At 56.4% G+C, this 113,783-nt stretch carries 105 protein-coding genes (2 of these 105 running past the window's edge); 59 read left to right on the forward strand and 46 right to left on the reverse strand.

Annotation, left to right across the window (positions count from 1 at the left end):
• Both mqo and EM595_RS00790 read right to left on the reverse strand, forming a co-directional pair.
• Positions 1 to 482: the 5' end (the start) of a malate dehydrogenase (quinone) gene (gene mqo, locus EM595_RS00785; RefSeq protein WP_067426836.1), read on the reverse strand. The gene continues 1,135 nt to the left of window position 1, outside the view; 482 of the gene's 1,617 nt are visible here — the first part of the coding sequence; it begins with the start codon at positions 480 to 482; its stop codon lies off the left edge, out of view.
• A gap of 340 nt (positions 483 to 822) precedes the next feature.
• The gene (locus tag EM595_RS00790) at positions 823 to 1,065 is read right to left on the reverse strand and encodes a DUF1158 family protein (RefSeq protein WP_067426839.1); all 243 of its coding nucleotides are present in this window, start codon (positions 1,063 to 1,065) and stop codon (positions 823 to 825) included.
• Between the two features lie 305 nt (positions 1,066 to 1,370).
• On the opposite strand from EM595_RS00790, the gene azuC reads away from it, so the two are divergent.
• Positions 1,371 to 1,448 carry a stress response protein AzuC gene (azuC, locus tag EM595_RS21495; protein WP_225701779.1) on the forward strand — a complete coding sequence of 26 codons (78 nt, stop codon included), beginning with the start codon at positions 1,371 to 1,373 and terminating at the stop codon, positions 1,446 to 1,448.
• A gap of 126 nt (positions 1,449 to 1,574) precedes the next feature.
• Here the strand turns inward: azuC and EM595_RS00795 are convergent, their stop codons facing one another.
• Positions 1,575 to 2,561, reverse strand: coding sequence for a nucleotidyl transferase AbiEii/AbiGii toxin family protein (locus tag EM595_RS00795; RefSeq protein ID WP_067426842.1), 987 nt, complete (start codon positions 2,559 to 2,561; stop codon positions 1,575 to 1,577).
• A gap of 12 nt (positions 2,562 to 2,573) precedes the next feature.
• Positions 2,574 to 3,254 (reverse strand): DUF6088 family protein, encoded by a 681-nt coding sequence (locus tag EM595_RS00800; protein ID WP_067426845.1) that lies wholly within the window; start codon positions 3,252 to 3,254, stop codon positions 2,574 to 2,576.
• A gap of 463 nt (positions 3,255 to 3,717) precedes the next feature.
• Here EM595_RS00800 and EM595_RS00805 point away from each other — a divergent pair, with 463 nt between their 5' ends.
• Together EM595_RS00805 and EM595_RS00810 are read left to right on the forward strand one after the other, a co-directional pair.
• A complete protein-coding gene (locus EM595_RS00805; RefSeq protein ID WP_067426848.1) occupies positions 3,718 to 4,632 on the forward strand; it encodes an alpha/beta fold hydrolase in 915 nt (304 codons plus the stop codon).
• Entirely contained in the window at positions 4,625 to 6,013 is a 1,389-nt protein-coding gene (locus EM595_RS00810) for a hypothetical protein (RefSeq protein WP_067426851.1), read from the forward strand. The genes EM595_RS00805 and EM595_RS00810 overlap by 8 nt, the downstream gene beginning before the upstream one ends.
• 4 nt (positions 6,014 to 6,017) lie before the next feature.
• Here EM595_RS00810 and EM595_RS00815 read toward each other — a convergent pair whose 3' ends face one another.
• Both EM595_RS00815 and EM595_RS00820 read right to left on the reverse strand, forming a co-directional pair.
• A complete protein-coding gene (locus tag EM595_RS00815) occupies positions 6,018 to 7,367 on the reverse strand; it encodes an MFS transporter (RefSeq protein ID WP_371317213.1) in 1,350 nt (449 codons plus the stop codon).
• 160 nt (positions 7,368 to 7,527) lie between these two features.
• Positions 7,528 to 8,436 (reverse strand): GntR family transcriptional regulator, encoded by a 909-nt coding sequence (locus EM595_RS00820; protein WP_067426856.1) that lies wholly within the window; start codon positions 8,434 to 8,436, stop codon positions 7,528 to 7,530.
• 137 nt (positions 8,437 to 8,573) lie between these two features.
• Here EM595_RS00820 and EM595_RS00825 point away from each other — a divergent pair, with 137 nt between their 5' ends.
• From EM595_RS00825 to EM595_RS00835, 3 genes are all read left to right on the forward strand, one after another.
• Positions 8,574 to 9,596: a zinc-binding alcohol dehydrogenase family protein gene (locus EM595_RS00825; protein ID WP_067426858.1), complete on the forward strand. Its 1,023-nt coding sequence runs from the start codon at positions 8,574 to 8,576 to the stop codon at positions 9,594 to 9,596.
• Positions 9,597 to 10,680: 1,084 nt separating this feature from the next.
• Positions 10,681 to 11,058, forward strand: a complete 378-nt coding sequence (gene crcB, locus EM595_RS00830) for a fluoride efflux transporter CrcB (RefSeq protein ID WP_067426864.1) — start codon at positions 10,681 to 10,683, stop codon at positions 11,056 to 11,058.
• 96 nt (positions 11,059 to 11,154) lie between these two features.
• Positions 11,155 to 11,967: a sugar phosphate isomerase/epimerase family protein gene (locus EM595_RS00835; RefSeq protein WP_067426867.1), complete on the forward strand. Its 813-nt coding sequence runs from the start codon at positions 11,155 to 11,157 to the stop codon at positions 11,965 to 11,967.
• Here EM595_RS00835 and EM595_RS00840 read toward each other — a convergent pair.
• Both EM595_RS00840 and EM595_RS00845 read right to left on the reverse strand, forming a co-directional pair.
• Entirely contained in the window at positions 11,964 to 12,560 is a 597-nt protein-coding gene (locus EM595_RS00840; RefSeq protein WP_067435037.1) for an alpha/beta hydrolase, read from the reverse strand. The two genes, EM595_RS00835 and EM595_RS00840, sit on opposite strands and share 4 nt — an antisense overlap.
• A gap of 20 nt (positions 12,561 to 12,580) precedes the next feature.
• Entirely contained in the window at positions 12,581 to 13,072 is a 492-nt protein-coding gene (locus tag EM595_RS00845; protein ID WP_067426870.1) for a GNAT family N-acetyltransferase, read from the reverse strand.
• A 144-nt stretch (positions 13,073 to 13,216) separates the two neighbouring features.
• On the opposite strand from EM595_RS00845, the gene EM595_RS00850 reads away from it, so the two are divergent.
• Positions 13,217 to 15,049 carry an ABC transporter ATP-binding protein gene (locus EM595_RS00850; RefSeq protein WP_067426872.1) on the forward strand — a complete coding sequence of 611 codons (1,833 nt, stop codon included), beginning with the start codon at positions 13,217 to 13,219 and terminating at the stop codon, positions 15,047 to 15,049.
• A gap of 1 nt (position 15,050) precedes the next feature.
• On the opposite strand, the gene EM595_RS00855 is transcribed toward EM595_RS00850, so the two are convergent.
• A complete protein-coding gene (locus tag EM595_RS00855) occupies positions 15,051 to 16,178 on the reverse strand; it encodes a GNAT family N-acetyltransferase (RefSeq protein ID WP_067426875.1) in 1,128 nt (375 codons plus the stop codon).
• Positions 16,179 to 16,277: 99 nt separating this feature from the next.
• On the reverse strand, positions 16,278 to 17,672 hold the full coding sequence (locus EM595_RS00860; protein WP_067426878.1) for an MFS transporter: 1,395 nt from the start codon (positions 17,670 to 17,672) through the stop codon (positions 16,278 to 16,280).
• A 125-nt stretch (positions 17,673 to 17,797) separates the two neighbouring features.
• Here EM595_RS00860 and EM595_RS00865 point away from each other — a divergent pair, with 125 nt between their 5' ends.
• Positions 17,798 to 17,977, forward strand: coding sequence for a hypothetical protein (locus EM595_RS00865; RefSeq protein WP_067426881.1), 180 nt, complete (start codon positions 17,798 to 17,800; stop codon positions 17,975 to 17,977).
• Positions 17,978 to 18,031: 54 nt separating this feature from the next.
• Entirely contained in the window at positions 18,032 to 19,207 is a 1,176-nt protein-coding gene (locus EM595_RS00870) for an HD-GYP domain-containing protein (RefSeq protein ID WP_067426885.1), read from the forward strand.
• On the opposite strand, the gene EM595_RS00875 is transcribed toward EM595_RS00870, so the two are convergent.
• Positions 19,204 to 19,965, reverse strand: coding sequence for a hypothetical protein (locus EM595_RS00875; protein WP_067426887.1), 762 nt, complete (start codon positions 19,963 to 19,965; stop codon positions 19,204 to 19,206). The genes EM595_RS00870 and EM595_RS00875 overlap by 4 nt on opposite strands.
• Positions 19,965 to 20,162, reverse strand: a complete 198-nt coding sequence (locus EM595_RS00880; protein ID WP_067426889.1) for a hypothetical protein — start codon at positions 20,160 to 20,162, stop codon at positions 19,965 to 19,967. Before EM595_RS00880 ends, EM595_RS00875 begins: the two co-directional genes overlap by 1 nt.
• A gap of 354 nt (positions 20,163 to 20,516) precedes the next feature.
• On the opposite strand from EM595_RS00880, the gene EM595_RS00885 reads away from it, so the two are divergent.
• The gene (locus EM595_RS00885) at positions 20,517 to 21,014 is read left to right on the forward strand and encodes a TIGR00645 family protein (protein WP_067426891.1); all 498 of its coding nucleotides are present in this window, start codon (positions 20,517 to 20,519) and stop codon (positions 21,012 to 21,014) included.
• A gap of 1,689 nt (positions 21,015 to 22,703) precedes the next feature.
• On the opposite strand, the gene EM595_RS00890 is transcribed toward EM595_RS00885, so the two are convergent.
• Positions 22,704 to 23,675: a LysR family transcriptional regulator gene (locus EM595_RS00890; RefSeq protein ID WP_067426893.1), complete on the reverse strand. Its 972-nt coding sequence runs from the start codon at positions 23,673 to 23,675 to the stop codon at positions 22,704 to 22,706.
• A gap of 94 nt (positions 23,676 to 23,769) precedes the next feature.
• Between EM595_RS00890 and EM595_RS00895 the strand changes: the two genes are divergently transcribed.
• From EM595_RS00895 to EM595_RS00945, 11 genes are all read left to right on the forward strand, one after another.
• Positions 23,770 to 24,984 carry an MFS transporter gene (locus EM595_RS00895; RefSeq protein ID WP_067426896.1) on the forward strand — a complete coding sequence of 405 codons (1,215 nt, stop codon included), beginning with the start codon at positions 23,770 to 23,772 and terminating at the stop codon, positions 24,982 to 24,984.
• A gap of 133 nt (positions 24,985 to 25,117) precedes the next feature.
• Entirely contained in the window at positions 25,118 to 26,467 is a 1,350-nt protein-coding gene (locus EM595_RS00900) for a cation:proton antiporter (RefSeq protein ID WP_067426900.1), read from the forward strand.
• A gap of 33 nt (positions 26,468 to 26,500) precedes the next feature.
• Entirely contained in the window at positions 26,501 to 26,845 is a 345-nt protein-coding gene (locus tag EM595_RS00905) for a hypothetical protein (RefSeq protein ID WP_067426903.1), read from the forward strand.
• A gap of 252 nt (positions 26,846 to 27,097) precedes the next feature.
• On the forward strand, positions 27,098 to 27,994 hold the full coding sequence (locus tag EM595_RS00910) for an alpha/beta hydrolase (RefSeq protein ID WP_067426906.1): 897 nt from the start codon (positions 27,098 to 27,100) through the stop codon (positions 27,992 to 27,994).
• Between the two features lie 213 nt (positions 27,995 to 28,207).
• Entirely contained in the window at positions 28,208 to 30,043 is a 1,836-nt protein-coding gene (locus EM595_RS00915) for a glycosyltransferase family 25 protein (RefSeq protein ID WP_067426909.1), read from the forward strand.
• Positions 30,040 to 30,837 carry an NTP transferase domain-containing protein gene (locus tag EM595_RS00920; RefSeq protein WP_067426912.1) on the forward strand — a complete coding sequence of 266 codons (798 nt, stop codon included), beginning with the start codon at positions 30,040 to 30,042 and terminating at the stop codon, positions 30,835 to 30,837. The genes EM595_RS00915 and EM595_RS00920 overlap by 4 nt, the downstream gene beginning before the upstream one ends.
• Entirely contained in the window at positions 30,818 to 31,207 is a 390-nt protein-coding gene (locus tag EM595_RS00925) for a ParB N-terminal domain-containing protein (RefSeq protein ID WP_067426914.1), read from the forward strand. The genes EM595_RS00920 and EM595_RS00925 overlap by 20 nt, the downstream gene beginning before the upstream one ends.
• On the forward strand, positions 31,197 to 31,874 hold the full coding sequence (locus EM595_RS00930; RefSeq protein WP_067426916.1) for a phosphocholine cytidylyltransferase family protein: 678 nt from the start codon (positions 31,197 to 31,199) through the stop codon (positions 31,872 to 31,874). The genes EM595_RS00925 and EM595_RS00930 overlap by 11 nt, the downstream gene beginning before the upstream one ends.
• Positions 31,871 to 33,103 carry a DUF711 family protein gene (locus EM595_RS00935; RefSeq protein WP_067426918.1) on the forward strand — a complete coding sequence of 411 codons (1,233 nt, stop codon included), beginning with the start codon at positions 31,871 to 31,873 and terminating at the stop codon, positions 33,101 to 33,103. Before EM595_RS00930 ends, EM595_RS00935 begins: the two co-directional genes overlap by 4 nt.
• Positions 33,104 to 33,118: 15 nt before the next feature.
• Positions 33,119 to 33,829 (forward strand): class I SAM-dependent methyltransferase, encoded by a 711-nt coding sequence (locus EM595_RS00940; protein WP_067426919.1) that lies wholly within the window; start codon positions 33,119 to 33,121, stop codon positions 33,827 to 33,829.
• Entirely contained in the window at positions 33,816 to 34,559 is a 744-nt protein-coding gene (locus tag EM595_RS00945) for an aspartate/glutamate racemase family protein (protein ID WP_067426920.1), read from the forward strand. Before EM595_RS00940 ends, EM595_RS00945 begins: the two co-directional genes overlap by 14 nt.
• A 60-nt stretch (positions 34,560 to 34,619) precedes the next feature.
• Here the strand turns inward: EM595_RS00945 and EM595_RS00950 are convergent, their stop codons facing one another.
• Positions 34,620 to 35,702 (reverse strand): YncE family protein, encoded by a 1,083-nt coding sequence (locus EM595_RS00950; RefSeq protein WP_067426923.1) that lies wholly within the window; start codon positions 35,700 to 35,702, stop codon positions 34,620 to 34,622.
• A gap of 245 nt (positions 35,703 to 35,947) precedes the next feature.
• Here EM595_RS00950 and EM595_RS00955 point away from each other — a divergent pair, with 245 nt between their 5' ends.
• From EM595_RS00955 to EM595_RS00965, 3 genes are all read left to right on the forward strand, one after another.
• The gene (locus tag EM595_RS00955; RefSeq protein ID WP_067426924.1) at positions 35,948 to 37,762 is read left to right on the forward strand and encodes a glycoside hydrolase family 15 protein; all 1,815 of its coding nucleotides are present in this window, start codon (positions 35,948 to 35,950) and stop codon (positions 37,760 to 37,762) included.
• A 167-nt stretch (positions 37,763 to 37,929) separates the two neighbouring features.
• Positions 37,930 to 38,166: a biofilm development regulator YmgB/AriR family protein gene (locus EM595_RS00960; protein WP_067426927.1), complete on the forward strand. Its 237-nt coding sequence runs from the start codon at positions 37,930 to 37,932 to the stop codon at positions 38,164 to 38,166.
• 316 nt (positions 38,167 to 38,482) lie between these two features.
• On the forward strand, positions 38,483 to 38,899 hold the full coding sequence (locus tag EM595_RS00965; RefSeq protein WP_067426930.1) for a bleomycin resistance protein: 417 nt from the start codon (positions 38,483 to 38,485) through the stop codon (positions 38,897 to 38,899).
• A gap of 92 nt (positions 38,900 to 38,991) precedes the next feature.
• Here EM595_RS00965 and EM595_RS00970 read toward each other — a convergent pair whose 3' ends face one another.
• The 3 genes from EM595_RS00970 to EM595_RS00980 all read right to left on the reverse strand — a co-directional run bounded on the left by EM595_RS00970 (position 38,992) and on the right by EM595_RS00980 (position 40,527).
• On the reverse strand, positions 38,992 to 39,657 hold the full coding sequence (locus EM595_RS00970; RefSeq protein ID WP_067426933.1) for a DUF2268 domain-containing putative Zn-dependent protease: 666 nt from the start codon (positions 39,655 to 39,657) through the stop codon (positions 38,992 to 38,994).
• A gap of 39 nt (positions 39,658 to 39,696) precedes the next feature.
• The gene (locus EM595_RS00975; protein WP_067426937.1) at positions 39,697 to 40,047 is read right to left on the reverse strand and encodes a hypothetical protein; all 351 of its coding nucleotides are present in this window, start codon (positions 40,045 to 40,047) and stop codon (positions 39,697 to 39,699) included.
• 246 nt (positions 40,048 to 40,293) lie between these two features.
• Positions 40,294 to 40,527 (reverse strand): hypothetical protein, encoded by a 234-nt coding sequence (locus EM595_RS00980; protein ID WP_157883832.1) that lies wholly within the window; start codon positions 40,525 to 40,527, stop codon positions 40,294 to 40,296.
• Positions 40,528 to 40,678: 151 nt separating this feature from the next.
• Here EM595_RS00980 and EM595_RS00985 point away from each other — a divergent pair, with 151 nt between their 5' ends.
• The 4 genes from EM595_RS00985 to EM595_RS01000 all read left to right on the forward strand — a co-directional run bounded on the left by EM595_RS00985 (position 40,679) and on the right by EM595_RS01000 (position 45,821).
• On the forward strand, positions 40,679 to 40,972 hold the full coding sequence (locus EM595_RS00985; RefSeq protein ID WP_067426941.1) for a hypothetical protein: 294 nt from the start codon (positions 40,679 to 40,681) through the stop codon (positions 40,970 to 40,972).
• A gap of 269 nt (positions 40,973 to 41,241) precedes the next feature.
• Entirely contained in the window at positions 41,242 to 43,215 is a 1,974-nt protein-coding gene (locus EM595_RS00990) for a methyl-accepting chemotaxis protein (RefSeq protein WP_067426944.1), read from the forward strand.
• Positions 43,216 to 43,318: 103 nt separating this feature from the next.
• Positions 43,319 to 44,335, forward strand: coding sequence for an NADPH-dependent aldehyde reductase Ahr (gene ahr, locus EM595_RS00995; RefSeq protein WP_067426947.1), 1,017 nt, complete (start codon positions 43,319 to 43,321; stop codon positions 44,333 to 44,335).
• Positions 44,336 to 44,522: 187 nt separating this feature from the next.
• Positions 44,523 to 45,821 carry a VOC family protein gene (locus tag EM595_RS01000; protein ID WP_067426949.1) on the forward strand — a complete coding sequence of 433 codons (1,299 nt, stop codon included), beginning with the start codon at positions 44,523 to 44,525 and terminating at the stop codon, positions 45,819 to 45,821.
• A gap of 48 nt (positions 45,822 to 45,869) precedes the next feature.
• Here the strand turns inward: EM595_RS01000 and gorA are convergent, their stop codons facing one another.
• Positions 45,870 to 47,222 carry a glutathione-disulfide reductase gene (gorA, locus tag EM595_RS01005; RefSeq protein WP_067426952.1) on the reverse strand — a complete coding sequence of 451 codons (1,353 nt, stop codon included), beginning with the start codon at positions 47,220 to 47,222 and terminating at the stop codon, positions 45,870 to 45,872.
• 141 nt (positions 47,223 to 47,363) lie between these two features.
• On the opposite strand from gorA, the gene rnz reads away from it, so the two are divergent.
• Positions 47,364 to 48,275, forward strand: a complete 912-nt coding sequence (gene rnz / locus EM595_RS01010) for a ribonuclease Z (protein WP_067426956.1) — start codon at positions 47,364 to 47,366, stop codon at positions 48,273 to 48,275.
• Positions 48,276 to 48,282: 7 nt separating this feature from the next.
• On the opposite strand, the gene EM595_RS01015 is transcribed toward rnz, so the two are convergent.
• Positions 48,283 to 49,125 (reverse strand): 23S rRNA (adenine(2030)-N(6))-methyltransferase RlmJ, encoded by an 843-nt coding sequence (locus EM595_RS01015; RefSeq protein WP_067426959.1) that lies wholly within the window; start codon positions 49,123 to 49,125, stop codon positions 48,283 to 48,285.
• Positions 49,126 to 49,479: 354 nt separating this feature from the next.
• On the opposite strand from EM595_RS01015, the gene EM595_RS21330 reads away from it, so the two are divergent.
• The 4 genes from EM595_RS21330 (at position 49,480) to rsmJ (ending at position 53,886) form a co-directional block, all read left to right on the forward strand.
• A complete protein-coding gene (locus tag EM595_RS21330) occupies positions 49,480 to 49,950 on the forward strand; it encodes a YuaE family lipoprotein (protein ID WP_225701152.1) in 471 nt (156 codons plus the stop codon).
• 107 nt (positions 49,951 to 50,057) lie between these two features.
• Positions 50,058 to 50,963 carry a hypothetical protein gene (locus EM595_RS01025; protein WP_067426961.1) on the forward strand — a complete coding sequence of 302 codons (906 nt, stop codon included), beginning with the start codon at positions 50,058 to 50,060 and terminating at the stop codon, positions 50,961 to 50,963.
• A gap of 113 nt (positions 50,964 to 51,076) precedes the next feature.
• Entirely contained in the window at positions 51,077 to 53,119 is a 2,043-nt protein-coding gene (gene prlC / locus EM595_RS01030; protein WP_067426963.1) for an oligopeptidase A, read from the forward strand.
• Positions 53,120 to 53,127: 8 nt separating this feature from the next.
• Entirely contained in the window at positions 53,128 to 53,886 is a 759-nt protein-coding gene (gene rsmJ / locus EM595_RS01035; RefSeq protein ID WP_067426966.1) for a 16S rRNA (guanine(1516)-N(2))-methyltransferase RsmJ, read from the forward strand.
• Positions 53,887 to 53,933: 47 nt separating this feature from the next.
• On the opposite strand, the gene uspA is transcribed toward rsmJ, so the two are convergent.
• Positions 53,934 to 54,377 carry a universal stress protein UspA gene (gene uspA, locus EM595_RS01040; protein WP_067426968.1) on the reverse strand — a complete coding sequence of 148 codons (444 nt, stop codon included), beginning with the start codon at positions 54,375 to 54,377 and terminating at the stop codon, positions 53,934 to 53,936.
• A gap of 405 nt (positions 54,378 to 54,782) precedes the next feature.
• On the opposite strand from uspA, the gene uspB reads away from it, so the two are divergent.
• On the forward strand, positions 54,783 to 55,118 hold the full coding sequence (gene uspB, locus EM595_RS01045) for a universal stress protein UspB (RefSeq protein WP_067426971.1): 336 nt from the start codon (positions 54,783 to 54,785) through the stop codon (positions 55,116 to 55,118).
• Between the two features lie 89 nt (positions 55,119 to 55,207).
• On the opposite strand, the gene pitA is transcribed toward uspB, so the two are convergent.
• Positions 55,208 to 56,707 carry an inorganic phosphate transporter PitA gene (gene pitA / locus EM595_RS01050; RefSeq protein ID WP_067426974.1) on the reverse strand — a complete coding sequence of 500 codons (1,500 nt, stop codon included), beginning with the start codon at positions 56,705 to 56,707 and terminating at the stop codon, positions 55,208 to 55,210.
• Positions 56,708 to 56,952: 245 nt separating this feature from the next.
• Here pitA and EM595_RS01055 point away from each other — a divergent pair, with 245 nt between their 5' ends.
• The 4 genes from EM595_RS01055 to EM595_RS01065 all read left to right on the forward strand — a co-directional run bounded on the left by EM595_RS01055 (position 56,953) and on the right by EM595_RS01065 (position 60,454).
• Positions 56,953 to 58,137, forward strand: coding sequence for a BaiN/RdsA family NAD(P)/FAD-dependent oxidoreductase (locus EM595_RS01055; protein WP_071852465.1), 1,185 nt, complete (start codon positions 56,953 to 56,955; stop codon positions 58,135 to 58,137).
• A 76-nt stretch (positions 58,138 to 58,213) separates the two neighbouring features.
• A complete protein-coding gene (locus EM595_RS20500) occupies positions 58,214 to 58,351 on the forward strand; it encodes a DUF2256 domain-containing protein (RefSeq protein ID WP_071852466.1) in 138 nt (45 codons plus the stop codon).
• Positions 58,352 to 58,505: 154 nt separating this feature from the next.
• Positions 58,506 to 59,684 carry a Na+/H+ antiporter NhaA gene (gene nhaA, locus EM595_RS01060; protein WP_067426977.1) on the forward strand — a complete coding sequence of 393 codons (1,179 nt, stop codon included), beginning with the start codon at positions 58,506 to 58,508 and terminating at the stop codon, positions 59,682 to 59,684.
• 200 nt (positions 59,685 to 59,884) lie between these two features.
• Positions 59,885 to 60,454, forward strand: coding sequence for a sterol desaturase family protein (locus EM595_RS01065; RefSeq protein ID WP_067426980.1), 570 nt, complete (start codon positions 59,885 to 59,887; stop codon positions 60,452 to 60,454).
• Here the strand turns inward: EM595_RS01065 and crtB are convergent.
• The 8 genes from crtB to corA form a co-directional block, all read right to left on the reverse strand.
• Entirely contained in the window at positions 60,372 to 61,298 is a 927-nt protein-coding gene (gene crtB / locus EM595_RS01070) for a 15-cis-phytoene synthase CrtB (protein WP_067426982.1), read from the reverse strand. The genes EM595_RS01065 and crtB overlap by 83 nt on opposite strands.
• The gene (locus EM595_RS01075) at positions 61,295 to 62,773 is read right to left on the reverse strand and encodes a phytoene desaturase (protein WP_067426984.1); all 1,479 of its coding nucleotides are present in this window, start codon (positions 62,771 to 62,773) and stop codon (positions 61,295 to 61,297) included. The genes crtB and EM595_RS01075 overlap by 4 nt, the downstream gene beginning before the upstream one ends.
• A complete protein-coding gene (crtY, locus tag EM595_RS01080; RefSeq protein ID WP_067426987.1) occupies positions 62,773 to 63,939 on the reverse strand; it encodes a lycopene beta-cyclase CrtY in 1,167 nt (388 codons plus the stop codon). Before crtY ends, EM595_RS01075 begins: the two co-directional genes overlap by 1 nt.
• The gene (locus EM595_RS01085; protein WP_067426990.1) at positions 63,936 to 65,210 is read right to left on the reverse strand and encodes a glycosyltransferase; all 1,275 of its coding nucleotides are present in this window, start codon (positions 65,208 to 65,210) and stop codon (positions 63,936 to 63,938) included. The genes crtY and EM595_RS01085 overlap by 4 nt, the downstream gene beginning before the upstream one ends.
• Entirely contained in the window at positions 65,207 to 66,241 is a 1,035-nt protein-coding gene (gene fni, locus EM595_RS01090; RefSeq protein WP_067426993.1) for a type 2 isopentenyl-diphosphate Delta-isomerase, read from the reverse strand. The genes EM595_RS01085 and fni overlap by 4 nt, the downstream gene beginning before the upstream one ends.
• A 64-nt stretch (positions 66,242 to 66,305) precedes the next feature.
• A complete protein-coding gene (locus EM595_RS01095) occupies positions 66,306 to 67,211 on the reverse strand; it encodes a polyprenyl synthetase family protein (RefSeq protein ID WP_067426996.1) in 906 nt (301 codons plus the stop codon).
• A 316-nt stretch (positions 67,212 to 67,527) separates the two neighbouring features.
• Positions 67,528 to 68,094 (reverse strand): YtfJ family protein, encoded by a 567-nt coding sequence (locus tag EM595_RS01100; protein WP_067435046.1) that lies wholly within the window; start codon positions 68,092 to 68,094, stop codon positions 67,528 to 67,530.
• Between the two features lie 434 nt (positions 68,095 to 68,528).
• On the reverse strand, positions 68,529 to 69,497 hold the full coding sequence (gene corA, locus EM595_RS01105) for a magnesium/cobalt transporter CorA (protein ID WP_067426999.1): 969 nt from the start codon (positions 69,495 to 69,497) through the stop codon (positions 68,529 to 68,531).
• Positions 69,498 to 69,766: 269 nt separating this feature from the next.
• Here corA and EM595_RS21000 point away from each other — a divergent pair, with 269 nt between their 5' ends.
• Positions 69,767 to 69,907 carry a hypothetical protein gene (locus EM595_RS21000; protein ID WP_157883833.1) on the forward strand — a complete coding sequence of 47 codons (141 nt, stop codon included), beginning with the start codon at positions 69,767 to 69,769 and terminating at the stop codon, positions 69,905 to 69,907.
• 10 nt (positions 69,908 to 69,917) lie between these two features.
• Here EM595_RS21000 and EM595_RS01110 read toward each other — a convergent pair whose 3' ends face one another.
• Positions 69,918 to 71,360 carry a sugar porter family MFS transporter gene (locus EM595_RS01110; RefSeq protein WP_231938712.1) on the reverse strand — a complete coding sequence of 481 codons (1,443 nt, stop codon included), beginning with the start codon at positions 71,358 to 71,360 and terminating at the stop codon, positions 69,918 to 69,920.
• Positions 71,361 to 71,504: 144 nt separating this feature from the next.
• Complete coding sequence (locus EM595_RS01115; protein WP_067427008.1) at positions 71,505 to 73,007, reverse strand: sensor domain-containing diguanylate cyclase; 1,503 nt, start codon at positions 73,005 to 73,007, stop codon at positions 71,505 to 71,507.
• Positions 73,008 to 73,260: 253 nt separating this feature from the next.
• On the opposite strand from EM595_RS01115, the gene EM595_RS01120 reads away from it, so the two are divergent.
• Complete coding sequence (locus tag EM595_RS01120; RefSeq protein WP_067427011.1) at positions 73,261 to 74,523, forward strand: acid phosphatase; 1,263 nt, start codon at positions 73,261 to 73,263, stop codon at positions 74,521 to 74,523.
• 1 nt (position 74,524) lies between these two features.
• On the opposite strand, the gene EM595_RS01125 is transcribed toward EM595_RS01120, so the two are convergent.
• On the reverse strand, positions 74,525 to 75,904 hold the full coding sequence (locus EM595_RS01125) for an aldehyde dehydrogenase family protein (RefSeq protein WP_067427013.1): 1,380 nt from the start codon (positions 75,902 to 75,904) through the stop codon (positions 74,525 to 74,527).
• 101 nt (positions 75,905 to 76,005) lie between these two features.
• On the opposite strand from EM595_RS01125, the gene ptrR reads away from it, so the two are divergent.
• From ptrR to pqqF, 8 genes are all read left to right on the forward strand, one after another.
• Positions 76,006 to 76,884: a putrescine utilization regulator PtrR gene (gene ptrR, locus EM595_RS01130; RefSeq protein ID WP_067427016.1), complete on the forward strand. Its 879-nt coding sequence runs from the start codon at positions 76,006 to 76,008 to the stop codon at positions 76,882 to 76,884.
• Between the two features lie 1,275 nt (positions 76,885 to 78,159).
• Positions 78,160 to 79,200 (forward strand): dipeptidase, encoded by a 1,041-nt coding sequence (locus EM595_RS01135; protein ID WP_067427019.1) that lies wholly within the window; start codon positions 78,160 to 78,162, stop codon positions 79,198 to 79,200.
• A 149-nt stretch (positions 79,201 to 79,349) separates the two neighbouring features.
• Positions 79,350 to 79,421, forward strand: coding sequence for a pyrroloquinoline quinone precursor peptide PqqA (pqqA, locus tag EM595_RS20505; RefSeq protein ID WP_071852545.1), 72 nt, complete (start codon positions 79,350 to 79,352; stop codon positions 79,419 to 79,421).
• A gap of 58 nt (positions 79,422 to 79,479) precedes the next feature.
• A complete protein-coding gene (pqqB, locus tag EM595_RS01140; RefSeq protein WP_067427021.1) occupies positions 79,480 to 80,412 on the forward strand; it encodes a pyrroloquinoline quinone biosynthesis protein PqqB in 933 nt (310 codons plus the stop codon).
• Positions 80,402 to 81,157, forward strand: coding sequence for a pyrroloquinoline-quinone synthase PqqC (gene pqqC, locus EM595_RS01145; protein ID WP_067427022.1), 756 nt, complete (start codon positions 80,402 to 80,404; stop codon positions 81,155 to 81,157). The genes pqqB and pqqC overlap by 11 nt, the downstream gene beginning before the upstream one ends.
• Positions 81,157 to 81,441 carry a pyrroloquinoline quinone biosynthesis peptide chaperone PqqD gene (gene pqqD / locus EM595_RS01150; protein WP_067427025.1) on the forward strand — a complete coding sequence of 95 codons (285 nt, stop codon included), beginning with the start codon at positions 81,157 to 81,159 and terminating at the stop codon, positions 81,439 to 81,441. Before pqqC ends, pqqD begins: the two co-directional genes overlap by 1 nt.
• Entirely contained in the window at positions 81,404 to 82,567 is a 1,164-nt protein-coding gene (gene pqqE, locus EM595_RS01155) for a pyrroloquinoline quinone biosynthesis protein PqqE (RefSeq protein ID WP_067427030.1), read from the forward strand. The genes pqqD and pqqE overlap by 38 nt, the downstream gene beginning before the upstream one ends.
• A 1-nt stretch (position 82,568) precedes the next feature.
• Positions 82,569 to 84,884, forward strand: coding sequence for a pyrroloquinoline quinone biosynthesis protein PqqF (pqqF, locus tag EM595_RS01160; protein ID WP_067427033.1), 2,316 nt, complete (start codon positions 82,569 to 82,571; stop codon positions 84,882 to 84,884).
• Here pqqF and EM595_RS01165 read toward each other — a convergent pair.
• The 3 genes from EM595_RS01165 to proP form a co-directional block, all read right to left on the reverse strand.
• Positions 84,869 to 85,837 (reverse strand): GGDEF domain-containing protein, encoded by a 969-nt coding sequence (locus EM595_RS01165; RefSeq protein WP_067427036.1) that lies wholly within the window; start codon positions 85,835 to 85,837, stop codon positions 84,869 to 84,871. The two genes, pqqF and EM595_RS01165, sit on opposite strands and share 16 nt — an antisense overlap.
• Positions 85,838 to 86,003: 166 nt before the next feature.
• Positions 86,004 to 86,981 carry a porphobilinogen synthase gene (gene hemB / locus EM595_RS01170; protein ID WP_067435049.1) on the reverse strand — a complete coding sequence of 326 codons (978 nt, stop codon included), beginning with the start codon at positions 86,979 to 86,981 and terminating at the stop codon, positions 86,004 to 86,006.
• Between the two features lie 177 nt (positions 86,982 to 87,158).
• Positions 87,159 to 88,664 carry a glycine betaine/L-proline transporter ProP gene (gene proP / locus EM595_RS01175; protein WP_067427039.1) on the reverse strand — a complete coding sequence of 502 codons (1,506 nt, stop codon included), beginning with the start codon at positions 88,662 to 88,664 and terminating at the stop codon, positions 87,159 to 87,161.
• A 426-nt stretch (positions 88,665 to 89,090) separates the two neighbouring features.
• Between proP and EM595_RS01180 the strand changes: the two genes are divergently transcribed.
• The gene (locus tag EM595_RS01180; RefSeq protein ID WP_067427042.1) at positions 89,091 to 89,498 is read left to right on the forward strand and encodes a hypothetical protein; all 408 of its coding nucleotides are present in this window, start codon (positions 89,091 to 89,093) and stop codon (positions 89,496 to 89,498) included.
• Here the strand turns inward: EM595_RS01180 and EM595_RS01185 are convergent.
• Complete coding sequence (locus EM595_RS01185; protein ID WP_067427045.1) at positions 89,495 to 91,036, reverse strand: EAL domain-containing protein; 1,542 nt, start codon at positions 91,034 to 91,036, stop codon at positions 89,495 to 89,497. The two genes, EM595_RS01180 and EM595_RS01185, sit on opposite strands and share 4 nt — an antisense overlap.
• Before the next feature lie 353 nt (positions 91,037 to 91,389).
• The gene (gene uxuA / locus EM595_RS01190; protein ID WP_067427048.1) at positions 91,390 to 92,574 is read right to left on the reverse strand and encodes a mannonate dehydratase; all 1,185 of its coding nucleotides are present in this window, start codon (positions 92,572 to 92,574) and stop codon (positions 91,390 to 91,392) included.
• Between the two features lie 183 nt (positions 92,575 to 92,757).
• On the opposite strand from uxuA, the gene EM595_RS01195 reads away from it, so the two are divergent.
• Complete coding sequence (locus EM595_RS01195; protein WP_067427051.1) at positions 92,758 to 93,444, forward strand: FadR/GntR family transcriptional regulator; 687 nt, start codon at positions 92,758 to 92,760, stop codon at positions 93,442 to 93,444.
• On the opposite strand, the gene EM595_RS01200 is transcribed toward EM595_RS01195, so the two are convergent.
• Positions 93,430 to 94,488 (reverse strand): AI-2E family transporter, encoded by a 1,059-nt coding sequence (locus EM595_RS01200; protein WP_067427054.1) that lies wholly within the window; start codon positions 94,486 to 94,488, stop codon positions 93,430 to 93,432. The two genes, EM595_RS01195 and EM595_RS01200, sit on opposite strands and share 15 nt — an antisense overlap.
• 220 nt (positions 94,489 to 94,708) lie before the next feature.
• On the opposite strand from EM595_RS01200, the gene EM595_RS01205 reads away from it, so the two are divergent.
• Positions 94,709 to 95,908 carry an MFS transporter gene (locus tag EM595_RS01205; protein WP_067427057.1) on the forward strand — a complete coding sequence of 400 codons (1,200 nt, stop codon included), beginning with the start codon at positions 94,709 to 94,711 and terminating at the stop codon, positions 95,906 to 95,908.
• A gap of 52 nt (positions 95,909 to 95,960) precedes the next feature.
• Here EM595_RS01205 and EM595_RS01210 read toward each other — a convergent pair whose 3' ends face one another.
• Positions 95,961 to 96,776 carry a TIM barrel protein gene (locus EM595_RS01210; protein ID WP_067427060.1) on the reverse strand — a complete coding sequence of 272 codons (816 nt, stop codon included), beginning with the start codon at positions 96,774 to 96,776 and terminating at the stop codon, positions 95,961 to 95,963.
• Between the two features lie 329 nt (positions 96,777 to 97,105).
• On the opposite strand from EM595_RS01210, the gene EM595_RS01215 reads away from it, so the two are divergent.
• Positions 97,106 to 98,611: a CoA-acylating methylmalonate-semialdehyde dehydrogenase gene (locus EM595_RS01215; RefSeq protein WP_067427063.1), complete on the forward strand. Its 1,506-nt coding sequence runs from the start codon at positions 97,106 to 97,108 to the stop codon at positions 98,609 to 98,611.
• Positions 98,612 to 98,671: 60 nt separating this feature from the next.
• Entirely contained in the window at positions 98,672 to 99,487 is an 816-nt protein-coding gene (iolB, locus tag EM595_RS01220) for a 5-deoxy-glucuronate isomerase (RefSeq protein WP_067427066.1), read from the forward strand.
• A gap of 73 nt (positions 99,488 to 99,560) precedes the next feature.
• Here the strand turns inward: iolB and EM595_RS01225 are convergent, their stop codons facing one another.
• Both EM595_RS01225 and EM595_RS01230 read right to left on the reverse strand, forming a co-directional pair.
• Positions 99,561 to 100,400 carry a MurR/RpiR family transcriptional regulator gene (locus EM595_RS01225; protein ID WP_067427069.1) on the reverse strand — a complete coding sequence of 280 codons (840 nt, stop codon included), beginning with the start codon at positions 100,398 to 100,400 and terminating at the stop codon, positions 99,561 to 99,563.
• Between the two features lie 1,444 nt (positions 100,401 to 101,844).
• Positions 101,845 to 103,764, reverse strand: coding sequence for a bifunctional 5-dehydro-2-deoxygluconokinase/5-dehydro-2-deoxyphosphogluconate aldolase (locus EM595_RS01230; protein WP_067427072.1), 1,920 nt, complete (start codon positions 103,762 to 103,764; stop codon positions 101,845 to 101,847).
• A gap of 520 nt (positions 103,765 to 104,284) precedes the next feature.
• On the opposite strand from EM595_RS01230, the gene iolD reads away from it, so the two are divergent.
• The 3 genes from iolD to iolE all read left to right on the forward strand — a co-directional run bounded on the left by iolD (position 104,285) and on the right by iolE (position 108,238).
• Positions 104,285 to 106,225, forward strand: a complete 1,941-nt coding sequence (gene iolD, locus EM595_RS01235; RefSeq protein WP_067427075.1) for a 3D-(3,5/4)-trihydroxycyclohexane-1,2-dione acylhydrolase (decyclizing) — start codon at positions 104,285 to 104,287, stop codon at positions 106,223 to 106,225.
• 64 nt (positions 106,226 to 106,289) lie between these two features.
• The gene (gene iolG / locus EM595_RS01240) at positions 106,290 to 107,303 is read left to right on the forward strand and encodes a bifunctional inositol 2-dehydrogenase/D-chiro-inositol 1-dehydrogenase (protein WP_067427078.1); all 1,014 of its coding nucleotides are present in this window, start codon (positions 106,290 to 106,292) and stop codon (positions 107,301 to 107,303) included.
• A 38-nt stretch (positions 107,304 to 107,341) separates the two neighbouring features.
• Complete coding sequence (gene iolE / locus EM595_RS01245; RefSeq protein ID WP_067427079.1) at positions 107,342 to 108,238, forward strand: myo-inosose-2 dehydratase; 897 nt, start codon at positions 107,342 to 107,344, stop codon at positions 108,236 to 108,238.
• A gap of 55 nt (positions 108,239 to 108,293) precedes the next feature.
• Here iolE and EM595_RS01250 read toward each other — a convergent pair whose 3' ends face one another.
• Both EM595_RS01250 and EM595_RS01255 read right to left on the reverse strand, forming a co-directional pair.
• The gene (locus EM595_RS01250) at positions 108,294 to 108,851 is read right to left on the reverse strand and encodes a DcrB family lipoprotein (protein ID WP_067427082.1); all 558 of its coding nucleotides are present in this window, start codon (positions 108,849 to 108,851) and stop codon (positions 108,294 to 108,296) included.
• A 127-nt stretch (positions 108,852 to 108,978) separates the two neighbouring features.
• Positions 108,979 to 109,644, reverse strand: coding sequence for a 7-cyano-7-deazaguanine/7-aminomethyl-7-deazaguanine transporter (locus EM595_RS01255; RefSeq protein WP_067427085.1), 666 nt, complete (start codon positions 109,642 to 109,644; stop codon positions 108,979 to 108,981).
• A gap of 299 nt (positions 109,645 to 109,943) precedes the next feature.
• Between EM595_RS01255 and tusA the strand changes: the two genes are divergently transcribed.
• Positions 109,944 to 110,189 (forward strand): sulfurtransferase TusA, encoded by a 246-nt coding sequence (tusA, locus tag EM595_RS01260; RefSeq protein ID WP_067435052.1) that lies wholly within the window; start codon positions 109,944 to 109,946, stop codon positions 110,187 to 110,189.
• A gap of 25 nt (positions 110,190 to 110,214) precedes the next feature.
• Here tusA and EM595_RS01265 read toward each other — a convergent pair whose 3' ends face one another.
• Positions 110,215 to 110,844: a lysoplasmalogenase gene (locus EM595_RS01265; protein WP_067427089.1), complete on the reverse strand. Its 630-nt coding sequence runs from the start codon at positions 110,842 to 110,844 to the stop codon at positions 110,215 to 110,217.
• Between the two features lie 172 nt (positions 110,845 to 111,016).
• Between EM595_RS01265 and EM595_RS01270 the strand changes: the two genes are divergently transcribed.
• Positions 111,017 to 111,382: a DUF2500 domain-containing protein gene (locus EM595_RS01270; RefSeq protein WP_222938662.1), complete on the forward strand. Its 366-nt coding sequence runs from the start codon at positions 111,017 to 111,019 to the stop codon at positions 111,380 to 111,382.
• Positions 111,383 to 111,406: 24 nt separating this feature from the next.
• On the opposite strand, the gene EM595_RS01275 is transcribed toward EM595_RS01270, so the two are convergent.
• Both EM595_RS01275 and rsmD read right to left on the reverse strand, forming a co-directional pair.
• Positions 111,407 to 111,676 carry a DUF1145 family protein gene (locus tag EM595_RS01275; RefSeq protein ID WP_067427092.1) on the reverse strand — a complete coding sequence of 90 codons (270 nt, stop codon included), beginning with the start codon at positions 111,674 to 111,676 and terminating at the stop codon, positions 111,407 to 111,409.
• Positions 111,666 to 112,265 (reverse strand): 16S rRNA (guanine(966)-N(2))-methyltransferase, encoded by a 600-nt coding sequence (gene rsmD, locus EM595_RS01280; RefSeq protein ID WP_067427095.1) that lies wholly within the window; start codon positions 112,263 to 112,265, stop codon positions 111,666 to 111,668. The genes EM595_RS01275 and rsmD overlap by 11 nt, the downstream gene beginning before the upstream one ends.
• Positions 112,266 to 112,449: 184 nt before the next feature.
• Here rsmD and ftsY point away from each other — a divergent pair, with 184 nt between their 5' ends.
• On the forward strand, positions 112,450 to 113,783 hold the 5' portion of the coding sequence (ftsY, locus tag EM595_RS01285) for a signal recognition particle-docking protein FtsY (RefSeq protein WP_067435057.1). It continues 253 nt past the right edge of the window; only the first 1,334 of its 1,587 coding nucleotides appear in the window; its start codon is at positions 112,450 to 112,452; its stop codon lies off the right edge, out of view.

The following is a 113,783-nucleotide window of genomic DNA, read 5'->3' on the forward strand; positions in this document are numbered from 1 at the left end:
GAGTTTTTTTGCAGCGCATGATAGCGCTTGCGCAGGAAGTCGACGTTTTCATCGCCCCAGACGAAGCTCATGTGCGGTGTAGTCTGAATGAAGCTGCGCGGATTGTGCAGCACGCCTTTCTGCACCAGTGAGGCCCAGAACTGACGCGACACCTGGAAGGCTTCGTTGATTGCCACGGCTTTATCGATGTTGACCGAGCCGTCTGCGTTTTGCGGCGTGTAGTTCATCTCAGCCAGTGCAGCGTGACCGGTACCGGCATTGTTCCAGCCGTTTGAGCTCTCGGCGGCCACCTGATCCAGTCGCTCAACCAGCGTTACCGTCCAGTCTGGCTCCAGCGCCTGCAAATAGGTGCCGAGCGTGGCGCTCATGATGCCGCCGCCGATCAGCAGCACATCGACCTCTTTTTGCCTGTCGGCAACTGCTTCCGGGCTGGCACCAATAGCATTCATACTCAGCGCCAGCAGTGATGATGATTTACGCATGGGGCAACGTCTCCATCTGTCGGCCAATCAACCAACAGGTTTTTTGCAGATGAAAGGTCCCGCTTCTCAGGAGCGAGTTGAGCCATTTCATTCAGATAAAAAGTAAGAGGTATTCACGCTTCCGTACGGGTTATTTGGGTTAACCACAGGTTATACGTGCAGCCGGAAATATAACATTACCGCAGATTTTTTAAACATTTGTTCAAATTTTAAATGCGGAAATGATTCAGCATTAGCAAAAGTGATAATGCGGTCACAGTTTACCGGGCAGGTGTTAAGGATATGTTAATTTAAAGTTGGCGACAATGCCGGAAAGCGAATTCCTTCCGGCAGAGAAAATTTACACCCGAAAAAAGCGGCGCCAGACGAAGCGGATGAGGAAGAATTCAAGCGTACCGAGCAGCAGAAACCACAGCCCAAATACGATGGTATAGAGCTGGCCAAGATCGCTGAAGTGAAACAGCGTCATCAAATGGTTTGCCAGCTGAAGGCCGAAAGCGGGCGCGGGCAATAACAGCGCTGAGAGAAAACCCAGCAGTAAAATCGAGCCGGGCATTGCCAGCGCTTCAAAAGGATTGTTCATAGCTTTCTGTCCGTTGTAGAGAGGCGACATTGTCAGCGAAAGCGCATCGGGGTTCAATGATGATGGTGAGAACAGTAATGAACGCTACCCACAGCGGGAAGGGAAACTGAAGCTGAAGGTGAACAGATCGCGCAGAGAGTTGAGCAATGAAGTGAGGCGAACGCGACATCGGGCGGTTACACAGCAGCCAGCACCCGTGGTGAAGTGATTTTTTGTGACGTGGATCAAATTTTGTTGCCGATAAAAGCGTCGTTATGTATAATTTTTTTGTATATCCCTAACAAATTTTGAATCAGGCCATTGTTATGCGTCGTTTTATCAAATACGTGTTTCGCACTTATGTGAATACTTTCAAACACGTACCGCCGGGCGCTATGTCGTAACCGGCTGACAGATACCCTCGATAATCGCGGTCAGGGATCGACCGATGATTATCACCTTTTTGCTATTTTGCATCGCTTCCTGTCCGGCTTTTCTGCCACGCATTCTTTAGCATTACGTCCTGACTTTTATGCCTGGCGCATTCCTGCCTGAAGCTGATAGTGCGTAAGCAGCCGCTGAATCGCGTTGAGCGCAGCGATCACTTCCTTATCATCTGGCAATTCATTATCGAAAACCATTAATGCAAAGCTCTGCCTGAAAGCACTGTTTAACGCGGGCCAATATTTTTCTGGCTGGCAAAATAACGGAATAGTGTCGAGTGGTTCATTAAACCAGTTGCCTGCGTTTGTAAACTGCTGGCGATCGGCGTCTACAACGCTTTGTAATAGCGGCAGCAGGGTTAAATCATAAAGCGGAATGGAATAATCAGCATGGCGCAGTATCATGCAGATATCGTAAAAGTGTCGTATTTTAATGGTTAGCTGCATTAGTGCATCTGGCGAACGTGCTGCCTTAATTAACGCAACCAGCTTTTCTGTTAGCGTTCTTTCAATACCGAGTGTAAAAAGTATAAATCTGTCTAAATGATATTTATCAATTAATGGTTTTTGATCATGTAGCTTAAGAAAGTCGGTTATTAATGCGCACACAGGGAGCGGATAAACAGGCTCGGGTTTATTAAAGGCATTTATTTCTAACAGAATAACCTGAGAGGCCTGAGCAAAGTCTCCCTGAAATTCCTGCGGATAGCGATAATACGTTTTACGGAATACACTGCCTTTACTTTCACCGCTGTAACCGGGTAACGCAATAAGATCGGTGGTAATGGCTGTTTCAGCATGACGCATGAACGTTTTTATCTGGTTTCCATTGGCCTCAGGCATGAGTACCGCAAGATCAATGTCTTCTGAGAAGCGATTGATGATGCGCGAGGCTTTGGCCAGTGCGGTGCCACCTTTGAAAATGAGCCGATCCTTTTTCTCATATTGGCTGAGCCGATAAAGAAGCAGAGTAACCCAATAATCTTTCTCAATGTATATTTCTGATATATTAAAGTATCGTGCTGCGCCGGAAATAATATCCGTGAAGGCATCCTTTTCTGCATGCAAATCCATTAAATCTTACCCTCATACGATCCGAAACCGTGATGTTGGATTGAGCGAAGCACGTAACCTCTTTTCCAGTTCAGGTGCAAGAGGGGAGATGATATGCGCTAATCTGTATCGTGTTGCAGGTGGATAATACGTTAGGGCGAGATTAATTAAAGTCTCTTTTTCAATAGCGTTATTTTTTTTGAGCAGGGATCGCAATCTTGCAATTGTTGTTTCAAGTGAAGTGTCAGGAATGCGTGACAGAGCTCTCACAACATCCAATATTTCCAGGTAAGGTATATTGATATCCGTTACAGGAGCACGTGACGGGATTATGATAATTTCCAGTGCACCAATTTTTTTATTTTGCTTTGTGCTGTTACGCGATATTTCAATAGTTCGTGAAAGTTGTGTGGTCAGGCCAAGAATATTAAAGAGTCGAAGCCCGGTAATATACCCCGTTCGTTTTCCATTCTCAAATAACAGCGGCCGCAGTTTTTCACTGTCTGTAGGCTGTTGTTGGCCAAACATACCTGTTTTCGGGCGATAAAATTGCCCTTTGGCAAAGCGCGCCAGCTCACCGGACGCCACCAGGCGGCTCAGCGCTTTCGACAGGCCGTTGGGCGCACTTTTCCAGGCCGGAAAATCACGGCTGACAATGATCTTACCCGGCGGTGTTGCAGCAACCTGCCGGGCAACCTGCTGTTGAATGCTCATCTGCGCCTCCGGGTAAAACGGTTATTTTATCAACAGCCGCTGAGGTGACAAGTTTTTCGCGTGAAAAACATGACAAGAAGCCAACGTGTTGTCCGTAAAGAAAGCGATAAACAGCGGCTCAGGCATGTTCAGCCAGCGACGCCAGTAAAGCCTGATGTGACCGTGCAACAGGTGATCGGCTCTCTTGCCCAGTGCCCACAATTTCTACGCACAGGCGAATCCTGCGTGCTGGTTAGCTACGTTAATGTGTGTGCTGTGCTGACTGGCAGCACGCGCCCTGTCGTCAAAGTACTCTCCTGTCGATGCCTGCGTAAAACTGAGGCTGCCGTCACGGCGAATGGCTCATCCTGATGAGCGCATCATGCTGAAGATAACGCTTTTTTAATCTGCCTCACCTTTCTGCTTTCCCACACTGCGCTTAATGCTCCTACACTCAAACTGGCAACCCTGACAGGAGCGACGCATGAAAGAAAAAACGCAGCGTAACGGCAAACAGCGTGCCCTGATGGTGGCAATGGCGGCCGGAATGGCGGGCACGGTGTGGGGAATAAAGAAGTGGCGGGCATTACAACAGACGCCGCCGGTGGGCATTCACAGTCATCACGCCGGGCTGGCCGGTTATTATCAGCAGGTAGGTCGCTGGCGAATATTTACCCGCGCGACGGCAAAGCCGATGCCCGGTTTACCGGTGGTGTTGATTCATGGTCTGGTGCTGTCGGGCCGTGCAATGGAGGATTTGGCCATTGCGCTGTCATGGGATTTCCGCGTGCTGGTGCCCGATCTGCCGGGCTATGGTGCCAGCGCGATGCCAGCGTCGTCGCCGACGCTGACGGTCGATCAGCAGGCCGATGCGCTCTGGCAGTGGATGCAGCACAACGATATTCCCCGCGCGCTGTTTATCGGCAACTCTTTTGGCTGTCAGGTGCTGGCCGCGTTAGCGGTGCGGCATCCTGAAGCGGTGGCCGCGCTGGTCTTGCAGGGCCCGACGGTGGATCGCCATGCGCGTTTTCTGCCGGTACAAATGTGGCGCGACTGGCGCAACGGCCGACGCGAAAAATTTCACTCTCCTGCGTCGCTGAGCCGTGTCGACTACGCCAAAGCCGGTGTTTTTCGCGCGCTGGCATCGATACGCATCATGATGCGTGACCGCATTGAGCAGCGGCTGCCTTATATTCAGGCGCCCACGCTACTGGTGCGTGGCTCACGTGATGTGGTCTCACCGGCGCGCTGGATTGAAGAGATGGATGCGCTGCTGCCGGACAGTGAAATTCTGACACTGCAGCAGGGCACGCACACCCTGAACTACGTCTATCCGTGGAATTTCTGCCGCGCGATTCGTCCTTTCCTGATGGCTAATCGGGAGCATGATCATGAGTAAAGCGCCACGGGGCATCGCCCGTTTTGACTCTGCCGCCGCCATGGTCGCGGCGCTCGCCTCGGCACTGCATCAACAGCCCTTCAGCAGCCCGAGCCAGTCACCTGCGCTTGATCGCCTGTTGCCCGCCTTAAATCGCCTGCCCGATACGCTGCGCGAATGGGGCTACGCCATTGGCGGCATGGCGGAAGGCATTACCCTGAAAAAAGCGCAAAAGCTCGATGTGGAAGGCATTAATCAGTGGATGTGTGAGCAGTATCCGCAGCGTGACTATCCGGCGGCTTTTATCGGTTCCTCCAACGGTGCGATGGTGCATCTTGCCTCGGCGATGGGCATCCCCTGGCTGCCGCAGACCTTTCTCTGTCCGGTACGCTCGCTGGACAACGATCCTGATGATGCCCAACGTGGATTTGAACAGGGCAGGCCGGTGATCGATGCGCTGCTGGCGGTCTCGCCGCATCTTGCCGTACATCACATGCAGGACCCGAATCAGGATCGACTGATGCTCGATCAGATGTCTTATTTTCGGCTCAAGCAGCGCCGCCTGACCTTATCGACCAAAGAGTTTCTGCTCAGCTCTCTGCCGCCCGGCTCCACGCTGATCGTCAATCATTGCCGCCAGAGCTGGCCGGTGACGCGCACCAACGATCGCGCCTGCTTCCAGTTCGGTGCGCTCGGCGGGGCCAGCGAACAGGAATATTTCACCGGTGGGCCGCGTGTGGCGGAATACCTTGCGCGCTACGGCGTCGATCGCGATCGCTGGCAGCCGCCGGAACCCAACGCCCGGCTACCGGAGGCGGAATGGGGATTCGATCCGGCGCTATTGCCGGAACTGCGTGAGCTGGCGGCCGATCAGAACTGGACGCTGCTGGAGCTGAGCTACGAGCATCCGGAGGATCTCAGCTTTGTGACGGCGGAAATTTATCGCGACTGGTACATCGCAGCGGGCATTCTGCCGACGCGGCTGGTGGTCGATAATTTCCTGCTGATGGACCCGTGGGTGACCCAGCAGCTGCACGCGATACCGTTCTGGCTGGTGTTCTGCACTGAACCGTCGGCGAATAATCTGCAGCGTTTTCTCGATAAACAGCCACCGTTTAACCATATCGATATGCTGTTGTTTTCACACGGCACCGAAAGCATCGGCATGGCACCGATTGCGCGCTGGCAGCAGCTACTGGATTGTGCCAAAGAAGAAGGGGCGTTTGTGGGTGCGGATGCTGAACGTTACCCGCGTGATTTCGCCACGCTGTCGCGTTTTGATGAGGCGCTACAGCAGCGAGCACCGTTGCAGGCGCCGCCACCGCCGCTGGCGCTGGATAAGCTAATTAGCGGAATCCAGCGCTACGGCGAAAAATTTGGCGTCACGCTGACGCCGTTATAAGAGGTTAGGGCACCTGGTCGACGATCGGTTTTTTCACCATGAACAGATAGGCCATGGCGCCCACCACCGTCACACAAGCACAGATGGTCAGTGCCAGGCTAAAGGATTTGGTGGTATCGAGGATCCAGCCGGTAATCACCGGGGCAAAGGACGCAAAGATAAAGCTGGCAAAGTTCTGGATGCTGCCGACCGATGCAGTCATGCGTGCGGTGACGTTAACGTGAATCAATCCCCAGCAGGAGGTGCCGGCAAAGTGAATACAGAACAGCGCCATGCCGATAATCAATACCGCACTGCCGGTGCTGTCGGCGCGGGTCACCACCGCGGTGAAGGCCGCTGACAGCAGCATACCGGCCACAATACAGACCTTACGGGTTTTCACCGCCTGCATGCCACGCTTGACCAGCGCATCCACCACGTAACCGTTGAGCAACATGCCCGCGGCGCCGAACAGGAACGGAATGGCGGTCAGCCAGCCGGTGCTTTTCAAATCCAGATTGTAAGTCGACTGCAGATAGCCGGGCAGCCAGGCAATATAGAGCCACGCGGTATAGTTGATGCCGCTAAAGCCAATCATCATTCCCCACATGGTGCGGTTCTTAAACAGCCCGCGCCATTCTGCAAAGCTCATCGGCTCCTTGCGTGCCGCCACGCTGCCCGCCTGCAAATAGTGAATCTCTTCGGCACTAAGAATGTTGTTATCACGGTTGCGATAGAGCATGTACCAGCCAATGGCCAGTACCATGCCGAACACGCCGATGGTGATAAACATGCCGCGCCAGCCCATCACCATCATCATCGCCGCCAGAATCGGCGGGCTGATCGCCAGACCAATCATCGACGACGCGTTGAAAAAGCCCATCGGCATGCCGCGTTCTTTGATGTTGAACCAGTCGTTGATCACCTTGACGCCGCACGGGTTCATCGGCGCTTCACCGATGCCAAGGCCGATGCGCACGAGGATAAAATGCGTGAAGTTGTTTACCAGCCCGGAGAGCGCCTGAAAAAACGACCAGACAAACATGCCGATACCGAGCATGATGCGCGGCCCTTTGCGATCCAGCAACGCGCCACAGGGCAGCTGGGCAATACCATACGCCAGCGAAAAGGCGGAGAGCAGCAGACCAATCTCCGTGGCTGACAGCCCCATCTCCTGACGAATAGTCATATTCGCGACGGACAGCGAGCTGCGGTCGAGATAGTTAATCACCGCTGCCAGCAGCAGCAGCGTCATGGCGGTGATTTGAATCTTACGGATGCGTGGCGAACGAACCAGCGCGCCGCGCGCCGGAATAAACTCATCGCCTGGTGGTGTTGAGACCGTATCACTTTTACGGCCGGTAATATTTTCCATTGCCATCTCCCAGCAGGGTAGGACGCGTTGTTGTCGGGTAAGGAACTTACCGTTTCATGAGCCTGAAGGCTGTAAGCAGACTAATGAGTGTGACGGGAGATGTTGCTAAGTTGTTTCATTTCCGTGCAGCAGGTTCCGCTTCACGGTTTTTAATCGGTTTTTAATTGCGCTGATACTGGTTGATTGAGCGGATCATGGAAGATTTGGCAGTGGCGAGATGACGATGCAGCGCCCGCTGGGCATTGAGATCCTGCCGGTGAATCATTGCGGTCAGGATCGCCATATGTTCTTCGAGCGCGATGATGTTGCGCTGTTTGAGATCGCTTTCATCCCACTGATAGTGGGAATGAAAAATCACCGAAATAATTTCCATCGACTGATTAAAAAAGACGTTGTTGGCCGCCGACAGAATCAGCGTGTGCATCGCCTTATCCAGCTCCGCAAAACGACGATAGCTGCTGGCGATGCTGTCACGCAGCTCACGGTGACGGTCCAGCAGATCGCGAATGCGTATCCAGCGTTCATCACTGGCGGGCAGATTAATAAAGCGATTCAGCGCGTGGGTTTCCAGCATTTCCCGCAGTTCAAATAGCTGCTCGGCATAGGCCTGATCGAATTTTTTCATGCGCCAGTGGCCGCGTCGTATCGGCTCCAGCAGGTCATAGCGCATAAAACGCAGCAGGAATTCGCGTACCACCACCGGGCTGACTCTCATCGTCTGCGCCAGCTGCAATTCAGAAAAGTTATCGCCTGCCAGCAGCTGTCGCTGATTGATCATCTGAAAAAAGGCTTCCTCAACGCGCGCCGCCTGTTCGGCAATCGGCAGAGCGACGTCGGCAAGGCGATCTTCGCCCGCAGGCTGACGCACGATGACGTAGCTGTCATGCACTTTTTCCAGCACGCCGCGCTGATGTAAATAGTGCAGTGTATGGCGCACCGTGGTGCGGCTGATGTTAAACATTTCTGCCAGCGCAGCCTGCGGTGGCAGAGGCGACGGAATATGGCGCTGCTCAATGCCATCCAGCATCTGATTAATGACGTTGTGACGTAAATCCTGACTACGGCTCATGGCAGTTCCCGGTTTTTTATTCATTAAAAACCATGCAAAGCCCAAAAAAACGCTGTGTTGTCACAGTTCTGTACACGGAGTGCGCTGCTGTCGGCGATTATTGGTCATAACAGCGCAGAGATAACAGGAGATTAACAATGACAACAATGAATACGCTGGTCTGTGCCGAACCGCGCAGCATGCAGTGGCAAACCCGTGAGAAACCCACTGCGCAGCCGGGCGAAGCGCTGTTGAAAATAGTGGCGGCCGGCATTTGCGGCACCGACATTCATGCCTGGGGCGGCAATCAGCCGTTCTTCAGCTATCCACGCGTGCTGGGCCATGAACTTTGCGGCGAAGTGGTGGCGTTGGGCAGCGGCGTCAGCGATTTTCACGTCGGTCAACGCGTGGCGTTGATGCCTTATCTCTCCTGTCAGCGCTGTGGTGCCTGCCAGAGCGGCAAGAGCAACTGCTGTGAAAATATCTCGGTGATTGGCGTGCATCAGGATGGTGGCTTTTGCGATTTCCTCAGCGTGCCAGTGAGCAATCTGCTGGCTGTTGATGCGCTACCGCCTGAAGCGGCGGCATTGATTGAGCCGTTCGCCATCAGCGCCCATGCGGTGCGCCGGGCGACCATTGTCGCGGACGATCATCTGCTGGTGGTGGGTGCCGGGCCGATCGGCCTTGGCGTCGCCGCCATTGCCGACGCTGCGGGTGCAAAAGTGGTAGTGGCAGACACCAGCGATTTTCGCCGGGAGCATGTGGCACAGCAGCTTGGTCTGGTGACGCTGAACCCGCTCGATGCCGGTTTTGATGCGGCGCTACGCGATCAGTTCAACGGCATGCTGGCAGAAAAGGTGATCGACGCCACCGGCAGTCCAGCGGCGATGAACGGCGTGGTGAACCTGATTCGCCACGGCGGCAGCGTGGTGTTTGTCGGCCTGCACAAAGGCGATCTGGTGATTCCCGACAGCGATTTCCACAAGAAAGAGACCACCCTGATGGGCAGCCGCAACGCCACGCGCGAAGATTTTGACAAGGTGCGCGAGCTCATGGCCGCAGGCAGCCTACGCGCCGACATGATGTTTACCCATCGCTTTGCGTTTGCTGGCTTGGCAGATGAGTTTGAGGAGGGAGTGATTAATAACCGCAACCTGATTAAAGGCGTGGTGTTTTTCTGAGGATCAGCAACGATATGGGTTTGCCCGGAGGCGGGCGGCCTTTTGAGGGCCCGGTCAAGGTCAAAGGCGATTTCTTTCTGCCTTGCAGGCGGCCTTTTTAAGGTCCAGGTCAAGGACCATTTCGTTCTGCCTTGCAGGCTGCCTTTTTAAGGTCAAGGTCAAGGTCTATTTCGTTCTGCCTGAAGGCAGCCCGAGCAGGGCCGGCAGTCGCCCCGGCCCTGCACCCGCGCTATCCGGCAAACACAACCGCCCACTTCGTGGGTGCCCTCAGCAACAGCGTTTTCCTGACGGACCTGGCGCGATTCGCTCCCGGCTCAGCGCACCCTCTCGCCGCATCCCTGCGGCTCGCCCTGGAAAACGCTTTTGCCTCGGCGTTTGTGATGCCTCCTAAAGGTCAAAACCCAGGTCAAAACCGAAAAGATTAAAGATGAAATTCTAAATAAATCCCAAAACTCAAAACTCAAAACTAAAGCTAAAGCCAAACACCCAAATCCAAATCGTGGAGCGTGAAGCGTGAGGCCTGAAGTCTAATAAATTAAAAAATTGAAGTACCTGTGCCTTAGATATTTGGGTTTTGACCTGGGTTTTGACCTGGGTTTTGACCTGGGTTTTGACCTGGGTTTTGACTTGGGTTTTGACCTTGAGGAGGCATCACCACCGCTGAGGAGGTAAACATTTCAGGATGACCCGCCATGGATGGCGGGGAAAGGGAGCGCTGAGCAGGAGCGAATCGCGAGCGGTCCGTGAAGAAATGTGAACCGACGAAGGTACCCGCCTGCGGCGGGCGGTTGTGTTTGCCGGATAGCCGGGGTGCAGGGGCGGGGCGCATGCCGCCCCTGCTCGGGCGGCCCGAAGGGCAGAACGAAATGGCCGTTGACCTTAAGACCTTGACCTTAAGACGTTGACCTTAAAGCCGCCAGCAAGGCAGAACGAAATGGCCGTTGACCTTAAGACATTGACCTTAAAAAGCCGTCTGCCAGACAAAAGCCACCCGCTTCCGGGCACCCCAAAACCGCCGTTGACCTTGACCTCTGGCCGCCTGCAAGGCAACACTATCGCCCCTTTGTTTTGCTGGAACTGAATTGTGTTGAAATCGATGCTGGCCGTGATGCTGGGCGGTGCCGTGGGCTGTACGCTGCGCTGGTTAATCTCGCTGCGCTTTAACGCGCTGTTTCCTAACCTGCCGCCGGGGACGCTGATCGTTAACCTGGCGGGCGGCTTTATTATTGGCGCGGCGATGGCATGGTTTGTGAAAAATCCGCAAATCGATCCGCTGTGGAAATTGCTGATCGTCACCGGTCTGTGCGGCGGATTAACCACCTTTTCGACCTTCTCGGCAGAGATTCTTATGATGCTGCAATCGGGCAAATATCTCTGGGCGATGGGCAGCGTGCTGGTGCACGTAGTGGGTTCACTGCTGATGACCTTTGCCGGATTCACGCTGATAACGCTGCTGGGCTGAGCCTCAGCTTTACGCATTTTCTTACCAAAACCAGCGGCTTAATCGCAGAGACTTCCTAAACTCACTGTTATTAACCGGTGAGTTAGCGAGGAGACGATGCGTAATCCAACATTTTTAAATCTGGTGCTGCTGTCGGGCGATGCGGCGCAAAAGCTACGTACGGCCAGCGCCGCCGGTTTTGAGCAGGTGGAAATCTGGCGGGAGGATGCCGGGCAGAATACCGCCGCGCTGGCGCAGCTGGCAGGCGAAATCGGCCTCGGTTTTACCAATCTGCAAGTGCTGCGCGATGCCACCGGCGTACCCACCGCGCAGCGTGAGGCGAAACGCGAAGAAGCGCGGATGTTCTTCCAGCTGGCAAAACAACTGGGCTGTGACACGGTACAGGCGCCCGCGTCGACAGATAAACAGTGCGTGGCGGAGAATATCGATGATGACCTGCGCTGGCTCTCTGCCGAAGCGGCGCGTCACAACCTGCGGCTGATGTATGAGCCGATGGCGTGGAGCCAGATCGATTATACGTTGCCGCAGGCCTGGCAGCGTTTACAGCGGCTCAATCTGCCCAACGTCGGTCTGGTGGTTGATCTGTTTCACATCTGCGCGCGCGGCGGCAGCGTCAGCGATTTGGCGGGCATTCCGATGCACCGCATCTATGAAGTACAGTTGTGCGATGTCGCCGAGCCGGTATCGCCGCAGGAGATGGAGCGGCTGTTTGATACTGCACGCCATCGGCGTCAGTTGCCGGGCGAGGGCTATCTGCCGATAGCCGAGTTTGTCGACTACCTGAAAAGCGCCGGCTATGCCGGTCCGGTGGGCATTGAAGTCTTTAATGACCATCTGAAACAGCTGTCGGCAGAGGCCGCGGCGCAACGCGCTTTTCAGGCGTTACGCCGTGCCTGGCCGGAAGATTAATCGTGCAGGCACTGCGCGATAAAGGTGGCGGCACGGCGCGCACCCTGGCCGGAAATAGTATGGCCGGTAGCGGGCTCAAACTGCGTTTCCACGTGTACGCCAGCGCCTTTCAAACGCAGCGCCGCCGCTTCGCTCTCCATCCACGGAATCACGTCGTCATCCTGACCGTGCACGATCAGCGCGGGCGTGTTGGTGCAGGGCGACAGCGCTGATGTGGCGAGCCGACCCGAAAAAGCCACTACGCCAGCAAACTGCCAGCGGCCTGACGCCAGCGCATCCAGCGCCATGATCGAACCCTGCGAGAATCCCACCAGAATGACCCGATCTTCGGTCACGCTGTGCGCCTGCAAAAGAGCACGCAGCTGTTGATCGAACGCCTCGCGTGCCGCCAGCACCCGTCCTGGACGGTTCTGTTCGGTAATCGCCTGCAGACTAAACCACTGAAAGCCCGCGCCGTGTTCAAAATGAAAGGGAGCATCAGGGGCAGCAAAGCTCACGCCCTGCAAGAGCGGCGCCCAGTGCTCGCCCAGTCCAGCCAAATCGTCGCCGTTGCTGCCGACGCCGTGCAGAAATATCACTAAGCCTTTTCGCATATGCATACCTTTTTTGCTGATTACGCCAGTCTGGCCATGATGGTAACGTCACGGTACTGGCCTTCCCGCAGCGCAGCACGGCGGCGTACACCTTCCTGTTCAAAACCCATGCGTTCATAGAGCCGAATGGCGCGCTGGTTATCGGTGAAGGCTTCCAGTTCAAGCCGCGTGGCGCCAAACCAGTTAAAGGCGTAATCGATCGCTGCTGCGACCAGCTGTTGGCCGACGCCGCGCCCGCCGTAGTTGGGATCGACCACCAGGCCAAACCCGATCGTTTGCCGAATGCGCACGTTACTGTTAATGAACAGGCTAATTTCACCCACCACCTGGCCATCCATTTCCGCCACGAAGCCGGGCGCGCCGTCGTTTGCCTGACGCTCGAACTTTTTACGCCAGCTATCGAGGGTAGGAAAGGGCAGCTGAAGCGTCCACTGATAAACCTCAGGATAACTGTGGATGCGCTGACAGGCCGCGGCATCGTCGATTTCCCGGCCCCTGATCGTAATGTCCATCGCCTCTCTCCGTGTTGCGCGCTAAACGATTATATTGCAACCAAATTTGCCACAGGTAAACCGGCATCTCCGCGGGGAATAACGGAAGCGGTAACGATCTTGCACTACGCTAAAGGCTTCGAATGGACTGAATATGGACCCGCTATGTTGTATCGCCGTTTCGAGAGATTCATCAATATTTTCCAGGATGCGCCCGCCGGTGCGCCACCCGATCGGGTGGGGGCCTTTTACTGGTTTTATCTGCGCCAGGTCTGGCCAAGCTTTGTGGCGCTGCTGGCGGTGGGGCTGGCTTCCTCACTGATCGAGGTGGCACTGTTCAGCTATCTCAGCCGCATTATCGATCTGGTTAATCACGCCTCACCGGCCACGCTTTTCAGCGAGAACTGGCCGATTTTGCTCTGGATGGCGATTGTGGCGCTGATTTTACGGCCAGTGGTGATAGGTCTGCATGATCTGCTGGTGCACCAGAGCATTAACCCGAGTATGACCAGCATGATCCGCTGGCAGCATCACAATTACGTACTGCGCCAAAGCCTTAACTTTTTCCAGAGCGATTTTTCCGGCCGTATCGCCCAGCGCATCATGCAAACCGGCAACGCCCTGCGTGATTCTGCGGTCCAGCTGGTGGATGCCATCTGGCACGTGGTGATCTATGCCGTGACCTCGCTGGTGCTGTTTGCTCAGGCGGACTGGCGGCTGATGATTCCGCTGGTGCTGTGGATTATCGGCTACAGCAGCGCGCTGCGTTACTTTGTGCCGCGCGTGAAGGCGCGTTCGGTGGTCTCTTCAGAAGCGCGTTCAAAGCTGATGGGCACCATCGTTGATGGCTACACCAATATCGCCACCATCAAGCTGTTCGCCCACAGCGATCTGGAACGGCAATATGCCCGCGAAGCGATCACCGAACAGACCGAGAAAACGCAGATCGCCAGCCGAATGGTCAGCAGCATGGACGTTACGCTGTCGATTCTCAACGGTCTGTTGATTGTGGCCACCAGCGGGCTGGCGCTCTGGCTGTGGAGCCAGTCACTGATCAGCGTGGGAGCCATAGCGCTGGCGACCGGTTTGGTAATCCGTATCGTCAACATGTCCGGCTGGATCATGTGGGTGGTCAATGGCATCTTCGAAAACATCGGCATGGTGCAGGATGGCCTGAAAACCATCGCCCAGCCGCTGAGCGTGCAGGATGTGCCACAGGCGAAAAGCCTGCAGGTGACGCGCGGAAACATTCGTTTTTATGCGGTGCAGTTCGACTACGGCGGCAGCCGTCAGGTGATCAACAACCTCAATCTGGATATCAAACCCGGTGAAAAAATTGGCCTGATCGGCCCGTCCGGCGCCGGCAAATCGACGCTGGTTAACCTGCTGTTGCGGCTCTATGACATCAACAGCGGCCGCATTCTGATTGACGATCAAAATATCGCGCAGGTCAGCCAGGAGAGCTTACGCGCGCAGATCGGTATGATTACCCAGGACACTTCGCTGTTGCACCGTTCGATTCGCGAAAACCTGCTGTATGGCCGCCCGGATGCCAGCGAACAGGAACTGGCGCTGGCGATTCAGCGCGCCCGCGCCGACGAATTTATTCCGCTGCTCTCCGATGCGCAGGGCCGCACCGGGCTGGATGCGCACGTCGGCGAGCGCGGCGTTAAGCTTTCTGGCGGTCAGCGCCAGCGTATCGCCATCGCACGTGTGCTGCTGAAAGATGCGCCGATTCTGATCATGGATGAGGCGACCTCGGCGCTGGATTCTGAAGTGGAAGCGGCGATTCAGGAGAGCCTGGAAACGCTGATGCAGGGCAAGACGGTGATTGCCATTGCGCACCGGCTCTCCACCATCGCCAAAATGGATCGGCTGATTGTGATGGAGCACGGCCAGATTGTGGAGATGGGCAGCCACCAGCAGCTGTTGGCACAGCAGGGATTGTACGCCCGCCTGTGGCAGCATCAGACCGGTGGCTTCGTCGCGGAGGAGTAAGCTACGCCTCGCCACGACGGTAGGGCAGCGCGCCAAGGGCGTCGTCCGCCCACTGCAGCACCGCGGCGCGCTCCTCTTCCAGAAAGTCGCCCACCGCATCGCGTAGACCGGGATGCAGCAAATAGTGCCACGATGAGGTGATCTGCGGCGCAAAGCCGCGGATCAGCTTGTGCTCGCCCTGGGCACCGGCATCAAACTCGCGCAGGCCATGCGTAATGGCAAACTCCATGCCCTGATAAAAGCAGGTCTCAAAATGCAGGCGATCAAACTCCGCCAGACAGCCCCAGTAGCGGCCATACAGCGTACTGCCGCTGACCAGGCTGAACGCCATCGCCACCGGCTGCGTCTGCCGTTCGGCGATTACCACCTGAATCTTTTGCGGCATTCGCTCCGCCAGCAGGCTGAAAAATTCACGGCTTAAATAGGGATACTGGCCGCGTACCGCATAGGTGTTGACGTAACAGTGATAGACAAAATCCCACTGACTTTCCGTGAGCTCATCGCCGCGATACCAGACAAACGCCATATCCGCCGCCGCCACCTGCTCACGCTCTTTGCGCAGCTGTTTACGCTTGCGCGACATCAGCGTGTCGAGGAAATCCTGAAAGTCGCGGTAGCCGGGGTTGTGCCAGCGATACTGGCAGCCGAGGCGCAGCAGCCACTCTGGCTGCGAGGCGAGCAGATCGTTGCTGGCCGCATCGGTAAAGTTGATATGGGCGCTGCTTAACTGATGCTGAAGCAGATATTCCGGCAGAGCGCTCAACAGCGCGGCGCTGGCAGCGGCATCGCCAAGCACGCGCGCGCCGCCGACTGGCGTAAACGGAATCGCGCCCAGCCATTTGGGATAATAGGGCAGATTGGCGCGGCGACAGGCATCTGCCCATCCTTGATCGAAAACATATTCGCCGCGGGAGTGGCTTTTGCGGTAGCCGGGCAGCGCCGCCAGCAGCTGGCCATCCTGCTGCCAGAGCAGATGATCGGGCTGCCAGCCGGTGGCGGCGCTAACGCTGCCGCTCTCTTCCAGCGTGCTGAGAAAGGCGTGGCTTAAAAAAGGATTATCATCGGGCAGCAACCGATCCCAGTCGGCGGCGGCAAGTTCAGACAGGGCGGTAACACGAACTAACGGCATTGCAGGCTCCCGTACAGCATTGACGGACAGCCCTATAGTCAAGCAGGTTTTGCCGCGACTGCAAAGGTCGCCCGCACGCAATGTGTGCGGGCGGAATCCTCAGGCATGGCCGGTAACCTGCGGTTTATCATCGGCGTAGCGCGGTGCGGCGGCATCGTCCTGCGCATCGCCCACGCGATGAATCGGCCCCATCACAAACAGGAACAGCAGCGCGGCAACGATGCAGTGTGCGGCCACAAACAGCAGGCCGATGCCGTAGCTGCCGGTCAGCGCCACAATGACGCCAAACAGCAGCGGGGTTAAAATCCCGGCGATATTGCCGATGCCGTTGAAGATAGCGCCCGCCAGGCCAACCGCCTCTTTCGGCGCGGTATCGCTGATCACCGCCCAGGTGCCCGCGCCCGCCGCCACGCCTTTACCGAAGAAGGCGAACGACATAATGGCGATGATCCAGACGTTGCTGCTTACCACCGCCGCAATCACCAGCGTTGATGCCATCAGCATGCCGACAATATAGGGCGTTTTGCGCGCCCACGAGATGCTCCAGCCCTGAGTAATCAGCCGGTCGGAAATATATCCGCCGGAGATACCGCCGAGAAAACCAAACAGGGCGGGCGCGATGGTGGCAAAACCGGCATCAAGAATATTCATGCCGCGCGACTGCACCAGATAGATCGGAAACCAGGTAATGAAAAAATAGCTCAGCGCGATGATGCAGTACTGGCCGATGTAGGCGCACCACAGCATGCGATTGTTGAGCAGCTTTTTCACCGTCGCTTTGCTCAGACGTGAAGGCGCGGTGCGCGCCGCATGACTGTCGATCTCCACCAGCGCGCCGCCGTCAACGATATGGCGCAGCTCAGCGGGCGATACGCCGGGATGCTGGCGCGGCTCTTTCATAAACCACATCCAGATAAATACCGTCATCACGCCGATGCCGCCGAGCACGAAGAACGGCCACTCCCAGCCAAAGCGTGACACCAGCCAGCCGGAAAGCGGTGAGAAAATCGCCACGGCGAAATATTGCGACGATGAAAACAGCGACGACGCGCGGCCACGTTCCGCTTTGGGAAACCACATGATGGTCACGCGCGCGTTGGCGGGAAAGCTCGGCGCCTCAATCAGGCCGAGCAGGAAGCGCAGGGCGAACATCAGCGCCAGCGCGCCGGTTAGCCCCTGCGCAAATTCACCGACAAAACCCATGGCAATGGTGGCCAGCGACCACAGCGCCAGCGTAATGCCATACACGCGTTTGGTGCCAAAGCGATCGAGAAACAGGCCGCCGGGGATCTGGCCGATCACATAGGCCCAGCTGAACGCCGAAAGGATCAGGCCGAGCTGGATGGGCGACAGGCCGAACTCCTGTTTAATCGCCGAACCGGAAATCGACAGGATAGAGCGATCGGCGTAGGCCACCACCGACAGCAGCAGAATCAGCATCAGGATCCAGATGCGCACGTAACTCGTTTTCTCAGCCAGCGGGGCTTTCAGCATGGGGTCATTCCTTCTGAGCGGAAGAGAGAGGCAGCGAAATTTCAGCTGAAAAGCAAATATAGGAAGGCGCGCCACAACGGTCATTGGGCGAATGGTGAAAAGCAGGGCGGGAAAACAGGGGCATTTTGGCATCCACCACAAGTGAAGTTGCGGTGCGCCACAGATTCAACGGTAACGCTAAGTTATTACAGGGAATTGTGCCAGAGATCGAGACAAAGGGCGCGATGGTGGTCTATGTCGGGGATGCGGCGGCGCATAACAAGCCAGCCGATCGACGCTTTTTTTACCCAATTGCAATGAAGTAATTTCGTCGATCTGCCGATAGATCCGGTATTCAATGGCTGTCCAGGAACACTATCGTGATTAAGCTGATCCCCGTCAGCGAACTGTTACCCGGGATGTTTCTCCACAAGCTTGAAGTATTTTGGGTGCACGATTCGCGCGTGCGCAACCAGATGCTGCTGACCGATCCGCGCCAGATCGCGGCGATCAAAGAGAGCGGCATTGAGAAAGTCTGGATCGATCTTGCCAAAAGCGTGCCTCATGCATCCGCTAACAGCGAGACGCTACGCGTGCCTGAGATAACGCCAGGCGGATTTGACAGTGAAGTGGAGCGCGCTCGCCAGATTTTCCAGCAGGGGAAAGGGCAAATCATGGCGATGTTTAACGAGGCTCGCCTTGGCACTTCGCTGGATCTCACCAGCGCATCCGCGCTGGTGGACGATATTGCCGGATCGGTGAAGCGCCATCCTTCGGCGTTGCTCAGCGTGGCGCGCCTGAAAAATCACGATGATTATACCTGGCTGCACTCCATGGCGGTGTGTGCGCTAATGGTGTCGCTGGCGCAAAAGATGGGCTACGACGATAAGCAAACGCTGCGCGCGGGCATGGGCGGGCTGCTGCATGACATCGGCAAAGCGTCGGTGCCGCTGGCAATTCTCAACAAACCCGGCAAGCTGACCGATGAAGAGTTCATCATCATGCAGCAGCATCCGATAATGGGCGCGCAGATGCTGATGGAAGCCGAGGCGGACGCTGACATTATTGATATTGCGCTGCACCACCACGAAAAATTCGACGGCAGCGGCTATCCTCACCGGCTGGCGGGAAAAGGCATCAGTGAGCTGTCGCGGATGACCGCGGTATGCGATGTATACGACGCGATTACGTCGATGCGGCCTTATAAAGAGGGCTGGAATCCGGCAGAGGCGATGCACCGCATGGCCAGCTGGAGCGGTCATTTTGACCGTGCCATCTTTCATATGTTTGTGAAGTCGCTGGGGATCTATCCGGTGGGATCGCTGGTGCGTCTGGCGTCAGGGCGGGTCGCGCTGGTCACTGAGGTGGGCAACACATCCCTGTTGCGCCCTAAGGTCAATATTTTCTATTCGTTGCGTACCCAGCGTGAAATTCCCCCTGAGGCCCTGGATCTGGCAGACAGCTTCTGCTGCGACAGCATCATCGGGCCTGAGGACAGTAACCTGTGGCAGCGCTTTAATCTCAGCAGCGTCTGGCGCGTGGGCGCCACCGCTTAGCGAGGTTTTATCTTCAGGGCCAGCGCGCTGGCAGGATCAAACAGCGACAGGCTTTCGATCTGATCGAGCATAATCACTTTGCGAAACGACATTGCCGAGTTCGGCTCCGAGGTCAGCGAAATATTATGTTCGTCATACCAGGCGCTGTAGTTGTGCTCCACCACCAGATCCAGCGTTTGTTTATCGCGATAGCCGCTAAGAAACGGGATCAGCACGACGTTGTTGGTATTGGGATTACCGCTGTCGAAGGTCGCAGTGTGAATCATGCCGATATAAATACGCCGTGAAGTCAGCGTCACCCACGCCAGTTCGCCCTCTTCCATACATTGATAAAGCAAACCTTCGACGCCGTTGGTGTGCGAAAGCTGTTTATAGAGCTTTTGTCTTCCGCTGGAATCGAGACGCGCGCTACCCGACCAGTTTGAGCGATACAGGCAGAGTAGTACGGTAAAGATCAGCGTGATCAGCACCGGTGCCTGAATGCCCAGGAAGCTCCAGTTCATGAACTCCATCTGGTAGTGATAGTAAACGTCCTGCGAATGCGGAAAGCTGTTACGTACCACCGAAACGACTAACAGCATCAGCCAGATTAAACCGGTAGCAATCAGCCCCTGAACCACAAAAATGCAGCCGTAGAGCGCGACCAAAAAGTAAACGTCCCAGCCGAACGAACGCTTGATTTTAAAGCGCGACGACAAATCGCGGCTGGTGTACCAGTAGCCGCACACCATTAACACCATAAAAATTGCTGTACTCATCAGGCTCTCTTCAGTGCGTTGACATGTTTCATAAAGTCGGCCTGCACCGCCTCGTTTTGCAGGTTTACCGTGGCTTTGCCATCTTCATCGATAAAAATACGCTCCCCTTCAGCAAGTGAATCTTCAATCTCGCTGCGATTGATCACCTGCAGTAATTTTTCCGGGCTGGTAAACAACGATCGAATAATTTTGAACATGCTTTTCTCCTGTGAAAAAAAAGTTTACGCGTAACGACGCAAATCACCAGGGAGATAACTCTGGATTCGCATCGGCAGGTGCAACAAGCGCAGCGGCAAATCTGGCTACAGCGCAAGCGGTACGCGGGAAGATCGACTTTTCAGCCCTTGCGTTATTTTTTTACGCTGAACCGCTATAACGATAGCTTATGGACAAGAGAGCCGCGCAGCACCCTGCTAGCGCGGCAGTCGCAAGGTAATTTTCCCGTCAGCATGACAACGGATAACTGTCTGCAATGCCATGACGATTCCCTGAATTAACTTCACATTTCATGCGGTATACTGCGCAACCTGTTTACTCACCGACTGGAAATTATGGAACGCTTTATTGAAAACCTGATGTACTCTTCGCGCTGGCTGCTGGCGCCGGTTTACTTTGGTCTTTCTCTTGGTCTGCTGGCGCTGACCGTTAAGTTTTTTCAGGAAATTTTTCACATCCTGCCCAATATCTTCAGCATCGCAGAGAACGATCTGATTCTGTTGCTGCTTTCGCTGGTGGACATGACGCTGGTCGGCGGTTTGTTGGTGATGGTGATGCTTTCAGGTTACGAAAACTTCGTTTCCAAGCTCGATATCGACGAACACAAAGAAAAGCTAAGCTGGCTGGGAAAAATGGACTCCGGCTCGCTGAAAAACAAAGTGGCCGCCTCGATCGTTGCCATTTCGTCGATTCACCTGCTGCGTGTTTTTATGGAAGCGCGCAACGTGTCGAACGATAAGCTGATGTGGTACGTGATTATCCACCTGACGTTTGTGCTGTCGGCCTTTGTTATGGGCTGGCTGGATAATATGTCGCGGACAGAGAAGAAGTAAGCAGGTGGGGCTGCGGCCTTAAGCAGGCCGGGCTTTTGCCTTACGCAGGCGGCGTTTTAAGGTCAACGTCTTAGGGTCAATGTCTTAAGGTCAATGTCTTAGGGTCAAAGGCCATTTCGTTCTGCCTGAAGGCAGCCCGAGCAGGGCCAGGTCAAAGACGATTTCGTTCTGCCTAAAGGCAGCCCGAGCAGAGCCAGGTCAAAGACGATTTCGTTCTGCCTGAAGGCAGCCCGAGCAGGGCCAGGTCAAAGGCGATTTCGTTCTGCCTAAAGGCAGCCCGAGCAGGGCCAGGTCAAAGGCGATTTCGTTCTGCCTAAAGGCAGCCCGAGCAGGGCCAGGTCAAAGACGATTTCGTTCTGCCTGAAGGCAGCCCGAGCAGGGCCAGGTCAAAGACGATTTCGTTCTGCCTAAAGGCAGCCCGAGCAGGGCCGGCAGTCGCCCCGGCCCTGCACCCGCGCTATCCGGCAAACACAACCGCCCACTTCGTGGGTGCCCTCAGCAAAAGCATTTTCCTGACGGACCAGGCGCGATTCGCTCCTGCTCAACGCACCCTCTCGCCGCATCCCTGCGGCTCATCCTGGAAAATGCTTTCGCCTCGGCGTCTGTGATGCCTCCTCAAGGTCAAAACCCAGGTCAAAACCGAAAAGATTAAAGATGAAATTCTAAATAAATCCCAAAATCCAAAATCCAAAATCCAAAATACAAAATACAAAATACAAAATACAAAATACAAAATACAAAATACAAAATACAAAATACAAAATACAAAATACAAAATACAAAATCTAAAGCTCAAAGCTCAAAGCTCAAAGCTCAAAGCTCAAAGCTCAAAGCTCAAAGCTCAAAGCTCAAAGCTCAAAGCTCAAAACTCAAAACTCAAAACTCAAAACTCAAAACTCAAAACTCAAAACTCAAAACTCAAAACTCAAAACTCAAAACTCAAAACTTAAAGCTAGAGCTAAACATCCAAATCCAAATCCAACTCCAAATCCAAATCCAAATCCAAATCCAAATCCAAATCCAAATCCAAATCCAAATCCAAACCCAAATCGTGGAGCGTGGAGCGTGGAGCGTGAGGCGTGAGGCCTGAAGTCTAATAAACTAAAAAATCGAAGTACCTGTGCCTTAGATATTTGGGTTTTGACTTGGGTTTTGACTTGGGTTTTGACTTGGGTTTTGACTTGGGTTTTGAACTAAGTTTTGAACTAGGTTTTGACCTGGGTTTTGACCTGGGTTTTGACCTTGAGGAGGCATCACCACCGCTGAGGAGGTGAACATTTTGGGATGTCCCGCCATGGATGGCGGGACAAGGGAGCGCTGAGCAGACAAAAACGCCGGGAGCGTTTTTGAACAGCGCTTGCGTTGCCCCGAAGGGGTGAGCCTCAGGATGAGGCGAATACTCCGAATCGCGAGCGGTCCGTGAAGAAATGTGAACCGACGAAGGTACCCGCCTGCGGCGGGCGGTTGTGTTTGCCGGATAGCCGGGGTGCAGGGGCGGGGCGCATGCCGCCCCTGCTCGGGCGGCCCGAAGGGCAGAACGAAATGGCCGTTGACCTGGCCGTTGACCTGGCCTTTAAGCGAGCTGCCTGCAAGGCAGAACGAAATGGCCGTTGACCTTAAGACGTTGACCTTAAAGACGTTGACCTTAAAGGCCAGCCTGCAAGGCAGAACCAAACTCACGCCCCGCTGTTAAACAAGCCGTCTGCCAGGCGGCCCTCCTGGCTCCCCAACCCTGATTGCCTGGGTGCCGGTCAGGCCGGGCATCACCGCTTTCATCATCGCCAGAAACGTGCGCAGGCGCGCCGGATAATAACTTGCCCACGGATAGATCAGGTAAACCGGCAGGGGTGAGGCTTGCCACTCGGGCAGCAGATGCACCAGCTTGCCGCTGGCCAGATCGTCCTGCACGATCCAGGCGGAAACGATGGCGATGCCAAGGCCGGAGCGGGCAGCGCGTTGAATAGCATACAGGCTGTCGCTGCTCAGGCGCGGCGCAATCGCCAGGTTCACCTTCTCCTGCTCACCTCGACTGAGAACAATTTCGTTGCGATAAAAAGTGCTCAGCGCCAGCCACGGCAAATCGGTTAACTGTTCCACCCCGGTAATCGATGGATGAGCCGCCAGCAACTCGGGCGAGGCAACGATAATGCGCGGCACTTCCGCCAGCAGGATGGCAACCAGCGCCGGATCGAGCTGGGTACCGACCTGAATCGCGCAGTCAACGCCGTCAGCGATAAAGTCGGGCGAATGGTCATTCAGCATCCACTCGACGTTAACCTGTGGATAGCGCCGCAGATACTCAGCCAGCGGCGCAATCATCTGATCCTGCCCAAAGGCGTGCGGCGCACGAACGCGCAATGTGCCCGCCGGAGCGTCACTGGCACCGGTTAACTCATCCGCCAGCGCATGCCAGGTCTCCAGTAGCTGGCGGGCATGGGCGTAACAGCGTTCGCCATCGTCGGTGAGTTTGAACGCATGCGTGGTGCGCTGAATCAGCTTCAACCCAAGCAGCTTCTCAAGCGCCTGCAGGCGTCGGCTGATGGTCGGTTGCGTGGTGTTAAGCCGCATCGCCGCCGCAGACAAGTTGCCGCTTTCGACAATGCGAATAAAGGTCTGCATCAGTTCAATGCGGTCCGGGCCGCCGCCATAGTGGGTATTCATACGTCTCTCGTATAACAGTTCTGTCTGTCACGGGTCTACCGCGTATTAATAATATGACGTCTAATAGCGCCATACCGCAATGAGGAGTATCACCATGAGCGCCAATATTACCGATTCCGCTACGCCTGCTGCGCCACATCCCCTTTCTGCTGGCGTTGTGTTTACGCTTGCCGCCGGAGCCGGGCTGAGCGTCGCGTCGATTTACTACAGCCAGCCGATGCTGGGCATTATGGGCGACGATTTTCACGCCAGCATCAGCGCGCTGGGCAGCGTGCCAATGTTAACGCAGGCGGGCTACGCGCTGGGCATCATGCTGCTGGCCCCGCTGGGCGATCGTCACGATCGTCGCAACATCATTTTGATCAAGGGCATCATGCTGATGGCGGCGCTGCTGCTGTGCGGATTTTCCGGCAGCCTGAACGCGCTGTTACTCGCCAGCTTCGTGATCGGCATGACCGCAACGGTGGCGCAGGATATCGTGCCCACCGCCGCGACGCTGGCGCCTGAGGCGCAGCGCGGCAAAATTGTCGGCACCGTAATGACCGGCCTGCTGGTGGGCATTTTGCTGTCTCGGGTGGTCAGCGGGGCGGTCGGCGAGTATTTCGGCTGGCGCAGCATGTACTTTCTGGCGGCGGCCACCGTGCTGCTGATCAGCGTCGCGCTGTGGCGCATCCTGCCGCATATTCGTCCTGCGACCACCGTCAGCTATCCGTCGTTGTTAGCATCAATGTGGCATCTGTGGCGCGAGCACCAGACGCTGCGGCGTGCGGCGCTGGCGCAGGGCCTGCTGTCAGTGGCGTTCAGCGCCTTCTGGTCAACGCTGGCGCTGATGCTCAACGCCGATTTTCATCTCGACAGCGCGGTGGCGGGTGCCTTTGGTCTGGCCGGTGCTGCGGGTGCGCTGGCGGCGCCGCTGGCCGGGATGTTTGCCGATCGGGTCGGCCCGGCGCGGGTCACGCAATATGGCGCATCACTGGTAATGATCGCCTTTGCGCTGATGTTCCTGCTGCCGCTGTTTTCGCCTGCCGGTCAGCTGACGCTGATTGTGATCAGCGCCATCGGCTTCGATTTAGGCGTGCAGGCCACGCTGGTAGCGCACCAGACGCTGATTTACAGCCTGGTGCCGGAGGCGCGCAGTCGACTAAACGCGCTGCTGTTCACCGTGGTGTTTATCGGCATGGCCGCCGGTGCCGCGCTGGGATCGGCTGCGCTGGAGCACTGGCACTGGACCGGCGTTGTGGCGCTGGCCACGCTGGCTGCGGCAGCGAGTTTGCTGGTGCGTCTTTTCAGCCGTCATCTGCATGACTAAGCCGCTGAAAAACGAAACGGTAATAAATAACGCTTTGGCCCTGTTTCCATCATAAGTCAGCAGAAATTCTGCATCAGGCCGGTAATGTGCCAGGCTTAATGCAGTTATTTTTTATTCTGAAAAGCGGAATGTTATGGGATTTTTGGCGTGGACCGCCCTGACCGGCGGTCTGTTATTGTTAATGTCGTTGTCTTCAAGCTGGATCCATCGTGGACCAGTGACTTCCTTTGGTTTGTATCTTATCGCCGGGATTATTATTGGCCCGTGGGTGCTCGATTTAACCCGCGTCGATATCATTGGTCAGCCTGAACTGGCCGCACACATTACCGAAATCACCATGGCCGCCTCGCTGTTTATTACCGGCCTGAAGCTGCGCTTGCCGTTTCGGGATAACAGCTGGCGCGTCGGTTTTCGCCTCGCCTTTCCCGCGATGCTGCTGACCGTGGGTGCCATGACGCTGGTGATTCATACACTGACGTCATTCAACTGGCCGCTGTCGCTGGCTTTTGCCGCCATTATCGCGCCCACCGATCCGGTGCTGGCCAGCCTGATTTCAGTAAACGATGCGCGCGATGATGATTCACTGCGCGTCGCGCTCTCCAGCGAAGCGGGCATGAATGACGGTTCCGCACTGCCGTTGCTGCTGCTGGCGGTGCTGCTATTTACCGGCCAACAGCCCGATGCGCATTTCCTTGCCCACTGGGCGATTGTCGATGTTATCTGGGCGATCGGCATGGGGCTTGCGGTGGGCTTTTTGCTTGGCCGCATGATTGGCGTGCTCGCCACCTATCTGCGCAATGCCAATAAGGATGTCGCGCCTAACGATTTTCTGGCACTGGCGCTGATGGCCTTGAGTTACGCTGCCGCGCAATATATGGATGCATCCGGCTTCCTGGCCGCCTTTGCCGCTGGCGTTGGGCTGCGTCGTGCCGAGCTCGGCTTTATTCGCAACGCACCCGCTGAGCATCTGCCGGAAGACGATCGCTGCGCACCGGCGGAAGAGCTGGTTAACCCGAATGTACGCGCCATCGGCGATGGCGGGCTGGTGAAATCGGTCGGGCTGGTGGTCAGCGACGCGCTATTCTTTGGCGACACCATCGAACGCCTGCTGGCTGCAGGCATGGTGATTGTACTGGGCATTACGCTGGCAGATCACTGGAACAGCTATGGCCTGCTGCTGGCGCTGATCCTGTTTTTCATTGTTCGTCCGCTGGCGGTCTGGCTGGCGACCATCGGTACCGGTATGCCCAGGATTCGCCGCCTGCTGATTGGCTGGCTGGGCATCCGCGGTATCGGCAGTATCAACTACATCGCCTTCGCCTGGGTACACGGCATGGGGGGTGAAGAAGCGCGGACGATGGTCGATATGGCGCTCACCTTAGTGGTGACCAGCATCGTTGTGCATGGTATTACGGTTACGCCGTTATTAAACTGGCGTACTGCGCGTCTCAGTGCGCGTCAGCAAGACAAAGAAAATGGGTAACCTTGAGCTTTCTGAACAGAGAAGGAGAGACAGATGAAGTTTGCAAAACTGCTTATCGCCGCTGCGGTGCTGGGTGCCTCCGGCTATGCTGTGGCTGATGATGAAGATCAAACCAGCACTTACGCCAGTCAGCTCTGCACGCTGGTAGCCAGTGAAAAAAGCAATGACAGCGTCGATAACTACGTGCAGAAACTGGAAACGCTAACCGCACGCAGCCAGCCGCCACATGCGATGAACAATGTGCCGTTTGATAAAGAGCAGGCCGGTGAAGTGGCACAGGGTTGGGTGTCACTGAGCGACGAGGACAAAAAGCTGGCGCGCAGCAACAATCAGCAGTGCCAGCAGATGATCATGGAGCAGGCGCAACCGTCAGATTAAACGTCAGAGTCTGCTCTTCTGCCACCACAGAAGAGCAGACCAGCAGGGCGGGTTACCGTTGCTAACGCGCATGCTGATATACAAGCCCATCCTGTTTCGTTTATTCTTGCAGCCGGATAACGCCTTATCCGTGCTGGCCGTCTGCCAGTTGACTCTCCATATGATAATTCGCTTCTGGCACCGGCTTTGCATCGGATGTCTGAGAGCGCCAGTTGTATGGCGTAACCTGTAGCGACTTGTTAACCGAAAAAGATGATTACGCGCCGTCAATTTATTTTGGGCACCGGAGCCGCCATGCTCTCGATGACCACGGGCAAGCTGTTTGCCCGCAATAATATTATCCCCCTCTGGCCGGACGATCCGCCCGGCGGCGGTGGCCCGTCGGGTGCGCTCCACGTTTCTGCGAACGGCTCCTGGTCGAACATCGTCAGCCCAACGATTCAGCGCTTTCAGCCGGAGAACCCCAACGGCGAAGCGGTATTGATCGCTGCTGGCGGCGGTTATCGCTGGATTGGCATGGGCGGCGAAGCCTGGCCGGTGGCGCACTGGCTAAACGCACGCGGCTATACCGCCTATGTGCTGAGCTATCGTCTGCCACATGAGAAGTGGCGCGCCGGCAACATGGCGCCGCTGCAGGATGCGCAGCGGGCGATACGGCTGGTGCGCTCGATGGAGCGTCGGGTACATGCGCTGGGCTTTTCAGCGGGCGGGCATCTGCTGGGTATGGCGGCCGCGCGGCCCGATTTCGTTACCTACGCGCCGCAGGACGATCTCGACATGGTGGTACCGCGGGTCGACACCGTCGGCCTGATCTATCCGGTGATTACCCTGGAGCCACCTTATACGCACACCAATACGCATCTGATGATGGTCGGCCGCGATATTGCGCCGGGCGAAGAGGCGAAGTGGTCGGTGCAAAACTATGTGACCAAACAGTTTCCGCCAACGTTTCTGGCGCAGGCGGAAGACGATCACACCTCAAATCCGTACAACACGCTGCTGATGCGCGATACCTGCCGTCGCGCGGGCGTGCCGGTGGAGCTGGTGCAGATTTCGCGTGGCGGTCACGGCTTCGGTCTGGGCCGCGCCGGGACGCCCGCCGCCATCTGGGATGAAGTGTACGCCAGCTGGCTCAGCGCCCACGGTTGATAGCGTTTAACCGCCTGGCGCACATGCAGGCCAGCGGTTTATCCTTCATGTCACGTCGTTAATTTTATTCTGCTCAAACTATCCTCCTGATTGATAAACACTTCTTCTGATTTAGCGACTAAATTTAATTTTATTTTCCTTTGTATTTAAGAAATGGCTCATTGTGTCGTATTAAAAAAGTAAATCAATTTCCTAAACAGACCTGTGACTACCATGACACCAATTAACTGGCACACGATCGAGCGGGTGATTTATATCAACCTGAATAAACGCAAAGATCGTCGTGTACGTATGGCCCGCCAGCTTAAAAAGCTCGGTATTCCAGCCGAAAAAATTATTCGTCTGGAAGCAACAGAGTACACTCCTGGTTATATTGGCTGTGCAAAGTCACATATTCGTGCGCTGGAGATGGCGCAGGCGAATAACTGGAAAAATGTGCTGATCCTTGAAGATGACATTGAGTTTCATCAGGATGAAGCGACAATACATCGCCTGAATAAATATTTCACAGCCCTACAGAATATTAGCTGGGATGTCGGCTTGCTGGCTGCTAACTACCACAGTGCTACCGCATTTAACAGCGTTGATTATCTCATTAAGGCGGAAAAAGCGTGGTGCACCTGCGCCTATCTGGTTAATGAACACTATTATTCCATCTTGATGGATAATTTCCAGCAGGCCATGCAGAGGCTGCTCGAGGGCTGGAAACCATGCTATTTTTCGATTGATGTGAGCTGGCACGAATTAATGCGCCGTGACCGTTGGTTAGGTATTTTTCCCAATGCCGGATATCAGATTGCGGATAAAAGTGATATTGAAAACAATTATGTTGATTATCGCGCACTGTTTGATAAACCGCTATCCGCTATTACCTCCTCAGCCCTGCGTCGCTGCGAAGAAAAAATAAAAGTCGACTTCTATTTTCAGTGGGCGCCCAACTGGACGAATTTCGAAAGCGTACTGCAAGCGATGCAGAATAATGCACATTTCGATTGTCAGGTGGTGGTCATGCCACACCTGGCTTTAGGTCACACCGGCCATGACTGCGCGGCACAGCGCGAGTTGCTGGCTGGCAAAAACATCGATTTTGTTGATTATCAAGACTATTCGCTTACCGAACGTCGCCCACACGTCGTTTTTCTGCAGAATCCTTACGATGAGGCACGCCTTAGCCGTTTTACCAGTGAATACCTCCAACAGCATGGCGTAAATATCGCCTACATTCCCTATGGGCTGGATATGGGCGATGGCGATATGAATCGTGTCTATCAATATAATATGCCCTGCCACAATCTTGCCCGCTGGGTATTCGTACGTTCTGCACGACACAAAGCAGAATATGGCCACTACTGTGAAGCGGGTAATCAGCATGTCTATCTGACTGGCCATCCGAAATTTGATCGCTATGTTGAGCGCTATGGTAGTCATGCGACGCGCAATAGCAACGGCAAACGCAAGACGCTGTTGTGGACCCCGCATTTTGTTACTCCGGGCAATGAGAAAATGTGGTCAACCTTTAATTATCACACCCAGGCGATGTTGGATATTCTGGCGCGCAACGACGTTGATATGATTATTCGACCGCATCCATTGTTTAAACAGTTTTTAAACGTTGACCTTCAAGCGGGCAATGGCGATAAAACGCAGCAAAATTTTCAGCGGCTTGTCGATTTCTCTGAAAATAATCCGCACGTCAGCTGGGATTTTTCTGCTGATTACAGCCATGCCTTTGCGCAATCCGACGCGATAATGACTAATCCCGGCTCTTTTCTGCTGGAGTATTTACCGTCGCATAAACCTATTCTCTATCTTACTCATCCCAATTGTCTGGGTATCAATAGCAGCGCTGCTTTTATTTACGACGCTTATGATATTGCGACGGATGCCGCCGGAATCATGCAGTTTGTGGATAACGTCATCCATGACCGCGATCCCTGCCGTGAAAAACGGCTACAGGTGCTGCGTGATGAACTTTATATTTCGCCACGTGGCGCTGGCCATGAAATTGCTGAGATTATTCAGCAAGCGTTCAGAGGAGAAGAAGGATGATCGCGCCACGCGCCGCTATTTTTCTGGTTGCCGGGCAGGGCAGCCGCATGGGGGCACTGACCGCGCACTACCCCAAATGCTTATTGCCGGTTGGCCAGCTGGCCGTGCTCGATACGCTGCTGCCCCAGGCGTTGAAAACAGGTGAGCGAGAAATCGTACTGGTAACGGGCTATCAGGCGGAAGCGGTGCAGGCCTGGCTTAATCGCTTTTATCCCGACGCCGGTATTACGCTGGTTCACAATGCTGATTATGCGCAAGACGTCAATATTCTCTCAGTGGAAAAGGGTGTCAATGCCCTGCGTTTTCCCGAAAGAGGCTACAGCATTATTGAGACCGACATTTTAATCGATCCGCGAGCCTGGCCGCAGATTCATCATGCTGAGAGCAGCTCAACGAGTTTCTGGCTCACTCACGGACGCTACAGCGCCGGACTCACCGGCGGCATCGTTGAGGTCGTGGATGATGCCCTGACTATTGATCGCATTAGCTACCAGCCGCTTTACGATGAAGCCTTTGAAGGTTGGTTCAAGATGGTTGGCATGCTCAGCGTGGCGCCTGACGAGGTCGCTGCCGACCGGCGGCTGCGCAGGCAGACCCTGAAGCAGGGTTGCAACCAATATTACATGGCACCGTGGATGGCGCATCGCCAGGCGCTGCCCTGCGTGGCGCTTGATATCTCCCGTCAGTTTGCCCGTGCCTTTAATACGGCCGCTGACTATCAGCATGCCGTTGATGATTATCAGAAATTATTGTCTTGCACTGAGGAATTAGCACATGCAAATCGAGTTTGTTGAACCGGCATCCCTGCGCCATATCGAAAAATTTAGCGCGCGTCGCGTCGTCTGGTTGCGCACGAAAATTTTACGCGAAGGTTTATGGATCAAGCCGTTGGCGCTGGATCTACACCATAATCTGGTGCTGGATGGCCAGCATCGGATGGAAGTGGCGTTAAGTCTGGGACTGAAAAAAGTCCCGGTGGTGCGTTTTGATTATCCGGCGGTGCCGCTGCACTCGCTGCGCGAAAAACACCAGTTCGACTGGCTCGATGTGACGCGCCGGGCGCTGAGCGGCGACATCTATCCCTATAAAACGGTGAAGCATAATTTTATCGCGCCACTTCCTGCCTGCGCGTTAACGCTGGAGGCGCTAGGTTATGAAAGCTGATCACGCCATTATTCTGGCTGCTGGCAAAAGCCTGCAGCTGGATGGCAAAAACAAGGTGTTAATTCGCCATCCGCAGAGCCAGAAAACCATTCTTGATCGGGCCATTGAGGCCTTTGCCGGTAAGCACATCACCGTGGTGGTGGGGTTCGGTGCGCTGCAAATTATGGAGCGTTATCCGCAGCTTCATTACATCATTAATGAAAATTGGGCCAATACCAACAACGCCATGAGCCTCGGCCTGGCCTTGTCGCAGGTTGGGGAGCCAACCTATGTGGTTTCCGGCGATATCTTCTTCTCTGGCGCGCTGATCGCTGAGATGGATAACCGCAGCGGCAATCTGATCCTTACGGAAGAACGGGAAAACCGTATGCTTACCTCGTTGCACTGCGAGCTGGATGCGCAGGGTAAGATCAGCAACATTTACGGCGGGCCCATTCGCGCGTCACAGCATCCGGAAGCGATCGGCCTGTTCAAAATCACCGATCGTGAACTGCTAAAAAGCTGGCATAAGCAGTGCCTGCGCTTCGGTAACCTGTTTGCTGGTCAGACGCTGCCCTGCCAGGAAGACTCACCGCTGTATGCTCACGATCTTGGCACCCATCCCTTCTGTGAAATTAACAGCATCGCCGATTACTGGCGGCTGGTTCAGACAGAGTATCAGCCATGATCCGCGCAATTACCCTTGGCGTTCCGGCGCATATGGTCGATACCGGCAGCGCTGAGCCGCAGCTTCAGCGTTTTCGCGCCCTGGCTGAGCGCCAGCTGGCAGCAAGAAACTGGCCGCTGCGCACGTTGCGTTTGACCCTGCCGCCGCTGCGCGAAGAGCACGAAGAAGAGATGTTTGCGCTGCCTGCGCGCCTAGCTTCTTTTAGCGAAATGGCACAACGGCTGGGCAGCCGCTGGTTCTGCCTGCCGGTGGATTTGACGCAGGGTGAAAACTATCAGCGTCGTCTGGATGCTGCTTTTGCCACGCTGTTTAAGCAGCCACGGATGTTTCTCAATCTGATGGTGGCCGATGCGCAGGGCATTAATATCCGTGCCAGCCATGATGTTGCCCGTTTTATGCTTAACGTGGCGCAGCGCAGCAACAACGGTTTCGACAATTTCCGCGTCGGCGCTTCACTGTGTTGCCCGGCTAACGCACCGTTTTTCCCGTTTTCTCGTCATGAAGGCGACACGCTGAAATTCAGTTTTGCACTGGAAACCACCGATATCGCCCTGGAACTGAGCGAGCTCGTCAGACAGAAAAAGCGCAGTTTAGGCGAGTTTTCCGACGAGTTTATTGCCCGTTTGATTACCCGGCTCGGCGAGATTAATGCTTTCGGCCTGGAATTGCAGGCTGCTACAGGCATCGACTATGCCGGCCTGGATGCGTCGCTGGCACCTTTTCCCGATGGCAATATTTCGGTTGGGCGGCTGCTGGAAAACCTCGGTGCCCGTCCGTGCGGTAGCCAGGGTTCACTGTTTATTACCAGCATTTTGACCAATGCCATTAAAACGGCGGTTGCACGCAGCGGCGCGCTGGCCGTTGGCTTCAACGGCGTGATGTTTTCAGTACTGGAAGATGATGTGCTCGCCAGCGCTAATAATCGCCGCGCACTGAGTGTGGATACGCTGAATGCCTGGTCAACGGTGTGTGGCTGCGGGCTTGATATGCTGCCGGTACCGGGATCAACGCTGTCGGAAGATATCGCCGCCATCATTCTCGATACCGCAGCGCTGGCTGTCAGGCTGACTAAACCACTGGGTGTACGCCTGCTACCGATTCCTGGCAAAGAAGTGAACGAACTGACCCAATTCAACTTCGATTTTCTGTGCAACAGCCGGGTAATGCAGATCGATAAAAGTGACGTCAGTTTTCCGACGGAAAATGGGCGCTGGAACTACCGCTATTAAATCGAGGAAAAACCCTTGTTAGACTCACAGAAAGTAAAAGCATTTTGGGAAAGTCGTTCGAAGTACTATCACCAGTTGCCTTTTGAAAGCATCGCTAATCTTGAGCAGGATCCACAAAATCTTGATCTCAAAATCCGCGACGAGACACAAAAAGTCTTTAGCTGGCTGCCGGATATTGCCGGAAAAAGCGTGCTGGATTTGGGAGCCGGTGTCGGTCAGTGGACGTTTCGTTTTCAACAGCGTGGCGCGCGGCAGATTACTGCCGTGGAGTTTTCTGCCTCACTGGTGGAGATTGGCCAACTGGAAGTACAGCAGCGCGGTATAACCAATGTGGAATTCGTGCATTCCGCTGCGGAAACCTATCGCAGCAGCCACCCTTTTGAGGTGGTTTTCATTTCCGGACTAATGATCTATCTCAATGACGATCAGGCTGAAACGCTGGTTATGCATCTGAAGCAGCACACCACGCCTGAGAGCATTATCCTACTGCGCGACGGCACCGGCGTTGGCGAACGTTATGAAATTAACAACCGTTTTTCTGCACATCTGAATACGGATTACTCCGCCACTTACCGTACGACACAGCAGTATCAGGATCTCTTCGATCGTCATGGCTTTACGCTGATCGAACAGGACAACATGTTTCCTGAAGGCCATCCGTTGAATAAATATCCGGAAACGCGCCTGCGCCTTTACCGCTTCAGGAAACAGCATGGTCAAAATTGATCCCATTTATCCAGCAGTGAGCTGGCCTGCTGATGAAGGCGTACTGGGTGTGGTGGGCGTCGCGCCTTGGGCAACGCTTGATTTCTGTCAGCAGCTTTACGCGCTGACAAAAGTGGAAAAAGAGTGGGAATACCCGCGGCTTATCATCGATAACAACAGTAAGATCCCCAGCCGTGGCCGCCATTTGCAGCTCGGCGAGCGCGATCCTTCACCCTGGATCCAGGCCACCATTGATACGCTGGCGGAGATGGGTGCCACGGTAGCGGTGGTGCCCTGCAATACCGCGCATATTCTCTGGCCGCGCTGGAGCCAGAACAGCGCAATTCCGTTGGTTAGCATTATTGATGCCACCGCATCCTCCGTGCGTAAAAAAGCCGCCTGCGTGGCGCTACTGGGATCGGAACTGCTCTGCGCCAGCGGCCTGTATCAGCAGGCGCTTGCCGCGACCGGCTGCACGACCGTTGCGCTGAGCAGCGCAGAACAGCAGATCGTTTCTGACTGCATTGCCGCCATTAAAGTTGCGCGCCGGGTGCCAAAACCCTTGCTGGCGCAGCTTTATGGTTGCGTCAGCCAGCTGGAGACGCGCGGCGTCACCACATTGATACTGGCGTGTACGGAATTGAGCCTGTTGAAGGGCAGTGCGGTGTGGCAGGGGCTGGAGATTGTTGATTCAAACGCGTCGCTGGCGCAGGCCTCTCTGGAGGCAATTGGCTATCAGAAATGGGCGTGATGGCCGCCAGTAAGTACGGCCAGTCGTTCTTTATTGCGCCATCCGTGGCGCGCAAAAAGCTTAACGCAGATCGACACGTACGACGCGGTCCGGGCCTTTTGAGGAATGGTCTTTGTTGAAGTCCTGCTTCACGGTGACATACAGCGTTTGGCCATCTTCCGACAGCAGCAGGCTGTTTGGATGCGGCGTGAAATCCCAGCTGTTTTTTACCGCGTAGCTGGTGGCGTCCAGCTGCAACACTTTGCCGGACTCGCGCTGGCTGATGTAGATCTCATTGCGTTTGGCATTGAACTTGATGCCGAGGCTGTCGCCGGTATCGAGCTGCTTGATTACCTTGCCGCTGCGCTCATCAAACACCAGCGTCGCTTTGGCTTTCGAGTTATCGGTGACAAACAGGCGACCGGTGGCCGGATCTTCCGCCATGTTGAGGAACAGATAGCTTTTGCCGTCGCCTGGCGTCCAGCGCTGCTCGATTTTGTGGCTACGTGGATTAATCACCAAAATCTCTCCGCTGCCGTTGGCCGCATAAATGCGATCGGTAACCGGTGACCAGAGCAGGCCGGTTACCCATTTGCCGGCATTTTTAATGCGCGCTTTCAGCTTCAGCGTTTTCGCATCCACTACCCAAATTACGCCGGGATCGCCCACGCCGCCAATCCAGAGCATGCCGTTGTGGTAGATCACTTCACGCGTGCCGAACGGGAAACCCTGCGCGTTTTTCTCGTTGAAATTCAGGCGCTGGGTGATTTTACCGGTGGTGGCGTCAATGGCGCTGATGCCGCCATCCAGCGAGTTGGTGGTGTAAAGCACAGTGCCGTCGCTGTTGCGGGTCAGCGCGAAGTTTTTCAGGTCGGTGTGGGTCTGTAACTCTGTCTGCAAGGTGGCGGGATTTAGCTTATAAATCACGCCGCCGTTGTCTTTAAAATCTCCGGCGCTGGCCACCCACAGGGCGTTTTTCGCTGAAGCAATTTCGTAAAGGCCGTTGCCCAGTTCGCGCTGCTGCACGTTGCTTTGCTGGGTTTGCACCGGTGATGCCGGTTCGGCCACTTTTTTAGCCGCGGGCGCCTGGCAGGCAGCAAGGCTCAGAGCGGTCAGTGCGGCCAGCGTGGCACCCGCAAGACGTGTGCGAATCAGTTGTTTCATTACCTACTCCATCGTGAATCGGCTTTTCAGGGCGGGAACCATAACCGGCACCGCGAACGGTACGTTGCATGGCTTTATGCTAATGCGAATCATACTCATTGTTAATTTCAATGTAAACGCTTGTTCCGCCGCCGTTTTCAGTGTGCGGCTGCCGTCACAACCCTGCTTATCGATGGTCTACGCTTTAATTATCGAGACAAAATCGCCGGTTAAACCGCGGCGCCCGCCAGGAGAAAATAGACAACGTGAATAACAAGCATGACCATTCACCGGCTCGCGAAGCCGGTTTTGCCGGGCTCGGCGACTATGCCGCCATTGGCGAAGGACGCTCGGTGGCCCTGATTGCTCCCGACGGCGCTATCGACTGGTGGTGCGCGCCAAACCTCGATTCCCCCGCGCTGTTTGATCGCCTGCTGGACAGCCAGCTCGGCGGCTATTTTCAACTGGTGCCGGATGCACCGTGGCGCATGCAGCGCTGCTATCGCGAGGCGAGCAACGTGCTGGAAACGCGCTATGAAACTGATACTGGCGTGGTGAAAGTGACCGAGTCGATGAACAGCACCTTTGCGGGTCGGCTGCCGTGGAATGAGCTGGCGCGGCGGGTAGAAGGCATCTCAGGCAGCGTGCGCATGGTAATCCGTCTGCGTATCGGCACGCAGGCGGAAACCCGTTCACCCTGGCGCACCGACGCGCACGGCCATCCGCTCTATCACGTCGCCGATCTGATGGCGATGCTGCTGCGCACCGATGATGTGGTGCTGGACTCACAAAACGATGAGGGGCTGGACGGCTACCTGACCACTTCTGCCGGTTCACGTTCGGTGATTGCGTTGGTTGCTGCGGCGAAAGAGCCGCTGGCGGTGCCGCCGATTGAGAAGGTCGACGAGCGCATCGACACCAGCGATTGCGCCTGGCGCAACTGGGTTGACGGACTGAGCTGGGATGCGGGTTATGCCGATGAGGTAAAGCGATCGGCACTGGCACTGAAGTTTCTCTGGTATGCACCTACCGGTGCGCTGGCCGCAGCGGCCACCACGTCACTACCGGAAGGGCTGGGCAAAGAAAAAAACTATGACTATCGCTACGCGTGGATCCGCGATGCCTGTTTGATTATCAAGGCCTTTATTTTCCTCGGCGCGCTGGAGGATTCCAAGGCAGCGTTCTCCTGGCTCTCCAGCACCATTATGCGGCACGGTGTGGAACACCTGCGCACCTGCTATACGCTGGAAGGGGGGCTGGTGCCTGAAGAGCGCTATTTACCGCTGGAAGGTTATCAGGGTACCCAGCCGGTGCGGGTAGGCAACAACGCCAGCCAGCAGGTTCAGCTGAGCATGTATGGCGATATGCTGGCGACCGCACGGCTGTTTATTGAGGCGGGCCACGTGCTCGATCTCAACACGTCACGCTTGTTGGGCCAGCTGGCAAACTGCTGTGCCGACAGCTGGCGCGAACGCGATTCTGGCATCTGGGAACTGCCCGACAAACGGCATTATACCCATTCAAAAATGGCCTGCTGGCTGGCGCTGGATCAGGCGGTCGTGCTGGCAAAATGTGAGCACATCGAGCCAACATGGATGGCGCGCTGGGAGCGGGAACGCGATCGTATCCGTGACTGGATTGAGACCCACTGCTGGTCGGCTGAACGGCAGGCCTACACCTTTTACGCCGGTAGCGACGATCTCGATGCAGCGATTACGCTGACGCACCGCTATGGCAGTCAGGTCAATCCTGAACGCATGCGCTCTACGCTTGCGGCGATCCGCCACGAGCTGGGACACGATTCCGCGATGGTCTATCGCTATTCCGGCGTGGAGAAAGAAGAGAGCACCTTTCTGGCCTGCTCGTTCTGGCTGGTGGAGGCGCTGGCGGCGCTGGATCAGCAGCCGCAGGCCAAAGCGCATATGCAGGAGATTCTGGCCTGCCTCGATCAGACCGGCAACGTCGATATCTTTAACGAGATGTTTGATACGCGCACACGCGGCTGGCGCGGCAATATGCCGCAGGGGCTGAGCCATCTGGCGTTGATTTGCGCCGCTAAAGCGCTGGGAAAAGGCGCATAAGCCGGGCCGTGTCGCAGGACGCTGATTTATTTGTCTCAGCAACTGGCGCAGCGGCAAAGTTGAGCTAGTTTTACTGAGCGCCTCAGGAGCACATTAACAATAACCTGATGGATGATTCCTGTTTCGCCCCCGTTAGTCGGGGGCTTTTTTGTGTACCGGAGAAAAGCATGTCCATGCAAACCACCACCGACGAACAGCTGCGTCAGTACATGGCGCAATCTGAGCAGACTGCCAATCCGCAGACTACCATTGAGAGCCTGAAGGGCGAGATGATCGCCAGCGGCATCACGGTCAGCAACAAAGCGCTGTTGGCGATTGTGATTGAGCGCCTTGAAACCGAATCCGACCCGATCAGGCAATCGGTACTGCGCGACACGCTGGAACTGCTGTTGATGAAGCCGTAATCCGACGATCCTGACGATCGCAGTCGCCGAACATCGATCCTCGCCTTTAGCCAGCGCCGCTGGTTAAAGGCCGTTAACTGAAAATAACCAGCGACAGCCTGCTTGCCTGGCCTTTCTGGCTTTTACTGCGCAACATGCTGGCACAGTGCGCATCACGCCGGATAATCACATTAACTTACCATTTCGCCCGGCATCAGTTCGCCAGCCGCAGCCGGAAAAGCCAGCGTTGATCCTCACGTTTTTAGCGCAAGCCGGTTTCATCCTTATTCCCCCCTCCGTTATGCTTGCACGACCTTAATAAACAGGACGTGATGCCATGTCTCAGCAGGAAATAGTCTGGAATCGCATGGTGCCGGAATTAACCGTCACTGATTTTGCGGCGTCGCTGAATTTTTATGTCGAGGTGCTGGGCTTCAGCATCATCATCAGGCGTGAACAGCCCGATTTTGCTTATCTTGCGTTAGGCGATGCGCAGCTCATGCTGGAGCATTATCAGGACGACGGCTGGAATACGGCGGAATTGATCAGGCCGTTCGGCCGCGGCGTTAATTTTCAAATCGAAGTGGATGATATCGCGCCGCTGGTTGCCCGCCTGCAGGCGCACGGCATCCCGCTCTATCGTCCGCTGCGTGACAATACCTATCGCGTTAACGATGCCGAGGTCTGCCAGCGCGAATGTCTGGTACAGGATCCGGATGGCTATCTGCTGCGCTTTAGCCAGTATATGGAATAGCGGCATGCCCCGAGGCATCAGGCATATCAGGCTGCGGGTAAAAATGTTAATCCAATACCTATCGTATACGCCAGTCGCAAAGCGGGTGGGCTTTAACCTGCGATGACGCCGCGCACGATCGCCGCGGCGATCACCTCGTTTGCTGAAACCTCAACCCACTGCGTGGCCGACGGAGCACCGATCTGTTCGCGCCATGCGCCCGCCATGGCATAGCCCAGGCTGTAACCGGCCCAGCGCGGCAGTGATGCGGTGCCAAAAAACCAGGCGGCATGATCGTAATGACGCTCAGCGAGCATGGCGGCGGTAAGCGGCAACTGGCGCAGCTGTGAAAGGCTTAACGCACATTCCCACCTTTCCGGCGCACTGCCGAGCAGCGTGGTAACAAATTGTCCGGCTAAGCCTTCGCTGACCAGCGCCTCGCCCAGCGTCCAGCCATAGCCCGGTCCGGCCATGCGCAGGCAATGATGCACCTCATGCAGCAGTTGACGATGCAGGGTGCCGTCTTGCAATGCGGCTGGCAGGGCCGGGTTCTGTGGATCAAGGCTGATGCTGAGCAGGGTAGCGCTCCAGGCGCGACCGAGCAGGCCGATTTCTGGAATAACCTGGCCGGGCGCGGGCTGGAGCAGAATATCCAGCGGCGGTGGCGGCATCCATGCGGCAACCGTGGCGTAAGCGGCTTCAGCCTGTTGCACAACGTCAGAACGCCAGGCGGCCAGCGATCCGTTGGCTTCCAGCCAGTGCAGTGTCCAGTTATCCATCTGTACGCCTTTTAAGGTTGGAGCAAACCGCCACGGCGGCTAGCGCACGGTGGCTTCGTCATCGTCACGCAGCTCGTGCAGTTTGATCTCGCGCCGTGGCGCACTGGCCAGCCTCTCGCTGCTGTATTTTTCGCTGAGATCCGGCAGGCTGGTGAACTGACCATCCAGGAACAAAAAGCTGAGCTGGCGGGAAATATCTTCCAGCACCGCCTCTGCGGATTCATAAAATTCGCCTTTTGTGGCATTGCCATCCACCTCCCAGTGAAAGCCAGCGCCCTCTTTTTCAAAGGTTCCAATATCCACAATATGCCCATCGATGTTCTGCGCCAGAATATGGTCATCAAGCAGATAGAGGTTATAAGGCATAAGATCGCGGTTATTCTCCGACATAATAGGTTCCTGCGTTGTGAGGGGGAGAGGTAAGTATAGTGAACATGAGAAAAGGTCAACCCACTGCTGGGTTAATTGCGCTGAACCCAGGCTTAAAATAAGCGTGCTGCAAGCGTGACGTATTAATTGATGATGCGTTGTGCCGCTGCGCTAAATAAGCACTACCTGCAGAAATATAAAGAAAATACCTCCTGAGCCATAAAAAAGAGGATGCGCGAGCATCCTCTTTTCAGACGTAAAGGCCGATTAATAAGCGGGAGCGTTATGCAACTGATGCACGGTACCACGGCTTTTCGCCGGGTGCAGCGTGCGCCGCGCCTGCCATAACGCCAGCAGTCGCGCTTCATCTTCTTCCTGCTCAGCCTGCCAAACCAGCTTGGCCAGCAGCGCATTTTTGCCGGGCTGTTGATGTTCATGAATCAGCTGCAGTACCGTTTCGCCAATTACCCGGTTCATATCATGCATAAGGTCATCAGACATCAACATCACTCCTTTATCATCAATAAATAAGCAGGCAAAAAATTGCCTCACGCTTACAGTATAGAATATGACGCAGCGGCAAAAAAAAACCGCTCCGGCAAGCCAGCTTTTCATAAGCTACCTTTATTGTTCCACGACAAAGGAGAGAGCAATGGCTGATTCAACCTTGATTGACACGCTACATTTTCCTGAAGACGCACCGGTACAGCAGTATGAAATTTATGGCGACGATGAAAAAACGCCAACCTATGCGGTCATTTCCCGGCGCGACGGCGACAGCTGGCAGAAGCTGGATGAAACGCTGAGCTTCGCGGCACAGGATGAACAGGAAGAAACAGGGACCATGGATTATGGTTACAGCGACAGCATGCCCGACCTGCGCGATCTGCCCGCCGAGGCGCGCGAGCGTTGTGAGCAGCACTGGCAAAAGAGTAATACTATCTGACAGATAACCTGGCCGGGAGCCTTTCCCGGCTTATATTCTGCTAGCAAATCCCTCGTTTTACATCGATATAACCAATCTCAGCGATAGCTAAAGATTTATCCGCTGTGGGCGATAACCTGTGTGTATGGCGATTTTCAGTTCATTGATGAAGCCTGAGCGCAATACCGGGTTCTGATCGCGTACGGATCTGCTCTTAGCCCCTCTTTAAAACACCAGCATGCGCAATTCTTGCCGCACTTATTATCATAATTACTAGCGAAAACAATAATATGAACCTTATTAAGGCGATCGCCTCACGTTTGCCCGGCATCCGCTCAGGGCGTGGAAGTCAGCCCGCTAACGGCACCTTTGATTGTCGTCAATTACCCGCCTCGCTGAAAAACGCCGGGTTGCCGGGTCATGCCGCCGGTATTTTGCTGAACTTTGTGCCGCCAGAAGCTGACTTTCAGCAGGTGAGCCAGGCCTGGCAGCGTTTTACATCAGCCGATTTAACCGTTATTTCTCTGTCATCCAACGGTGCGCTCAGCAGCAGTGGTCGTCAGACCACCTATTGCGAAGGCAACGGTCAGGAAGGCAGCTGGCTCTGGCTGCCGAAAAGCCTGATTGCGCAGCATGAGACGCACATTGTCGATCTGCACGTCAGCGACACGCAGACCGCCGCACAGCGTATCCGCGCGATTCAGCAGGAGCTGGAGCGGCTGCCGCTGCGCATGCCGCTGTCTGCCGATCGCACTTTTGCAATGATTTACTGCGACGGCCTTTCGGCGTCGGAAGGCTTTATGATGCAGGCCTGGTATAACAGCGGGCGTTTCCCCTGCCTGGCGATCGGCGGTTCTGCTGGCGGCAAAGTGACCTTTGATGGCACCTGGATTGGCGTTGGCGGTCAAGTCCTGCAGGGCAAAGCGGTGATCGTTTTCTGTCAGATGGCACCGGGCAAATCGTTCGCACCCTTTAAAAGCCAGAACTTTACGCCGCTGGATAAAAGCTGGCTGATTGCCGAAGCCGATCCGGTGGCGCGCACCGTGACCTCGGTGTTTGATGCTCAGGGCCAGCAGCAGCGTTTCACCGAGGCACTGGCGAAGCAGATCGGCTGCAATGAGCAGCAGCTCAGCGAGCGGCTGAAAGGATTAACCTTCGGCGTAAAAGTCGGCGAAGAGTATTTTATTCGTTCTATCGCCAAAATCAGCAGCGACAGCGTGCAGTTCTTCTGCGATCTGGAGTTTGGCGATCGGCTGTTCCTGATGCAGGAGACTGATTTTAAACAGGCAACGCGTCGTGACTGGGAACGATTTATCGCCGGACGTAGCAAGCCCGCGGCGATCCTGATGAACGACTGTATTCTTCGTCGCGTCGGCAACGAAGGTCAGCTGCATAACGCGCACTTTTTTAAAGGCCTGCCCGCAGCCGGTTTCTCCAGCTTTGGTGAGATTCTTGGTGTGCCGATCAACCAGACGCTGTCGGCGCTGGTGTTCTTTAATCAGGACGTGAAGGCGATGACGCAGTTTCCGGTGGAATATGCCGGTTACGCCGCACACTATGCGCAGCGTGCACTGCGTCGTTGGGAAGCGCTGAACAGCGTACAGACGCGGGTGCTGGATCGGGTGATCAACTATCAACAGGAGCTGGCGCCGCTGATGCAGGCGCTGCCGGTACTGGAAGCGGCTACGCAGAGTCAGGGCGACGCGCTGGGTATGGCGGAGAACAGCATTCGCGCTATCAGCGCCATCGCCACCGAAAGCCAGCAGGCGCAGAGTCGTCTGGGCGAAGGGCTGGATGATCTGGAGAAAATCTCCAACGGCATCAACGAAATTACCCACGGCATCAGCAATATCGCCTTCCAGACCAATATTCTGGCACTGAACGCCGCGGTGGAAGCGGCGCGCGCCGGGGAGGCGGGCCGAGGTTTTGCCGTCGTCGCGGGCGAAGTGCGTCGTCTGGCGCATTCCTCAAAAGAGCAGGCAGAAGCTACCGCCAGCAACATCAGCGACGCGGTGAGCACCATCTCGCACATTCGCGGCGTGGCCAGTGATACCGTTAAAACCGCCACCGATATGGCGGAGCGCAGCATCAGCGCGGCGGATACCATTGCGGCCATGAGCCATCAAACGCGCAATGAGCGCGCCGATATTGCCAAACATCTTGGCAGCCTGCGTGAACTGACGCTGGGCATGGATGCGATGCAGGAAGCGGTGGCGCAGCTGAAAGTGTTGCAAACCTTGTCAGGCAATCACGAAAAAGCTTAATTTTGCGTCAAAACAACAACAAAGTGCGGCGTTCAGCGATCGGCCAGGCAGCCTTTAGCCTGGCTTGTTACACTTGGCTGGGAATAATCACGTTGAGGTAACAATGAAAATTAAAAGCTATGCTGCCATGCAGGCGGGCCAGGCGCTCGAACTTTACGAATATGACGCGGCTGAATTGGCCGCTGAAGAAGTCGAAGTGGAAGTGGAATACTGTGGCGTGTGCCACTCCGACCTGTCGATGATCGATAACGAATGGGGCATTTCTCAGTTCCCGGTTATCGCCGGACACGAAGTGATTGGCCGGGTTTCTGCACTGGGCGATGCCGCAAAAAGCAAAGGCCTGAAAGTGGGCCAGCGCGTGGGCATTGGCTGGACCGCGAAAAGCTGTCAGCACTGCGACGCCTGTATCAACGGTGAGCAGGTAAACTGCCAGCAGGGCAGCACGCCGACCATCATGAACAAAGGCGGTTTTGCCGAGAAGCTGCGCGCCGACTGGCAGTGGGTCATTCCGCTGCCGGAAAAACTGGACGTGGCCTCTGCTGGCCCGCTGCTGTGCGGCGGTATCACCGTGTTCAAACCGCTGCTGATGAGCAACATCACCGCGACCAGCCGCGTAGGTGTGATCGGCATTGGTGGCCTGGGCCACATCGCGATCAAAATTCTGCACGCCATGGGCGCTGAAGTGGTGGCATTTAGCTCCACGCCGGATAAAAAGCAGTCGATTCTCGATATGGGCGCCGACGAAGTGGTTAACAGCCGCGATGCAGAAGCGCTGAAGCAGCAGGCGGGCCGTTTTGACCTGATTCTCAGCACCGTTGCGGTCGATCTCGACTGGAAACCGTACTTTGCGGCGCTGGCGCCAAAAGGCAAGTTCCATACCGTGGGTGCGGTGATGAAGCCGTTCCAGGTTGGCGCATTTGACCTGATCATGGGCGATAAAGCGGTCACCGGCTCTTCTACCGGCTCGCCAGGCCAGTTGCGTTCACTGCTGCGCCTCGCCTCGCGTGCTGACATTGCACCACAGGTTGAGTTTTTCCCGATGTCAGAGATCAACAAGGCGCTTGAGCACGTGCGCGCCGGTAAAGCCAATTACCGCGTGGTTCTCAAAGCTGATTTTTAATCAGTTGCCGTTGTGATGCGCCGCTGTCGTCTGCTCCGGCAGCACGGCGGCGCATTGCCCGTTTCTCCGCCCTGAATTTCCCCCACAATTGTGACCGCCCCGCTAGTGCGCCTGCACGCAATGCAATAGAGTCTGCTTTTCCCGCCGTCGCCTGAACCCGGTTTACGCATGACGAAGAGGCCAAGCCATGAATTCGCACTCTGTTTCTCCCGATAGCATCCGCGACGCTTTCTCAAAGGCGATGTCGGCCATGTATCAGCAGGAGGTGCCGCAATATGGCACGTTGCTGCAGATCGTCTGTGAGGTGAACGCGCACTATCTTCAGCAGTATCCCGATACCTTTACGCCGGACAATCCGCTGGCGGTTAACCGGCTGGAGGTGGAGCGTCACGGGGCCATTCGCCTTGGCAGCGCCGCCGAGCTGGCGACCATGCGGCGGCTGTTTGCCGTCATGGGCATGTATCCGGTGAGCTACTATGACCTCTCCGCGGCGGGCGTACCGGTGCACTCCACTGCGTTTCGCGCCGTGGATGAAGCGGCGTTGTTGTACAATCCGTTTCGCGTGTTTACCTCGCTGTTGCGGCTGGATCTGATCGACGATCTGTCGCTGCGCGAACAGGCGAGCCAGATTCTGGCGCAGCGCGATATTTTCAGCCCGCGTACCCGCGCGTTGATCGCCGTGGCAGAGCGCGACGGCGGGCTAACCGCTGCGCAGGCAGAAGAATTTGTCTCCGAGGCGCTGAAAACCTTTAAGTGGCACAGCGATGCGCAGGTCGATCTGGCAACCTACGAGGCGTTGCTCAATCATCACCGGCTGATTGCCGACGTGGTGAGCTTCAAAGGGCCGCACATCAACCATCTGACGCCGCGCACGCTGGATATCGACCGTGTGCAGGCGTGCATGCCCGATTATCACATCACGCCGAAAGAGGTGATTGAAGGTCCGCCGCGCCGTCAGGTGCCCATCCTGCTGCGGCAAACCAGCTTTAAAGCGCTGAGCGAGACAATCACCTTTACCGACGCCGCTGCAGGTAAACACACCGCGCGCTTTGGCGAGATTGAGCAGCGCGGGCTGGCGCTGACGCCCGCCGGGCGTGCGCTCTACGATCGGTTGCTGCAGGATGATGCCGATTTCAGCGCCTTCCCGGACGACATTGCCGCCATTCGCCAGCAGCAGCTCGGCTATTTCCGCTATACGCTGCAGCCGGGCGCCACGGTGCCTGCCGGTGCCACGATCGCGCAGCTTGAATCGCTGATCGACACAGATGTGGTGCGCGTGACGCCGATTATCTATGAGGATTTTTTGCCGGTCAGCGCCGCCGGTATTTTTCAGTCGAACCTCGGCAGCGAGCGCGGCAAAGTCAGCAAGGGCAACCCGAATAAACAGGCGTTTGAGCAGGCGCTGGGCTGCGCGGTGCTGGATGAATTTACGCTCTATCAGCAGATCGAGGATCGCTCGCTTGCCGCGCTGTTTGCCGCGAGATAAACGCAAAAAGGCCAGCTTTCGCTGGCCTTTTCATGACACCGTGGGTGATTAACGCATGGTGACAAACTCTTCCGCACCGGTGGGGTGGATCGCCACGGTGTTATCGAAATCGCGCTTGGTCGCACCCATTTTCAGCGCCACGGCAAAGCCCTGCAGCATTTCATCCATGCCGTAGCCGATGCCGTGAATGCCGACGATCTTCTCTTCTTTGCCGACGCACACCAGCTTCATGCGGCACGGCTGACGATGCTGCGTCACCGCGGTATACATGGCGGTAAAAGCAGATTTATAGACCTTCACCTCATCATCGCCATACTGTTCACGCGCCTGCGGTTCGCTCAGACCCACCGTGCCGATTGGCGGATGGCTGAAGACCACGGTGGGCACGTTGCTGTAGTCGAGATGCTCATCGGGCTTGTTGTTGAACAGGCGCTCAGAGAGACGGCGACCGGCGGCGACCGCGACCGGCGTTAGCTCAATGGCACCGGTGTTATCGCCAACGGCATAAATGCCCGGCACGCTGGTGTTCTGATACTTATCAACGCTAATGTAGCCTTTCTCGTTCACCGCCACGCCGGACGCTTCCAGGTTCAGGTTGTCCGTCATTGGTTCGCGGCCAATGGCCCATACCAGGCAATCAACGGTAAAGTTCTGGCCACCTTCCAGCTGCAGCGTCAGGCTGCCGTCGCTGTTTTTCACCACCGCTTTTGGCGTGGAGTTTGTGTGCAGCGTTGGGCCTTCGGCGTTCATCACTTCCACCAGCGTTTCCACGATCAGCGGATCGAAGCTGCGCAGCGGCGCATGTTTACGGACGAACAGATGCGTCTCGGAACCCAGCGCATTGACCACGCCCGCCAGTTCAACCGCAATGTAGCCTGCGCCGATCACCGCGGTGCGTTTTGGCAGCGCCGTCAGCTCAAAGAAACCGTCAGAATCGATGCCGTGCTCGGCACCCGGAATGGTCGGACGTGAAGGGCGGCCACCGGTGGCAATCAGGATATGATCGGCGGTAATCTGCTCGCCGTTCACTTCCACAGTGTGGGCATCAACAAAGCGGGCAAAGCCGCGGATCACGTCAACGTTGTTTTTACCCAGCACGTTATCGTAAGAGGTGTGAATGCGGTCGATATAGGCGGTACGGTTTTTCACCAGCGTTTCCCAGCTGAAGTGATTTACCGTGGTATCAAAGCCATAATCGGGGCCGTACTGATGAATCGCTTCGGCGATCTGAGCCGCGTGCCACATCACTTTTTTCGGTACGCAACCGACGTTAACACAGGTGCCGCCAAGCTCTTTGGCTTCAATCAGCGCGCATTTTTGGCCATGCATCGCCGCACGGTTAATTGAAGCAATACCGCCGCTGCCGCCGCCAATCGCAAGGTAGTCATAATGTCTGGTCATTTCGCCTGTCCATCAGTCTCTAAAATTAGGAGTAGAGTGTAACGCGTGTCGGTGAATTGCCGCAAAGTTTGCATCTATGATTGTAATAGGGTCGGGACGCGTCGCGCTCGTCTGCCATTGAACATCATTATCAGGACACTTATGCAACTGACTTTTCTTGGAACCTGCGCGGGCACGCCCAGCCTGCAAAGGAACGTTACCGCCATTGCGCTCACGTTTTCGCAGCGCGGCGATACCTGGCTGTTTGACTGCGGCGAGGCGACGCAGCATCAATATATGCGCAGCGCGCTAAAGCCGGGCAAGCTGGAAAAAATCTTTATTACGCACCTGCACGGCGATCACGTTTTTGGCCTGCCGGGTTTGCTGACCAGCCGCTCGATGGGCGGCTCGATGACACCGCTGGCGATCTATGGTCCGCCGGGCATTCAGGAGTTTGTGGAAACCACACTGCGGCTCAGCGGCTCGTTTGTCACCTTTCCCATGACCATTCATGAAATTGGTGCCGGGCTGGTGCTGGACGATGGGGAATTCACCGTTACCGCTTATCCGATGGCGCATGTGATCGAATGCTACGGCTATCGCATTCAGCAGCACGACAAGCCGGGCTGGCTCGATGCAGAAAGGTTAAAAGCCGATGGCATACCGAGCGGCTGGTGGATGCAGCGTTTGAAACGCGGCGAAACGGTGACGTTGAAGGATGGCCGCGTGGTGGATGGCAGCGCCTATCTTGGCCCCGCCACGCCGGGCAAGGCGATCGCCATTTTTGGCGATACCGGTCCTACGCCGGATGCACTGGCGCTGGCGGCGAATGTGGATGTGATGGTGCATGAAACCACGCTGGAGCACGCGATGGCAGAGAAGGCCAATAGCCGTGGCCATTCAACGACCATTCAGACGGCGACGGTGGCAAAAGAGGCGGGGGCGAAACGGCTGATCGCCACCCATTTCAGCTCGCGCTACAGCTTTCAACAGATGGCGTTACTGCTGGCGGAATGCCAGTCGGTGTTTCCCAACACCGAGCTGGCGCGCGATTTTGCGGTATTTGATATTTAGCTGCCGGTTATTCCGGCACGATCACGTTGACCACCGCGTGGCCGGTGCCGGCCGGCACCAGCGTTTTGTGCAGCCACGGCAGGACGTCGCGCATCTGCTGTTCCAGCTTCCACGGCGGATTGATCACAATCATGCCGGAAGCGGTCATGCCGCGCTGATCGCTGTCAGGGCGCACCGCCAGCTCAATTTGTAGGATATTGCGAATGCCGGTGGCCTGCAGTTCAGCCAGCATGCGTTTAATTTGCTGGCGCAGCACCACCGGATACCAGAGCGCAAACACGCCGGTACCAAAACGCTTGTGGCCTTCATGAATGCCTTTCACTACCGCCTGATAATCGCTTTTCATCTCATAAGGCGGATCGATCAGAATAAAACCGCGACGTGACAGCGGCGGCAGCTTCGATTTCAACTGCTGATAACCATCAGCACGTTCGGTGCGCGCACGGCTGTCTTTCTGGAACTCGTTGCGCAGCATCGGATAATCGCTGGAGTGCAGTTCTGTCATATGCAGCTTATCCATTTCACGCAGCAGATAACGCGCGATCAGCGGCGAACCCGGGTAGTAACGCAGATTGCCACCGGGATTCAGATCCTTCACGCTGTTGATATAGGGCGTCAGCAGCGCCGGTGCATCGGGCTGCTGCCAGATGCGCGCAATCCCTTCATGGTATTCACCGGTGCGCTCAGCGTGTGGGCTGTTGAGCAGGTAGCGGCCCGCGCCCGCATGGGTATCGAGGTAAAGGAAAGGCTTATCCTTCTCTTTCAGGGCGGTAATAATCAGGCTTTGCACGGTGTGCTTGAGCACGTCGGCATGGTTGCCGGCGTGGTAACTGTGGCGATAACTCAGCATGAAGAAGACTTCCGATAATCAAGGTGGCAATACGGTTACGCCAGAACGGCGTACATGCGGCCAGTATAACGATCTGCGCCTGAAAATGCTGGCAAGAATCGCCCACTCGCGGGAGATAACGCGCATTTAAGTTTCACGCTTCGCTGTCGCTCTGAACGAAGTAGAATGACTTAATTCCATACTGTATTATTTACCGCTCGAATTATGTCCGAAATTTAAGTAACTTAGCCCCCTGTCTTAGGTTTTACCTTTAAGAATGCCGGCTGATAGTGGCGATAACTGTCATTGCCGCGCAACTGGCCTGCCTGACCGGCAACGACACGGCGCATGATAAAAAACAGAATGGGTGAAAAAATGTTGAAACAATCGGGTCTTCTTGCGATCGGCGCGTTATTACTGGCGGGCTGTGCCAGCAAACAACCGACGCACAGTCTGGTTACACCGCCGCCACCGCAGATAGATCAGACCCAGCAGAATTCGATGGCGCCTGCTGACCAGGATAGCGGCGCGTTTGTGCCGGCTCAGTCTGCGGATACCTTCGCACCGGCGCAGTCTGCTGCACCGGCGGCCGATGGCAACACGGCGCGTATTCAGGAATGCCGCAAAGAGTTGGACGCCATGCAGTCATACAGCAAAGCGTCTTACGATGCCTATCTGGCTGAATTCCAGAAAGTGGGCGCGCAGACCAATAAATATCTGCAAATCAAAGGCGGAATTAGCAGCGATATCAACGATCTGGCCATGCCACGCTACCAGTTCCAGATTCGTGAACTCTGTTTCCGCATTAAAACGCGCCTGACTCAGCTTATTATCCGTCAGAGCTAATCATCGCGTTAAAATAAGCCTGTTCCTGATGACAGGCTTATTTTTATTTCTTTCCGGCTGGCTTATTTCGCCGCTTGCTTATCGGTTTTATACCAGGATGAAAAATAATGTCGCTATCTGCTCTTGCTCGCGGATATCGCTTTATTGGCATCATGCTGCCTGGTTTCGTGCAGGCACAATCTGATGATCAGGCGTTATTAGAGGTGTTTGGTCAGAGTTCCCGGCAACTTTCTTCTCAGCAACCCTTAATTAATCAGCCGGCTCGCGTCACCAATCCGCCCGCCGCCAACAATAAAGCGGTTGCAGGCGAACTGGCAGCGCTAAAAAAACAGATTGCAACGCAACAGCAGGTGATTAAGCAGCAACAGGCAATGATTGCCAGCCTGAAGCGCAGTACCCCTTCCGCAAAGCGCAAAGTTGCCGATCCGCAGAGTGATATTCAGCGTGACAGCTACAGCCTGGGACAATCGATCGCGGCCAACGCTCAGGGGCAACTCAAGCTTATTTATGATGCGGGGATTACTCTCGACAGGGATCAATTGGGTCAGGGTATTTTGTCAGGTTTACAGATGACATCGGCGTTGAGCAGTCATGAAACGGCAACGCGCTTTCAGGCGCTGGAAAAACGGGTTAGCCAGATGCTTCCTGAGAAAATAACAGCGGCTTATCAGCAGCTGGATAAACAAACTGTGGGTCAGCAGCCGATCAGCAACACTCACGGCATCCGCTGGTTCACTCGTTATTCAGTGAATAACCGGTTGCAGCCTGAACAAAAGGTGGCGGTTCAGGTAATAGTTAAAACGCGGGATGATAAAATCATTAATGATTTTAGCGATGATAATGTCACCTTCAATGCACAGTTGCCCGCGTTAATGTATGAGGCGATGTCGCTGACAGGCAAAGGCGGCGGCGTTGAAGGTTGGGCGCTGGCAAAAGATATCGCCGATCGCGAGCCGTTACCGGCGTGGATCGCGCCTTATGAGCTTATTCATTATATCCTGTCGATTAAGTAACCAGTGAGCAGGGTTGTTCGCCCGTCAGCCATTGATTTTCGCCTTGGTTAGCCGCATGTTAAAGAGATTGCGCGTGTTGCACGTGCTCATTCACTCTTAACAAGGACTGCGCTATGACCAATCCGTTACTCCAATCATTTACGCTTCCCCCTTTTTCTGACATCAAGCCTGAACACGTTGTGCCTGCGGTCACCGCTGCGCTGGATGAGTGTCGCCAGATGGTTGAAAAAGTGGTGGCGCAGGGCGCTCCTTATACCTGGGATAATCTGGTTCAGCCGCTGGCTGAAGTCGACGATCGCCTGGGACGTATTTTCTCACCGGTAAGCCACCTTAATTCGGTAAAAAACAGCCCGGAGCTGCGTGAAGTCTACGAACAAACGCTGCCGCTGCTGTCAGAATATGGCACCTGGGTGGGCCAGCACGAAGGGCTGTATCAGGCGTATCGCAATCTGAAAGAGGGCGAGCATTACGCGACGCTGAGCCTGGCGCAGAAAAAAGCGGTGGATAATGCCCTGCGCGATTTTGAGCTTTCGGGCATCGGCCTGTCGAAAGAGAAACAAAAACGCTATGGCGAAATCGCCGCGCGCCTGTCTGAACTGGGTTCGACTTACAGCAATAATGTGCTGGATGCGACCATGGGCTGGAGCAAGCTGATCACCGACGTTAGTGAACTCTCCGGCATGCCAGAAAGCGCGCTGGATGCGGCGAAGGCGCAGGCCGAAGCGAAAGAACAACAGGGCTGGCTGCTGACGCTGGATATTCCCAGCTATCTGCCGGTGATGACCTACTGCGACAACCAGGCGCTGCGTGAAGAGATGTACCGCGCCTATGCGACGCGCGCCTCGGATCAAGGACCCAATGCCGGTAAGTGGGATAACAGTGAAGTAATGGCGGAAGAGCTGGCGCTGCGTCATGAGCTGGCACAGCTGCTGGGCTTCGACTCCTACGCCGACAAATCGCTGGCGACCAAAATGGCGGAAAATCCGGCGCAGGTGACCGATTTTCTGACCGACCTGGCAAAGCGTGCCCGTCCACAGGCGGAGAAAGAGCTGGCTCAGCTACAGGCCTTTGCGCAAAAAGAGCACGGCATCAGTGAGCTGCAGCCGTGGGATCTGACCTATTACGGCGAAAAACAGAAACAGCATCTCTACACCATCAGTGATGAGCAGCTGCGACCTTACTTCCCGGAAGAGCGCGCGGTAAACGGCCTGTTTGAAGTGGTGAAACGCATTTATGGCATCACCGCGAAAGAGCGCAAAGATGTCGATGTTTATCATCCTGACGTGCGTTTCTTCGACCTGTTTGATGAGAGCGGCGAGCTGCGCGGCAGCTTCTATCTCGATCTCTACGCCCGTGAAAACAAACGCGGTGGCGCGTGGATGGATGACTGCGTTGGCATGATGCGCCTGGCTGACGGCTCGCTGCAAAAGCCGGTCGCCTACTTAACCTGTAACTTCAATCGTCCGCTGAACGGCAAACCGGCGCTGTTCACCCACGATGAAGTCACCACGCTGTTCCATGAGTTTGGTCATGGCCTGCATCATATGCTGACCGGCATCGACACGCCGGGCGTCTCTGGCATCAGCGGTGTGCCGTGGGATGCGGTTGAGCTGCCAAGCCAGTTCATGGAGAACTGGTGCTGGGAGCCAGAAGCGCTGGCCTTTATCTCCGGTCATTACGAAACCGGCGAGCCGTTGCCACAGGCGCTGCTCGACAAAATGCTGGCGGCGAAAAACTACCAGGCGGCGCTGTTTATCCTGCGTCAGCTGGAGTTCGGCCTGTTTGATTTCCGCCTGCATGCCGAGTTCGATCCGGCAAAAGGCGCGCAGATTCTGGAGATGCTGAAAGCGATCAAGAAGCTGGTGGCCGTGGTACCGAGCCCGGAATGGGGCCGTTTCCCACACGCGTTCAGCCACATCTTTGCCGGTGGTTACGCGGCGGGTTACTACAGTTATCTCTGGGCCGACGTGCTGGCGGCAGATGCTTACTCCCGCTTCCGCGAAGAGGGCATTTTCAACCGCGAAACTGGTCAGTCGTTCCTCGATAACATCCTGACGCGCGGCGGTTCCGAAGAGCCAATGGAGCTGTTCAAACGCTTCCGTGGTCGCGAGCCGCAGCTTGATGCGATGCTGGATCATTACGGTATCGAAGGATAACGCTTCGGGTGAAAATCTGTTTGATAGATGAATCGGGCGCCGGAGACGGCGCCTTATCTGTTTTAGCGAGCCGCTGGCAGCTGGAGCACGATGAGAATGCCATGATGGCGCTGGTGATGACGCCTGAGCGGCTGGAACTGCGCAAACGCGATGAGCCAAAGCTTGGCGGCATCTATGTCGACTTTGTTTCTGGCGCGATGGCGCACCGGCGGCGCTTTGGCGGCGGACGTGGCGAAGCGGTCGCAAAAGCGGTCGGCATCAAAGGTAACTATTTGCCCGACGTAGTTGACGCCACTGCGGGCCTGGGCCGCGACGCCTTTGTGCTGGCGGCGCTGGGTTGCCGGGTGCGCATGCTGGAGCGGCATCCGGTGGTGGCCGCTTTGCTGGACGACGGGCTGTCGCGCGGGTATCGCGATGCTGAGATTGGTGGCTGGCTGCGCGATCGGCTGACGCTGCTGCACGCTTCAAGCCTGGCGGCGCTGGCAACGTTGCAGCCTAAACCAGACGTAGTCTATCTCGATCCAATGTATCCACACCGGCAGAAAAGCGCGATGGTGAAGAAAGAGATGCGCGTTTTTCAGACGCTGGTTGGCGCTGATGATGACGCCGATGGTCTGCTGGAACCCGCACGTCGGCTGGCGAAAAAACGCATCGTGGTGAAGCGGCCTGACTATGCGCCGCCCCTGGCGGGCATCGCCACGCAGTCAGCGGTGGAGACCAAAAGCCACCGTTTTGATATCTATCCGCCACTGGTGGAAAACCCATAAAAAAAGGCGCTCACTGAGCGCCTTTTTGCTGGCGGAAACGGCGAGCCTTACTCGTTGTCGTCGTCTTCATCGCTCAGCGGCACAATCAGCATGTCGATATGGACGGTGTTGATCAGCTGGCGTGCTGAGGACATCAGCTTGCTCCAGAAATCCTGATGATGGCCGCAGACCACCAAATCGATATCGTACTTTTTGATCGCTTCAACCAGCACCTGGCCGAGATCACCGCTGCCGCTCAGCGTTTCGCTGAGTGGATATCCGGCGCTCTGCGACAGTTCGGTTAGCGCGTTGTGCGTCTCTTCAGAGATGCGCTTTTGCATGTCACCGAGGTTGACGTCAATCAGCCCGGTATAGAGGTCGGAATAGTTCACATCCACATGAATCAGTGACACTTTGGCATCGTAAGGGCGTGCCAGTGAGACCGCTTTATCGACCAGCAGCTTACTTTCCGGGGAAAGATCGACCGCAATCAGGATATGTTTATAAGCCATGATACAACTCCTTCCGTTAGAGGCGCGATTAGGTTAGCAGGTAAGTTTGCTCCATCACCATCATCTGTTTTCCATGACGAACCAGCAGGTTGAGCCGCCGGGATCGGCCTGGTGCGCAGCGGCGCCCTTCACCTGCGCCTTAATTATGACCTCCAGTATAGCGCCAAATGTTAACGGATGCTGAGCGAAGCAGCGCTGAATGCGATATCGATCGTCCGCTATTCGCTAACTTTTTGCGGCCAGTCAGAATCATTGCTGGAAAGTTTTTCTTTTAATCTCCTAAACTAGTAACAGGATCGATTTACCGGCTCGGATAGCTGCTTTCTCAGCATTCACTTTATTGTTCTGACAGGAAAGGCGTCAGTCGCCTTTTGCGTTCCCGCGAGTCGAGTTGGGAGGAAACAGATGATCAGCACCATCGCGCTTTTCTGGGCTTTATGTGTAATTTGCTTAATTAACATGGCACGTTATTTCTCCTCTCTGCGCGCGCTCTTATTCGTGCTGCGCGGGTGCGATCCTTTGCTGTATCAATATGTTGATGGCGCCGGATTTTTCACCTCTCATGGGCAGCCGAGTAAGCAGGTACGGCTGGTGCGCTATATCTGGGCGCAGCGTTACCGCGATCATCATGATGAAGAGTTTATTCGTCGCTGTGAGCGGGTGCGTCGGCAGTTCTTGCTGACCAGCGCGCTATGCGGCCTGGTATTTGTCAGCCTGATTGGTCTGGCGATCTGGCATTAGGTGAGCGTGAGGAAAGCGGCAGAGCAGGGCGAAGCGGGGGAGAAGCAGGGTTTCCCTCACCCGATGAGTGAGGGAAACGCCCGGCGCGATTAAATCAGCTTGAGCGCAATCCAGTAAAGTGAACCGGACAGCACGATACAAACCGGCAGGGTAAAGATCCATGCCATCGCGATATTCTTAATGGTACGGCTCTGCAAGCCACCGCCATCAACCAGCATGGTTCCCGCCACCGAAGAGGAGAGAATGTGCGTGGTTGAAACTGGCATACCGGTGTAACTGGCGACGCCAATCGACAGCGCGGCAGTGACCTGAGCCGACATGCCCTGCGCATAGGTCATGCCTTTCTTACCGATTTTTTCACCGATGGTGGTCGCCACACGACGCCAGCCAATCATGGTGCCTGTGCCTAACGCCAGCGCAACCGCCACGATAATCCAGATCGGCGCATATTCGATGCTGCTCAACAAATCGCTTTTCAGCTTATTGAGGAAGCGGCGATCGTCCGGGCTGGTTTCCGGCAGCTTAGCGGCTTTGTCCGCCGTATCGGAGATGCACAGCAGCAAACGACGCATCTGACTGCGCTGATCAACTGACAGCTGATCGTAGCTTTGCAGATTGGTCAGCAGGCCTTGCGCACGTTGCACCGCAACCAGCGCGCGGGCGCTATCGCAATGAAACTCCTGTGGACCAGACGGAATCTCTTCCGGCGTCGGTACCGCAGGTGGCGCCATCGCAATGATGTGCGTCAGTGCCTGATCGTGCTGCTGATAATATTGCTGCAGGTGGTTAACCGCATCGCGGGTACGCGTGATGTCATAGCCAGAAGCGTTCATGTTAACCACGAAGCCCGCAGGCGCAACGCCAATTAACACCAGCATAATCAGGCCAATGCCTTTCTGACCATCGTTAGCGCCATGCGAATAGCTGACGCCAATGGCCGAAACGATCAGCGCGATACGGGTCCAGAACGGCGGCTTTTTCTTGCCATCGATCTTTTCACGGTCAGCTGGCGTCATATGGATACGCGAACGTTTTTTGGTATTGCTCCAGTAGCGGCGCAGCAGAAAAATCAGGCCGCCAGCGATGATCAGGCCAACAATCGGCGAGAGAATCAGCGAAGCAAAGATATTGATAACTTTAGGGATATTCAGCGCATCTACCACGGAAGAGCCGGTCATCAATGCATTCGTCAGGCCGATGCCGATAATGGCGCCGATTAACGTATGCGAACTTGATGCAGGCAAACCGAGATACCAGGTACCCAGGTTCCAGATGATAGCGGCCAACAGCATGGAGAACACCATCGCCAGGCCATGCGCAGAACCGACATTCAATAGCAAATCGGTGGGCAACATATGCACAATGGCATACGCCACGCTCAAGCCACCCAACAGCACGCCAAAGAAATTGAAGACACCCGCCATGACGACGGCCAGCTGCGCACGCATTGCTCGCGTATAGATCACAGTCGCCACCGCGTTAGCGGTATCATGGAAGCCGTTGATTGCCTCATAAAACAATACAAACAGCAGAGCAAGAACCAGTAACAGGCCGGTAGTGTAATCGAGACCAGCAAACAGATGTAGCATAAATGTTACGCCATTTTGGAGGACATGAACGCGGCGCATTATCAGCGACAAAGCGCGTGATGGGAAAGGAAAATATAGACTTTTTTTGACATCGCCGTGCAACAAAGGCCAGCTGTTCATTAAAAAAGTGAATACTATTAGCCTGTTACATTATGACACATTTATGCGATTCTGATGACGCTGGCACATCATGTGCCATCTCTCTACAATCAGCGCCTTTCGTAAAAAACGGGCCGGGAGCCATCGTGGAACAGTTTGACGTTATTATCATTGGCGCAGGCGCCGCTGGGTTGTTTTGCGCCGCCCAGGCGGGGCAGCGTGGCCTGAACGTGCTGCTGGTGGATAACGGTAAAAAACCAGGGCGTAAAATTCTGATGTCCGGCGGCGGCCGCTGCAATTTTACCAACATGTATATCGAGCCCGCGGCCTATCTCTCGCACAATCCGCATTTCTGTAAGTCGGCGCTGGCACGCTATACCCAATGGGATTTTATCGAGCTGGTCGCAAAACACGGCATCGCCTACCACGAGAAAACCCTGGGTCAGCTGTTTTGCGACGATTCTGCACAGCAGATGGTGGATCTGCTGGTTAAGGAGTGTGAGCGGGGCCGGGTAACGCTGCGCCTGCGCACCGAGGTGGGTGCCATTACGCGCGATGATCAGGGCTACAGAGTGAGCCTCAATGGTACAGAAGTTAGTGCTCGCAAACTTGTGGTGGCGAGCGGTGGCTTATCAATGCCGGGCCTTGGCGCGTCGCCGCTGGGCTATAAAATTGCCGAGCAGTTTGGCCTTTCTGTGTTCCCAACGCGCGCCGGGCTGGTGCCGTTTACGCTGCATAAGCCGCTGCTCGATCAGCTACAAAATCTCTCTGGCGTGGCGCTGCCTGCTACCGTGGAGGCCGAAGATGGCACGCTGTTTAAAGAAGCGCTGCTGTTTACCCATCGCGGCCTTTCCGGTCCAGCGATTCTGCAGATTTCCAGTTACTGGCTGCCCGGCGAGCAGCTGGCCATCAATTTATCACCGACCACCGAACTGGGCGCGTTTCTCACCGTCCAGCGCGAGGCGCATCCCAATCTCAGCCTGAAAAATAGCCTGGCGAAGGTGTTGCCGAAACGGCTGGTGGAAGTGCTGCAAACCCTGGCGATCGTGCCCGATGTAACACTAAAGCAGCTGAATGCTAAACAGCAGAGTGAGTTAGTACATACTCTCCATAACTGGCGCGTACAGCCTAACGGCACGGAAGGCTATCGTACCGCTGAAGTGACGCTCGGCGGCGTCGACACCACGCAGCTCTCTTCTAAAACCATGGAGGCGCGGCAGGTGCCGGGGCTCTATTTTATTGGCGAAGTGGTGGATGTCACCGGCTGGCTCGGCGGCTATAACTTCCAGTGGGCATGGAGCTCGGCATGGGCCTGTGCGCAGGCGCTGTGAGGTTGTGCCAGGCTAAAGGTGGCATAACGGCTGGCTTATCGCGGCGCCGTTAAAACGATCCATTACGGAGAAACGGGTGAAAAAGAGCGAGCTTCCGGTGAAAACCTGCGTTGTGTGTGGGCTGCCGTTCACCTGGCGCAAGAAATGGGAACGATGCTGGGACGAGGTGCGCTACTGCTCGGAGCGCTGTCGTCGTTATAAGCATCAACATTAAGCTTTTCTGTTGCTGCGTCGCCCTGCGTTATGACGCCCGCTGTCCCACTACTGGTATGCCCGCCTGTTGACAGTTAAAGTTGCAGCTGCGGCAGACGTCGTAAAGCACCTACGTCCATCACTGATGTGAACCGAACAGCCCTCAGGGAGGCGATATGGCTGGAAACAGCATTAAAAAAGCACCAATTGTGATTACCCGCGCCTTTGCGGCTTTCTTTACCTCACCCATGGCCGGCGGCATTGTGTTGATCCTCGCCTCCGCCGCGGCGATTATCATTGCCAACTCTGCCTGGGGCGAAAGCTATAAGGCGTTGCTGGTGTGGAAAACCGCAGGGCTTTCCGTTGAGCACTGGATCAACGACGCGCTGATGGCGATATTCTTCCTGCTGGTCGGGCTGGATATCAAACGTGAACTGCTTATGGGCCAGCTGGCGAGCTGGAGCCAGCGTGCGCTGCCCGGCTTTGCGGCGGCAGGCGGCATGGCGGTACCGGCGCTGTTCTTTTATGCGTTTAACAGCGGCAATCCGGAAACGCTCTCAGGCTGGGCGATTCCCACCGCTACCGATATTGCTTTTGCGCTGGGCGTGCTGGCGCTGCTGGGCGATCGCGTTCCGCTGTCGCTGAAAATCTTTCTCTCCGCGCTGGCCATCCTGGATGACATGGGTGCGGTGATTATTATCGCGCTGTTTTATACCAGTGATATCGCTCTGACCATGCTGGCCGGTGCCGCTGCGATGGTTGTGCTGCTGGCGATCATGAACCGCATGGGCGTGAAGCGCCTGCTGCCTTATCTGGTGGTTGGCGTGGTGCTGTGGTTCTTTATGCTGCAGTCGGGCGTGCACGCTACCATCGCAGGCATTCTGCTGGCGCTGTTTATCCCGTTAAAAGGTGGTGAAGATGAAACCTCGCCGCTGGAAAAACTGGAGCATGCGCTGGGGCCGTGGGTCACCTTTATCGTGCTGCCGCTGTTTGGTTTTGCCAACGCGGGCGTGGCGCTGGGCGGCATGACGCTGGACGATTTAACCGCACCGGTGCCTATTGGCGTGGCGCTGGGACTGTTTTTTGGCAAGCAGATCGGTGTGTTTGGTCTGTCATTACTGGCTATTGTCACCGGCCTGGCGAAAAAGCCGGACAACAGCAGCTGGCTGCAGCTCTACGGCGTGGCCGTGCTGTGCGGTATTGGGTTTACCATGAGCCTGTTTATCGGCAACCTGGCATTTGCGCATGCGCCACTGCTGGTGGATGAGGTGAAAATTGGTGTGCTGGCGGGATCAATCGCCGCGGCAATTTTCGGTATGTTGATTCTGCGCTTCGCCCACGCGCGTCGCAGCTGAGTTCATTCAACCCCGATCAAACCCGCCTCGTGCGGGTTTTTCTTTTGGGGCGTGGAAAGCGTGCCGCAATCCGTGCCGAATTATTCGCCATCTTTATACAGTGCAATAAATAGCGTTTATACTTTGCCCGGCAGTCTGGCGATGTTAACGTTTCTCATTGGCTCGGTCTGACCTTACCCTATTAGAATCCGGGATTAACTATGCTTGTGCTGTGGAACACCTTGATCGTCCTTTCAACCGTTGCTGCTATGGAACTGATAGCAGCCTTTTCACACAGGTACATCATGCACGGCTGGGGCTGGAACTGGCACCACTCGCACCATGAACCGCGCACCGGCTGGTTTGAACTCAACGATATGTATGCGGTGCTGTTTGCCGGGCTGGCCATTGCGCTGATCGCCGCCGGAACGGCAGGCTACTGGCCGCTGCAGTGGATTGGTGCTGGCATGACGCTGTACGGCCTGCTTTATTTTATCGTCCACGACGGACTGGTGCATCAGCGCTGGCCGTTTCGCTACGTGCCGCGCCGTGGCTACCTTAAGCGTCTGTATATGGCGCACCGCTTACATCATGCGGTGCGTGGCAAGGAAGATTGTGTGTCGTTTGGTTTTCTCTATGCGCCGCCGGTTGAGAAACTGCAGGCGACGCTGCGCCAGCGCCATGGACGTCGGCGCGCACGAGCCGGTGCTAGCGCGGGCGCTGCCAGAGGCCAGCAGGACGCGGCGTCGGCGATCGCACGCGAGAAGTCACCGCCATCCCCGCACCGCTGATCAGCAGGCCCAGCTTCTCCATTTTGCTGGTGCCCTGCCGCCGTTGCCAGGCATCGCTGCCTGCGCGCTGCACTTTGATACCAATTTCACGATAAACCCCGCGCGCGGTGGCGATGGCCCAGGCGCAACGCAGCGGCAGGCCAGGTAATCCGGCACGCGCCGAATCGTAATAGGGCTCTGCGGCGTTAATCAATCGCGTTGCCAGCCGCGCCAGTGCCGGACGGTTCGCCTCGTCTGCCAGGGTGGCGGGCGTTAATCCCTCTTCGGCCAGCCAGTCAGCCGGTAAATAACAGCGGCCAGCCTGGGCATCTTCAACGATGTCGCGGGCAATATTGGTCAACTGAAATGCCAGGCCCAAATCACATGCCCGATCCAACACCGCCTCGTCGCGTACGCCCATCACCCGCGCCATCATGAGACCAACTACGCCTGCGACGTGATAGCAATAGCGCAGTGTGTCGTCGAAATTGAGATAGGCCTCATCGCGCACGTCCATGGCGTAGCCTTCAAGGTGATCAAACGCCTGCTGTTGCGGAATGTCATGCGCCAGCACCACCTCCTGAAACGCGGCGAATGCCGGTTCATCCATCGGCGCGCCCGCGTAAGCCTGACGAGTCTGGCTTTGCAGTTTGGCCAGCCGCTGTTCAGCGTCGCTGATGCTTACCACCGGCGCGGCAAAACCTAATTCCTGACCGTCAATGACGTCATCACAGTGACGGCACCAGGCGTAAAGCATCAGAGCGCTGCGCCGCGTGCTGGCATCAAACAGCTTCGAGGCGGTGGCAAAACTTTTTGAGCCCGCCGCCATGGTTTGTGTCGCGTGATTCAGCAGCGGCTGATTCATTTTTGATCCTCTACCATCAGGCCTGCGGTGGCTTTCGCCGAGCCGATCACGCCAGGAATACCGGCGCCGGGATGAGTGCCAGCACCCACCAGATAGAGATTGGGAATGCGGCTGTCACGGTTATGCGGGCGGAACCAGGCGCTCTGCGTCAGGATCGGCTCCACAGAGAACGCGGAACCCAGATGCGCACCCAGCTCATCGCGGAAATCAAACGGCGTAAATATGCGATGCGTCACCAGCTGATCGCGCAGGCCGGGCATATAGCGCTCTTCAAGGTATTCAAAAATGCGATCGCGCAGGCGTGGACCTTCAACGTCCCAGTCGAGATCGGCGGTGCCCAGATGCGGCACCGGTGCCAGCACGTAATAGCTGGCGCAGCCTTCAGGTGCCAGCGACGGGTCGGTAACGCAGGGCGCATGCAGATAAAGCGAGAAATCGTCGGCTAACGCGTCGCTGTTGAAGATTTCATGAATCAGCGCCTGATAGCGTGCACCAAAGCACACCGTATGGTGTGCCAGCTGCGAATGGTGGTGATTCAGGCCAAAATAGAGCACAAACAACGAGTTGCTCATGCGTTTCTTCTTCAGGCTGGTGGCACGGCTGACGCCCACCGGATGATGGCCGAGTAACTTTTCATAGGTGTGCACCACGTCCGCATTGGACGCCACCGCCGAAGCGGGGAAATGGCGTCCGTCCGCCAGCGTGACCGCGCTGATCTTTTCACCTTCGGTTTCCAGCCGCTCTACTTTCGCATTGAGGATCAGCTCGCCGCCCAGATCCTCAAACAGTTTAACCATGCCCTGCACCAGCGCACCGGTGCCGCCGCGTGGGAACCAGACGCCCCATTCACGCTCCAGCGCATGGATCAGCGTATAGATTGAAGAGGTCGCAAAAGGGTTGCCGCCCACCAGCAACGAATGAAACGAAAACGCCTGGCGCAGGTGCTCATCTTCGATAAATTTCGACACCATGCTGTAGACGCTGCGCCACGCCTGCAAGCGTGCCAGCTGTGGCCCGGCGCGCATCATGTCGCGGAAAGAGAGGAACGGCACCGTGCCAAGCTTCAGGTAGCCTTCGCGGAACACCGCCTGAGAATAGGCGAGAAACTGCTGATAGCCTTCGACGTCGCGCGGATTAAACTGATGAATCTGTTCCTCAAGGCGCGGCTGGTCGTTGTCATAATTCAGCACCTTGCCATCTTCCCAGCACAGGCGATAAAACGGTTTTACCGGCATCAGCTCAACGTAGTCGGCGAGATTTTTGCCTGCCAGGGTAAACAGCTCCTCGATGGCGCTGGGATCGGTAATCACCGTTGGGCCAGCATCAAAAATAAAGCCCTGATCTTCATAGACGTAAGCACGTCCGCCGGGCTTATCGCGCTGCTCAAGCAGCAGCGTGGGAATACCGGCGGCCTGCAGGCGAATAGCCAGGGCGAGGCCACCGAAACCGGCACCAATTACAATATTTTTTTTCATTAAAAGGCTCGCAGCCGGGGAGTTTGCTTAAGCACGGCGCGTAACGCTTCGCGCACCGGAACCGGTGGCTTACCGGTCAGAATCCGTGCCATATCGGTTAACGTTAGCTGACCCGCGTAAAAACGGGCAATCAGCCGATCGTTGAGTCCATAAAATCGTTGCATCACCTGCCAACGCTGCTCGGGCCGTCCGGCCAGAAACAGCATGCGGTTAAGCATGCGGAAGAAGCGTTGACGGCGCCATTGATCGCCAGCAACGCCGCGGATAAGAGTAAACAGCGCGGCGTGATCGACCGCGGACTGTGCGGCAATGGTATCGGCCAGCGTGGCGGCCAGCGGCAGAGAATAGCCAGTGGTAGCGTGGAACAGTCCGGCACGCAAACCGCTGCGTGGCTGGCCCTGCGCCTGCTGCCAGAAGGCGTCATGCTGACCCGCCAGGGTGATCGGCAGGCTGCCCTGTTCTTCACGCTGCAGGGTGCGCAGCTGCCAACCCTGGCTCAGCGCATAATCGGCGATGTTCTGTCGTGAGCGATCTGCATCCAGCGCGGAGCGGTCAATATAGTGTGTATCTTCAATCAGCAGGCTGTCTGGCGACAGCGGCAGGGTATAGACGAAGCGATAACCCTCCTGCTGATCTACCGTGGCATCCATCAATATTGGACGCACCAGACCGTGCGGCTGCGCCAGCTGCCATTCCTGGCCGACAAAGGCCTGGGAGCCAACGGCGAGGTGCGGCCCGGGCTGATAGCCACGGCCATCAATCACCGCACGTGCATGTAACGTGTCGCCACTGCGCAGCTGAACACAATCGGGTGCGACGGCCATCGCCTCGCTGTGGGTACGCAACCGATCGCCCAGCGCCGCGCTGATGACCTCGGCAAAGCGCTCGGAGGTAATACTCAGATAGCCGCCGGGCAGCGTACGATTCAGCACCGGAAAGCGCACCTCATAGCCATCCCAGCGGTGTGCAACAAAAGGCGCAAGCCAGGCATGCTGAGCCTCGCTGAGATCCTGATGATGAAAGCTCCAGGTATGGTTGCCGCCCGGTGCTGAGCCCGCTTCCAGCAATAGCACGTCGAGCTGCGGCTGGCACTGTTTAAGCCGCCAGGCAATCAGGCCGTTGGCCAGGCCGCCGCCAACCAGAATCACATCCCATATCTTATTCATGATGCTGCCCGCTGTGGATGCTGGCCCAATGCCTGTTCAACAATCATCGCTGCTCGCTGTGCGCCGCCAGCCTGCTGCAGCGCCGGTTGCAGGGCAGACAGCCGCTGTGCAAATGCGGCATCGCTGAGCAGGCTTTGCAGGTGGCCCGCCAGCTTATCGGCGCTGGCGAAGCGCGAGACGCGACGGCCCAATCCGTGCCAGGCAACGCGCGCGGCAACGCCCGGCTGATCGAATGCGATGGGAATGGCCAAAATTGGCGTAGCGCTGGCAATGGCATCGACCACGGTATTCAATCCGCCGTGCGTGATTACCGCCTGCGCCTGCTGCAATACGCTGCGCTGATCGGCAAAATCGGTCACGAAAGTGGCACCGCTGTTTTTTAGTTGTTCACTTTGCGCCGCATCAAGGCCGCCACAATGGGCAATCAGTAGCTGCACGTCCAGCGAACGGCAGGCGCGCGCGATGGTAGAGAAGAGGCGAAAACGATGACCCTGCAAGGTGCCCAGCGAGGCAAAAACAAAGGGGCGCTGGTTGTCGATCGGCCACGGCAACGCCAGAGGCTGGCCGCTTTTTTCTGCGCGCAGCGGGCCAACAGCATGAAAATGATCCGGTAAAGCCTGCCGGGGAAAATCGAGTTCAGGCGGCGTCTGGCTGATCTGCGCCAGCGGTGACAGACACTCATGCAGCGCATGGCGCGGCGGTAAGTTGAAGGCCTGCGCATGCTGCGCGATAACCTTGCCGTGACGGCGCATCATCCAGTCATATACGCGGCTGCTTGATTCAAACAGCTTCATCGCCCGTGGATTGGTGCCCCAGGCAAAAGGCATCACCGGCAGTGGCATGCCCGGCTCGCGATTGACCGGCAGCGCACAGGCCACCGAAACGAAAGGCAGGCCCAGCGCCTCAGCGACCAGACCGCCCGCGGCTTCCATCTGATCCACAATCAGCCCCTCTACCGCCAGCGTGCGCAAAGCAGCGGGCAAATCGCGACACAGCATGTCGGTGGTGCGAGACATGTCGCTGATCAGGCGGAAAATTGACAGGCCCGAAGGGTTGGCCGCAAGGCGCAGGGTTTTATCCAGGCTGCCAGGCGGATGGCTAAGGTGACCAACCGGCATAAAGCCGATGGCCGCATCGCTGAGCAGGCGGCGCGCATCCTGTTGATGAACAAAGGTAATGCGATGACCGCGGGCAATCAGCGACTGCGCCAGTGCCTGCATCGCCTGATAATGGCTGTAAAGCGGTGGTGCGATAACAGCATAATGGCTCATCCGACCGGCACCAGCGACGCCTGTTTTAGCGCGGCGAGGTTCTCGCTGCCGGTACAGAAGCAGGCCACGCGCAGCTGATCGATAACCACTTGAAAATGCTCGGTTACCGCGTCGGTGGAGGTGGTAGCGCTGCCGAGTACCGCTGCGGCCTGCCCCACCAGATTGGCGCCCAGCCGGATCGCTTTTGCCGCATCAATGCCGTTGGCGATGCCGCCGGAAGCGATCAGTGGCATCTCAGGCAGGCGGGCACGAATGGCGCACAGTGCGTCTGCGGTAGGAATGCCCCAGCCGGTAAAAGCCATAGCCACGGCGCGACGGCGCGCGCTGTCGGCTCGTTCGCCCTCAACGGCCGCCCAGCTGGTGCCACCCGCGCCCGCGACGTCAAGCATGGTGACGCCCACTGCCGCCAGCCGTTCGGCTACCGCCACGGATAATCCGGCACCGACCTCTTTGATAATCACCGGCACCGGCAACGTCGTAACCGCCTGCTCAATCGCCGTCAGCACGCCGCGCCAGTCGCGATCGCCACCGTTTTGCAACGCTTCCTGCAGAGGATTCAGATGCACAATCAGCGCATCTGCATCGATCATGGCAACGGCTTGCCGCGCATAGCTTATGCCATGCGGGCCCAGCAGCTGAGCTGCGCCGAGGTTGGCCAGTAGCGGAATATCGGGCGCTATTTTTCGCAGCTCGCTGTCCAGCCCCCAGTTCATATCGCCTTCAATGGCTACACGCTGCGAGCCGACGCCCATCGCCAGGCCGAGCATTTGCGCCGCCTCAGCCAGATGACGGTTAATGTCACGCGCCCGGTTTGCGCCGCCGGTCATTGAGCTAATCAATATCGGTGCCTGCATCGCGCGTCCGCACAGCGACGTACTGAGATCGATGGCATCCAGATTCAGCTCCGGCAGGGCACAATGCTCGAACCGCCAGCGTTCAAACCCGGTTGTGGTCTGTTTCACAGCGCGATTGGGGTTAAGGACGATATCGAGGTGATCGTTTTTGCGTTGCAGCAGATCCGGGTCCTTCATTCATTCTCCGTTAGGTAAATCCTGTCGAACAAAAGGCTTTTTTGGTCAGTCGATGAGAGAAGAATCAACGAAATGATGCCAGTTGCTGATTAAACCAGGCATGCATAAATTGACGCGTTGCCACGCCGTCACGGCAGGCATAAGCAAAATGTTCATCGGCATTGCGCAGGTGTTCGTGCAGACGTTGATGCACCGCTTCGGCACCCAGCATTGCAACCAGCGTTGATTTGCCGTGGTCTTTGTTGAGATCTTTGCCCGTTCCGCTTTGGCAATCGGCCAAATCGTCGAGTAGCTGAAACGCCTGGCCTAAATCCTCAGCGAAACAGCGCAACTTCTGACGTACCGTCAGCGGTGCCTCGGCCGCAATGGCGGCCATCTGTAAGGTCGCGCCAAACAGCACGCTGGTTTTGAGATCGTTAGCGGTAGCGATCGCTTCCGGGCTGCGCGCGTTGCTGCCTTCGTTCAGATCCAGAAACTGCCCCTGCACCAGGCCCTGCAGGCCGACGGCACCGGAAAGTTCAGCCACCGCCTGATTACGGCACTGGCTCGATAAGCCTTCTGCCGCGGCCACCACGCCAAACGCATGGCTGAGCAGCGCAACGGCGGCGAGGATAGCGACATTCTCGCCAAACTGGCGGTGAATGGTGGGCCGACCGCGACGCAGCAGGGCATCATCCATGCAGGGAATATCGTCGAGTATCAGTGAGGCGGCGTGAATCATCTCAATGGCGCAGGCGAGATCAAGCAGGCCCTGATGAGGCGTTTCGCAGCCTAAATCGCGTGCCGCCAGAATCAACAGCAAAGGGCGAATGCGCTTGCCCGGCGCCAGTGCGCCTTCGCGCATCGCGGCGCGCACCATATCGCGTTCGCCGCCGGCGGGCAGCAATTCGTCGAGACGAACCTGTATCGCCTCGCGCAATGCCCGCAGTTCGCTTTCCTGGCTTAACAATTTTTCGGCATAGGCTGTCATGGTTGCTGTCCCGGGTTTGCCGTTAAGGCGTAATTAATTGACTATCACCGAAGCCAGTAGCTGCATTTGATACCAAACCTCGCCTGTGTCGACAGGCTGACGTAATGCCTTAACCGTCAGGTTTGGCAGAAGAAACAGGTGATTGTTGTACTCGGGCAAGACAAACTTCATCTTTGATAAGGTTAGATTATTATCAAAAATTTGCCTTTGCTGCCCGATGAAAAGCGCTGAAATCTAGCGCTACCCGCGGTGCAATGCGGGCGGTTTAGGTCCAGGGTTCATGTGGTAGCACAGGTTGCGGTGCTTAAGCAATCAGCTATGAGACCAGCTGATGCAGCAGCGCCGTGACTTCCTGCACCTGCTGTGGACTCAACGCACCTTCCTGAGCAAACCTCACGGCGCCGGTTTTATCCAGTACCACCACGGTGGAACCGCCAGGCTTCAATTGCCATGCGCGCTGACCTGCACCAAGGCTGTCGACCACAAACTGCGCCCACGGCGAGGTCTTCTTACTGCTTTCGATGCTGTTACGCACAAAAATGGCGCTGCCCGGAATCGCATCATCGGTGTTAATGATGGTGGTGGTTTGATAGCGATCATGCGGCAGTTTCGCGGCAGAGATCGCTTCAATCACCGCATTATTTTCATCTTTTGCCGACATTCTGCCTGCCAGATAGAGCACCACGCGCACCTTTCCCGTCAGCTGAGCGCTGTTCCAGCGTTGATAACTCAGTTTGCCCTGCTGCTCCAGCAGTTCACCACGATCGGCAATGCCCATTGGCGAGACCCGTTCGCCGACAACAAAATTGTGCGCTGACGCGAAAAAGGGCAACAGCAGCGTAGCAACAGCCAGAGAACGGACAGAACGAACAGAAAAAAGCATGGTTAACTCCATTTAAAGCAGGCTGCCCGCGCCTGCGTAATCGCCGCTGAGGCTGCGGCAAAAGGCGTGCTGGCTGCACGACGCGGCAGGCAGGCACACGATAATTAATCCTGTTAGTGCTTATCGTAAAAGACAGCGAAAGGCGCCCGGACTTTTACTGCTACTCACGGTAATACGTTAAGCGCACCGGCGTCACCTGAAAATAAGCATATTCATTTGTTGCAGCGCGAAAATGCGGCATGTCTCGAAAGGTTGAAAGAATCGGCAGGAAAACGGGGATAAAGGGGGGTTGCGGAAAAAAACGGCGGGTATTATCTGCAGCACGCCGCGAAGGTAGCAAGCCGTTACAGGGCGAGAGGATGCAGCACAGGAGAGATTGCGATGCCATCAGTGCAGGTGATGACATCGCGAATAGTCAAAGAAAGGAGGTTGGCTTACAGCCAGCCGGAGCGTTTCAGGCCGCGGTAAAGGCAGAAACAGGCCAGCAGGGTAAAGATGACCACCGCCGGATAGCCATACAGCAGATGCAGCTCCGGCATATGATCAAAGTTCATGCCGTACATGCTGAAGACCACGGTGGGCACCACTAAAATACCGCCCCAGCCGGAGATTTTTTTAACCACTTCGTTTTGCTGGACGGAGACCAGCGCGAGATTTACCTGCATGGCACTGGTGAGAATTTCACGCATATCTTCCGCATCGGTGACCGCATGGCGCGCATGGTCCTGGACGTCACGCAGATAGGCACGCAGCGGTTTGGGCACCAGCTCTTCATGCAGTCGAATCAGCTGTTGGCAGATATCGTCGACCGGCTGCGCAGCATTGCGCAGCGCCAGCAAATGACGACGCAGCATATAGACGTTCTGCACCGCACTGCGATCGAACTCACTGCTGAACATGGTGGTTTCCATCTCATTGATGCGATCGCTGAGTGATGCGGTGACTTCAAGATAGTGATCGACGATAAAATCGATGATGCAGTACATGGCGTAAGCCGGTCCTTTCGCCATCATCGCCTGATTTTCTTCAGCGCGTTTGCGCACCGGCGCATAGGTTTCTGAAGCGCCGTGACGCACGGTAATCAGAAAGTTTTTACCGGCAAAAATATGCGTTTCGCCAAAATGAATCTCGTCGCGATCGTTTTTTTGCGCGGTCTTCAGCACAATAAAAACCGAGTCGCCATATTGTTCAATTTTGGGCCGCTGGTGGGCGGTCAGCGCATCTTCAATCGCCAGATCGTGCAGCCCAAACTCCTGCTGAATTTTCTGCATAAAGGGCTCATCAGGCTCATACAATCCCAGCCAGACATAATTGTCCGGTTCATGGATCGCCTCGCTGATATCCTCGATTTTTATCTCTTCGCCCCGTTTTCCGGCGCGATAGACGACGCTGTTTACCACCATATTTTTGCTCACGATAAAGTTAATCTTTTGCCAGGGTTGTTACAGATAAGCTGGATAAAGGATAGGCCAGCGCAGGAAATGCAGCGAGAGCAATATTTTGGTAAGCATTTGATTAGTGTTAGTAAGTGTAACCATAACCGCAGGGCCAGCGAAGAAGCCTGCCTGAATGCCGGTCTGCGGTCGGGCAGACATTCCTGGTCATTCAGCATTCTGCTTCACACCCCTTCTTCAGGTGTGCAGCTGGTGGGCTGCCGAACCAGAAAAGCGCCATGATGGCTCAATACCAGCAGGCGCGAGCGGGACAAAAAATATCATTACTGCAAACGCTGGCGGCAGGGCGTTTAACTGTGGTGAAAACGATAACGGCAGAGCCGAAGCTCTGCCGTCAGGTTATTCGCCAGGCGAACTAAAGGTGTACCGCTAGACGCGCGCTGAAGGTTGCAGTTCCTCGCGGAAATGCTTCTCCAACTGCTCCAGGCTTTTGCCTTTGGTTTCCGGCGCACAGAGAATCACGAAAATCCCCCCGGCGATGCCCACAGCGGCAAAGCTCAGGAAGCAGGCCGGCAGGCCAAAGTGATCCAGCATGGTTGGGAACAGCAGGGCGATGGTGAAGTTGGTAATTTGCATCGCAAACACCGACAGCCCGGTTGCACGACCACGAATACTCAGCGGGAAAATTTCCGACAGCAGCAGCCAAGTGACCGGCGACAGCGCTGCCTGCTGGAAGCTGAGGAACACCAGCATGCCCGCCAGCACCAGCCAGCAGCGGATCATGTTAGGGTCGCCATTAACCGTCTCCGGCATCAACAGCGTGACCAGACCAATCGCTACCAGCGTACAGGTACAGCCAATTTGCCCGGTAAGCAGCAGCGGACGACGGCCAAAACGGCTGAGCAGCATAATCCCAACAAAGGTCATCAGCACCGAGATAACGCCATTAGCGATAGTGGCAATCAGCGACGCATTGGTACCCATCCCGGCTGCCTGCAGCATGGTTGGCGCATAGAACATAATGGTGTTAACGCCAGAGAGCTGCTGGATCATGGCAATGCCGATGCCCAGCGCCACCAGCCGTTTCATCCACACGGAAATGGTGCGATTACGCTGTGCGCTCTTTTCACGCTTTGGCTTCACCGCGCTGCGGATATTATTGAATTCGCGCTCAACATAACGTGAGTCGCGGGTGCGTTTCAGCACGTCGCGTGCCTCTTTGAAACGGCCATGCATGGCATACCAGCGCGGTGTATCGGGTAAGAACAGCATGCCAACCCACAGCACTACGGCGGGCACACAGGCTACGCCAAGCATCCAGCGCCAGGTCTCTTCGCCACCCCAAATTTCATTGATGGTCGCGTTGCTGACGTAGGCGATCAACTGACCGGAAACGATCATCATCTCCTGCAGGGTCACAAACTGCCAGCGACGGTTTGCCGGAACGATTTCAGCGATATAGACCGGCACAATGGCCGCCGCGCCGCCTACCGCCAGGCCGAGAATAAAGCGGAAGGTGATCATCAGCTCAACATTGGGTGCCATAGCACAGCCGAGCGAGCCGGTTAAAAACACCACCGCCATGATCAAAATGATCTTGCGGCGTCCCAGACGATCGGCCATGCGACCGGCGCTGATGGCCCCAAAGGCTGAACCGAGAATAAGGAAGCTGGTGACCATGCCGGTGGTGGCTGGCGTGAGATGCAAATCATGCTTCATGAACAGCAGCGCGCCAGCGATGACGCCGGTATCGTACCCAAACAGCAGTCCGCCTAAAGTGGCAACGACCGCAATCACCTTCACCAGCGGCTCGACAGACTGCGTCGCCGACTTCGGTTGAGAAGCTGGATTGTTGTTATTTATTTCAGACACTGCAATACCCCTGATTTTCACGCAAATCGCATGCAGCATACAATCTAGGTGATAACTGAGATGTCGCTCATATCTTTACAAAAATATTTTAGGCACTCACCGGACGTAATAAACGCTGATTGATCAAGGAATAAGCGTAACGGTTTATCGCTGAGCAGCAACAGTGGGGGAACGGGTGACGATTTGATTGCGCCCGTTGCGCTTGGCGGCGTAAAGCGCCTGGTCAGCGTCATGCACCAGGCTGTCGGCATTACTGCCAATGCTAAAGGTGCTAACGCCAATGCTCAGCGTGACAATCTTCTCCGCCAGTTCGGTGCTGGCGTGCGGCAGTGCGGCGGCGCGCACGGCGGCAAGAATACGTTGAGCCAGTGCCAGAGCGGCAGACGCATCAGTGGCGGGCAGCACAAAAGCAAACTCTTCGCCGCCGTAACGGGCAACCACATCGCCGTTGCGCTGCGCCAGCGATTTTAAGATGTCGGCGATGCGACGCAGGCAGGCATCACCGGCGACATGGCCGCGCGTGTCGTTATAGCGCTTGAAGTAGTCGATATCGCACATGATCAATGACATCGGCACGCCGGTTGTCGCGGCACGTTCGATGCACTGCTCAAGGTAAATATCGAACTGTCTTCGGTTGGCCAGCCCGGTCAGGCTGTCAATCAGGGCGAGATCCTGCAGGCGATGGTTGGCATAGGTCAGCTCATCGCGTGCGCGCAGCAGCTCGGCCTGATTTTCCAGCATCAGCCGCAGCTGTCGCAGCAGCAGCAGGCCAAACAGCATTACCAGCATCAGCATTAACAGGTTCAGACAGATAATGCCCAGATTGGTGCGCAGCCAGGCTTTGCGCAGCGCATCGCGATCGATGCCTACCGCCGCAACCAGCGGATAGTGCGGCACCATAGCGTAACCAAAAATGCGGGTAATACCGTCGATCGGCGAGCGCCAGGTGCCGCTGCCGGTCGGGCTCACCTTAAGCAGTTTTTGATACAGAGGCGTGTGCGCCATGCTGTGATTGGTCAGCCGATCGGCAAAAGGCCGCACGTAGAGCATGGTGGCATCGCGATGGGTTAACCCCAGCACATCATGCTCGCCAATCTCAAAGTAATCATAATATTGGCGAAAATAATCGACCCGCACAGTGCCCAGCGCCACGCCACGAAAATGCCCTTCGGCGTCATCCAGCCGCAGTGATACGGGAATTACCGGCTCGTTATTCGAACGGCTACGAATGACATGACCAATGTGCATCTGCTGATTATCATGACGGCGATGCCAGCTGAAATAGTCGCGATCGCCGTTGCTGTAGGCAGGAAGCGGACCGGGGGCTGAATTGGCTACTGAGATGCCATTGGCGTCAAACACAAACAGGCCGTTCAGCTGTGGCAACAGCGCCTTCTGCCGTGCCAGCAGACCCTGAGTACCGGCGTAATGACCCGGTGAGGAAAAAATATCATCGGCGTTGCGGGCGATCTCCTGCAGCGTAATCTGCACCTGCAGAAATGTGTCTTGCGCCTGACGTGAAAGTGCCAGCGACTGATTTTTTACCAGACGCTCGTTCTCCTGCAGCTCATGCTGCCAGGATTGCCATAAGGCGCCACCACTGATCAGCACCACGCTAATGCTGACCAGCAGCAGAAAAAGTGGCATCGCCCGTTGCGGTGAGGCTAATTTTCCCGGTATCAGATCCTTCTCCCTCTCTCACCACAGCCTTGCCGATAGGCTAAGCATACTGTCAGTTGTCTTAATTGGCGAAAGCCAACAGCAATTACTGCGCGGCGTATCGCACTGTCGGTAAAGGTTAAAAAAGCGCGCAAACTGTATCCTGATATGTCTTGCCACAAAAATGTCATCTTCATCTTCTAGCGTGATGCGCACACTCCGTTCTTTTATGGAAATCCCCATGCGCCTGACGCTTTCGGTTATTGCCCTTAGTCTGTTCGCCAGCACGCTGGCAGACGCCGCTGAACCCCAGTGGTCGCAGATTCACGCTACGGCGGTGAATACCACCGCCGATTTGAACCCCAACTTTGCCGCCCGCGAAGCGGTGATCCAGCAGCAGCTGATTGCGGCGCTGCGGGGCAACGCCAGCAGCTTGCAACGCAGTGAGCTTGAAACGGCCAGGCAGAGCAGCGTGCAGGCCGATACCGCCTGGCTGCAGGCCAGCGGCTATGACTTCCATAAAAAAGAGAATCAGCAGGCGGGCATTGCGCTGCTCAGCCAATTCAGCGCGCAACCGAAAGCGGTCATGACGGCCAATCTGGATACGGTAGAAAGCATCAATCTCAATGCTACCGGCGGCCAGCGGCGCGGTGCATTGATAGATGCCGAAGGGCAGAACTTTCTCTATTTTCTGGCCGATGCAATGGGACCGGATCTCGGTAAGGCGTTTCTGACCGCCTATAACAAAGGCGAGCTGAGCAAGGCCGCGGCGCTGATTAAAGCCAGCGAGGTCAGTACCAGCGCGGCGAAAAAACACTTCAACTATCCGCGTCCTTTCCTGGTGGCGGGCAATAGCATTCACAACGTGCCGGATGACGCGGTGGTCAAAGATAATCAGCCTTATCGCGCCGATGGCGGCTCGTTTCCCAGCGGGCATACCAACACCGGTTACACCGATGCGCTGTTGATGGCGGAGATGCTTCCCGAACGCTTTGTGCCGCTGCTGGATCGCGGCGCGCGCTACGGCTATTCACGCATCGTGCTCGGCGTGCATTATCCTCTGGATGTGATCGGTTCGCGCATGGCGGCGGAACGCAACGTGGCACATTTTATGAATGATGCGGCGTATCGGACGTTGTTTGAGCAGGCAAAGCAGGAGTTACGCGGGGCGCTGGAGAAAGAGTGCGGCATGTCACTGGCGGCGTGCGCTCGCACAACGGGCGATGCCGATCCTTATGCCGCGCCGCAGATGCGGCAGTTTTATCGCTTTACGATGACGTATGGCCTGCCACGTCAGCGGACGCAGCAGTCCAGCGTACAGGTCCCCGCGGGGGCAGAAGTGCTGCTGGAGGCGCCGTTACCGCAGTTAAATGCAGCACAGCGCCGTCAGTTGATGGTCAGCAGTGCGCTGGCGGCGGGCTATCCGCTGTCAGGCGATGCCGAACAAAGTTTCTGGCAGCGCCTGAACTTGCATGATGCGGTTGTCAGCGCCAGCAAGCGCTAACTTATCCTTTACGGTTACGCCACACGGTTTGCGCGTTACAGAATTCGCGCAGGCCGAAGTGGGACAGCTCGCGGCCATAACCGCTTTTCTTCACGCCACCAAAGGCAACGCGTGGATCGGAGGCGCTGATGCCGTTGATAAACACGCCGCCGCACTCCAGCTGCACCGTCATCGCTTCGGCCAATGCGGTATCGGCGGTATAGATCGTGGCGCTCAGGCCAAAATCGCTGTCGTTAGCCAGCGTTACTGCATGATCGGCATCCCGTGCGGCGATAATGCTGGCAACCGGACCAAACAGCTCTTCGCGAAAGGCGGTCATCTCAGGCGTCACGTTGGACAGCACGGTTGGCGCATAGTAGTTGCCGGCACCGGCAATTTTCTCACCGCCCATCAGCAACGTGGCACCTTCTGACAGCGTGGCCTGCACCTGCGCATCCAGCTCGTCGCGCAGATCGTAACGCGCCATCGGGCCGATGTAAGTCGCTTCATCAGTGGGATCGCCGATTTTCATTTCGCGCGCCATCGCCACAAACGTCTCGGTGAAGGCGGGCAAAATCGCCTCTTCAACAATCAGCCGCTTCGCGGCAGCGCACACCTGGCCGCCATTCTGAAAGCGGCCCAACAGCGCTGCGCGCACCGCTTCATCAAGGTTGGCATCTTTCAGCACGATAAAGGCATCTGCGCCGCCCAGCTCCATCACCGATTTTTTCAGTGCGGCACCGGCCTGAGATGCAATCGCGGTGCCAGCGCGCACGCTGCCGGTCAGAGTGACGGCGGCAATACGATCGTCTTTAATGGCGGCAGAAACGCCGTCGTTGGTGGCGTTGATCACGCTGAACACGCCCGCTGGTAAACCCGCTTCGGCCGCCGCCTGCAACAGCAGTTGAGTCGAGCCCGCCACGTTGGGGGCCGGTTTCAGCAGGAAAGTGTTGCCTGCCAACATGGCCGGTACCGCGCCACGCAATACCTGCCAGACCGGGAAGTTCCACGGCATCACTGCCAGAATGGTGCCCAGCGGACGATAAGCTATTTCAGCGTGACCATTGTCGACCTGCGTCGGTTCCGGTGCCAGCATGGCCGGACCTTCGCTGGCGTACCAGTCACAGAGCGCCGCTGATTTTTCCACTTCTGCCCGCGCCTGCGTCACCGGCTTGCCCATCTCTTGCGTGATGGCATCGGCTAACACGTCGCGATACTGTCGCAGCACCTGCGCAAAGCGAACCAGATAGCTGGCACGATCGGCGATCGGCACGTTTTTCCACAGCGAAAACGCGCTGCTGCTTTGCGCCAATGCCGCTTCAAGCTCGCTGGCGCTGGCAAAAGGATAAACCGCCAGCGTTTCGCCGGTTGCAGGATTTAGGGTAGAGATTGAATTTTGCATGCGTGCCTCTTAGTGACGTTGCGTTGGGTAAACAATAGGCGATTGCGCTCCTCAGTTAAATTGAATAATAATGAGAAAGTTTTTCTGATAACGAGAAAGGTATGCAGCTCTCCCAACTGGAAATGTTTCGTGCGGTTGCCGCCACCGGCAGTATCAGCGCGGCGGCAGAAGCCGTACATCGGGTGCCCTCAAACGTCACCACACGCATTAAGCAGCTTGAAGCGGAGCTGGGCGTTGCGCTGTTTATCCGCGAAAATCAGCGGTTGCGGCTGTCGCCAGCGGGCCGTCATTTTCTCGATTACAACAACCGCATTCTGGACCTGGTGGATGAAGCCAGACTGGCGGTCAGCGGCGATCGGCCCGCCGGGCTGTTTGCGCTCGGTTCGCTGGAGAGCACCGCTGCGGTACGTATTCCGCCGCTGCTGGCGTGTTATCACCACCATTATCCGCAGGTAGAACTGGCATTAAGCACCGGGCCTTCGGGCGATATGCTGGATCGGGTGCTGGAGGGCAGCCTGGAAGCGGCGTTTGTCGACGGCCCGATTTTGCATCCGGTACTGGAAGGCGTGCCGGTGTTTCGCGAAGAGATGGTGCTGGTGGCGACGCAGCAGCACCCGGCGATCGCCTGCGCAGAAGATGTTAACGGCGAAAACCTGTTTGCCTTCCGCGATAACTGTTCTTATCGACGCCATTTTGAAAGCTGGTTTCGCGATGGCAACGCCATGCCCGGAAAAATCTACCCGGTAGAGAGTTATCACGGCATGCTCGCCTGTGTTACCGCGGGCAGCGGCATAGCGCTGATGCCGCGTTCGATGCTGGAAAGCATGCCCGGCAGCGGCACCGTCAGCGCCTGGCCGTTGGCAGAAAATTACCGTTATCTCGATACCTGGCTGGTCTGGCGCCGGGGTCCACGCTCAATCAATCTTAATGAGTTTATTGGGTTGCTACCCGGAGGGGAGGGGGAAGCCTGTCAGGGCTAAGGCCAGCGGCCTTTTAAGGTCAATGTCTTGAGGTCAACGTCTTGAGGTCAACGTCTTAAGGTCAAAAGCGATTTCGTTCAGGCTAAAGCCTGCCCGAGCAGGGCCGGCAGTCGCCCCGGCCCTGCACCCGCGCTATCCGGCAAACACAACCGCCCGCTGCGCGGGTGCCCTCGGCAAAAGCGTTTTCCTGACGGACCCGGCGCGATTCGCTCCCGGCTCAGCGCGCCTTCTCGCCGCATCCCTGCGGCTCATCCTGGAAAACACTTTTCCCTCGGCGTTTGTGATGCCTCTAAAGGTCAACACCCAAAACCCAAAACCCAACACCCAAAACCCAAAACCCAAAACCCAAAAGCTAAAAGCTAAAAGCTAAAAGCTAAAAAAACAGAGCCAGAATTATCGCCATCGCCAGAAGCTAAAGACGAATAGTGAATAGTGAATAGTGAATAGTGAATAGCGAATGGTGAATGGTGAATGGTGAAAGTCAGGTTGGGTTTGGGGCATGTATATTAAAGCCTGAGATTCAGGTTTTAAGCTAAGGTACGTTATCTCAAGCGTTAAGCCCGAAATGTAAAATCTGGGGCTACGCAATGAAAACTGACCGGCGTATCATCTTTACCCTGAATAACTTAATTTCGATCTTGCGGTGTTTTGGCTGCGTCTTCAGCGTCTACTGAAATAGGCTTTCTCGTTTTGTCTTAGTAAAGTCGTTGCCCTGAATACTAACCCTACAAAGCCAAAGCCGGCTTTCCTTTAGATTTAGGTCTCAGCCTCGGTTTTAAACTTTCGATATTAATTGAGATTTTGACCTGGGTTTTGACCTGGGTTTTGACCTGGGTTTTGACCTGGGTTTTGACCTGGGTTTTGAACTAGGTTTTGACTTGGGTTTTGACCTTGAGGAGGCATCACCACCGCTGAGGAGGTGAACATTTCAGGATGTCCCGCCATGGATGGCGGGACAAGGGAGCGCTGAGCAGACAAAAACGCCGGGAGCGTTTTTGAACAGCGCTTGCGCTGCCCCGAAGGGGTGAGCCTCAGGATGAGGCGAATACTCCGAATCGCGAGCGGTCCGTGAAGAAATGTGAACCGACGAAGGTACCCGCCTGCGGCGGGCGGTTGTGTTTGCCGGATAGCCGGGGTGCAGGGGCGGGGCGCATGCCGCCCCTGCTCGGGCGGCCCGAAGGGCAGAACGAAATGGCCGTTGACCTCAAGACCTTGACCTCAAGACCTTGACCTTAAAAGCCGCCTGCAAGGCGCCACTCCACCCACCGGAACGCTATGTCAGACATATATCCTTTTTTTGATGGCCACAACGATGCGCTGCTGCGCCTGTGGATCAACCCGGCGCAGGATCCCGCGGCGGCCTTTATTGCCGGAACGCCTGATGGCCACCTCGATCTGCCGCGGGCGCGACAGGGCAGGCTGGCGGGCGGGCTGTTTGCGCTGTTTGTGCCGCCGGTGAGCTACATCGCCCATATCCGGCAGCAGACCGGCGAGGCGATCGCCGCGCAGCATCAGCCAGCGCAAATTGTGCGCGAGCAGGCGGCGATCCTGCAAGCGATCGCCGCGCAATCCCACGGCCAGGCGACGATTTGCCGTACCGCAGGCGAGATTGAGCAGGCGATGCACAGCGGCGCGCTGGCGATGGTCATGCATCTGGAAGGCGGTGATGCGTTGGATAGCGAGGGCGAGCTGCTGGACGAACTCTGTGCGCAGGGGTTACGCAGCCTCGGGCCATTCTGGAATCTGCCTAACCGCTTTGGCGAGGGCGTGAATGGCAACTTTCCCGCATCGCCCGATACCGGCGCGGGCCTGACGGCTGAAGGTATCGCGCTGATCAAAACCTGCAATCAGCGCCGCATCCTAATCGATGTGTCGCACATGAATGAGAAGGCGTTTTGGGATACCGCGCGCCTCAGCGACGCGCCGCTGGTGGCAACCCATTCCAATGCGCATCAGCTCTGTCCGCAGCCGCGCAACCTCACCGATCGGCAGCTGGACGCCATCCGCGACAGCGATGGCCTGGTGGGCGTGAATTTTGGCACCGCGTTTCTGCGTGCCGACGGCAAACGCGACGGCAAGACGGCGGTCGCAGAGATTGTCAAACACCTCTCGTACCTCGCGGATAGAATAGGGATTGAGCGCGTGGCGTTGGGATCGGATTTCGATGGCGTGAACGTGCCAGACGCGCTGCACGACGTAGCCGGATTGCCCCGGCTGGCCGATGCGCTGGCCGCTGCCGGCTTCAGCGCAGCGTGCCAGCAGAAAATGGCCTGGCGTAACTGGCTACGAGTGCTAAAACAAACGTGGGGCGAATAGCCGCTCGACGATAATAATCCCTGACGCTTCAGGGGTTGATATCCCCGGAAGGGTAGCGCACCATTCGCCCCCGATTTGACAAATCACCCATTCGCTGCCGCACTTAAGGCGCGCAGTGATTTATTCAACACACCAACAGGAGCCGTATTATGTGGATCAAACCTGAATTTACCGACCTTCGTCTGGGTCTGGAAGTTACGCTGTACATCTCTAACCGTTAATCTGTACCGCCCACGGTTCGCCGTGGGTTTTTTCTCCCCCTCTTTTTCCGGTCTACCCATGCTGATAAAAGTTTTAGGATCTGCCGCTGGCGGTGGCTTCCCGCAGTGGAACTGTAACTGCCACAACTGTCAGGGCCTGCGTCAGGGCACCCTGAAAAGCACCGCCCGCACGCAGTCGTCGATTGCCGTCAGTGATAACGGCAAAGAGTGGGTGCTGTGTAACGCCTCACCCGATATCAGTCATCAGATCGCCGCAACGCCGGAGATGAGAACGCCGGATGTGCTGCGTGGCACCGCTATCGGCTCGATCATTCTCACCGACAGCCAGATTGACCATTGTGCCGGCCTGCTTAACCTGCGTGAAGGCTGCCCGCATCAGGTGTGGTGCACGCCCGAAGTGCATGCCGATCTCACCAGCGGCTTTCCCATTTTTACCATGCTGTCGCACTGGAATGGTGGCCTGACTCACCATCCCATTGCGCCACTTGAACCCTTTACCGTCGCGGTTTGCCCGGCGCTACGCTTCACCGCGCTGCCGATTCTCAGCAATGCGCCGCCCTATTCGCCTTATCGCGGTAACCCGTTGCCAGGCCACAATATTGCGCTGTTTATTGAGAACATCGAGAGCGGCAAGAGCCTGCTGTATGCGCCCGGCCTCGGTGAGCCTGATGACGCGCTGCTGGGCTGGCTGCACAAAGCAGATTGCCTGCTGATTGACGGCACGCTGTGGCAGGACAATGAACTGGCCAATACCGGCGTCGGTCGCAATACCGGCAAAGATATGGGCCATCTGGCACTGGCGGAAGAGCAGGGGCTGGTGAAGCTGTTGAGCACGCTGCCCGCTGAACGAAAAATTTTGATTCACATTAACAACACCAACCCGATCCTTGACGAAGACTCTGCCGAACGTCACGCCTTAACGCGTGAAGGCATCGAAGTCAGCTGGGATGGAATGACCATTAATCTGCAGGACAATCATCATGTCTCATGAAAAAGCGATGACGCCGCACGAATTTGAGCAGGCACTGCGGGCCAAAGGCGCCTATTACCATATTCATCATCCGTACCATATCGCCATGCATAACGGCCAGGCGACGCGCGAGCAGATCCAGGGCTGGGTGGCGAACCGTTTTTACTACCAGACCAGCATTCCGCTGAAGGACGCGGCGATCATGGCGAACTGCCCCGATCCCGCGACGCGCCGTAAATGGGTGCAACGCATTCTCGATCACGACGGTCAGGGCGACGGCGAGGGCGGGATCGAAGCCTGGCTGCGGCTGGGCGAAGCGGTTGGGCTGTCGCGCGAGCTGCTGCTGTCTGAGCGGCTGGTGCTGCCGGGCGTGCGCTTCGCGGTAGATGCCTACGTTAACTTTGCCCGGCGCGCCTGCTGGCAGGAAGCGGCGTGCAGCTCGCTCACCGAACTCTTTGCGCCGCAGATTCACCAGTCGCGCCTCGACAGCTGGCCCCAGCACTATCCGTGGATTGAAGCGGAAGGCTACGGCTATTTCCGCAGCCGTCTGAGCCAGGCGAACCGCGACGTGGAGCATGGTCTGGCGCTGGCGCTGGAGTTTTGTGACACCGTGGAAAAACAGCAGCGCATGCTGCAAATTTTGCAGTTCAAACTCGACATTCTGTGGAGCCTGCTGGATGCCATGACCATGGCGTACACGCTGCATCGTCCTCCTTATCACTGCGTGACCGATCAGCCGGTCTGGCATCATCAGAGGTTTTTATAATGGTTGTTACGACGCAGCAGGTGCCTGCTTTCAAACGCGGTTATCGCCTGCAATGGGAAGCCGCGCAGGAGAGCCACGTGATGCTTTACCCGGAAGGGATGGCCACGCTGAATGAGACCGCCGCTGCTATCTTGCAGTTGGTGGACGGTAAAAGCAGCGTGGCCGATATTGTCGCCACGCTGAATGCCCGCTTCCCCGATGCGGGCGGCGTGGATAATGACGTTATTGAGTTTTTTGGTCGTGCTTATGAACAAAAATGGATCGTCCTGCGTGACGGCGAATAAACCCGCCGTCAATCCGCCGCTGTGGCTGCTGGCGGAGCTGACTTATCGCTGTCCGCTGCAGTGTCCCTACTGCTCGAACCCGCTCGATTTTGCCCAGCAGGAGAACGAGCTGACCACCGAGCAGTGGATCACCGTCTTTCGTCAGGCGCGCGCCATGGGCAGCGTCCAGCTCGGTTTTTCCGGCGGCGAGCCGCTGGTGCGCAAAGATCTGCCTGAACTGATCGCCGCGGCACGCGATCTCGGTTTTTATACCAACCTCATCACCTCCGGCATCGGCCTGACCGAGAAAAAGCTGCAAACCTTTGGCGATGCCGGGCTGGACCATATTCAGATCAGCTTCCAGGCGAGCGACGAGACGCTGAACGCCGCGCTGGCGGGCTCTAAAAAAGCCTTTCAGCAGAAGCTGGCGATGGCCAAAGCGGTGAAAGCTCAGGGCTATCCGATGGTGCTGAACTTTGTGCTGCATCGTCACAACATCGACCAGATCGACAAGATTATCGATCTCTGTATCGAGCTGGAAGCGGATGATGTTGAGCTGGCAACCTGTCAGTTTTATGGCTGGGCGCACATCAACCGGGAAGGCCTGCTGCCTTCGATTGAGCAGATCGCCCGCGCAGAAGCGACGGTAAAACGCTATCGCGAACGCATGGCGGCCAGCGGTAATCTCACCAATCTGCTGTTCGTTACGCCCGATTATTATGAGTCGCGGCCAAAAGGCTGCATGGGTGGCTGGGGAGCGATCTTCCTTAGCGTAACGCCGGACGGCACTGCGCTGCCTTGCCACAGTGCTCGTCAGCTGCCGGTGAAATTTCCGTCGGTGCTGGAGCATGACCTGCAGCATATCTGGTACGAATCCTTTGGTTTTAATCGCTATCGCGGCTACGACTGGATGCCAGAGCCCTGCCGCTCCTGCCCGGAAAAAGAACAGGACTTCGGCGGCTGCCGCTGTCAGGCCTTTATGCTTACCGGCGATGCCGATAATGCCGATCCGGTCTGCGATAAATCTGCCCATCACGGCAAGATTTTACAGGCGCGCGAAGAAGCTAACTGCAGCAGCCTGCGCGTTGATCAGCTGCGTTTTCGCAATCGCGTTAACTCCAACCTGATTTTCAAAGCCGGAGCCTGATGTGCAGCGGGCCAGCGAGCGGCTAGCCAATGGGCTGCGCATTGAGCTGATCTCCACGCCCGCGGCGCAGCAGGCCGCGGCGTTGATATCGGTGGAATGTGGCAGTTTCCATGAGCCGATACCCGGCCTCGCGCATCTTCTGGAGCATCTGCTGTTTGCCGACAGCACGCATTTTCGCCACCAGCAACGGCTGATGCCGTGGGTGCAGGGGCAGCAGGGCCAGCTTAACGCCAGTACGCACGCCTGCCGCAGCGCATTCTTCTTTGAAGTTGCCGCCGACCAGCTGGAAGCGGGCGTGGCGCGGCTCACTGACATGATGGCGCATCCGTTGCTGCAGCAATCCGATATCCGCCGTGAGGCACAGGTCATCGACGCCGAGTGCCAGCTGTTGCAGAAAGAGAGCCGCACGCAGGCTGCTGCCGCCCTGACCAGCATGCTTGCGGCGCCTGCCGAAGCGCAGCGCTTTCAGGTTGGCAATGCGGCGACGTTTGGTGACGATCTGCCCGCGCTACAGGCTGCGCTGCGGCAGTTGCATCAGCGCTATTATGTCGCTGGCAACATGACGCTGTGGCTGCAAGGGCCGCACTCGCTGGAGACGCTGCGTCAGCTGGCACAGCGCTACGGCACGCTGTTACCGGCAGGCCAGGCAGAGACGCCGCCTTTATGCTTGCAGGCCAGCGGCGCCAGCCAGCGGTTGCGCTCCGCCAGCAGCGCGCTGCGCCTCGGCTGGATCGTGGCTGACGCCGATGCCACCACCTTTTCGCTGTTACGGCAGATGATCGTCGACGAGGCCAGCGGCAGTCTGCTGGCGCAGCTACGCGATCGTCAGCTTTGTCAGGCGATCGCGCTGGATCTGACGATCGTCACGCCGCAGACCACCCTGATCGTCGTGGATTTCTCCCTGCTTAACGCAACCGATGACGCGGCCACGCAGGTGGAATCGCTGTTTTACCGTTGGGTGCAGCAGTTGATGCAGCAGCCTGACGCCGTCCTGCAGCATTACGCCGCGCTGGATCGCACGGTGTTCAGCGCGCTGTCGCCGCTGCGTCAGCTGCGTGCCCGCGTGCTCGACTGTGTGCCGCCAGCGTCCATCGATGAAGCCTTTCTCACGCGCTGGCAGGCGCTGCTGCACCAGTGCCAGGCGGCTTCTCATCTGCGCCAGCTTAGCGGTGAAAACATCACCGGCGCGCCCACGCTCTGCCAGGGCTTTGCCCTGTCGCTGACCACGCTGCCGCTGAGCGCGGTGCCGATGGCGGATGCGGATGCGCACTTTGTCTTTTTCAGCGCACCACAAAACAGGGCGACAACTGAAACGCCCGGTGGCGTGCCGGTTGCGCTGGCGCATCAGCCGCAGAACGGCGAGGAAGTGACGCTGGTGCTGCATCCGGCACCGGAAACGGGGCTGGCAAACTGCGGCGGCGAAGCGTTACGTATGGCGTTACGCACGCTGGCAGGCGATGCGCGTCATGCTGGCGTCAATCTGTGTATTGAGCCTGAGCAGGGCGTCTGGCTGCTGAGTCTGCGCGGCCAGGGCGATGCGCTGCTGCCGGTATTGGATGCGTTATCGGCGCGGCTGCTGGCGATGCAAGAGCCGCACTGGCAGGCGGGACGAGCGCCCGCCGAGCTGGCCGTACGTCAGGCGCACGACGGTATCGCCATTCGGGCATTGCTGGCCGCGCTGCCTGAGGCGCTGCAACCCCAGGCAGCAGACGTATCAGACAGCTGGAGCGGCATGCTGGTGGGCGGCGATGCGTGGCTGCATCAGGCGATAGCCCGGCGGCTAAGTCCGCTGCCAGGCTGGCATCATCCTGTTCATCCCGCACGCCATGCAGCCGTTGCACGCGCGGTAGCAACCAGCAGCCGCGATCGCGCCATTCTGCTGTTCTGTCCGGTGCCCGCGTCGGCACGCTGGCAGCTCCTGGCGCAGATCTATGAGCCACATTTTTTTCAGCAGCTGCGGGTGGAGCGGCAGGTAGGTTATGTCGTCAGCTGTCGCTTCCATTACTGCGCAGGCGAAAGCGGCATCCTGTTTGCGCTGCAATCACCGAACTGGGAATATGCCGCGCTCTGGCAGGCCATCGAAGATTTCCTGCATGCGATGACGCCGCTGCTCGGCGAGGTCAATGCGCAACAACTTGATGAGCACTATCAGGCGCTGATGGCTCGCGCAGAGGAATCGGTCCGATTGCGCTGGCTGGCGGCGTGGCGTGGCGACGTGGAGCGGGAAAATCGGGTGACGCCGGACGACCTGCTGGCGGCGCATCGGCAGTTGCAGCAGCTAACTGGCTGGCGACTGAGCAATCAGCCCGTGGCGTGATGGCGTTTTTTGTTCTGATACATGATGGCGTCGCTGTGGGTCAGCAGCTGATCAAGCGTCAGCGGCGCAGCGGGATCAAACTCCACGATGCCGGATGAAAAGCTCAGCTGATAAGGGCGATCCAGTCGGGCAATAACCTCTTCCAGCTGTTGCCGAAAGGCCGTTACCCGACGCTCGGCGTCGCTCTGTCGCGTATCGCTTAGCAGCACCACAAACTCATCGCCGCCCAGACGGGCGAACAGATCGGAGCGGCGAAAGCTTAGCTTCAGCGCCTCGGCAAAGTCGACCAGCGCCCGATCCCCTTCCTGATGGCCAAAGGTATCGTTGATCTGCTTGAACTTATTCAAATCCAGAAACGCCAGGCAGGCGTACTGGCGTTGCACCACGCTTTCCGTCAGCAGCATTTCAGAGAGCGTTTTGAAGCCGCGGCGGTTGGTGATTTTGGTTAGTTCATCTGAAGTGGCGGTCTGAAAAGCCAGCAGCTCTGCTTCGGCCATCGAAGCGAGATCGTGCAGCGAAATGCGGTCTTCTGCGCTAAAAGTACGCGGTTTATCATCGATAATGCAGAAAGTGCCGACTTTGGCGCCGTTGGGCGTGCGCAGTGGGCAACCGGCATAAAAACGAATGTGGGGGTTGGCGGTGACCAACGGATTATCGTGAAAACGCGGATCTGCATGGGCGTCTTCAATCACCAGCGCTTCATTTTGCAAAATCGTATGGCCGCAAAAAGAGACGGCGCGTGCGGTGCCGGTAAACGCCATGCCGTCGACAGATTTAAACCATTGCCGATCGTCTTCGAGCAGCCCGACGTAGGAAATCTGCACGTCAAACAGCCGCTTCGCCAGTCGTGTCAGGCGATCAAAGCGCTCTTCAGCGGGCGTATCGAGCATATTGAGCGCGCGAACTTCACGCAGGCGCTGGTCCTCGTCGGCAGGAATCTCTGGCGTTTTCATGGCGTTACGTCGTGTCCTCACTGGCGTACTGCAAAAAATCGTCAAGCTTTATAAGCGTTATGGTCGCTTACCTTAGTGATCGACGGGTGAGGCGTAAAGGCGAGTGGTCTGAATTAGCAGCATAACATGCTGAAAATGCGCCGCACAGCGGCGCACAGAGGGGAGGTTAGAGCACCTTATTTTCAGCCAGATCCAGCGCAAAGTAGCTGAAAATCACATCGGCACCGGCGCGCTTGATGGCTCCCAGGCTTTCAAGCACCACGTTGCGCTCGTCGATGGCGCCAGCCTGAGCGGCGAACTTGATCATCGCGTATTCGCCACTGACCTGATAAGCCGCCAGCGGCAGATCGCTGCGCTCACGAATATCGCGCAGGATATCCAGATAGGCACCCGCCGGTTTTACCATCAGCGAATCAGCGCCCTCGGCGGCGTCAATCAGGGATTCACGGATCGCTTCACGACGGTTCATCGGGTTCATCTGGTAGGTTTTGCGATCGCCTTTCAGCGCCGTGCCTGCCGCTTCGCGGAAGGGACCATAGAACGATGACGCAAACTTGGTCGAGTAAGACATGATGGCGGTATCGGTAAATCCGGCGGCGTCCAGCGCCTGACGAATTGCCGCCACCTGGCCATCCATCGCTGCGGACGGCGCGATGAAATCGGCACCGGCATGGGCAGCGACCACCGCCTGCTTGCCGAGGTTAATCAGCGTGGCATCGTTATCCACACCGTGACCGCACAGCACGCCGCAATGGCCGTGGGAGGTGTATTCGCAGAAGCAGGTGTCGGACATGACGATCATCTCCGGCACTGTCTCTTTACAGATACGCGACATGCGCGCCACCAGGCCGTTTTCCTGCCAGGCATCGCTGCCGGTGGCATCGGTGTGGTGCGAAATGCCGAAGGTCATCACCGAGCGGATGCCCGCTTTGGCGATGCGCTCAATTTCATACGCCAGACGCTTTTCCGGAATGCGCATCACGCCCGGCATCGCTTCAATGGCTTTGTAGTCATCGACGCCTTCTTCGACAAAAATCGGCAGGGCGAGATCGTTCAGGCTTAGCTCGCTTTCCTGGAACATCGCGCGCAGCGAAGGGGTTTTACGCAATCTTCTTGGGCGCAAAACAGGGGAATATTCAGACATAGGAGAGTCACTGTAGTCGGTAAAAAGTAGCAATAATTCTACTCCTTTTACCCCAGGGTTTTTAGCCCCGACTGCGGAGAGAGTAAACAATTTGAGCGGTTTAGCGGCGAATAAGGCGGGAAGAATCGGTGCGGCAGGCAAAAAAATCCCCTTGCCAGCGGCAAGGGGAGAGGCAGATTACTCGTTGATACGCGGATGCTGATCGATCAGGTTGCTGCGCTGGCTTTCCAGACGCTTGATCTCGCTGTCGATATCTTCGATTTTCTGTTCAATGTTGTCGTGATGTTCCTGCAGAATCTCACGCGCTTCGCCGATATCCGATGCCGCCGGGGTGGCTCCTTTCAACGGTTTGTTCGCCGTCTCTTTCATGGTGATACCGGTGATTAAACCGATTACCGCCACTACCATCAGGTAGTAGGCAGGCATGTAGAGATTGTTGGTCGTTTCCACCAGCCAGGCGGCCAGCGTTGGCGTCAGACCGGCAACCAACACCGAAATGTTAAAGGCACTGGCCAGCGCACTGTAGCGAATGTGCGTTGGGAACATCGCTGGCAGCGATGAAGCCATCACGCCGGTGAAGGAGTTAAGAATAACCGCCAGGATCAGCAGACCGGCAAAGATCAGGCCGAGCACGTTACTGTTAATCAGCATAAAGGCCGGGATAGCGAAAATTAACAGCGAGATGCTGCCGATAATCACAAAAGGACGGCGGCCAAAGCGGTCGCTCAACAGGCCCATCACCGGCTGCACAAACAGCATGCCGAGCATGATGGCGATGATAATCAGTACGCCATGATCCTCAGAGTAGTGCAGGTTATGCGCGAGGTAGCTCGGCATGTAGGTCAACAGCATGTAGTAGGTGACGTTGGTAGCGATCACCAGACCAATACAGGAAAGCAGACTTTTCCAGTGCTTGGTGGCGATCTCCTTGAACGACACTTTTGGCCCTTCACGCAGGCCGTCGCGGTCGCCCTGTTCCAGCTTATCAACGTGCTGCTGGAAGGCTGGGGTCTCTTCCAGCGCATGGCGCAGGTAGAGTCCAATCATGCCCAGCGGCAGCGCCAGGAAGAACGGCAGACGCCAGCCCCATTCGAGGAAGCGCGCTTCGCCAATTACCGCAGTGATTAACACCACTATGCCCGCACCGAGCACGAAACCGGCAATCGAGCCGAAGTCGAGCCAGCTGCCCATAAAGCCGCGCTTACGGTCCGGCGAATATTCCGCCACGAAGATCGATGCGCCGGTGTATTCACCGCCAACGGAAAAGCCCTGGGCCATTTTGGCCAGCAGCAGCAGAATCGGTGCCCAGATGCCGATCGAGGCGTAGGACGGAATCAGCCCGATACAGAAGGTACTGATCGACATGATGATGATGGTGATGGAGAGAATTTTCTGGCGACCATATTTGTCACCCAGTCGGCCAAAGAACAGCCCGCCAAGCGGACGAATCAGGAACGGCACGGAGAAGGTACCGAGTGCTGCAATCATCTGCAGGCTGGGATCGGCTCCCGGAAAAAAGACTTTACCCAGCGCATAGGCGACAAAGCCGTAAACACCAAAGTCGAACCACTCCATCGCATTGCCCAACGATGCGGCGGTAATCGCCTTGCGTAACCTGGCATCGTCGATGATGGTGACATCATCCAACGCGATAGGTTTGACACGTTTCCTACGTAACTTCATGAAAATTGCCCTGTCTCTATTACCATTGTTGATAAAGTTCTCAACGGCGCGGACCGAGCTGAATCGTGTCAGGCCGCTGCGTTGAGAAAATTTAAGCATAGCCAGGAAAGTCATGATAATTACCCCCGGAAAACAAAATAATTTCTGAGGTAAACCATTCTGGCGTTACGCTTATTATACCGTTAGTGCTTTCCCTTTGTCATTTTTCGTCAAAATGGCTGTTGTTGCGTCGTTTCAAGGCGATTTGGCCTATAAATTGTGCGTTTTTCACCCCTTTAAAGCCTGACGGCCAGGATAAAATGTCACTTCCGTCTCGCAACAGTTCAAATTTTTTAATGATTTTACCGCCAATGCAGCGCGCAGCTGAAGCGCGTCACCGTTGACGGCATTTTTGTTGCGCGTCGTTTTTCAGGGGAAGGGGTAAAGATGAATAATAAAAAATGTCTGCCGTTCAACAACCCGTGGCTGTTGATGGTGGAAAGCACAGAAAAAAATCGGGTAACTGACGAGGCTAAGACCCAGGCCGTGGGTGCGATCTCTGGCTGGTTGAAACCGATGCTATTGCCCATAACGTTGCCGATGGGGCGTAAACTGGCTGCCAGTAAGCCAGCGCCAGCCACGCTGCCGACGGCGAGCGTGCCGATGACAAAGAAAACGTTGCCGACGCCGGAAACGCTGCAGCACTATCAGCAGCTGGCGGAAGAGGTAAACGCCACGCTGGCACGGGTCAATGTGCGTACGCAGCGCAACGGTGTGCCGCTCATGACGCCTGATGCCAGCGGCGATACGGTCAGCATCGCCTTGCGCGCGGCGTTGAAACGACAACGCCGCTAAGGCGTGGGATGCTGCAGGGGACGAGCGCCGTCGGTGGTTAACCAGGTGCGTAACGCGTCTGAGGGCATCGGGCGCGCGTAATACCAGCCCTGAATAAAGCCGACGCCGCGCTGGCTCAAATAGCGATACTGCATCTCTGTTTCCACGCCTTCGCCAAGAATGTTCAGCGCCAGCTTGTGGCTCAGCGAGATAATGGCATCCAGCACCGGCGTTTCGCCTTCAATCGACTCAATGGGATTAATAAATCCGCGATCGATTTTGAGATAGTCGAGCTCAAAGGTTTGCAGATAGGAGAGTGAGCAGTTACCGGTGCCAAAATCGTCAATAGCGACTTTGATACCGCACTGCCGCAGCCAGGCGAGTTTTTTCGCCACGGCTTCACCCTCTTTGATCAGACTACGCTCGGTGAGCTCCAGCGTGATCTGAAACTGCTTATGCGCGACCTGGCGGGCAAAGCGCTCAATATCCGGCACGAAATCAGCGTGCTGCAAATGCTCCGCGGCCACGTTGAGCGCCAGATGAAAACCGGGCGTCACCGGCCAGCTTTCAACGTCGCGTGCCAGCAGGCTAAGCAGATGGCGCGTCAGCGGAATAATCATGTTCTCCTCTTCCGCCGCGGCGATAAAAATATCGGGCCGTTCCCATTCACCGTCACGCCGCTGCCAGCGCATCAGCGCTTCCACACCGCTACAGCATCCGCTGCTCACCTGACAAACCGGCTGGTAGGCAACGCTAAATTCATCGCGCTGCATCGCCTTTTTAATTCTGTCGCGCCAGGTCACGCGGCGTTTTATCCAGTTGGCGGTGATGACCATAAACAGCAGCGACAGAATGGCGATCATCGGCAGGAAGATCAGAAAAATATCGCGCCAGGTGCGCAGCGCTTCGCTGGCGGGCGTAATCACCGTAACGTCAAAAGGATAACGCGCAGAGGCGGCGTGCCAGATAACCGGATCAATTGGCAGCAACGGTGCGTGCTGAGCCTGTCCGGTCACGAAGGTGTAGCCGCCGTTGAAGCTGATTTTTAGCTGATAATGGCGCGCTTCGCTGACCGCGCGCATAAAGTCGAGCAGGTATTGTCCTTCAACAATGGCGTAAACGCCGAAGTCTCCGGGATTCATCCACACAAAGGCGATAGCCGGGCGTTCAGGCACGGCGGCGGTACCCGCGATGGAAATGCCCCAGTTGCCAGTGGATTGCGGCAACGCATGCTGAATCATCACGTTAAGTTCACCCGGATCGTGACCGTAGGCCGATGAGCAGCTGACGTGTGCGCCATTTAATACGCCGAGCGCACGAAAATAGGGATAACGCGAGGCCAGCCGCTGCAAAGGGCGTTCAAGTGACAAACAGGTTTGGCCTTTGAAATCGCGCAGTGTGCGGGTGATTTGCATGGCGCTGTCGCTGAGCGTTTCGGTTTGGGTAATCAGCGCATTGGCGGTGACCGTTTGTTGATTGCGCAGGCTGTGGCGCGCTTCAACTGCGGTAAATAACATACCAAGAATGATTGGCACTAAACCTGCGCCGAGAATTAACATCCACCGCTGATGGCGTTGCAGAAAAAGTGACGACGGCAAGATAATCCCCTGAAGATGGCGCAGCAACGTATAAACAGCGATATGGCACGGCCTGCGTGCGTCTGGCGCCGGGTAGCCGTCGAAACGATAACGGCGTCGATCGGTTATCGGCGCGCGGCGACAGATATTGACTACTGATTAACGCGCGGTGAAGGTGATCGACATTCTCGCTGCGCCAAACGCGTGCAGAGTAGCATAAAGCAGAAGTAAATTTGGTGACAGATCCGGGCCAGCGGATCGTTGTGTCGTTCATGCGGCGGGTAAACGGCAAACGCGATGATGGCGGGCAGCACGTTGGCTGCCCGCCCGGCAAGTTACTCGCTGAAAAACAGCTGCTTCAGGGCCACTTCCACGCCGCGCACTTCCGCCAGGCCTTTCAGGCGACCAATGGCGGAATAGCCAGGATTGGTTTTCTTGTGCAGGTCGTCCAGCATCTGATGGCCATGATCGGGCCGCATCGGAATGGCCCGCGGGTTGCCCTGCTGCCGACGCCGCTGCTCCTCAGCCAAAATCACGCGTACCACGCCAACCATATCAACATCGCCCGCCAGATGGGCCGCTTCATGGAAACTCGCCGGGTTTTCTTCGCGCAGGGTTGCACGCAGATGAGCGAAGTGAATGCGGTCAGCATAGGTTTGCGCCATGCTGACCAGGTCGTTATCCGCGCGCACGCCGTACGAGCCGGTGCAGAAGGTAAAGCCATTGTGCACGCTGTCGACGGTCTCTTTCAGCCACTGCATATCCTCGGCGGTGGAAACAATGCGCGGCAGGCCGAGAATAGGTCGCGGTGGATCGTCCGGATGCACCGCCAGCACAATGCCCGCCTCTTCAGCCACCGGCACAATTGCCCGCAGAAAGGTCGCCATGTGCTCGCGCAGCTGGGCTTTGTCGATGCCGTCATACTGCGCCAGCTGCACCAGAAACTGTTCCAGCGTGTAGCCCTCTTCGGCACCGGGCAAGCCGGCAATAATATTGCGCGTCAGCGTGGCCTTTGCCTCATCGCTCATGGCGGCAAAGTAATCCGCTGCCGCCTGCTGTTCTGCGGTGCTGTAGTCACCACTGGCGCCGGGGCGCTGTAAAATATGCAGTTCAAATGCTGCAAAGGCGACGGCATCGAAGCGCAGCGCTTTGGCACCATCGGGCAGCGTCCACGCCAGATCGGTGCGCGTCCAGTCGAGCACCGGCATAAAGTTGTAGCAGACGGTATCAATGCCGCAGGCACCGAGGTTGCGCAGCGACTGTTGATAGTTGGCAATGTAGCGCTGATAGTCGCCGCGCTGGGTTTTAATCGACTCATGCACCGGAATGCTTTCCACCACCGACCAGACCAGGCCTTTCTCCGCCAGCAGCGCCTGGCGCGCTTTGATCTCCTCAACCGGCCAGACCTCACCGTTAGGAATATGATGTAACGCGGTCACGATGCCGGTTGCGCCTGCCTGGCGCGCATCATCAAGGGAAACCGGATCGTTTGGGCCATACCAACGCCATGTGTGTTCCATTGCTGCTCCTTTGTGTAATAATTAGCCTTCTGGTCAGGCCGCTGGACCAATGCTATGCCAGAAACGTCGTCGCCCGCCGTGAAGCAGATCGCAATGTTGTGATCGCGGTAACGGTTCTCAGGAAAAGTGATTCTGAAGCGGCTATCGTAAGCGCGTCACAGGATGCAGCAGCATGGAGCAACAATGTCTTTATCTCAGGTGAAAGTTGAACGGCTCTATCGGCAGATCTCCAATCAGCTGATCGACGCTATCCGTCGCGGTGATTTTACGCCGGGCGGCGCCTTGCCCGCCGAACGTGAACTGGCTAAGCAGCTGGGCGTCAGCCGCTCGTCGATTCGCGAGGCGCTGATCGCGCTGGAGGTCACCGGCTGGGTAGAAATCCGCACCGGCAACGGCGTGTTTGTCGCTAACCCTCTGCCGCAGGATATCATTACCTCCGGCGATGATGAGTTCAGCCTGCACGATCTGCTGAAAGCGCGGCAGGCATTTGAGGGCATGACCGCTGAACTGGCGGCGCGGCACGGCAATCCGCAACAGCGCGCGGCGCTACTGGCGTTAACCGAAAGCTTGCTGCAATTGCAGCACAATGACGCGCAGTTTTTACAGCAGGATAAGGCGTTTCATCTGCTGATCAGCGCGATGAGCGGCAACGATCTGCTGCGCGATATGATGGAGTATTTGTGGAATAAGCGGCACAGCGCGCGGTTTATCCGACTGGAGCAGCACTATGCCGACGCCGATTTTGCTCGCGAGATGAATCAGGATCATCAGCGTATTGCGCAGGCGATTGTTGATGGTGATGCGCTCCAGGCCCGGGCGAGCATGGAGCAGCATCTTCAGCACGTATGCGATCGGCTATTTGCGCTTTAACAAGGTTTTCGGCGCGGGCCTGCCGTTGCCGAGCATGATCGCCAGTCGGCTGCCGCCCGGTGTGGTTTCCATCAGGATTTTGCAGACGCTGGTCAGCGGCACGGAGAGCAGCATGCCCACCGGACCAAGCAGCCAGCCCCAAAATATCAGTGACAGAAACACCACCAGTGTCGACAGCCCCAGCCCGCGTCCCATGATGCGCGGCTCAAGAATATTGCCGAATATCATATGAATGGCGCTGAACAGCGCGGCGACCAGCGCGGCATCGTAAACGTTGTTGAGCACCAGCGCCTGAATCACCGGCGGAATACCGGCGATAATCGGACCGATGTTAGGGATAAAGTTCAGGATAAAGGCGACCACGCCCCAAAACAGCGCAAATTTCACGTCCAGCAGCATCAACGACAGCCAGACCGCCACGCCGGTAATCAGGCTGATGACCGTTTTCAGCGCCAGGTAGTGCGTCACACCTTTCAACGCCTTATGTAGCCCGGCAATACGAATCTTCGGGTTAACCAGCGCGTTACGCAGTTTGTAAGGCAGATGGCGCACCTCAAACAGCATAAACACCACGGTGAGAATCAGCAGCAACACGTTGGTCATGGCACCGGAGAACTGCGCCAGCACCACGGTCGCCATGTTCATAATGGCGTTAGGATCGAGGCGGGAAGCCATTCTCTCGGTAGAGATGTTGATATGGAAATTGGCTGCCAGATGTTGCACCACCACCAGCTTCTGTTCCAGCAGGGTACGAATTTGTGGGTAGATGCTGCTGAATTCATTGACCGAGCTGGCGATCACCGCGACCAGCACCATCATGACCAGGATGATGGCGGTAATCACCAGCGAAATCGCCCAGCTGCGGCGCAGACCCCGGCGCATCAGCATGGTAACCAGCGGATTCAATACAATGGCAAGAAAAGTGGCGAGCAGAAACGGCACGATAATTTCTGAGGCGGCACGAATGCCGGCCAGCACAATGACCAGCATGGCCAGTTTAATTAAGATGTTCTGCCCCATCTTTTCCTGCAACGGTAAGCTCATAGAGGCTCCTGATTAGTAATATATCCGGCTAGTTTACCCTGAACGGCACTAACTTTCTGATTTTAGCGGCACTTTCAGGGTTTTACACCTGCTATCCCTGGCCCGCGTGTTAGCGCGATGCGGGCCGCTGATTATTGGGCGTTTGCCTGATGCGAGCGAACTAAAAACGCGTATTATTAAAAATAAGTCTGCTAACTATTTACTACGGGATACTTGCTTCATGCCTGACCAGCCTGCAAAGGAAACGGCCATCAGCGGGATTCAGCTAAATCTGCGCATTATCTCTACCGTGATTTTCAACTTCTCCAGCTACCTGACGATTGGCCTGCCGCTGGCGGTGTTGCCCGGCTATGTGCATGACGTTATGGGGTTCAGCGCCTTCTGGGCCGGGCTGGTGATCAGTCTGCAATACGTTTCCACGCTGATCAGCCGCCCGCACGCGGGCCGTTATGCCGACCTGTGGGGCCCGAAAAAAGTGGTGATTTTCGGCCTGTTCGGCTGTCTGCTGAGCGGGCTGTTTTATGGCGCTGCGGCGTTGACCAGCGATAACGCCGTGCTGAGCCTGACGCTGCTGTGCGTGGGGCGTTTGATTCTGGGCATCGGCCAGAGCTTTGCCGGCACCGGATCAACGCTGTGGGGCGTGGGTGCGGTGGGCTCGCTGCATATTGGTCGGGTGATTTCATGGAACGGCATTTTTACCTATGGCGCGATGGCTATTGGCGCGCCGCTGGGCGTGGTGCTTTATCGCTATGGCGGGCTGATGCTGCTGGCGGAAACGATTGTCGCCATTATCGTGGTCTCGGTGGCGCTGGCCTGGCCGCGCCCGGCGGTGAAAGGCAGCAAAGGCAAACCGATTCCGTTTCGCGATGTGCTGGGCAAAATATTGCCCTATGGGCTGATTCTGGCGATGGCCTCGGCGGGTTTTGGCGTGATTGCCACCTTTATTACGCTGTTCTATCAGGATAAAGGCTGGGAGGGTGCCGCCTTTGCGCTAACGCTGTTCAGCGCCGCCTTTGTCGGCACGCGGCTGCTGTTTCCCAACGCTATCAACCGGCGTGGCGGATTGTTTGTGGCAATGGTGTGCTGTGCGGTTGAAGCACTGGGGCTGTTTCTGGTGTGGGGCGCGTGGGATCCGCTGATCGCCAAAACCGGCGCGCTGCTGACCGGCGCCGGTTTTTCGCTGGTCTTCCCGGCCATTGGCGTCGAGGCGGTAAAAGTGGTGCCAACCCAGAATCAGGGCAGTGCGCTGGCAACCTATACGGCGTTTATGGATCTGTCGCTGGGCATTACCGGGCCGCTGGCCGGGCTGATCATGAGCGTGGCTGGCGTGCCGGTGGTTTATCTGCTGACGGCGCTACTGGTCTGTCTGGCGTTCTATATGATTCTGCGGCTGAAGCAGCCCAATCGGGCTGCCGCATAAAAAAGGCCTCCAGCGGAGGCCAACATCTCATCGACACAGATAAGAGAAAGGGTTACGCCTGCAGTAGCGCGATGCTCTGCCGGATTTCACGTTCAATATCTGCCGCCTGCCAGCTTTCCATCACCGAGGAGAACGGCTCCATGGCGTACAGGCCGCGATAGCCCATGCGCTCAAGGCGGGCAACCTGCTGCACGCTGTGCAAACGATCCGCTGCGGAGAGCATGATGCGCTCTTCATCGGTCAGCTCCGCCACCGGCCGCGCATCTTCCACGCCAGAGAGATGCACCAGGCCAATGCCATTGATATCAATGCCCTGTTCAAATTCCTCTTCCGCATGTTCATACAGATGATGGTGGAACGTATCGAGCAAAATCTCGAACGGCGCACCGGCCTGTTTAATCAGCGCCTGCGCCTGCACCGCCGAACGTAATGAACTGATCGGGAAGCCCAGCGGCTCCACCAATCCTTTAATGCCATAACGGGCGAACAGCGGGGCCAGTTTTTGCAGGGCGGCAACGGTCTCGTCGGTACTGATTTTCGTACCGTCGTTGAGCGGGCACATTACCAGCGCGCTTACGCCCAGCGCCTGCGCTTCTTTCAGCAAGGCTTCCGCTTTTGCCAGCAGGGCATCATCGGCCTGATTAAAAGGATAAAGCGCATTGATGGTCACAATATTCAGACCATATTTTTTCGCCAGCGCCACGACCTCGGCATGACTGAGATTGTCGGTAACCTTGCCGCTCGGCATGTCGTTACGCAGTTCAACATGCTGCAAGCCAAGCTTTGCCACCAGGGCAAAAAACGCGTCGATAGAGAGCGCGGGCGCAATTTTACGGTTGATACAAATTCGGGTGGGATCGATGGCCATGGAGCCGAACTCCTGCATAAGGTGAATGAGAGAAGAATAGCGCTCATTGAAAACATAAATTTCATTTCAAGTTAAATGTGAAATTAAAATTTTTAGATGTCTCTCGCAAATATTTAGCGCGTCTGTGACGCAGGACGGCTTACGCACGGCTGGTTTGTTGGATGATGCCGGGCAACACAGGGTAAAAATGCGATCCTCTTCGCTAAACACAAAACTTTCATTAACTAATAATTGAAAAATTTATTTCAATATTATAGTTTTTTCGAACGTATTCGATTTGCCTGTTCGGGCAATGGCCAGCAGGACCCTAACTCTACAGAGGCATCAGCATGAATATCACAGGAAACTTCATCGGCGGAAAAATCACGCTGAGCAGCAGCAACGAAACCATTCCGGTTTACGATCCCGCCAGCGGCAAAGTAGTGCGTGAATTGACGCAAAGCACCGCGCAGGAAGTGGCGCAGGCGATTGAAGTCGCGCATAACGCCTTTCCTGAATGGTCGCGAACCTCGCCGCTGCGCCGCGCGCGCATCATGTTTAACTTCAAGGCGCTGATGGAGAAACACCGTGATGAGCTGGCTGAGCTGATTGTCAGTGAGCATGGCAAAGTGTGGTCTGATGCGCTGGGTGAGCTGACGCGCGGCATGGAAGTGGTGGAATTTGCCTGTGGTATTCCGCACCTGCTGAAAGGTGAGTATTCCGCCAGCGTCGGTACCGGCGTGGACAGCTACTCGCTGATGCAGCCGCTGGGCGTGGTGGCGGGCATTACGCCGTTTAACTTCCCGGCGATGGTGCCGTTGTGGATGTTCCCGATTGCGCTGACCTGCGGTAACACCTTTGTGCTCAAGCCGCCTGCGCTGGATCCGTCGGTGGCGGTGCGCATGGCTGAGCTGCTGACCGAAGCGGGCCTGCCTGATGGCGTTTTCAATGTGGTGCACAGCTCCAATGAAGATGCTGAGCAGCTGTACAAAGATCCGCGCGTGCAGGCGGTGAGCTTTGTCGGTTCTTCAGGCGTCGCTGAACACATTTATAAAACGGCCAGCGCCCACGGCAAACGTGTGCAGGCGTTTGGCGCGGCGAAAAATCACGCTATCGTTATGCCCGATGCCGATCTGGACGCCACGGTAAATGCCATCATGGGCGGTGCCTTTGGTTCGGCGGGCGAGCGCTGCATGGCGCTGCCGGTAGTGGTGGCCGTTGGTGACGAGACCGCCGATACGCTGATCGCGCGCCTGACGCCGCTGGTCAAGGCGCTGCGCGTCGGACCCGGCATGCACAAAGGCAGCGACGAGAATGAGATGGGGCCGGTTGTCTCTGCGGCGCATCAGAAAAAAGTGCTGGGCTACATCGACACCGGCGAGCAGGAAGGCGCAACGCTGGTGGTGGATGGCCGCAATTTCCAGGTCGACGGGCACGCTGAAGGCTATTACGTTGGCGGAACGCTGTTCGATAACGTGACGCGCGACATGGTGATCTGGCGCGAAGAGATCTTCGGACCGGTATTGAGCATCATGCGTGCGCCAGATTATCAGAGCGCGCTTGAGCTGGTGAACAGCCATGAGTTTGGCAACGGCAGCGCCATCTTTACCAGCAACGGCCACACCGCACGCGACTTCGTACAGGAAGTGCAGGCGGGCATGGTCGGCGTCAACGTGCCGGTGCCGGTGCCTATGGCCTTCCACAGCTTTGGCGGCTGGAAACGGTCGGTGTTTGGCGCATTGAATGTGCATGGGCCGGACGGCGTGCGCTTCTACACGCGTATGAAAACCGCCACCACGCGCTGGCCGAGCGGTCAGCCGATCGTGTCTGAATTCAGCATGCCAACGCTGAGCTAATTCGTTGCCTGCCGGGCCAGCGTGGCTGGCTCGCGCAGGATATCAAACAGGAGGAGCAGCATGTCGTTACTCTCGAAATGCCAGCAGCCGGATGATTCTGGCCGTATCCAACGGGTCACGCCGGAAAGCGCCGGCTGGGGCCACGTTGGCTTCGAAGCCTATCTGCTGACCAAAGGGCAAACGCTGCGTCTGGAAAGCGGCGATAAAGAGCTTTGCCTGGTGCTGGTGGCGGGGCTCGCCTCGGTGAAAACGCAGCAGGCTGATTTTCCGGGCCTCGGCCAGCGTATGTCGCCGTTTGAGCGCACGCCGCCGTATTCCGTTTACGTGCCGCATCACGACAGTGTGGAGGTGCACGCCGACAGCGATCTGGAGCTGGCCGTATGCAGCGCGCCGGGCAAGGGCAGTCTGCCCGCTCGCCTGATTGCACCGGCGGACGTGGGCGTGGAGCAGCGTGGCAAAGGCAACAACAAGCGTCTGGTGCACAACATTCTGCCGGACAGCGAAGTGGCAGACAGCCTGCTGGTGGTGGAAGTCTATACCGATGAGGGCAATACCAGCTCCTATCCCAGCCACAAGCATGATGAAGAGACGGAAAACGAAACCTATCTGGAAGAGACCTACTATCACCGCTTCGATCCGCCGCAGGGGTTTGCCATGCAGCGCGTCTACACCGACGATCGCTCACTGGATGAGTGCATGGCTGCCTACAATCGCGATGTAGTCACGGTGCCGCGCGGTTACCATCCGGTAGCGACCATTGCGGGTTACGATAATTACTATTTAAACGTGATGGCGGGGCCGGTACGACTGTGGAAGTTTAGCTGGGAGCAGGATCACGCCTGGGTTAACAGCGAGCGCTATCCGCGCGAGAGCTAAGTAATGGTTAATCGATAACAGCAGAATAAAGCGGGCGGCGAAAGCTGCCCTTTTTTATTGCGCGCAACAGGTGTTACGTGGCGGCGTTGGTCAGCGCCAGCGACACCGCCAGCGTCTGCGCCAGGCACAAAGAGGCGACCTGTGAGCGGAAGCCATCAACCTGCGCTTCGCGTACCACAAAGCAGACGTCGCTAAACGCTGCCAGCGGGCTGACCTGGCTGTCGGTAATGGCGATCAGCTGCGCGCCGCGTTTAGCGCCTAACTCCACCAGCTCGACCGCTTCGCGGGCATACGGCGAATAGCTGATAGCAATCACCACATCTTTGGGATTGACCATGCTGAGCTGCTCGGCAAACATGCCGCCCAGGCCATCGATCAGAAAAGCCCGGCGTTCAAGATGGCGCAGCGCATAGGTGAGGTAAGAGGCGACACTGAACGAGCGGCGCAGGCCGATGATATAGATATTTTCCGCACCATCCAGCAGGCTTACCGCTTTATCGAGCTGTTCCGGGCTGGTTTGCATCACCAGTTGCTGCAACGCCTGCGAGTTAACCATGCTGAACACGTTGAGGATTTCGGCCGGGCTTTCCGGCGATACGGCGTTATCTTCTGTGGCGGTCTGCCGGAACAGGCGAGCGCGTTCGGTATAGTTCACCGTCTCTTCCATCAGGTGCTGACGAAAAACCTGTTTCATTTCGTTGAAACCGCTGAAACCAAAGGCATTGGCAAAACGGATCAGCGTGGAAGGCGGCACATCGGCGTGTTGGGCAATCGATGCGACGGTATCAAAAGCAATACTGTTACTGTTATCAAGAATATAGCGAGCCACCTGCTTCAATCGCTTGCTGAGCGTGTCATAGCGGCGGCGAATATCTTCCTGCAACAAAGAGAGTTGTGTTGGGTTTGTTGACATGACTATGCTCGCAAAAAAAGAGAAAAGGAGGGTCAAAAGTTAAGCGTCATTGTACCAGATGAATGGAAAATTTCATTTGAATACTAAAAGCGTGGAGGATATTTCATCGCTTTATGAAATGGTTCACAGAAGGGGGGATGTGCCTGGCGGCAGGCGGCTTTTAAGGTCAGCAACGAGGGTGTTTTGCCCGGAAGCGGGCGGGCTTTGCCTTGCAGGCGGCCTGTTAAGGGCCAGGTCAAAAGCCAGGTCAAAGACTATTTCGTTCTGCCTGAAGGCAGTCCGAGCAGGGCCGGCAGTCGCCCCGGCCCTGCACCCGCGCTATCCGGCAAACACAACCGCCCACTTCGTGGGTGCCCTCAGCAAAAGCGTTTTCCTGACGGACCAGGCGCGATTCGCTCCTGCTCAGCGCACCTTCTCGCCGCATCCCTGCGGCTCATCCTGGAAAACGCTTTTCCCTCGGCGGTTGTGATGCCTCTAAAGGTCAACACCCAGGTCAAAACCGAAAAGATAAAATTCTAAATAAAACTTCAAATTCTGAATAAAACTTCAAATTCTGAATAAAACCTCAAATTCTAAATAAAACCCAAAACCCAAAACCCAAAACCCAAAACCCAAAACCCAAAACCCAAAACCCAAACCCAAAACCCACAACCCACAATTCAAAGTTCAAAGTTCAAAGTTCAAAGTTCAAAGCACACAATTCAAAACTCAAAACTCAAAACTCAAAACTCAAAACTCAAAACTCAAAACTCAAAACTCAAAGCCCAGAACCCAGAACCCAGAACCCAGAACCCAGAACCCAGAACCCGTGATGCTTAATCTGATATCCGCAACTAAAAATTGAAGTGCTTCTGCTTCTGCTTCTGCTTCTGCTTCTGCTTCTGCTTCTGCTTCTGCTTCTGCTTCTGCCTCTGTCTTTGGTTTTAGCTTAGATGTTTGATTTTTGACTTGGTTTTTGACTTGGTTTTTGACTTGGTTTTTGACTTGGTTTTTGACTTGGTTTTTGACGTGGGGGTTGACCTGGGTGTTGACCTTGAGGAGGCATCACCACCGCTGAGGAGGTGAACATTTTAGGATGTCCCGCCATGGATGGCGGGACAAGGGAGCGCTGAGCAGGAGCGAATCGCGAGCGGTCCGTGAAGAAATGTGAACCGACGAAGGTACCCGCCTGCGGCGGGCGGTTGTGTTTGCCGGATAGCCGGGGTGCAGGGGCGGGGCGCATGCTGCCCCTGCTCGGGCGGCCCGAAGGGCAGAACGAAATGGCCGTTGACCTTAAGACATTGACCTTAAGACATTGACCTTAAAGACGTTGACCTTAAGAGCCGCCAGCAAGGCAGAACGAAATGGCCGTTGACCTTAAAGATGTTGACCTTAAAAAGGCCGCCCGCTTCCGGGCACAACTCAACAGCCGTTGACCTTAAAGCCCTGCCTGCTTAAGGCACCCCTAAACCGTTCCCCTTGCTTCCCGCCAGTAACCGATCAGCGTCAGGTAATTCTCTTTCACCTGCTGAATCAGCGCCTCATCGCTGAGCTCACCCTGCAGCCACTGACGTGACGGCTGGCCGAAAATGGTACGACCGACGGCAAAACCTTTCACCCACGGTGCCTGGGCGGCGGCGGCGAAACCCGCTTTGAGCTGGGCTTCTGGCGCATCAAGGCCCAGTAGCAGGATACCGCGGCAGTGCGGATCGTTCTGCTCAATAAGCTGGCTGATTTGCTGCCAACGCGGCGCGGACATCGGTGGCAGCTTCCACCAGTCGGGCTGTACGCCGAGCTGGTAAAAGTGACGGATGATTTCAACATAGTGCGCTTCATCGCGATCGGCGTTATCTTCCGGCAGAATCACTTCCAGCAGCAGTTCATGACCCGATTTATTACAGCCACGCCAGACGTCGAGCACCAGATCGTCCTGCTCCTGACGCATTGCGGCGGCATCCTGTGGATGATAGAACACCAGGCACTTCACCACGTGCTCCTGCGGCCAGTCGATCAGCTGTGAGCCGATATTGCCATGCTCAAGGCGCAGCGGCCGTGAACTGGGTAATTCGATCGGGCGACCAATCCACCACCCTTTGCCGGTGATGGCATTGAGCGCGGGTTGGCCGTAAGTGGTATCCGCCAGAATACCGCTGCGATCGCCGAGACCCGCTTCACTGGCGGCGGCTTCGGCGCCTTTTAACAGCAGCAGTTTCAGCTGCGGAATACGTGTTTCATCCACCCCCGCTTCACGCGCCATGTCCGCCAGCTGTTTGCGATGGTCGAAGGCAAATACGCACAGTTCAGGCCATTGACGCTGGCGAGTGGTCACGCGGTGCAGATGATTGAGCCGTGCATCACGGTCGGGACGCGGTACGTCGCGATCGCGGCTGAGATAATCATCCAGCTCTTCTTTGGTTGGCATAGCCGGTGCGCAGCCGTGCCGCGAGACCACTAATGCGCCGCAGGCGTTGGCATAACGACAGGCCTGCGTCCAGCCTTCATCATTCAACCAACCACGTAGCAGACCAGACATAAAGGCATCGCCAGCACCCAGCACGTTCAGCACCTCAACGCGCACGCCGCTGTGTAGCGTGGTCGCTTCCCAGCTGTCGGGAATTGCCGCTTCAAATACCACGCAGCCAAGCGGGCCGCGTTTACATACCAGCGTGGCGTTGCTCGACTGACGAATGTTTTTAAGCGCGGTGAGCGTGTCGGTGCTGCCGCCCGCGATATGGAACTCCTCTTCGGTGCCGACAATCAGATCGAAGTAGTGCATCACTTCCTGGAGCTGCTGCGTCACCTGTTGCGATTCGATAAAGCGTGTTTCGCCGTCGCCCAACGAGGTTAATCCCCACAGCACCGGACGATAGTCGATATCCAGCGCGGTGCGCAGGCCGTGACGGCGCGCAATATCCAGCGCTTTAACCACCGCCGCGCGGGTGTCCGGATGGGAAAGATGGGTGCCGGTCACGGCCACCGCACGGGCTGAGCGGATATACTCTTCATCGATATCATCCGGCTTCAGCGCCATATCGGCACAGTTATCGCGGTAGAAAATCAGCGGGAAGGTCTCTTCATCTTTGATGCCCAGCATGACCAGCCCGGTGAGCCGCGCCGGATCGGTAATCAGGTATTCGGTATCACAACCGACGCGCTGCAACGATTCGCGCAAAAAGCGGCCATTATGCTCATCGCCAACCCGCGCCAGCATGGCGGATTTCAGACCCTGAATCGCGGTGCCATAGGCCACGTTGCCCGACGAGCCGCCGAGATATTTCGCGAATGTGCTCATATCTTCCAGCCGCGCACCGATTTGCTGACCATAAAGATCAACGGCTATGCGGCCAATACAGATCACATCAAGCCGCTTCTGTTGTGTACTCATACCTGTGATTTCCTTCTGTAATAAGCAGACATCGCCAGCCCGGACATCCAGAGCTGTTGCCTGACTGGCCAGGCGTAATTATGTTCAGGGAGTATGAGGAATAAATATTCCAAAAACAATATGGAATGAAATGTTCACCTCAAAAGTGTGAGTAAGCTAAAACTCTTCACGCAGCAGCAGGTCGTTTGTTACCTGGAACAAAAGGCGGCAGAAGACAACAAATCAGCCAGTTTTGCCGCTAAAGCAGCGGCAAGGCGCGGCATGAGCGGATGAAATGCTTTTCAGCTAATCACAATGATTGAATGGTCTGTTTCATCAGAAGCGTACTGATACCGACGAAGATCACCGTTTCATTTCAATATTTGATCTCACTCGCAAAATGAAATGTTTCTTCTGTAATCGTATTTTATGAAAAAAATATTTGTTTATAATCGCCTCACGTTTCACTTTTAAGCCGTCTCATCAGGCGGCCTGACGCTCACTGCTGGCAGGCGGTGACTTACTCGTAAAGGATAATCCCATGGGCACCATCAGATTAACCACGGCACAGGCGCTGGTGAAATTCCTCGATAACCAATTCATCAACGTTGATGGCGTGGAGAGCAAATTCGTCCACGGCATTTTCGCAATTTTCGGTCATGGCAACGTGCTGGGACTGGGACAGGCGCTGGAACAGGATCGTGGTGAGCTGATGGTTTACCAGGGCCGTAACGAGCAGGGAATGGCTCACGCGGCGATCGGTTTCGCCAAACAGAAATTACGTCGTCAGATTATCGCCTGTTCTTCTTCTGTCGGACCGGGCGCGGCCAACATGATTACCGCGGCGGCCACCGCGACCGCCAACCGCATTCCGCTGCTGCTGCTGCCGGGCGACGTGTTTGCCACCCGCCAGCCCGATCCGGTATTGCAGCAGATTGAGCAGAGCCACGATCTGAGCATCAGCACCAACGACGCCTTTCGTGCGGTCAGCAAATACTGGGATCGCGTCAGCCGTCCGGAGCAGCTGATGACCGCCTGCATTAATGCCATGCGCGTGCTGACCGATCCGGCAGAAACCGGTGCGGTAACGCTCTCCTTGCCGCAGGACGTGCAGGGCGAAGCCTGGGATTATCCAGACTACTTCTTCCAGAAGCGGGTGCACCGTCTGGATCGCCGCCTGCCGGTTGAGGCGCAGCTACAGGATGCGCTGGCGCTGCTGGCGACAAAACGTAAGCCGCTGATTATTTGCGGCGGCGGGGTGAAATACTCCGGTGCGGGCGATGCACTACGCGCCTTTGCCGAACGCCATCAAATACCCTTCGCAGAAACGCAGGCGGGCAAGGGCACGCTGATTTCTGACCATCCGCTTAACGTAGGCGGCGTCGGCGAAACCGGCTGTCTCGCGGCCAACCTGCTGGCCAAAGAGGCCGATCTGGTGATTGGCGTGGGCACGCGCTACACCGATTTCACCACCGCCTCGAAATGGATTTTTCAACATCCGGACGTGAGCTTCCTCAACATCAACGTCAGTAATTTTGACAGCTACAAGCTGGATGGCGTGCAGCTGCTGGCTGATGCGCGGGAAGGACTAAGCGCACTGGATACGCGGCTGGCGGCTCAGGGTTTCAACAGCGGCTGGGGCGCGCAGATTGAGCAGGCGCAGAGCAAGCTGTTGAAGGAGACGCAGCGCGTTTACGCCGCGGTCTACAGCGGCGAAGGCTTTGTGCCGGAAATTGATGATCATCTCGATCGCGAGGCGGTGTGGGCGGAGTTTAATCGCCTGACGAACTCTTTTCTTACGCAAAGCAGCGTCCTCGGCACGCTTAACGAGCAGTTGCCAAAGGACGCGGTCATCGTCGCGGCAGCCGGTAGCCTGCCGGGCGATCTCCAGCGCATGTGGCGTACTCAGGATTACAACGGCTATCACGTGGAATATGGCTATTCCTGTATGGGCTACGAAGTTAACGCCTCGCTGGGCGTCAAGCTGGCAGAGCCACAGCGCGAGGTGTTCACGCTGGTTGGCGATGGCTCCTTCATGATGCTGCACTCCGAGCTGGTGACCTCTATCCAGGAACGGGCAAAAATCAACGTGGTGCTGTTCGACAACATGACCAACGGCTGCATTAACAATTTGCAGATGGAGCACGGCATGGACAGCTTCACCACCGAATTCCGCTTCCGCGACAGCGAAACGCAGGCGCTGAACGGCGGTTTTGTGCCGGTGGATTTTGCCGCTATCGCCGCCGGTTACGGCTGCAAAACCTACCGCGTCAGCACGCTGGAGCAGCTGCAACAGGCGCTGGAAGATGCGCAAAAACAGACGGTTTCCACGTTGATTGACGTCAAGGTGCTGCCGAAAACCATGATTCACAAATATTTCAGCTGGTGGAACGTCGGCGGTGCGCGCGTTTCACAATCTGAACGTGTTGATGCCGTGGCGACCATGCTCGATGAGCACATTGCCCAGGCGCGCAAATACTGATTTTCCCGACAGGGGCTGGCAACGGCCCCGGATAACCCTCTGAACCCTGTAATCTGGAGTCATTATGACGCTCAAACTTGGCGTAATCGGCACTGGCGCAATCGGCCAGGAACATATTCGTCGCTGCAGCAAAGTGCTGCAGGGTGCCACCGTAGTGGCGGTATCCGACATCAACGTTGATGGCGCACGCGAAACGCTGCGCAGGCTTGATCTGCAGGCGGAAGTTTACGCCGACGGCTTTGAGGTGATCAATTCACCGGATGTCGATGCGGTGCTGGTGACCTCATGGGATCCTACCCACGAAGCCTTTACCCTCGCCGCTGTGGCCGCAGGCAAGCCGGTGTTTTGTGAAAAGCCGCTGGCGCTGAGCGCTGAAGGCTGTCGCCGCATCGTTGACGCGGAGATTGAGCACGGCAAACGTCTGGTGCAGGTCGGCTTTATGCGCCCTTACGATGCCGGTTACCGCGCGCTGAAAAAAGTGATCGTCGACGGCGAGATTGGCGAGCCGCTGATGCTGCACTGCGCGCACCGTAACCCAACCGTGCCGGAAAGCTATACCACCGATATGGCGATCACCAGCACGTTGATCCACGAGCTGGACGTGCTGCGCTGGCTGACCGATGACGATTTTAAATCGGTGCAGGTGGTCTATCCACGCGTGACCTCTAAAACGCATGCTCGCCTGAAAGATCCGCAGATTGTGCTGTTTGAAACGCAGAAAGGCGTGCGCATTGATGTTGAAGTGTTTGTGAACTGCGCCTACGGCTATGACATTCAATGCGAAGTCGTGGGTGAAAACGGCATCGCTCGCTTGCCGGAGCCGTCCAGCGTGCAGCTGCGCAAAGATGCGCGCCTCTCCACTTCGATTCTGACCGACTGGAAAGATCGCTTCATCGATGCTTACGACGTTGAACTGCAGGCCTTTATCAACGATGTGCATGCTGGCCAGCTCACCGGGCCTTCAGCCTGGGACGGTTTTGCCGCTTCGGTAGCGGCTGATGCCTGCCTGAAAGCGCAGAACAGCGGCATCATTGAGACGGTCGAAATGCCGCCGCGCCCTGAGTTTTATAACCGCTAATTTCTCTCTCTGGACGCTTGCGTCTTCAGGAAACGATCATGAACAGTGAACGGGTAAAGCTGGCCATTGCGCCTATTGGTTGGACCAACGACGATATGCCGGAGCTGGGTAGCGAAAATACTTTCCAGCAAACGGTCAGTGAAATGGCGCTGGCAGGATTCACCGGCAGCGAAGTGGGCAGCAAATATCCGCGCGATCCGGCGGTGTTAAAACCGATGCTGGAAATCCGCGGCATACAGATCTGCAACGCCTGGTTCAGCACCTTCTTTGCTAATGGCGATAAGGCCAGAACCATTGATGAGTTCATCAATCACATGAACTTTCTGCACGCCATGGGCGCCAAAGTGATCGGCTGCTCTGAACAGAGCAAAAGCATTCAGGGCACCACGCTGGCGGTGTTTGATGACAAGCCGCATTTCACCGACGAAGAGTGGCGGCTAACCGCCGAAGGCTATAACGAATTAGCTGAAATCGCGGCAGAAAAAGGCATGCAGGTGGCGTTGCATCATCATATGGGCACCGGCATTCAAACGCGCGCTGAGATCGATCGCTTCCTGGCAGAAACCAACGACAACGTCTTTTTGCTCTACGATACCGGCCATGCCTATTACTCCGAGGGCAGCCAGCAGGAGATGTTAGCGATTCTGGATCGCTACCTGCCGCGTATCAATCACGTGCACCTGAAAGACGTACGCGATGATGTGGTAGCGCAGATTCGCAACGAGAAGAAGTCGTTTCTGGATGGCGTGCGCGCCGGTACGTTTACCGTGCCTGGCGATGGCGTGATCGATTTCCGTCCGGTGTTCGCGCTGCTGGATGAGCGTGGATACACTGGCTGGATGGTGGTGGAAGCTGAGCAGGATCCGGCGCTGGCCAACCCGTTTGAATATGCGGTAAAAGCACGAAAATATATTCGTGAAACCGCCGGGATCTAATCGGGTGATGCGGAGATAAAACGTGGGAAGGGCGGCATAATGCCGCCCTTTTTTATTACTTCAGCGTCACGGTATTAACGATATTTTCCGCTTCGGTCTGCGCCTGCTGCTGGTTGTCAGCGGGCAGGCTGATCTGCATGGTCAACAGCTTGCCGTCGACTTTGGCTAAAATCACCGATGACCAGGAAGACTGGTTCTTGGCAGACACCACAGAATCAAGACGCTGTGCTGGCTGGCCTTTCAGCGTGATCGCCTTGTTGCTGACCACCTGAAGCTGCGGGTCACGGTTGCGCTGCTGCGCTTCCAGTCGCTGCGCCAGCACGTCGAGGCCATCGTTGGTGGCATCGCCTTCAATGACGATAATCGCCTTTTCGCCGCCTTCATTGGCGTAAACGTGCATATTATTCGCCTGCGTGCCCAGCTTGCCGCTCTTGTCAGACATGCCTGCTGGCAGCGTAAAGCTCAGTTTGCCATCCATTAACGTGACATTTTGCGACGCCTGACTGGCGCTGGCGCCATTATCATCAGCGGCAGCCTTGTCCGTTTTTTGATCACAGGCGGCCAGACCGACCACCAGTAAACCAATTCCTATATATTTCGCTACGTTACGCATCAGGATCCCTTTATCAGTTTGCGAACAGGTGTGTTGCTGCAGCTATAGAATCTGAATCAGCCACTAAAAGCAACTCGCCATGAGTGACAGAATCTTAGCTGCTGACGCGCGGCTTCACCATGCTCCGCTAGCTGAAATTAAGCGCACGCCGCTCGGAACGTTCAGCCAGACGCTTCAGCGCCGCATTAAGCAGCACACCGTAAGCCGGCAGGAAGAACACCATGCAGATAAGCACCTTGAAGCTGTAATCCACCAGGGCGATCTCGACCCAGTTCTGCGCCATGAACGCATCGGTGCTTTTGTAGAAGGCGATAAAGAAGAACGCCAGCGTATCGCTGATGTTGCCGAGGAACATGGCGGCGGCAGGAGCAACCCACCACTGCGGCAGCGCGCGCAGACGGTTAAAGACGTGCACATCCAGAATCTGCCCCAGCGCATAAGCCATAAAGCTGGCGCAGGCGATACGCGCAACAAACAGGTTCATCTCTTTCAGCGCGGCGAACCCCTGCCACTGCCCTTCATAAAAGGCGGCGGAGACACAATAGGAGATCAGCAACGCCGGAATCATCACCGCCAGAATGATGCGACGGGCCAGCGGCGCGCCAAAAATGCGCACGGTGAGGTCGGTAGCGAGAAAAATAAACGGAAAGCTGAACGCGCCCCAGGTGGTATGAAAGCCGAAAATAGCGATCGGCAGTTGCACCAGATAGTTGCTGGAGATGATCACTAACAGATGGAACAGGGAGAGCCCAATCAGCGCATGCATACGCTGACGTTCGGTGAAACGAATCATGATAAGCCTTTTTTAAGTGGGGTTAGGGAACCCATTGGTCATTGTCTGCGATATCGCGCGGCAACGACGTTGCTGCGGCGTGACATCGCCAGCTATGGATAACGTGATCTATAAGCCAGCGCAGCGGTTGCTGCCTGCGCATAACAGCACAATTGCTCATAAAACGCGCCGCATCTTACCGCGACAGGGCGCTAATGCAATGGTTAATTTTAGCGCAAACGATATCGTTGACCACACGGCTTGCGCCCGGTGGCGTCAGGGGTAAAATGTGCGGCCATTCCCCCTGCGAGAGAGAGATGATGAGCGATATTTTCGCCGATGCTGATAAGACGTTGGACGCGCTTGGGCTGCGCTGCCCGGAGCCGGTCATGATGGTCAGAAAAACCGTGCGCCAGATGGCTGACGGCGAAACGTTGCTGATTATCGCCGACGATCCAGCTACCACGCGCGATATTCCCGGATTTTGTCAGTTTATGGAGCACCAGCTGATTGCGCAGCATACCGACAGCCTGCCGTATCGTTATCTGCTGAAGAAGGGATTATAAGGCGGCGCAGGGCCGCCTGGTGAGATTACAGCAGGTAGAGGGAACGCACGATCAGGAAGTGGCCGGCAAAATAGCAGGCGGCAACGATGGCGCTGTCTGCGGTAAAGCGACGGCGAAAGTGCGTGCCGAACCAGATGATATTGGCCAGCAGCAGCAGTGACGCGCCCGCAACCAGCGTGAAGGTGTAGTCGGTAGGCCGGAAGGTATATTGTTCGGCCGCCATCCAGACCATCACCAGCGTCATGCCGATAAAAGTACAGATTGGCCAGCGCAGATCTTCCAGTCGTGTCCAGATGGTGGCAATCAGCAGCGCACCGATGATCAGCAGCGCCAGCGGAATCGGCCAGAAGAAGGTCACGGTCATGTTGGCGGCAAAACTGATGGTGTAAAACAGGTGCGAAAGAAAGAACGCGCCCAGCGCCCACAGCATACGCTGGCGCGGCAGCAGCATCAGCGCATCGCCTGCCAGCGTCGCCACCAGGCCAAAGATGATTAAATAATCGGTGGTGGTGAGCGTCGGCGATTGCCAGGCCAGCGCCACTAACAGCAGCAGCGTAACCGGTTTAAAAACCCAGCGCTGCCATTGTGGCCCGCGGTAAGAGGCGTCAACGTAGAGCCATCCGGAGAAAAGTACGGCAAGAAAAGACCACAGCATTACCATTTCCTTTTAAGCAGGGCGGTGTGCCCGGTGAGTCAGATAAAATTCCCATAATGTCGCCTCAAGTTTAGGAGATGAGATCGCGATGTGACAATGGGCGTACTCTGGATGTATCCTTTTGGCCGGCGAAAAAGCCATTACCCGATTCCTGAATAGCGTGAGAGATATTATGAAGCCACCGATCCTCTTTTTTATCGTTCTGGCATGCATTGCGATTCTGGCTACGCGGCAGTTTATCAAGCAGCGTCGCGAGGCGGTGATCAACAATGCATCGCCGGTACGTTCACTGCCGGTCGAAGTGAAAAACAAGCAGGAGTTCCCCTCTCCCAACCGCCATTCGCGGCAGCGCGAAGTGATCGCCGGTGAAACCATGCGCTATGAAGCCTGGTTCCATCCGCTGAACGGCGCCGGTGATTTTAAGCTGCCGCTGTGCGCCAGTGATTATCATCAGATGGATAAAGGGGTGAAAGGCGAGCTGAAGGTACAGGGGTCGCGCTTCGTCAGCTTTACGCCCCAGCTGCACTCCGCACGTTAAAAAAAGGGCGCCGCGGCGCCCTTGTTACTGTTTGGGATAGTGCTTTTTCTGCCACGCCAGCAGTTCAAATACGCCGAAGAAGAAGATCTTCGCCTGCGTCAGGCCACTGAGCTTTGGCGCATCTTTGGGCTGCGTTGCGCGCAGCAGCACCAGTTGCAAGCCATGCATAATGACCATGAAAAACAGCGCCACGTTCACGAAGTAGGTCAGCGGTTTCGGAAAGGGATGAACCACGTTTAACAATAAAAAGGCCCAAACAAACAGCATTAACAGCCGACCGATATTAAGCCACATGCGTCTTCTCCTGACGTGATGCCTGACGAGCATAAAGACGATACGCAACCTGACCGGCAATTTTCTCGCGGTGCAGATTCCAGTTTACCGGCACGGGCGGCATGCCATTTTCCACTTCACTTTCCACGTAAATCAGCGCGTTCTCTGCCAGCCAACCATGCTGCTCCAGCAGGCTGAGCGTCTGTTCCAGCAGGCCTTTGCGAAAAGGCGGATCGATAAACACCACATCATGCGGTTCGCCGGCCTGTGCCAGCCAGCTCAGCGCATTGGCCTGCACCACGCGGCCATTCTGGGCATTCAGCGCGCTGAGGTTTTTTTGCAGCTGCTGAGCAACCGGCTTCTCCAGTTCCAGCAGCGTGACCGACGCGGCATAGCGTGACAGCGCTTCCAGCCCCAGCGCACCGCTGCCAGCGAAGCAATCCAGACAGCGCGCCTGCTGAATATCCGCTGACAGCCAGTTAAACAAGGTTTCGCGGACGCGATCGGTGGTAGGGCGCAGACCGGCGCTGTCAGGCACCGGTAACTTACGGCCGCGCCACTGTCCGGCAATAATACGAATTTGTCCGGTGCTGCGTGTTTTCTTAATCATCTTGCTCACAACTCGTCATAATTTGTTGCGTAGTTTAACGGGCGAAACCGGCGGAGGAAACGTAAAAAGGGTGCTGTGTCGCGTTGGCAGGAAAGTGTTAGACTAACAGGCTTATTATATGCTTGTTTTCGCAGCCTGGCGCACCGTTGTCCGGGTTTTAGCCATCAAGGAGTTTGGTCGCACCATGGCAAAAGATAAAAAACGTGGCTTTTTCTCCTGGCTGGGTTTCGGTAAGGAAGAAACGCCGCAACAGCCAGCAGAAACGCAGGAAACTGAACAGCTCGCACCCGAGCACGTTGAGACTCCAGCAGAGGTTCAGGCCGAAGAGATCGTTGCTATCACTGAAAAGGTGGCCGAGGCGGAGAAAGTCCAGTCAGAGCCGGTAGCAAAAGAAGCGCCGCCGCGAGATAACGAGACGGTGAATGCTGAAGCCTTCTCTGTGCAAACCGGCGCACCGGATGACGAAATCGCGGTGCCGCCAACGGCAGCGCCGATTTCAGAAGAAGAATTAACCGCGCTGGCCATCGGCGAGCTTGAGATTGAGCCTGATGCGCCGCTCAGCGACGACGAACTGGCGGCGCTGGCGCTGGCCGATGAACATCCTGAAGCGATTGCCGCAGAGGCTGAACCGGCTGCCGCTCATCCGGAAGCGATTGTCGCAGAGGTTGAGCCGGTTGACGCACATCCTGACGTAATTGCCACAAACGTTGAGCCGGTTGACGTTCATCATGACGTGATCGTGGCGGACCTTGAGCCGATTGCTGCTCATCCTGACGCGATTGTCGAAGAGATCGAACCGGCTGAAGAAGCGGAAGCGGTTGTGCTGCCTGTTGAACAGGATCGTCCAACCAAAGAGGGCTTCTTTGCCCGCCTCAAGCGCAGCCTGGTCAAAACCCGGCAAAATCTGGGGTCGGGCTTTATCAGCCTGTTCCGCGGTAAGAAAATTGATGACGAGCTGTTTGAAGAGCTGGAAGAGCAGCTGCTGATTGCCGACGTTGGCGTAGAAACCACGCGCCGGATTATCACTAACTTAACGCAGCAGGCGAACCGCAAGCAGCTGCGCGACGCTGAAGCGCTGTATGGCCTGCTGAAAACCGAGATGGCGGGCATTCTGGCAACGGTAGAAGCGCCGCTGAACGTCGAAGGCAAAGCGCCGTTTGTGATCCTGATGGTTGGCGTGAACGGCGTGGGTAAAACCACCACCATCGGTAAGCTGGCACGTCAGTATCAGGCTGAAGGCAAATCGGTGATGCTGGCGGCAGGCGATACCTTCCGTGCCGCGGCGGTCGAGCAGCTGCAGGTGTGGGGCCAGCGCAACAATATTTCGGTGGTGGCTCAGCATACCGGCGCAGATTCCGCTTCGGTGATTTTTGACGCCATTCAGGCGGCCAAAGCGCGCGGCGTGGACGTGTTGATCGCTGATACCGCCGGGCGTTTGCAGAACAAAGCGCACCTGATGGAAGAGCTGAAAAAGATCACGCGCGTGATGAAGAAACTCGATGTCGATGCACCGCATGA

Source organism: Duffyella gerundensis, assembly GCF_001517405.1.
Lineage (GTDB): Bacteria > Pseudomonadota > Gammaproteobacteria > Enterobacterales > Enterobacteriaceae > Duffyella > Duffyella gerundensis.

What these genes read in the sequence shown, in the direction of transcription:
- azuC (WP_225701779.1), top strand. Translation starts at nt 1,371, where the DNA reads ATGCGTCGTTTTATCAAATACGTGTTTCGCACTTATGTGAATACTTTC.
- EM595_RS01210 (WP_067427060.1), bottom strand. Translation starts at nt 96,776, where the DNA reads ATGGCCATCGATCCCACCCGAATTTGTATCAACCGTAAAATTGCGCCC.
- EM595_RS00895 (WP_067426896.1), top strand. Translation starts at nt 23,770, where the DNA reads ATGAGCGCCAATATTACCGATTCCGCTACGCCTGCTGCGCCACATCCC.
- crtB (WP_067426982.1), bottom strand. Translation starts at nt 61,298, where the DNA reads ATGAATCAGCCGCTGCTGAATCACGCGACACAAACCATGGCGGCGGGC.
- EM595_RS01000 (WP_067426949.1), top strand. Translation starts at nt 44,523, where the DNA reads ATGAATTCGCACTCTGTTTCTCCCGATAGCATCCGCGACGCTTTCTCA.
- EM595_RS01225 (WP_067427069.1), bottom strand. Translation starts at nt 100,400, where the DNA reads ATGTCAACAAACCCAACACAACTCTCTTTGTTGCAGGAAGATATTCGC.
- EM595_RS00930 (WP_067426916.1), top strand. Translation starts at nt 31,197, where the DNA reads ATGAAAGCTGATCACGCCATTATTCTGGCTGCTGGCAAAAGCCTGCAG.
- EM595_RS00875 (WP_067426887.1), bottom strand. Translation starts at nt 19,965, where the DNA reads ATGAGTACAGCAATTTTTATGGTGTTAATGGTGTGCGGCTACTGGTAC.
- EM595_RS01085 (WP_067426990.1), bottom strand. Translation starts at nt 65,210, where the DNA reads ATGAGCCATTATGCTGTTATCGCACCACCGCTTTACAGCCATTATCAG.
- EM595_RS00890 (WP_067426893.1), bottom strand. Translation starts at nt 23,675, where the DNA reads ATGAATACCCACTATGGCGGCGGCCCGGACCGCATTGAACTGATGCAG.
- EM595_RS01200 (WP_067427054.1), bottom strand. Translation starts at nt 94,488, where the DNA reads ATGAGCTTACCGTTGCAGGAAAAGATGGGGCAGAACATCTTAATTAAA.
- pitA (WP_067426974.1), bottom strand. Translation starts at nt 56,707, where the DNA reads ATGCTACATCTGTTTGCTGGTCTCGATTACACTACCGGCCTGTTACTG.
- iolE (WP_067427079.1), top strand. Translation starts at nt 107,342, where the DNA reads ATGAACAGTGAACGGGTAAAGCTGGCCATTGCGCCTATTGGTTGGACC.
- EM595_RS01115 (WP_067427008.1), bottom strand. Translation starts at nt 73,007, where the DNA reads ATGCCACTTTTTCTGCTGCTGGTCAGCATTAGCGTGGTGCTGATCAGT.
- ptrR (WP_067427016.1), top strand. Translation starts at nt 76,006, where the DNA reads ATGCAGCTCTCCCAACTGGAAATGTTTCGTGCGGTTGCCGCCACCGGC.
- EM595_RS00840 (WP_067435037.1), bottom strand. Translation starts at nt 12,560, where the DNA reads ATGCGAAAAGGCTTAGTGATATTTCTGCACGGCGTCGGCAGCAACGGC.
- EM595_RS01075 (WP_067426984.1), bottom strand. Translation starts at nt 62,773, where the DNA reads ATGAAAAAAAATATTGTAATTGGTGCCGGTTTCGGTGGCCTCGCCCTG.
- hemB (WP_067435049.1), bottom strand. Translation starts at nt 86,981, where the DNA reads ATGTCTGAATATTCCCCTGTTTTGCGCCCAAGAAGATTGCGTAAAACC.
- pqqC (WP_067427022.1), top strand. Translation starts at nt 80,402, where the DNA reads ATGTCTCATGAAAAAGCGATGACGCCGCACGAATTTGAGCAGGCACTG.
- EM595_RS00950 (WP_067426923.1), bottom strand. Translation starts at nt 35,702, where the DNA reads ATGAAACAACTGATTCGCACACGTCTTGCGGGTGCCACGCTGGCCGCA.
- EM595_RS00970 (WP_067426933.1), bottom strand. Translation starts at nt 39,657, where the DNA reads ATGGATAACTGGACACTGCACTGGCTGGAAGCCAACGGATCGCTGGCC.
- EM595_RS00925 (WP_067426914.1), top strand. Translation starts at nt 30,818, where the DNA reads ATGCAAATCGAGTTTGTTGAACCGGCATCCCTGCGCCATATCGAAAAA.
- EM595_RS00820 (WP_067426856.1), bottom strand. Translation starts at nt 8,436, where the DNA reads ATGAGCCGTAGTCAGGATTTACGTCACAACGTCATTAATCAGATGCTG.
- EM595_RS01275 (WP_067427092.1), bottom strand. Translation starts at nt 111,676, where the DNA reads ATGTGGCTTAATATCGGTCGGCTGTTAATGCTGTTTGTTTGGGCCTTT.
- EM595_RS00920 (WP_067426912.1), top strand. Translation starts at nt 30,040, where the DNA reads ATGATCGCGCCACGCGCCGCTATTTTTCTGGTTGCCGGGCAGGGCAGC.
- EM595_RS00905 (WP_067426903.1), top strand. Translation starts at nt 26,501, where the DNA reads ATGAAGTTTGCAAAACTGCTTATCGCCGCTGCGGTGCTGGGTGCCTCC.
- EM595_RS00845 (WP_067426870.1), bottom strand. Translation starts at nt 13,072, where the DNA reads ATGGACATTACGATCAGGGGCCGGGAAATCGACGATGCCGCGGCCTGT.
- EM595_RS01095 (WP_067426996.1), bottom strand. Translation starts at nt 67,211, where the DNA reads ATGACAGCCTATGCCGAAAAATTGTTAAGCCAGGAAAGCGAACTGCGG.
- EM595_RS00880 (WP_067426889.1), bottom strand. Translation starts at nt 20,162, where the DNA reads ATGTTCAAAATTATTCGATCGTTGTTTACCAGCCCGGAAAAATTACTG.
- EM595_RS01250 (WP_067427082.1), bottom strand. Translation starts at nt 108,851, where the DNA reads ATGCGTAACGTAGCGAAATATATAGGAATTGGTTTACTGGTGGTCGGT.
- EM595_RS00855 (WP_067426875.1), bottom strand. Translation starts at nt 16,178, where the DNA reads ATGCCGTTAGTTCGTGTTACCGCCCTGTCTGAACTTGCCGCCGCCGAC.
- EM595_RS01270 (WP_222938662.1), top strand. Translation starts at nt 111,017, where the DNA reads ATGAAGCCACCGATCCTCTTTTTTATCGTTCTGGCATGCATTGCGATT.
- uspB (WP_067426971.1), top strand. Translation starts at nt 54,783, where the DNA reads ATGATCAGCACCATCGCGCTTTTCTGGGCTTTATGTGTAATTTGCTTA.
- EM595_RS01015 (WP_067426959.1), bottom strand. Translation starts at nt 49,125, where the DNA reads ATGCTGAGTTATCGCCACAGTTACCACGCCGGCAACCATGCCGACGTG.
- EM595_RS00850 (WP_067426872.1), top strand. Translation starts at nt 13,217, where the DNA reads ATGTTGTATCGCCGTTTCGAGAGATTCATCAATATTTTCCAGGATGCG.
- iolB (WP_067427066.1), top strand. Translation starts at nt 98,672, where the DNA reads ATGTCGTTACTCTCGAAATGCCAGCAGCCGGATGATTCTGGCCGTATC.
- pqqD (WP_067427025.1), top strand. Translation starts at nt 81,157, where the DNA reads ATGGTTGTTACGACGCAGCAGGTGCCTGCTTTCAAACGCGGTTATCGC.
- EM595_RS01185 (WP_067427045.1), bottom strand. Translation starts at nt 91,036, where the DNA reads ATGTTAATTCTCGGCGCAGGTTTAGTGCCAATCATTCTTGGTATGTTA.
- iolG (WP_067427078.1), top strand. Translation starts at nt 106,290, where the DNA reads ATGACGCTCAAACTTGGCGTAATCGGCACTGGCGCAATCGGCCAGGAA.
- EM595_RS00885 (WP_067426891.1), top strand. Translation starts at nt 20,517, where the DNA reads ATGGAACGCTTTATTGAAAACCTGATGTACTCTTCGCGCTGGCTGCTG.
- uspA (WP_067426968.1), bottom strand. Translation starts at nt 54,377, where the DNA reads ATGGCTTATAAACATATCCTGATTGCGGTCGATCTTTCCCCGGAAAGT.
- EM595_RS00795 (WP_067426842.1), bottom strand. Translation starts at nt 2,561, where the DNA reads ATGGATTTGCATGCAGAAAAGGATGCCTTCACGGATATTATTTCCGGC.
- EM595_RS01180 (WP_067427042.1), top strand. Translation starts at nt 89,091, where the DNA reads ATGAATAATAAAAAATGTCTGCCGTTCAACAACCCGTGGCTGTTGATG.
- EM595_RS00945 (WP_067426920.1), top strand. Translation starts at nt 33,816, where the DNA reads ATGGTCAAAATTGATCCCATTTATCCAGCAGTGAGCTGGCCTGCTGAT.
- EM595_RS01205 (WP_067427057.1), top strand. Translation starts at nt 94,709, where the DNA reads ATGCCTGACCAGCCTGCAAAGGAAACGGCCATCAGCGGGATTCAGCTA.
- EM595_RS00790 (WP_067426839.1), bottom strand. Translation starts at nt 1,065, where the DNA reads ATGAACAATCCTTTTGAAGCGCTGGCAATGCCCGGCTCGATTTTACTG.
- fni (WP_067426993.1), bottom strand. Translation starts at nt 66,241, where the DNA reads ATGAAGGACCCGGATCTGCTGCAACGCAAAAACGATCACCTCGATATC.
- ahr (WP_067426947.1), top strand. Translation starts at nt 43,319, where the DNA reads ATGAAAATTAAAAGCTATGCTGCCATGCAGGCGGGCCAGGCGCTCGAA.
- EM595_RS01100 (WP_067435046.1), bottom strand. Translation starts at nt 68,094, where the DNA reads ATGCTTTTTTCTGTTCGTTCTGTCCGTTCTCTGGCTGTTGCTACGCTG.
- EM595_RS01265 (WP_067427089.1), bottom strand. Translation starts at nt 110,844, where the DNA reads ATGCTGTGGTCTTTTCTTGCCGTACTTTTCTCCGGATGGCTCTACGTT.
- gorA (WP_067426952.1), bottom strand. Translation starts at nt 47,222, where the DNA reads ATGACCAGACATTATGACTACCTTGCGATTGGCGGCGGCAGCGGCGGT.
- EM595_RS01195 (WP_067427051.1), top strand. Translation starts at nt 92,758, where the DNA reads ATGTCTTTATCTCAGGTGAAAGTTGAACGGCTCTATCGGCAGATCTCC.
- EM595_RS00825 (WP_067426858.1), top strand. Translation starts at nt 8,574, where the DNA reads ATGACAACAATGAATACGCTGGTCTGTGCCGAACCGCGCAGCATGCAG.
- crtY (WP_067426987.1), bottom strand. Translation starts at nt 63,939, where the DNA reads ATGAATAAGATATGGGATGTGATTCTGGTTGGCGGCGGCCTGGCCAAC.
- nhaA (WP_067426977.1), top strand. Translation starts at nt 58,506, where the DNA reads ATGGCTGGAAACAGCATTAAAAAAGCACCAATTGTGATTACCCGCGCC.
- EM595_RS01125 (WP_067427013.1), bottom strand. Translation starts at nt 75,904, where the DNA reads ATGCAAAATTCAATCTCTACCCTAAATCCTGCAACCGGCGAAACGCTG.
- pqqB (WP_067427021.1), top strand. Translation starts at nt 79,480, where the DNA reads ATGCTGATAAAAGTTTTAGGATCTGCCGCTGGCGGTGGCTTCCCGCAG.
- EM595_RS00835 (WP_067426867.1), top strand. Translation starts at nt 11,155, where the DNA reads ATGCGTAATCCAACATTTTTAAATCTGGTGCTGCTGTCGGGCGATGCG.
- EM595_RS21000 (WP_157883833.1), top strand. Translation starts at nt 69,767, where the DNA reads ATGATGGCTCAATACCAGCAGGCGCGAGCGGGACAAAAAATATCATTA.
- rnz (WP_067426956.1), top strand. Translation starts at nt 47,364, where the DNA reads ATGCAACTGACTTTTCTTGGAACCTGCGCGGGCACGCCCAGCCTGCAA.
- EM595_RS01215 (WP_067427063.1), top strand. Translation starts at nt 97,106, where the DNA reads ATGAATATCACAGGAAACTTCATCGGCGGAAAAATCACGCTGAGCAGC.
- tusA (WP_067435052.1), top strand. Translation starts at nt 109,944, where the DNA reads ATGAGCGATATTTTCGCCGATGCTGATAAGACGTTGGACGCGCTTGGG.
- EM595_RS00915 (WP_067426909.1), top strand. Translation starts at nt 28,208, where the DNA reads ATGACACCAATTAACTGGCACACGATCGAGCGGGTGATTTATATCAAC.
- uxuA (WP_067427048.1), bottom strand. Translation starts at nt 92,574, where the DNA reads ATGGAACACACATGGCGTTGGTATGGCCCAAACGATCCGGTTTCCCTT.
- EM595_RS21330 (WP_225701152.1), top strand. Translation starts at nt 49,480, where the DNA reads ATGTTGAAACAATCGGGTCTTCTTGCGATCGGCGCGTTATTACTGGCG.
- EM595_RS01065 (WP_067426980.1), top strand. Translation starts at nt 59,885, where the DNA reads ATGCTTGTGCTGTGGAACACCTTGATCGTCCTTTCAACCGTTGCTGCT.
- EM595_RS00975 (WP_067426937.1), bottom strand. Translation starts at nt 40,047, where the DNA reads ATGTCGGAGAATAACCGCGATCTTATGCCTTATAACCTCTATCTGCTT.
- EM595_RS00900 (WP_067426900.1), top strand. Translation starts at nt 25,118, where the DNA reads ATGGGATTTTTGGCGTGGACCGCCCTGACCGGCGGTCTGTTATTGTTA.
- EM595_RS00990 (WP_067426944.1), top strand. Translation starts at nt 41,242, where the DNA reads ATGAACCTTATTAAGGCGATCGCCTCACGTTTGCCCGGCATCCGCTCA.
- EM595_RS00935 (WP_067426918.1), top strand. Translation starts at nt 31,871, where the DNA reads ATGATCCGCGCAATTACCCTTGGCGTTCCGGCGCATATGGTCGATACC.
- iolD (WP_067427075.1), top strand. Translation starts at nt 104,285, where the DNA reads ATGGGCACCATCAGATTAACCACGGCACAGGCGCTGGTGAAATTCCTC.
- EM595_RS01255 (WP_067427085.1), bottom strand. Translation starts at nt 109,644, where the DNA reads ATGATTCGTTTCACCGAACGTCAGCGTATGCATGCGCTGATTGGGCTC.
- EM595_RS01120 (WP_067427011.1), top strand. Translation starts at nt 73,261, where the DNA reads ATGCGCCTGACGCTTTCGGTTATTGCCCTTAGTCTGTTCGCCAGCACG.
- corA (WP_067426999.1), bottom strand. Translation starts at nt 69,497, where the DNA reads ATGGTGGTAAACAGCGTCGTCTATCGCGCCGGAAAACGGGGCGAAGAG.
- EM595_RS00910 (WP_067426906.1), top strand. Translation starts at nt 27,098, where the DNA reads ATGATTACGCGCCGTCAATTTATTTTGGGCACCGGAGCCGCCATGCTC.
- proP (WP_067427039.1), bottom strand. Translation starts at nt 88,664, where the DNA reads ATGAAGTTACGTAGGAAACGTGTCAAACCTATCGCGTTGGATGATGTC.
- EM595_RS00815 (WP_371317213.1), bottom strand. Translation starts at nt 7,367, where the DNA reads ATGGAAAATATTACCGGCCGTAAAAGTGATACGGTCTCAACACCACCA.
- rsmD (WP_067427095.1), bottom strand. Translation starts at nt 112,265, where the DNA reads ATGATTAAGAAAACACGCAGCACCGGACAAATTCGTATTATTGCCGGA.
- EM595_RS00810 (WP_067426851.1), top strand. Translation starts at nt 4,625, where the DNA reads ATGAGTAAAGCGCCACGGGGCATCGCCCGTTTTGACTCTGCCGCCGCC.
- EM595_RS00960 (WP_067426927.1), top strand. Translation starts at nt 37,930, where the DNA reads ATGTCCATGCAAACCACCACCGACGAACAGCTGCGTCAGTACATGGCG.
- EM595_RS00965 (WP_067426930.1), top strand. Translation starts at nt 38,483, where the DNA reads ATGTCTCAGCAGGAAATAGTCTGGAATCGCATGGTGCCGGAATTAACC.
- EM595_RS01135 (WP_067427019.1), top strand. Translation starts at nt 78,160, where the DNA reads ATGTCAGACATATATCCTTTTTTTGATGGCCACAACGATGCGCTGCTG.
- EM595_RS00800 (WP_067426845.1), bottom strand. Translation starts at nt 3,254, where the DNA reads ATGAGCATTCAACAGCAGGTTGCCCGGCAGGTTGCTGCAACACCGCCG.
- pqqE (WP_067427030.1), top strand. Translation starts at nt 81,404, where the DNA reads ATGAACAAAAATGGATCGTCCTGCGTGACGGCGAATAAACCCGCCGTC.
- EM595_RS01025 (WP_067426961.1), top strand. Translation starts at nt 50,058, where the DNA reads ATGTCGCTATCTGCTCTTGCTCGCGGATATCGCTTTATTGGCATCATG.
- EM595_RS00985 (WP_067426941.1), top strand. Translation starts at nt 40,679, where the DNA reads ATGGCTGATTCAACCTTGATTGACACGCTACATTTTCCTGAAGACGCA.
- EM595_RS01230 (WP_067427072.1), bottom strand. Translation starts at nt 103,764, where the DNA reads ATGAGTACACAACAGAAGCGGCTTGATGTGATCTGTATTGGCCGCATA.
- EM595_RS00805 (WP_067426848.1), top strand. Translation starts at nt 3,718, where the DNA reads ATGAAAGAAAAAACGCAGCGTAACGGCAAACAGCGTGCCCTGATGGTG.
- EM595_RS01165 (WP_067427036.1), bottom strand. Translation starts at nt 85,837, where the DNA reads ATGAAAACGCCAGAGATTCCTGCCGACGAGGACCAGCGCCTGCGTGAA.
- EM595_RS00980 (WP_157883832.1), bottom strand. Translation starts at nt 40,527, where the DNA reads ATGTCTGATGACCTTATGCATGATATGAACCGGGTAATTGGCGAAACG.
- EM595_RS00860 (WP_067426878.1), bottom strand. Translation starts at nt 17,672, where the DNA reads ATGCTGAAAGCCCCGCTGGCTGAGAAAACGAGTTACGTGCGCATCTGG.
- prlC (WP_067426963.1), top strand. Translation starts at nt 51,077, where the DNA reads ATGACCAATCCGTTACTCCAATCATTTACGCTTCCCCCTTTTTCTGAC.